The organism is Prevotella illustrans (genome assembly GCF_017426725.1).
Taxonomy (GTDB): Bacteria; Bacteroidota; Bacteroidia; order Bacteroidales; family Bacteroidaceae; genus Prevotella; species Prevotella illustrans.
On sequence record NZ_JAERMS010000005.1, the window covers coordinates 1 to 115,343 of the forward strand.

The window sequence follows — 115,343 nt, forward strand, 5'->3', positions numbered from 1 at the left end:
CTAACCTAATCTCTTGCCACAGAGATATTTACTAAACTGCCACTACGGGCGCACTAAAGGTGTAAAATGCACCGTCTTCGGTGATGACGCTCATGTTCGTCTCTTCGTGGAAGTCCTTGACCGTCGCCTTCACACGGATGACGTTCTCCGCCCCGTCCGCCTTCCCCGCAATGAGGTTGGGCGAACCCAGATCCACATAGCGCACGGCAGAGGGGAAGATGATGTGCACCGTCTTATCGTAGGTAATTTCCAAGCCGTGGGGTGGTATCATCCGCTCAAAGGCAATTTTGCGGGTCAGCCCTTGATAGAGGTCTCCCGTTGAAGTTGTTTCCTGTGCGTTGGCACAGACTGCGCCCAGTATCAGGGCGATGGCTAAAACTGTTCTTTTCATTTTACTTTGGATTAAAGTGGTGAATAATAACTGTGATTTATTTGTTGTCCGGTTGATAGAGCAATACCTTGTAACCAGCCTTCAGATGCACCTTGACGGTACGCATTTTCTTAGAGAAATACTGCGAGGTGCCTTGTATCAGTCCCTTCCCCAAATCAGCGGCAAGCTGTGCGCCCGCATCAGTGGAGAAGTTCATACTGCTGCCTGCGGAAGTACCCATTCCTGCGACAATCTCCTTGACGGCACTGCGCTCCATCGAGCCGGGGATGAATATCCCAGCTTGTCCGTCCGTATCATAGACCGACAGCTCCACGGGAATGATGCTTCCCCGATACCCCAAAGAGGAAATGATAATGGAGAGTCGTTCGCCCTGCAACTTTGCCGTTCCCACGACAAGGGCATTTCGTGGAATCTCCCTGCCCGATACCGACATCGGCTCCAAGAAACGGAAACGTACTGTCTGCCCGTCCATGACCGTCTGATTGTTATGCACACAGGCTGATATGGTGTTTCTATCCGTCTGCGAGACAGTCCCGATAGCGGTTTGGAATAGATAGTTCCTCTCCTTGACATATTCGGAGCGGAAAGTCGAGTCGCTCATCGGCTGTGCCAGAGCCGACACCACTTGACCGCTCACGGGGGAAACGGGAAAGGCTACCGCCTTCCCGTTTCGGGTAGTTACGACCGCTTTCCCTTCGGAAGCCGTCTCCCCGTCCGATGCCAATGCCATATTGGAAGAGGACTGTCCACCACCCGACGGCATATATTTTGCCGCCAACTGATAGGACTTTTCAAGTAGTGCCATCTGGTCGTTCACGGTTATGGCGGGCGACTGCTGTTCGCTGCTCATACGGTTTTCCAACTCTGCCAATCGGGCACGCAGTTCTTCCTTTTCAGGGTCTTCCCTCGGTGCTTCATAGAAACTGCCGAGCGTGCGGTTGATGTCCTGATAGGCTGATGCAGAGGCGTGAAAGCCGTCTTGCGGAGCAGCAGTGCGAGAGCCAAAGCCGTTATCTCTTTCCGACAAATCCGTCTTTAATGCCAACTCTTCGGAACTCTGCTCCGGTTGTCCTCCTGTCATCTCCCCGAACATGGAACTGAGGCTTTGCATGGCACGACTTCGTTCCTGCTCTTTCTCCTCTATCATCTCCTTTTCATAGGCTTTCTTCTTGTCGCCGATGAGTTCCGAGGCTTGCGGATCCGGTACTTCCGTATTGAACCCCTTTGACTGTTTCTCCTCCTCTTTCTCCGAAGGAGCGAAGATGAGCCACATAGAGCCCGCAAAGAGCAGGAACATCAGGGGGTAAATGACAAACTTCTTTCGCCTTTGTCTCTCTTCCTCCGTCAGCTCAGGCGAGGTGCTCGTATCGGAGGCTGTCTTTCTTTTGAATGGGAACATAATCGTAATACTTTAATAGGTTGATACTGTCTTTGGGATAGAGCCGCCTTACGTCAGGAGCTTCTATATGCTCGATTGCCGGTAACGTTTCTTCCTCGGAGTCTCCGTCGGAGAAGAGGCGGAGCAAACCGCTGAAGAAAACATAATTGGCAAGGAAAGCGAAGAAAAGAAGCATCGTCAGGACGACATACAGCCTCAGATGAGTGGGGATGCGTCCACACAGGCGGCGGAGTCTTGCCTCCGCTCCCTCCTGCATCATTCGGAACAGACTTTTCTTTTTCATCGCTTACGGGTACTGATGTCCTTGTTCTCCACAATCTCGAATCCTTCGATATTGAAGCCATTCGGATTGTCATCGCTGCGGCTCGTATTGAGCAGGCGGCATACGGTCACGAGACTGCGCTCGGTCACGTTGGTCGCACGGATAATCATCTGCCGGGCATACGTCCGTACCGCATAGGGATAGCGGTCGAAGTCGCAGAGTACACTGTCCACCTGCACGACCTGATTGATATTTCCTGCCACGATACGGTTGTAGTACCCTTTCTCGGAGAAATCCCGATAGTAATTGTAGGCACTCTTGTCCGCCAAGAGCAGCGCACGGGAGATATTCCCCTCGATGGCACTCTTATCGGGCGAAAGGGTGAAGAACAGCTCGTGGAAGCGGCGCACATGCTCCTTGGCTTCCGCGGGTCTGTTCTGCGACAGATCCTGCGACAGGGCGAGCATTAGCGACTTACCACCATCCAACACATAGATTTTCTGCCTCTGGGCTTCGGCAAAGGAGTAGGCACTCCATACCGAATACCCCGCAAGGAGAGCACACAGGCAGACGACGACCAAGGTAAAGAGGCGTATCTGCCTGAAACTTGTTTCGATATTCTTTAATGACTTAAATTCCATAGCATTTCATTTTTGTTTATTATTCGGGAGAATTTCCGCTTCTCCTGCGGAAAAGCTGCCCTGCCACCTCCTTGGCTTTATGTCCCGCACTATGCAAGACCTGTTTTCCGTGTCCTCCGGCAAATCCACCAACGGCTCCGCCCGCAGCACCTGCGATACCGGCACCCTTTCCTGCCGCATAGTTCACGTTTTTACCGTAGTTTCCTGCTCCTCCGGCTTGTATCACCCAGCCCGCAACTGTCGGAATGGTGAAGTAGCCGATGATACCGATAATCATAAAGACGAGGTACACCCCGTTCGAAGCATCTATCGTATAGGTGGGATCATTCTGCAACTGCGTGATGTCGTGCTTGAGCATCAGTTCCTGAATCTTTGCCAGCATCGAACTGAACAAGTCCGCCACAGGTAGCCACAGATAGATGGAGATATACCTCGTGAACCATTGCGTGAGGGTACTCTGAAAACCGTCCCACACCGAGATGGCAAAAGCTATCGGTCCCAAGATGGAGAGGACGATCAGGAAGAATGTCCGAAGCGTGTCGATGAGCAGGGCGGCAGCGGCGAAAAGCAGTTCCAAGAGCTCCCGCACCATATTGCGAATCGATTTCTTCAGGTTATACATACCTCGCTCCACGTACATTCCCGCCATTGTCGCCATATCCGAGGGAGAGATACCGAGTTCATCCAGTTTCTTGTCAAACTCTTCGTTGCTGACCAGATAGGCTGTTTCGGGATTCTTCACCATCGCCTCGTATTCCAGCTTGTCCCGCAACTTGCGGTATTCGTCCATGCTGAAAGTCTGCTTTTCGAGCATCTTGTGCGTACCCTGCACGACGGGACTAAGCACGCCGTTGATGGTCTCCAGCACCATCGGAAAGAAGAGGATGCAGAGACCGAGCGCGAACGGACGGAGCAAAGGATAGACGTCAATGGGTTCGGCACGGGCAAGCGTCTGCCATACCCTGAGTGCCACATAGAAGAGTGCGCCCAAGCCCGCAATGCCTTTGGCGACGCCAATCATGTCACCGCACATCGGCATCATCTCTGTGTAAAGCGAACGGAGCACCTGATGCAGGTTGTCAAATTCCGCTCCCATACCTACCAATACCTTTCGTTATCCGTTCCATAAAGCGAGAGTACTCGGTCAGTGTCCTGCTGCTTCTTGGCTCTGAGATAGCTCACGGAGATGTTCTTGTTCGTGTAGTAACGCACGAGGTTACGGTAATCCCTCACCTCCTTGTAGCAGCGATCTACCACGTCCATACGCTCCTTGTCGGTCATCTTCAGCGTGGTGTTGTTCACCACCTGCTTGAGTTCCTTGAGTAGGTTGTTGCTTTCTCCGAGCAGTTTGGTGTAGCCGTTGGCAATGGCGACCAGCTCTTCCGGTCGGAAGTTCGGGTCGGAGAGCATTTTCTTGTAGTTCTTCACATAGATATCGGAGATTTCTCCGACCATCAAAATCGTCTCCTTTACCCGTTGGGCGTCCCGCACGAGGTTGTTCACCTTTTTCAGGGCATCGTAGTACTTTTTACTCTCATTGTAGAGTTTCTCGACCTCCTTGAAGTTGTCAAGCGTGTTCTTGACCGTCTTGGAGGTCTGCACGATTTCCTTGGTCGTGTTGATGATACTCTGTGCAAGATTGGTGGGGTCTGTGACCACCCACTGGGCGTGTGCATTGCCTGCCAAGAGGCAACCGCACGCCATAAGCATTAAAATTCTCTTTCTCATTTTACTTTGGATTTTAGTGTGATTATTTTTGACTATTCTTCTTCGGCGAGCTGCCTGATGGCAAGCTCCATATTCCCGCCGAGTTGCTCGGCACGGGCAAGTACGCGCATCTTCTCGGTCTCCTCCGTCGTGTAGGTGAGGTATTCGGCTTTCGACACTTCGGTGGCATAGACGGCGGACTGCACACCTCCCAGTCCGATCCACACCTCCTTGTACGACCGTGTGGCATCGTTGCTCTGATTGATGGAGAGGATTTGTCCCCGCTCCTTGTCCGTCAGTCCCAAGAGTGCCTGAATCTGGTCGAACTTGTTCATGTACTTGCGCTGGTCAAGCAGTATCTTGCAGTCGGAGTTGTTGATGATGGACTCCTTGACAATGTCTGAGGAGATGATGTCATCCACCTCCTGCGTCACCACGACCGCCTCACCGAAGAATTTTCTTACCGTCTTGTAGAGATACTTGATATATCCCGCCATATTCGCGGACGCAATCGCTTTCCAAGCCTCCTCGATAAGGATGACTTTCCGTATTCCCTTCAGACGTCGCATCTTGTTGATGAAGAGTTCCATAATGATGATGGTGGTAATGGGGAAAAGGATGGGATGATCCTTTATGGAATCGATTTCGAAGACGATAAAGCGGGCGTTCAACAGGTCGAGCTGCTTGTCCGAGTTCAGCAGGTAGTCGTATTCGCCACCTTTGTAGTACGGCTCCAGCACGTTGAGAAAGTTGGCCAAGTCAAAATCCTTTTCCCTGACCTTTTTCTCACGGAGCAATGCCGAGTAGTCGGTGGTGAGATACTCGTAAAAGCTGTTGAACGAAGGAACGAGACCGTCGTCCGTCTTGATACGCTCGATAAAGAGTGAAACGGCATTGGAGAGGGCGACCTCCTCCGAACGGGTGGCTGGCTCGTTATCCTTCTTCCAAAGGGTCAGCAGCAGTGTCTTGATGCTCTCCCTTTTCTCCACATCATACACCTTGTCGGTGGTATAGAAGGGATTGAAGCTGATGGGGCTCTCATCCGAGTAGGTGAAGTACACCCCATCCTCGCCCTGCGTCTTGTGGCGTATCATCTCGCACAAGCCCTGATAACTGTTTCCCGTGTCCACCAAGACGATATGGGTGTTCTGCTCCCAATACTGCCTCAAGAGGTGGTTGGTGAAGAACGATTTTCCTGACCCCGAAGGACCCAAGATAAACTTGTTTCGGTTCGTGATGATGCCTTGCTTCATCGGCAGGTCGGAGATGTCGAGATGAATCGGCTTGCCGCTGCGGTCTGCCATCTTGATGCCGAACGGCGAGAGCGAATCGCGGTAGTTGGTCTCTTCGTTGAAGAGGCAGACCGCCTGTTCGATGAACGTGTAAAAGCTTTCTTCTGCGGGGAAGTCGGCTTCATTGCCGGGAATACCCGCCCAGAACAGCGTCGGCACATCCACCGTGTTGTGTCGTGGCTTGCACTCCATCAGTGCGAGTTGGCTGCCCACGTCGTTACGGATACGGCGGAGTTCCTCCTCTTCCTCGCTCCACGCCAAGACGTTGCAATGACAGCGGACGGAGGTAAGTCCGAAGCTGTGCGCCTCGTTCAGATACTCGTCAATCCATTGCTTGTTGATTTGATTGGAACGACTATAACGGGAGAGCGAATGCATATTCCGTGCGCTCTTCTCGAAGCGTTGCAGGTTCTCGGCACTGTCATCAATCAAGACATACTGGTTGTAGATATGGTTGCACGGTAGCAACAGCCCTACGGGAGCGGCAAAGGAAAGGCGGCAGTCGCTGCGGTCGGTGGATAATCGCTCATAGCGCATATCCGTGCCTACCAGCCCGGGCAGGTCTTCCGTATCGGAAAGAGTATGCAGGCAGAGCCGCTTGTCGCCGATACGCATTTGGTCGGCTTTGAGGTCGATGTCCTCCAAAACCGTCGTGTCGGAGAGGGACAGTGAAAAATACTTCTCAATCAGTCCCGGTGTCTCCGCCGTCCCGATAATCTCCTCGTCCGTCAGGCGAGAGAGGCGAATAAAACCGCTTTCGTTCATAATCCGCTCGAATTGCTCGGTCGCTTCGAGGAACTTGCGGGCAGTATCCTTGTCCCGTACCTCCTTGGGGATGATATGTCCCCGGCAGAGGGTGGAGAAGTTGCTTTGCTGCCGGTTGCGATTCTTGGTCGTCTTGGTCAGGAACAGGTAGCAGGCGTGATTCAAGAACGGTCGCTCATTGAAGTGTCGCTCGAAACTGCGGGAGAGGAAACTCATCTCCTCCTTTTGCAAGTCCGGACGGTAGCCCTCCTTGACAAACCAATCCTGCTTGTGTACGACGCTGTAGGTCGGCAACACCTTGATTGCCTTTACCCAAGAAGAATGGATGGCGGCATACTCCGCACTCGTCACCGTATAAAGTTCGGGAAGCTCGACCCGAAAGGCGACCGTGATGTCGGCGTCTTTCGAGAGGATACAGCCCTCTTCGACGGCAAGCAGCGGAAAGCGGTTCTCCAGTGTGGTGGCTTTCAGTATATTTCTCATTGCCTTTCCTCCTTTTCTTTGTTTTTCCTTTCTTCCTGTTCTCTCTTTACTCTTCTCTGTTCCTTGTGTCGGAACAGACGGGGAATGCGACGACGGTTGATAAGGTAACGGGGATGGCTGTGCAAGGCGGAACGCTTCATCAGCCCATATTCCCCATACTTCCTGTTCAGGGAGAAGGTCTGCCACACCAAAACGGATGCGGCAGTCCCTCCGAAACCAATACAAATCCATTGATTGACACCCGCCATGTAGAGGATGACAAACAGCACGAAAAGGGCGAGTAGCCCTCCGGCGAAAATGAACAGATACTGGCTTTTGAGTCCCTGAAATTCTACCGAGCGGCCGATTCCCTTGTTGATGGGATAGGTCTCCATAGGCTTAGAGGAAGAAACTTCTCAGAATGGTGGCTGCGACAATGAGGAAGATACACGCCCCGAACCAGCTCGCGGCGGTCTTCGAAGTGTCCGGATCTCCGGACGAGAACTTTGAATAGACTTTTACCCCTCCGATAAGTCCCACAACCGCACCGATGGCGTAGATGAGTTTCGTGGCAGGGTCGAAATAACTCGTCACCATGCTCGTGGCTTGGTTGATACCCGACAAACCGTTGCCTTGGGCAAAGGCAGAGGAAATGGAAAGCAGCAGAACGGCTGCGATAAGAAAATGTCTTTTGGTCATAAATCTTTGTTTTGTGCCGAGAGGATTGGATAGGTCCTCCTGACGGATGAATACTGTTGTTACTTTCGGATTTTAGTGGTGGCTCTCTTAGGGTCAGCCGTACTCTTTTTCTTTCATTGCTTGTTGCATTAAAGGGTTCATACTATTGGGACAAAACCATTCGGAAGGGGCGTTACGCCTTTTCGCCGCTGTAAAGCTCCTCGAAACGGGCACGGACGATTTCATCTATCGTGGCCGAGCGTTTCGCATCGCTTCGGAGCGTTTCCATCAGCTGAGTTCCTTCCAACTCTCTCAGCGTATCGCCGGTTCTCTGTTGTTCTGCTTCGGTGTGGGCGTGGCGGTGAATGACCGACAAGGCTTCCAGCACCCGTTCAAAATCAATTCCCGTGGCATATTCGCTTTCTCCTTGTATGGGAAGTTCCTCTTCCTCCTCTTCAAACGATGGAGCATCTGAGGACTCATACGTTAAAGGAATCTCATCTATGTCGGGTAGATCATCCGGCTCTTCCGATGGCTCTTGTCCGTTTTCGAGGGCAAATGTAGAATCCTTTTTTGCTTCCGCCTCGCCTTTTGGATAACTGCGTACTTGTGGCGCTGAGTGGCTGAGCTTGAAGCGACTTTTACCGATGATTTCCACTTCACTGACCGTTTGACAAGGCTTTTTCTCAATTGCCCTGTTCTTTCTTTTTCTTCGTTCATACGAGAAAAAAAGCAGTAGCCACAAAAAGTAGAGCAAGAGAAGAACAAGGACTATTCGATACATAGGCGTTGCAGGATTTCGTGAAGTTCATCGCCTAACTGAATACAGAGCCTGCTCAACTTTCCTCCGTGGGGTGGGAAGAGGGTGCATACCCCTCTTCTGCGTTCGGAAAGCAGCGGACGATACAAACGGGAGTGGCTCAATGAGGTCTGCATCAAGAGGACTCCCGTTTCATCGGAAAGGGTGCGACAGCGTTCGTCGGCATCTTCACGTTCCCAAGCCTCTATCATATTGCGAAGCAGGTAAAGTTCTCTGATATTGCCCTTGCCCATCGTCAGTATCTGCTCTCCCAAGATGTCTATGAAATGGCGGACGGCTTCCATATCCATCGGACTTCCCGTAACGGGAAAGACGACAGCATCCATTGCTGAAAGCAGTTCCACCGTCCCTTCGGTACGCATCAATGGGGGGAGGTCGAAAAGAATGCATCGAGGATGGCTGTCCACACAGTGTTGCTCCACTCGCCTCAGGGCTTCCCGCACCGGAGTGCAGATAATCGGATAAGGGGCATAGGCTGTCCGATGTTTCAGGTGCATCAGCCTTTGAGTATTCAGTTCTTCCGACTCTTGCTGCCGCAGACGGGTGATGGTATAGACGGGATGGTTGCAATCCACGACGGCGACATTGTACCCTCTGTGGTAATGCAGAATGCTTGCGGAAAGTACCGTAAGCGAGGTTTTGCCGACACCTCCCTTGGGGGAAGCGATGGCGAGATAAATGGGTTTACTCATATTTTCTCTTTTCTTTGAACGGGTGAATACTATGTCTTGATAAATCGTTTGTAATCGAAGTTGCCTGACTGAACCTCTTTCGGAGCTTCTTCGGCAACACGCTCCAGTAGTTTGCGAACTCGTTCTCCGGCCGCTTTCTTAATCGCTTGGAACATCGGGGAATCGTGTATCTTATAGATGGTTTCAGCGGCTTTCGCTGCTTCCTCTATCGGGGCATTCTTACAGGAGAGGACATTACCCATTTGTTGCAGCTCTTTCGCTGTGATGCTTTCCGAGAGGGAGTAGCTTTCACCCTGGACTTCCACCAATACATAACCCTCTTCCTCTTCGGAAATGTCCGGAGAGGTCTCTTCCGACATTTCCGTTTCAGGCGTCTGTTCCTGTAACTCTTCGTCAATGGGCAACTCAGCTAAAAGGACATTCTCCTCTTGGGAGAGTTCCTTCTGGGGGATGCGGATGGTAACGACGAATTTCCCCTTGCCTCGTTCTCGGAAAAAGAGCCGCAATTCACGGTAGAGTCTCACGGCACTCCGATAGCGTCCATACAGGAAGCGGGCGACCTGTACGCTGCCGAGATAGGCTAAGCCTACCGACAGCAGAATGACAATCACCTGCTTCATCGCTCGAAACGTTTACGGAACTGTTGCTCAAACAAGGCGTCTATCTCATCACGGTGACTCTCTAAGTGATGCCGGAGGATATGCTCTACAAATGCCCCAATCGTCAGTTTGCCTGCGGCTGCCACATAGACGATTTCGGAAATCTCTTCCTGTGTCTTTTTGGAAATGAACACGCCCTTTCTGTCTCCGATGTTCAGGGGTTGCAGAAAGGTGGTTTCGTAATCGCTCTTCTCTTCCTGAAGGAGACCTGTAGAGTGTCCCTCGGAATGTTCGATGAGCGTGGTGGAGTTACGGATGGTTACTTTTGAAGAGACGCTTTTTCGTTCTCTGCAGGACTCTTTGCCTGCCATTGGTCGGTTTGTTTTCTGTTTCATATCACAATAATTTCTTGAAGTTCTTTTCACTTAATCGGTTGATTTCTTCCTTGTAGTCCTCCAAATGTTTGAGAAGGATGTTTTCCACGTACATGCCCAATGTCATCTCCCTCTTTCGGATGAAGAGGACGATTTCCGACAGTTTGTCCTGCAACTCTTTGGAGATGTAGATTGCCTTGCGGTCATACAGGTCATTGCGGTGCATGAAGAGTGAGATGTAATCTCCTTTGGCGGGATTCTTGCGACGTGTTCGGATGGGTAGTTGTGGTTCTTCCAAAGCCTCTTTCTGTGTTTCCGAAACAGACTCATCCACCTCTTCAATGCCGGGAGAGGGGATCATCTCGCTCTCTTTCTTTTTCATCGGGATACCCTGTGAAATCAGTTCCCGGATAGCGACGGGATCTATCGCCCCTTTATTCTTTCCTGCCATATGCTTCAGGTTTTACGATGGACAAGATTTCCTCCACAAGCTCTTTCAGACGACTGCCTCTAAGCAGCGTGCGAGAGGCGGGAAAGATGGTTGAACGGAAGAGGGTCGTACCCTCCTCCATTACCTCCTTTTTGTAGCGGGTCGTATTGGGGACTGCCGTTTTTAAGATGGGAAGTCCCAAATCGGCAATGACCTTTTCATACATCGCATAGAGGGGTGTTTTCTCTCTGCCGTCCACCATGTTCCAAAAGAGGTAGATCCCTTTGTTGGCAGTGTCTGTATTGTCGGTTATCGCCTCCTTGATGATGGCTGAAAAGCTCAGCGTGCTTTCCAAGGATATACGGTCGGCGGAGATGGGTGTGAAAATATAATCCATACCGGAGAGGGTGGTCAGCACACCGTCATTGTTGATGGTTCCGGGCAGGTCAAAAAAGACGAAATCCGTATCCGGCTCGTGCGTCTCCAGATATTCCCTGACCGTATCCACGGCTGCCTCTGCCGTGGCACAAAGGATGGTGTACGTGGGCTTTTGCAACTCGGAGAATTGAGCTGCTGCCAATTCTTGCAGCGCGGGGTTGCGATCCACCCCCTGTGCGTCACGCTGACGCATGGCATTGATGCTGAATTGCGGATAGTCACAATCCACCACAATAAGGTTATACCCGCAGGCATAGTGCAGGTAACTTGCCGTCAAGACCGTAAAGGTCGTTTTGCCGACACCACCCTTCTGGGTGGAGAAGGCAATGAAAACTGGTTTCTTTTTCATTTCATTTTCTGTTTAATGGTTCTACATATATGTGAGGAAAGGCGCATGCACGCCTTGGTTTGTTTCCTTGAAAAGGCAGATATGGAAACGAGCCTGTGAGGGAATAAATCCCCGGACAGGCATATGGTAAGGTATTCCAATAAGGGAACATAGACCCGCCTTTCGGGATATGTCCCTCCCTGTATAAGGGTGGAGCTATATGACGGGAGGCATACTTGCACACGTCCACCCATCCATATGTCCACACTTGTACCCTTGCGCAAGGGTGTGAGGAGCGACGGGTGCAATAACTTGTACACATTCTCATTTCTATTTCCATTTCCGTAATTATCTGTTCAAATGACTGCGGACAGGTTTTCAGACTTGGGCAGGCTGGTGTGTCCACCGACCCGCAAACAGCCGTCCGACAGGGCAAATATAGAAGCCTTTACCCCCTTGTTTCTGCCCTTCTTGCTAACTGCGTACTTGTGGCTTCGATTTGCGTATTTGTGGCTCCGTAAGAGGTAAGTGATTTAGACACAAGGCTTAGTAACTTTGCACCCAAGCGGTAAGCCGAAGTCTTCGAGGCATAAAGCGTTCTTTTTTGAGGGACTCGACTTCCGTCCTTCACGGACGGATTTATTTGCGCCGGAGCAAATAGCAAGATATGTCCTGCGTTACTCGAAATAAATTCGGTAACTCAGAACTCTTGCTCTTGCAGAGGGCTGAAAAAACTCCGAAGTCGTTTTTTCTTGGAAGAGAGAATGCCTTGTCTTGAATGCCGGTGATGCCGTGAAACACTAAAATCCAAAGTAAAATGACAAAGAGACATGTGGGGAGACCCTTGAAAAAAGAGAAAGCCAGCCATTGTTGCATGGTTCGGTTTACGGACACGGAGTTTGCGCGTTTCCTAACGCTTTATGAACAGTCAGGTGTCCCGAACAGGGCTGTTTTCATCAAGGCAAGGGTCTTTGATGAGACTTTCCGAGTGATAAAAGTAGATCGTTCACTGCTTGATTACTATCAAAAACTGACGACTTTGTACGGACAATTTCGCAGTGTCGGGGTGAATTATAACCAAGCTGTGGTCGCCTTAAAGAGCAATTTCACCGAGAAAAAAGCCTTTGCGATGCTTGCCCAACTGGAGAAACTGACACTCGAATTGGCGGCTGTCGGAGGCGAAATCGTACATCTAACCCGTGAATTTCAAGAGAAATGGTCGCAAAGATAAACTATGGCAGTTCCCTTTACGGCGCGTTGGCGTACAATGGAGAGAAGGTAAATGAGGGCGTTGCCAAGATTCTGGAGACCAACAAAGTGTTCTCTCCGGCTGATGGAACACACGATATATCCGCCTGTATGCAGGACTTTATGGCATATATGCCGAGTCATGTCCTCACTAAGAAACCGGTTATACATATCTCCTTGAATCCGCATCCCGATGACAGACTTACCGATGAGCAGTTCTCAGCCATCGCACGGGAGTATATCGAAAAGATGGGCTACGCTAATCAACCCTTTATCGTTTATAAGCATGAAGACATAGACAGGCATCACCTGCATATTGTCACCTTAGCCGTCGATGAACGGGGAAAGAAGATTAACGATGGCAATAATTTCTATACCAGCACCCGTATTCTCAAAGAACTGGAACAGAAGTACGGTTTGATCCCTGCGCAAATGCGGAAGGAAAAAGAAGTGTTTCGCCTACAAAAAGTCTGCTACGGCGACGGAGAGAATCTTAAAAAGCAACTGGTTTCGGTCATCAGACCGGCAGCGAAATTCTACCACTGTCCGAGTTTTAAGGAATACCGTGCTTTGCTCTCCACCTACAATATATGTGTGGAGGAACTCAAGGGGGAAATGTATGGAAAGCCCTATAACGGATTGGTCTATTTTGCTACCGATGATAAAGGTAAGAAGGTGGGTAATCCTTTCAAGGCTTCCCTTTTCGGGAAGTCTGTCGGATATGAAGCTCTGCAAAACAGGTTCAAGGCTTCAAAGGAGAAAGTAAAAGAAAAAGGTCTTGCTCCCAAGAGCAAAGCGGTCGTAGCCGGAGCATTGAGGCGTTCTACCACGAAAGAGGATTTCAGGGATAATCTCTATCGCAAGGGTATTGATGTCCTCTTCCGTGAGAACGAGGAAGGACGGCTCTATGGCATCACCTTTATAGACCATAACAACGGCTGTGTCGCCAATGGCTCACGATTGGGCAAGGAACTTTCGGCAAACGCCGTTGCCGAGTGGTTCGACCGCCCGCATCCCGAACTATCTGTTACTACCCCTCAAGCAGAAAATCAGTCTGCTTCCCAGACATTCTCGACAGAGGAGAATTCCTTCTTGGGAGGTCTTCTCGATTTCCCTGTGGAAACAAGCGGGACAGACTGGGAAGAGGAGCAGTTCCGAAAGCGGATGCAGAGAAAGAAGAAACAGAAGAAGCATCGGTTATAAACCGTGTTTCCTATCTCTAAAATGCAGTAAAAAAAGAAGATTGTAAAATGCTAATTATCAGAAATTATCAGAGGTGTCAAATTCTCTTATAAGGGAATTAAAATTGTCCTATAAGACAATTTCAACAATCATAAAAGTAAGAACGAAATTAAACGAAAAACTATGCAACAAGAAGACGATTTGAGAGCACTGGCGAAAATCATGGATTTTCTGCGTGCCGTAAGTATTATATTGGTAGTAGCCCACCTCTATTGGTATTGCTATGAAGCGATACGGCTATGGGGTGTGAATATCGGAGTGGTGGACAAGATACTGATGAACTTCCACCGCACGGCGGGGCTGTTCGGCAATATGCTCTACACCAAACTCTTTGCGCTGGTACTGATGGGGCTTTCATGTCTGGGTACGAAAGGTGTGAAAGAGGAGCATATCACTTGGTCGAAGATATGGGCATTCATGGGCGCCGGCTTTGTCTTTTTCTTCCTCAATTGGTGGATACTTGCCTTGCCACTGCCCATTGAAGCCAATGCAGCGCTCTACACCTTTACGATAACCATAGGGTATGTATGTCTGCTGATGGCGGGACTCTACATGAGCCGCCTCTTGAAGAACAACCTGATGGAGGATGTCTTCAATCAGGAGAACGAATCCTTTATGCAAGAAACAAGGCTCTTGGAAAACGAGTACTCGGTCAATCTTCCGACTCGTTTCTATTACCGAAAAAAGTGGAATAAAGGATGGATAAATGTGGTCAATCCTTTCCGTGCGGTATCCGTCTTAGGAACACCGGGCAGCGGTAAGTCCTATGCCATCATCAATAATTTCATCAAGCAGCAAATCGAAAAAGGTTTTGCCATTTACTGCTACGACTTCAAGTATCCCGACCTCTCCACGATTGTTTACAACCATCTGCTGCATCACTCGGAAGGATATAAGGTCAAACCGAAGTTTTACGTGATCAACTTCGACGACCCTCGTCGGTCGCACCGCTGCAATCCGATACACCCCGATTTCATGAGCGACATTTCAGATGCCTACGAGTCGGCGTACACCATCATGCTCAACCTCAACAAGACGTGGGTGCAGAAACAAGGAGATTTTTTTGTGGAGTCGCCAATCGTACTCTTCGCCGCCATCATTTGGTATCTCCGCATTTTCGAGGGAGGGAAATACTGCACCTTTCCGCACGCCATTGAGTTTCTCTGCCGCAAATACGAGGATATATTTCCCATTCTTACCTCTTATCCCGAATTGGAGAATTACCTTTCTCCTTTCATGGACGCTTGGCTCGGAGGGGCGGCTGACCAATTGCAAGGACAGATAGCTTCCGCCAAGATTCCCTTGTCAAGGATGATTAGCCCGCAACTTTATTGGATTATGACGGGTGATGATTTTACACTCGACATCAATAATCCCAAAGAGCCTAAAATCCTTTGTGTGGGGAACAATCCCGATAGGCAGAACATCTACGGAGCGGCATTGGGGTTATACAATTCGCGTATCGTCAAGCTCATCAATAAGAAAGGAATGCTGAAAAGTTCCGTGCTCATCGACGAGCTGCCCACCATCTATTTCAAGGGATTGGACAACTTGATAGCCACCGCACGAAGCAACAAGGTGGCGGTATGCTTGGGCTTTCAGGACTTCTCACAGTTAAAGCGGGATTATGGAGACAAGGAAGCTGCCGTGGTGATGAACACTGTCGGAAACATTTTCTCCGGTCAGGTGGTCGGCGAAACGGCAAAGACGCTCTCGGAGAGGTTTGGCAAGGTGCTTCAGAAACGGCAGAGTATGAGCATCACCCGTAGCGATAAGACCACTTCCATCTCCACACAGATGGACAGCCTGATTCCGCAGAGCAAGATTTCCACGCTCACACAGGGAATGTTCGTGGGAGCGGTCGCAGATAACTTCTCCGAACGTATCGAGCAGAAGATATTCCACTGTGAGATTGTAGTGGACAATGCGAAAGTTGCAAAGGAAACGGCAGCCTATCGTCCGATACCTGTTCTGACGGACTTCACAAATGAAGATGGCGAGGATATGATGGAACAGGAGATAAAGGCGAACTATGATCGGGTAAAGACGGAGGTGCGGGACATCGTGGAACGGGAGTTGCAACGAATTTCCGACGATCCGGAACTTTCCAAACTGCTCAATACCAAGAAATGATGGCTGTTTTTCTTGGCTCTAAGGCAGAATTTTTGTATTTTTGAACACGCTAATTGATGACACTATGAATTGTTTTAATCATACCCAAGAACCGGCGGTAGCCCAATGTTCCGATTGCGGAAAAGGGCTGTGTCCCGAATGTGCGGAAAGGTATCAGCCGATACTCTGTACACCTTGTTTTCAGAAAAGAAAACGTAGTGAGATTTGGCGAAGCATCTTCAGTCTGTTGTTTCTCATCGCCTTGTTTGTCATAGGTTTCAGATGGAATTTCTTGGCGACCAAAGGTTTTGAGGATATGAGATGGATGTCCGGATATGTGCTGATGGCGATATGGTCGGGCTATCTCTTTGTGGAAAAGTACATTCCTTATAAGATGATGGCTGGGACAAATGGGCAGTGGATTGTTTACTATATTGTCAAACTGCTCCTCTTTGTCGTCATAGGAGTCTTCACCGCACCTTTCACCTGCTTGTGGGCAGTGTTCAGGGTAATAAAGGCTTTTCGGTAAGAGGCGGCAAGAATAACATCTATAAAGAAGAAAGAATATGAGTACGCACAATATATCACTCACATCGGCAGAATACCTGAGTTTCAAGGAAGAGATAACAAAGCGAATTCGCTCTGCACAATACGAAGCGTTGAAAGCCGTCAATAAGGAGATGATAACTCTCTATTGGGAGATAGGCAGGCGCATTACCGAACAGCAGAAGGCACTCGGATGGGGAAAATCTGTTGTGGAAAACCTCTCACAGGACATTCAAAAAGAGTTCCCTGGAATCAAGGGCTTCGGAGTTTCCAATATGTGGGACATGGCACGCTTTTACGCTGAATATCAAACGAATGAAATTCTCCAACCATTAGTTGGAGAAATTAGTTGGTCGAAGCATATCGTCATTCTGACCAAATGTAAGGAGACGCAGCAAAGGCAGTTCTACATCTTGGCGACCAAGAAATACGGATGGACGAAAGACGTGCTGATACACAAAATAGAATTGAAAACGTATGAGAGTTTCCTGCTCGGACAGAGTAACTTTGATACTACGCTACCTGAAAATATCCGTAACCAAGCCGTCCTCGCCGTAAAGGACGAATATATGTTGGATTTTATCGGATTGAGCGAGGAACATTCGGAGTATGAGTTGGAACAGGCTATCATCAAGAATATCCGCTCTTTTCTGATGGAGTTCGGAACGGACTTTTCGTTTATGGGAAACCAATACCGATTGGAGGTGGATGGCAGGGAGTACTTCATCGACCTGCTGCTATACAACCGTCGCCTGCAGGCAATGATAGCCGTGGAGCTGAAAATCGGTGAGTTCAAGCCTGAGTACAAAGGGAAGATGGAGTTTTATCTCAATATCCTGAATGAGACGGTTAAACTACCACATGAGAATCCTGCCATCGGCATCATCATTTGCAAATCCAAAAGCAGGACGATTGTGGAGTATGCCCTCAAAACTTCTGCAATGCCTATCGGGGTGGCAACATACAACCTCTCACCCGAATTGCCGGAGGCATACAAGGAACTGCTTCCAACATCTGAGGACATAGCCAAGAAGTTGGAAGTGCTTATCAAAGAATGAATGAAGGGAGGTACTCCGAAATACCGGAATATCTCCCTTTTGATTTACCGTTTCTTGAACTTGCCACCTTTCAGGTCACTCTCCACCATACGCTTGTTCAGCTTCTCACGGAGTTCATCAAGAAAGTAGGTACGGCTGTCATCCTTGCGGCGTTTCATGTTCATATAGACGTTGTAGCAGTTCTTTATCTCCACTCCAAAGATTTCAGAAAGAACATCAGCTAATTCCTCCACACCTATTTCTCCATCATTGATACAGTCGCAGGTGTCGAGAGCATAAAGGAGTTCAACTAAATCTGTTGCCTTGCCTGTCCAACAGAGTTTCTTGGCGGGTTTGACGGGCAAAGCTGGAAGAAGTCCCTGCATTCGCATTTTCACTAATTCCAGCTCCGTGTCAATGACAAAGAGCAGCTCCGATACATTTTTTTCCCATTTCAGTTGGTATGCCTGATGTTTCAGTCATACTTTCTAAATGGAATCGAGTGTAATGGAGAGTACGATACAATGAAGCAAGGTTTGCTTCGGTTTCCCCCAACCTTATAATTTCCTTGATAAGACTGTCTGTTGCAGTTTTGCTATTGTCTGATAGCAGCAACTCAAAGGTTTCTGTTTCAATCAGTTGTTTCATATTATGATTTTTATATTGCTAAATTGTTTGTGCTTATGATAAATGCACAAAACCTCCACCTGTTACAACTTCTGATTGCAACAAATGGAGGTAGAATGGAAAAGAGAAGTTTTACTTGCCTTGTTCCAGTGTGCGAGTGGTGAAATAACTGTCCGAAATTGAAGGGGTGAACTTAATAACGTTGTTATTCAATACCGACTTTCTTTCATTTTTCAGATTAATCATTGTCATCTCCTTAAAGCGATACTTATGGTGCTTTGTATCCACTTCCGTGATTGCAGAGACGGTCATCTCCTTTTCTTTCTCTCCGGCAAGATTGTAGTATGTAGCCTTACGGATAATAAAAATGTGCTTGTCGATATAGGCTATTTTCTTAGAGAAGCCGTTTTCATTGGCAATGGTTTTGTTCTTTGGCGTAATTTCTAAGACATAGCAGACATGATTACCTACATTTTGGTCTTTCAAGAATTTATAGTTGAAATCTTCGACAGCTGGTGTGGACATATCGGCGTAAGAAAACTCAGACCCCATGAAACTTTTGGCATTCTCTGAACTTACAATACGTCGGGTTTTACGAAGAGCCGGCATATAAATCCACTTGTCATCGTTCTTCTTCAAATAATCGAACGATAGAAACCCGGTGCCTTTCACATCAGCAGGCTCGGTAAACCGAATGAGTTTCTTTTCCAAACTACCATTCTCGTAGAGTTTACTGACAATAGTCATCTTGCGAACTCGTTTGTCTCCGGACGGACTGTAAATCGTCATTGATGATTCTGTTTCCATTCCGGCAATACGAGTGGCTTCAATGGCTTTTTGTTGTACTTGTTGCGGAGATAGTCCTCCTTGTGCATGAGCAACATTTGCCCACATGGTTGCGATTGTTATAACCGCCGATAAAAAAACTTTTTTCATTGTATTTATTGTTTGATGAATATTCGTGTATCAATCTTCTTTGAAAAGCTCATAAGCTTTTGACTGTTTCTTTTATTTCTTTTATCCTTTCAGTCCTTTTAAGTTATTTGCAATGGATTTTCTGTCTCAAGAATTTCGGTTTCAACACCATACATAGCGCAGGTACGAGCAGCACTGCGGCAATGAGGCATACGAAAATGATTGTTACCATCATCATTCCGAAAAAGCGGACGGGCAGGAAGCCTGAAAAGAGCAGAACTACAAATCCGATAATAACGGCAATGGCATTGAATACGATACCGCGTCCCGTTGCTTTGAACAAGCGATGTACAGCCTCCTTATCGTCGTAACCCGCACGTCGTTCCTCCCGATACCGCCAGACAACATGAATCGTATAGTCCACGCCGACTCCAATAAGGATAGATGCTTGGAAGGCGGTCATAAAGTTCAGGTCGATACCAAAATATCCCATCAGTCCGAAAAGCATCAACATGGCAAACATGAGTGGAACGATTTGCAGTAATCCTGCCTTAAACGATTTGAAACCGAGGGATATAATGATAAATACAACAACGAGGGAAATCAACAAAGAAAGGAACTGCCCGCTTACGACATGCTTGTCCATATCCGTGAATACATCGGCATTGCCACCAACAAGTTTCACATTGGGGGCATCTTTTACCATTTCCTTGATTTGAGCAACACATTGTCGCAATACCGGTGTGTTCAATTCCTTGAAACGAATCATCAAGAGAGCTTTCTCAAAATTGAAATCCACCATCTTTTCCAAATCCCTCTGACTGCCGCTCATCAGATACAACTCGAAGTATTGTGATACGGCATCGTAGGTGTCGGGGATTTTATCATAACCTTCTTCGCCTTTGTTATAGAGAGCACGGCTGATCTGACGTGTAACTTTCGCGATAGACTGCGTTGTTCCCACTTCGGGGATTTCTCGCACCTTTTTCTCCAAATCATCAATTTTCTTCAACAAGGCAGGGTCTTTGATGTCGCCTTCGAACACGACACAGAGCGGAAAGAAGCCCCCCAGCTCCTTATTGATGACTTGTGCGGACTCCTTCGCAGGATGTCCGTCAGGGAACAACTCGGCGGGATTTGAGTTGATGCTGAAACGCAACAGTCCGGCTGCTCCGATTAGAGAAATGACCACGAATAAAGCCAAAATAGTCTTGGGCTTTTTCGATACCCAATCGGCAATAAAGTCCAATAATCTGTCCAACCCTATTCCTCTTTTGCTTTTAGGGTTGTTATCCGCTCTCAATCGAGGTTTGGTTTTGGGAAGTACCGAACTCAATGCAGGTATAAAGAACAGACTTCCAATCAAGGCAAGTCCGATACCGATACTGCCAAGAACTCCCATCTGTCCACCGGGAATCAGCACATGTCCCAACATACAGAGCAACCCTGCAATGGTTGTCAATCCTGACAAGATAATGGGAGCGCCGAGACTTGTAACCATTTTGACAGACAATTCTTTTGCTGTATAGTTGTTTCCGGGAAGATTGTCTCTTTGGTAGCGGGCAAACATGTGTATGCCATAGGAATTGGCGGTGGCAATCAGCAATACAACTAAAATAATGGTCGTAACGGCAAACTTCCATCCCAACAAAGGTGTTGCACCCAATGCCGTGAATATCGCCATGACTACAATCAGAATGGGAAGCCATACCCCTCTGAACTGACGGAAGCTGATAAAGAGAAAGACCATCATCAACAACAATCCGAGAGGAATGAGCCGAGCCATATCCTTCTGCATCATTCCCGCATTCTGCATTCGCATATACGGAGAACCTCCCAAAAGAACTTTCTCTGTGCCGGGATACTTGGCAATCATTGCCTCCACTTGGTCTATTACGTCCTTGTCCTTTGCTCCGGGTTCAAGCAATCCAATAATGGCTGTGGTCGTAAAATCTTTGGAAACCACGCTTCCATAGACAAGGTCGTTACCGGCAAGCTCTTTCTTAATAGTGGCAACATCTTCAGCAGTCCGTGGAATCATTTTCACGGCCGCATCAACGGTCATTGCGTCATTCTCACTGCGGACATTTTTCAATTCAAAGACGGACATTACCCGTTCTACGCCTTTGATGTTCTGCATATCTTGCGAGAAATGCTCCACACGCTTCAGTGTCTTGCCATTCACGACATCATCTGTCTGTACGACAATCATTACCATATCCGTACCGCCGAACATTCTTTCTATCTGTTTTTGATTTACACGAGAAGGTAAATCTTCCGGCAGATAGGTAAGCAGGTCGGGATTAAAACTTGCATTCTTCATCTGAAAGCCCATAAAGGCTGTCAGTGCAAGAAAGAACACGATGACCGCCCAGCGGTATCGTATCACAAATTCAGCTAACTTCTTCATTCGATATTATTTTAAGATTAGATAATCTAAAACGAAACTTTCAACTCTGTAAAAACCGAGTTCTTGGTCTTTTCCAATATCCCAAACAGACGGTCGTCCGGTCCATAGAACAGCTGCCCTCCCACCGTAAGCGTAACGGCATCGGCTATGGCATAACGAATCTTGGGTTGGAAGAAGTATTCTTTCGTGCTGAACTGGCACAGTCCGAGCAGTTCCACGTTCAATGTTTCGTGGAGTAATGACAGTGCAGGTCTGACCGAAACCGAATGATTCCAACGCTCGTGTTGCGTGAAAACAATACGGTTCAGTGAGTTTAGTTTCTGAACTATCGGATTGCCTTTAATGGCTGTCTCCAAGTCCGGTATATACTTACCTATGTACTGTACAATCAAACTGAAATTATCCAAGCTTCGGTCAATCCCTATTGTATATTCCATTTGCTTATTTGGAACGGAATAGATGGGATTATTGCCTTTGTCGGGGAGTGAACAGGCAAATTCACCTCTTAATCCGTAGTTACCCAACGAGGTGGAAAAGTCCATTCCGACAACATGCACCCGATATGGCTCTTGCGATAAAAGGATTTCAGAAGGAGTTTTTTCATAAGCGATGCCGGGAAATTTATGTAACCCGTTGTAATAGGAAAGAGAGAGGTCGAAAGACGGTTTTTCCAAATCTATTTTCACTCCGAAAGACTGGTTCTTCCATCGGTAAGGACGTTTTTCATTGTTCCATACAATCCCATCTCCCATAGGCTTTCCGATGAAAGGGAACAATGATGATTTGTAAACGGGTATCCAATCTACTTCGATACGGAAGGGATAAGGATTAAAGACACCTTTCACTACGAAATTTCCCAGACGCTTATCGTCTTCCTCCGGTGAGAACACACAAAAGTCTTGGGGTGTAACGTTATTGGTCGGATTGAAACCGTCTGCCCGTCCCCAAAGAACGATTTGCTCACCCACACGAAAATCGAACTTGCCAAGATTAAGATTTACATAAGCCTCGCGGATGTCAAACTTATGATTGTTGTTGCCATCGGCTCTGTAACGGACTTCCGAAAAGGCGGAAGCACTTATGCCGATGGGAACTTCTAATTTCAAGGCACCCTCTCCGTAGTAATTGCGTATTTCCTTTTCTCCGCCAAAAATACCTGCACGGAGATAACCATTGATTTTAATGCGGTTATCCTGCGAGATTTCTTCTGTCTGGAGAGAGTCCGTTTCATTCGGAGATTGCGCATAAACAGAAATACCGGAAAACAATGAAAAGATTGTTACTCCGGCAAAAAACTGAAACTTAAATATTTTTATTTTCATTGCCTGATGTTTTTGCAGGCAAAGTTCGGAAGATTGCTTAGGGTAAAATAACCCTCAAATAGCAAGTAATATCCCTATTGCATAAAACTTATAGAGAGTCGAGAAATTGTTTGGGTTTTATACGATGATATTTATGGAAAGCTTCTGTAAAATGGCTGAGATTGGCGTATCCGACTTTATAGCCCACTTCAGACACCGAGTAGAGACGGGTGGATAGCAGGCGCTTTGCCCATTCCATCTTTTCGGATAGAGCATACTCGGCAATCGCCTTGCCAATGACCTGCTTGAAACATTTCTGTAGTTTGGAACTGCTCATATTGGCTTCGCTTGCCAGTTCTGGAATGCTCGGCACGTTGCCGAGGCTTTGAAGTATTCTGCGACGGACACGAAAGACTGCCTCCACATCATTTAGATTCAAATTGGATAGAGATTTCACCTCCGAGCGCTTTTCAAGTTTTTCGAGGAACATCGTCAGTAACTCTATCGCCTTGCCGTGAAGATGAAGTGCGGAGAACAGGGCATCGCCCTCGGCTATTGACTTGATTCCGTCCAATATCTGCTGCATGGCAGGCGTGATGGTCTCGAACAGATAAAAAGCCTTGTCTGAATGAAGCAGCCGACCGATGTAACTCTCGTGAGCCATATCCATCTTTCTCAGCCAATCCTTATTGAAAGTCAGCGTAATGTTCTCATACCGTCGCTTGGGCGGGAAACTCCACTCGGTGGGGATGCTACTCGAAGGCATGAAGATACCGTCGAGTGTGTCAATTCCTACCGTTTTCGTGCTGGTGCCGATAATCTGCTCGTGCTTATGCTCATTGATATAAAACATCACGGGAATCCATTTTGAATTTTCCACCGAACGGCGAATCATCGTCATCGGCTCGTAGGCCACGAAACTGATATAGGTCAGTGTGAGCCACGGCAACGGATAGTATTGCTTGAAAAAGCCACTACCCACCGAAGGCGGAACGGAAAAACCGTTATCCGTTACCGATGTGCCGAATTGCTCGGCAACCATCTCCATCCAATCTTCTGGCTTATTGATTGCACAAAATTCTATGGTCATATCATCATGTCTTTTTGCAAAGATAATAAATAACGAGGATAAAAGATAGAAGAATGCTTCTATTTTTACCCTCGTTGAATTTGTTTTTAAGAATGAAAATGTAGAAAATTAAGGATTACCGCAAAATGCCCTTATCCATTATTCAAATACGAGCAGACTCGAAGGTACCCCTACTGTGGTAACAACAGGTTTAGGTGAACATGCTCCTGTTGCGGGATTGTAGGTATAGTACCCAGTTCCTTCTTTGCAAGTCATCCCAAAAACTATTTCATCTTTCCATTTCCCATAAGTGAAGCATCCCATGCTTGTAGTTAGAGGCAAATTAATTTTCTCGATGGTTTTATTCCGCACATCGATTCTGACGGGTTGATAATTGAAGTCAAGGATAGAAGATTGTGCAGGATCATTGTGCATAGTAAGAGATGGAATATTGACACAAGCATACACAATACCATTTCCTGCATAGTAATAATATAGTATCCAACCATGTGGCTTATCAATACCTGTTGCAGGTGTTTTAGAGAGTTGGAAGTGATAGTCTTTATCCCATTCATCTGTCCCATTCTTAATACGGACAAAACCATCCTTCAAAGGATTATTTCCTTCCATACCGAGGCTGTAAAAATACATATCCCCTAATTCGTCAGTAAATGCAATCGTATGCCGAAACAAACCGACGAATCCTACGCGGTCATCTTTTATCACTTTCTCAACCTGATGGGTCTTCAAATTAATGATAGCAACCTCTGCGCCAATACCCGGATAAGCAGTGTAGCGTGTTTGCTTCTGCTGAAGAGCTACATACAGTTTGTCTTTCGACTTGGAGAGAACAGCACAACCCGGATCAGGATTATTATCTTTGTATGCGTATTGGGAGAGATCTATTTCTGCCGTTTGTTTCATTGTTTGCACATCAAGTATGCTGATTTTACCACGCTGGCTGAGCACGACATAGGCTTTTCCATCATTCGAAAAGGTTATTTCACCAGGAGCTGAACCTTGTCCGAAAGTCACGGATTCTCCTCTCACGAGATAACCGTTGGCATCACGTGTGAATTTATGAACTTTATCGCCTCCGTTCCCATCGGCGACAAGCACTGTATTCCCTTGGGCAAAAGGGTAGGCTCCGAATGCAAATTCAAAAGCCTTTTTATTGTCCACAGTCTTTTGAGAGAGGTCTGCGAATGTTCCTAAATAGTCGATTTTTTGATCAACTGTGTTGAAACAAACGAAATGCTGTTTCGTTTCTACAGGACTTGGAGTTGGTTCATCATTCTTATCGCATGACGCCAATCCAAACGTCCCGATAAACATAGCCGATAAAGCCATGTACTGAAATGTTGTTTTTTTCATTGCGTTGTTATTTATAGAGTTAAAAAATATCTTTCGAAAATACATATCTTAGTTTGATATAAAATGTACGTCCTGCCAATGGACGACGGAATTGGTCCCAAACCTCTTTATTGGCGATGTTATGGCATTCTAAAGCTATAGAGTATTTATTTCTGTAAGTCAATAATACTCCAAGATCATTAGTAAAACTGCGAGGAATACGACGTTTCTGTTGTTCCGTCAGTTCCCAAAAATAGAAAAACTCTTCTGTGAATTTCCCATCCCAGAAAGCCTTAACATGCCAATTTTTCAACAATTTATCACTGTGATACTCTGCTCCGAAATTAGCAAACAGATAAGGTATATTGGGGACACGCATTCCCTTTGTCGGATTGGGTGTTGTGCTTTTGGGGAGATAATCGAGAGCATCTCGTACATCTTGATAGGTAAAGTTAGCGTAGGCATATACTGAAGGGGTTATGTCTGCTTTCAATTCAGTTTCAAGACCTTTAATATTGACTTTTTCTGCGTTTACATATCCCGCAGCCATATGCTGATGAATTAGTTTTATCATATCGCTCACTTGCATATAAAAACTGTTTACCTCAAATTGAAGTCTTGATATGCCAAGTATGTTGTTTTTGTCTATCAAAAATCCCAAATTAAAATTGTGACTTTTCTCTGGTTTCAATCCTGCAGCAGGAAATGTAATAATGCCGTCACCAAACAATTCTTTTGAATTAGGAAGACGTATTGCACGCTGATAGGAAGCTTTCAAGTGAAATCCATTGAAAGGCTCATATTTCAACGCTTCAATCCAACCAAATTGTGAAGCAGTATTCTCTTTTTGCTTTGGTGGCGTTGATATTTCATATGAAGTCAAATCATCGATCTTTGAGTTTAGATAATAATGCTTTGCTGACAACATATTAGTTAGTTTCCTGCTGAACAATTTTGATTCATAAGTAAGTCCTGACACAATGCTTGTTTTCTTCCGTGGGAAGCCTGCCACTTCAAAACCTGCATGCTTACTGGCGAGATCATCCTTTGGTTGTTCATGAGCATAATTGAACAATACATTGAGATTGAAATTGTGATTGGACGAAATTTTGTAGTCGAAATTGATACGCTCATTAAATTCGAAAAAATTATCATCCGAAGCGTGAGGAACACTTCCAGTCTCTCCTTGTCCATTGGGAGAGGGATAGATATTTCCTTCGAAGTCATGGTTCACTCGTGCTGTATCTGTAAAATTATTTGTTGTATGAGAGAGAGAAAAATGCGATTCAAAATGGAGACGATTATTCAACATCCCTTTTTTTATCAGCTTGTTCTCGAACATAAGCATACTGGATTTGTTCTCGGCGTGCTGGATATTCTTCAAGACTCCTTGTATCTCGTTAAAACGGTTGTAATACCCGAACTCTGTACTAATCTCATCGAACCAAAGTTTCGTAAAAGCGACTTTCCCTTTCAGCATATACGAACGAAAACGGTCATGGTCTCGCTTCACCAATAGGTTCTCTCTTTCGGGAACTCTGAAGGAGTAATCATTCTTTGCAGAAGTATAATACCCTCCTGCACCGAGCAAAATACCACTCTTTGGGAAATTCTTGCGAGAGAAGACGTTTCCTTTGTGTGTTTGATAAGAACCTAATTCATACGAAGCATCTAAATAGTCCGTACTGAATTCTTTCGTAACGATATTGACCGCTCCCCCCAATCCGTCGCAACCGAAACGAGCAGGAATGATACTCTTATAGACTTCTATCCGTTCGATAATATCTATAGGAATTTCATCAAGAGAAAACGTACCGTCCGAAGTGCTCATAGGAATTCCATCCCACAGTATTTGGATGCGATTGCCTTCTAATCCATGAACAATAATTCTTGAACTGCTTCCCAAACCACCAGTTTGTCCGACTTTCAATCCTATGGTCTTATCTAAGATGGTCTCCAAAGAAACTGAGCGACCTTGTAAATCTTTACCATTGATTACAGTAATTGCTTCAGGAGACTCACGCATAAATTGAACTTTGGATTTACCTGTAACAACAACGCCATCCAACTCTCGTGCATTTGCCCGAAGACGTATTGTATGCTTTTTTATGGACGATTTCAACGTATCTATAGCCGTTTCATAACCGACATATCGGGTTAAAACAACATAAGAATCGACACCTTTCGCTTGTATTTGGACGATACCACGCCGATTGGTTAAAGCACCATTCTTAAAAGAAGGAACTCCTATTGGTTTCCATTGAACAGTTGCTGCCTCTATTCCATTTCCATTATCCGCATCGACAACCTTTAATTCGACTGTATTTGTCTGCGCATAGAGGTGTAGCGGAAATAGTATTGAAAGAAGCAACAGACTTACACACTTTGAAGTATAATCATATCTTGAAACTTTCATACAGTATATTTCTCTTTGAAACTTCTTGCAAAGTTAAAATGGTTATTCCGCAGAAAATACCCCTATTCTCCATACGTATGCCCCTGTTGTAGCATTTCTATGATATATCGTTTCGGGGCATTCTTCTATTCATTCAGGGTATTTTATCCGTGCTCATCTCCGTACCTTTGCATCTTAGAAAAATTAAACAGAAATCGATATGAATAAAGAGAAAATGAAGCCTCTTGATGAGGAACGGGAGAGCCGTAGCCTGCTCTCCAATGCAGTGGTTGTGCTGCAACTCGTTTTCGGCACACTGCCCCTGCTGCTCGTGGTATGGGCGGTGGACAAGTTGATGAACGGCACATTCTCTTCCACAATAGTTTGGGGAGTTGGAGGAGTAATGATCCTATTCGCCTTGCTTCGAGGCGTGTTCTACGGAACTTCGATTTGGCGGGCGCACCGCTCGGCTTACAATGCCCTTACACGATTGAGGTTGCGTATCATAAGTCATTTGCAACGCTTGCCACTCGGATTTTTTCAGGAGCGTAAGGTGGGCGACTTGGTGAACATCATTAACCATGACGTGGAGCAAATTGAGATTTATTTGGCACACGGATTACCCGAGATCCTCTCGGCAACGCTTTTCCCTGCCTTACTATGGGTAATCATTATGGTGTTAGACTGGCGTTTGGGGCTGTCGCTCATTTCTCTTTTGCCTGTAGCATTTCTTCTGCAAATGGCTGTCAAAACACTTTGGGGAAAGAGCTTTCGACACTTTATGGAAAGTACGCAAAAAATGTCGGAAGACCTTTTGGAATATGTGGCTACCATACCGGTAATCAAGGCTTTCAGCAACGAGGAAAACAGAACGCAGCAGGTGCTTGGTGGTATGCGCGACTACATCCGTTGGGTGAAGCGAAGTATGTTCAGCGTTACTGTTCCGATGACATTGATAACGATGTTCTTGGAAGGTGGTATCGTAGTAATGACCCTTGTCGGGCTATGGCTGATGACTTCGGGCGAACTGACCGTGACACGTTTTATCCTTGCCCTAATATTGGGTGGACTGTTCTCGTCCTCCTTTGCTAAGTTGGCGACATTCCAACATGTCCGAATCGTCTATGGACAGTCGTTGGCAAAAGTGCAGTCCATCACAGAGGTACAGACAAAGGACACGGCGGACAAGAAAACGGATACGACACAAACGGATGTTTGTTTCGAGCACGTTACATTTTCCTATCCAAACAAGAAAGACAATGCGCTGAAAGATGTATGTCTTCAATTTCCGAAAGGTAGTCATACAGCTATCGTAGGCGAGTCAGGGTCGGGAAAAACCACGCTGGCAAGTTTGATGATGGGGTTCTGGCACCCCCAAACAGGTACTATCCGATTGGGAGGAGAGAATATTACGGAACTCTCCGAACGTAATATCGCTGATTATTTTTCGATGGTACAGCAGGAGGTTTTTCTCTTTAACACAACCATTCGGGATAATATCCGTATAGGAAGACCTGCCGCCACACAAAAGGAAGTGGAAACGGCAGCACAGCGTGCTCATATTCATGATTTTATCATGGGATTGCCGAATGGTTATGATACGCTGGCAGGCGAAGCTGGCGTAAAATTCTCCGGCGGAGAAAAACAGCGTATTTCCATTGCCCGAATGTTGCTCAAAGACTCTCCAATAGTTATTCTCGATGAAGCCACCGCTGCTTTGGACGGAGAGAATGAGAAACTAATCCAAGAAGCTCTTGATGAATTGCAGCGCAACAAGACCGTCATTACCATTGCCCATCGTCTCAATACGATTCAGGATATGGAGCGTATTGTTGTGATGGACAAGGGGCAGGTTGTCTCAAAAGGAACACACCAAGAACTGCTGAAAGACTGTTCTCTGTACCGCAATATGACGGAGACGCAAGAACAAGTAAGTAAATGGCAACTGAAAGAAGAGGAGGTATAAACAATGGTACGCAATATATTGAATGAATTGACCGCTCGCGGAGTGCGGCATCTGATTATCTCTGCACTGTTTTTCGTGGTTTATGCTCTTTGTGGCACGGCAATCATGCTAACCGTCCTGTTCCTTATCGACCGTCATATACAGGGAGAAAGCATCTCTTTCATTTCGGCAGCATGGTTACTTGGCGGTCTGCTGGTATTGAAAACCATATCCAATGCCATTGCCGATATGAGCAAGCATTTTGCCGGATTTGATCTTGTGGAACGTATCCGCGAGAAAATCATATTGAAACTGAAAATGTTCTCACTCGGTTTCTATACCAATGAGCGTCTGGGAGAGATAAGTACAGTCATTCACAAAGACGTGGATAACATGGAAATGGTAGTAGGACATCTATGGACACGGATGTCTGCTGATTTCATTGTAGCTCTGATACTTGGCATCGGACTGTTCTGTGTGGACTGGCTCATGGGGTTGGCGATGATTTCCGTCCTCCCCATTGCCCTGTTTTCTTTGTATCGAGGCATTCGCTCGGGAATGAAAGCACAGGAGGAATCACAGGTCAATCTGGCGGATATGGTCAGCCTGTTTGTGGAATACGTCAAAGGCATTCCAGTTTTGAAAGTGTTTGGAGGAAAAGGAATGTTCCGTGACAGACTCGACCACTCTGTCAGTGAATTTGGAGAAAGCAGTAAGAAGACTTCACGTTTGGCAGCTGTGAGTGTGGGCAGATACACTTTCCTTATAGAGTTGGCTTTCGCTCTGATGGCTACAATCGGTCTTTGGTGGACTTGGCACGGAGAACTTTCCGTTTTTGCCTACCTCATGTTCATTATTGTCTCGAAAGAGTTCTACAAACCTTTTGTCAATATGGAGAGTCATTGGCTGAACTACATCAAGGTAAAGGACAGCTACGGACGCATTTCCCACCTGTTGGACGCTCCCATTGTCGTCAATCCATCACAGCCGAAAACAGCGGAACGCTTCGACCTGTCATTTGAGGGAGTCGGGTTCCATTATGAGAAGGAAAGTTTTGAGATGAAAAATCTCACGTTCAACGTTCCCGAACGGACGGTAACGGCACTTGTTGGCTCGTCAGGTTCTGGTAAAACAACCATTACCAACCTGTTACTTCGTTTTTGGGAACCGCAGAACGGCAGTATCCGTATCGGTGGTATAGACATTCGAGAAATGGACTATGATTATCTACTCGGTAAAATCAGTGTGGTGATGCAGAATGTTATTCTCTTTTCAGACACCATTGCCAATAATATCAAAGTGGGCAACCGCAATGCTACGCAGGAAGAAATCGAAGAAGCTGCACGACGGGCGATGATACACGACTTTATCGTCAGTCTGCCGGACGGTTATGAAACAAAAATCGGAGAAAACGGTTTAGGACTGTCCGGAGGTCAGAAACAAAGGCTTTCAATTGCCCGTGCGTTCCTCAAAGATGCTCCCATTATTCTTTTGGACGAGATAACGAGCAATGTTGATCCTGTCAATGAATACAAGATACAGCAGGCAATGTCTGCCCTTATCCGAAATCGCACGGTCTTGGTCATTGCCCATCATTTGCAAACCATCCGTAATGCTAATCAAATTATTGTGATGGACAAGGGACGCCTTGTAGAGAACGGGACGCATGCAGAACTTGCAGCAAAAAACGGAATGTACTGCAAATTGCTGTCCATGCAATAACCTAATCAATGAAAAATATGGAGGTGTGGAGTTTGATCCATACCTCTTTTTTTGCCACTTCTATCCATATCGAAGCCACAAGTACGCAGTTATCCAATACCTCTAACATACATGGTTTCTTTGGTTTACTTTTGTCCGTGCACCGCTGTTGGTGTCATTAAAAACATTGTAATATGGACGAAAAAATCAAAGACCAAGAAGTCCTTTTGGTCAAGGATCAAAAGGGCGAAAACCTCAAAGCCGTCACAGGTACGGACGAGAAAGGCGGACTGAAAACCGTTCCGCCTACCGCCGAGCATGAACAGAGTTTCCTGAAGTTCGACAAGCACAGCAATGCCTTGGAGAACTTCCTCTCCAACTTCATGCGGCAGTTCAAGAACCCCACACCGCTGAACTTCTTCAAAGTGCCTTTTGAGAGTGCCGTTGCCAGTGCACGCGTACTCTCGGAGATGCTCAAAGCACCGGATGTCCCCTCCAATAAGGAGATGCTGGACTCCACCCGTATCAATCCTTCCAACTATGCAGGGGAGCAGAAACTGTCCTTCCAAGGCATAGATCCCGACAAGGTGAAATGGGATCAGTTCGAGCAGATGGGCGTAAGCCGTGAGAGTTTGGAAAAAGGCAAGCATCTTGATGATCTGCTTCAATACCGCAAGACTCCGCTTGTTCCCATCAGCATTAAAATCGGCGAAGTCTCCCTCTACACCGATGCCCGTCTTTCTCTGAAAGCCTCCGGAGACGGTATGTTTATCCCCGTCATCCACGCCATCCGCAAGGAGCCGCAATTGGAGCGCGAGTTCTTCGGGCATACCTTCACCGACGAGGACAAGAAAGCCCTCAGAGAAACGGGTAATCTCGGTCGCACCGTGGAGCTGACCTTCCCCGGCAAAGAGGAGCCGACCCGCAGCTTCGTGAGCATCGACCGCCTGACGAACGACATCATCGCCCTGAGTGCCGACAGGGTACGCATCCCCGATGAAATCAAGGGCGTGAAGCTGAGCGATGAGCAGAAAAAGGAACTCTCGGAAGGCAGAAGCATCTATGTGGAGGGAATGACATCCAAAACGGGAAAGCATTTCAATGCCAACCTGCAATTCAATGCCGACAAGCGGTCGATTGAATTTCGTTTCGGCTCTCCCAAACAGGAACAACATCAAAGACAAGCCCCCGAAGGGCAGGGACAGTCAGAGCAGAAAGAATTGCGTGTCCCCAAGAAGATGCTGGGACGAGACATCTCTCCCGAAGAGCAAGCGAAGCTCAAAGCAGGTCAGACGGTCTATATGACCGGGCTTATTGACAAGAAGGGAGAGCCTTTCAATGCCTATGTACGTCCGAACTTTGAGAAAAACAAGTTCGACTTCCTCAAATGGAATCCCGACAAGTCCCAAGCCAAAGAAGTTACTCCAGACAATGCTTCCCGCACGCAAGTCGCCGTCAATTCCGAAGGCAAAACCAACGAAGCTACCAAGCATGTGAAGGAGCCGCTCAAGCAGGGACAGACAGAGCCTACCGCCCTGCAGGAACAGAAGGAAGAGGAGAAGAAGCGTTCCAAGGGAATGAAAATGTAATCCGCCACCACTAACATCCAAAAAGTAAGAACAAATGAAAGTCATTATAGCAGAAAAACCGAGCGTCGCTCGTGAAATCGCCCGTGTCGTTCGGGCAACCAACAGGAAAGACGGTTATATCGAAGGAGGCGGCTATGCCGTCACATGGGCATTGGGACACCTGATAACGGCAGCCATGCCCGAAGCCTACGGCATCAAGGGTTTCCACAAAGAAAACCTGCCGATTCTTCCTCCCGTCTTTACTCTTATTCCCCGTCAAATCAAAGAGGGTAAAGGCTATAAAGCCGACGCTGCAGCAGTCGCCCAACTCAAAATTATCGAAAAACTCTTCCGAGCGTGCGAGGGCATTATCGTCGCCACCGATGCAGGAAGGGAAGGTGAACTCATCTTCCGCTTTATCTACGAATACTTGGGCATTCCCCGTCCGTTCGACCGTCTGTGGATCAGTTCCTTGACGGACAAAGCCATCAAAGAGGGACTTGCCCATCTGCAAAGCGGAGCGGCGTATGACAATCTCTATTATGCCGCCCGCGCCCGCAGCGAAGCCGACTGGCTGGTGGGCATCAATGCCACCCAAGCCATATCCATTGCGGCAGGGCGAGGCACTTACTCCTTGGGCAGGGTGCAGACTCCGACCCTCTGTATGGTCTGCTCCCGTTTCTTGGAGAACAAGAAGTTCGAGCCGCAGTCATTCTGGCAACTCAGCCTTGCCGTAAAGGAAAGTGATGAGAGTTTTCGCTTCTCCTCTGCTGACCGCTGGTTCGATAAGACGGAAGCCACCGCCCTGTACGAGAAACTCAAACAGGCTCCTTATGCCACTGTAGAAACGATTGTGCGCAAGGAGACCAAGCAGGAGCCACCGCTTCTGTATGATTTGACCACCTTGCAGAAAGAGGCGAACAGCCGGTTCGGCTATTCGGCAGAACAGACCCTTTCGTTGGCGCAGAAACTCTACGAGAAGGCGTATATTACCTATCCACGCACGGGCAGTCGCCATATTCCCGAAGATGTCTTTGCCGAAATTCCCGCTTTGATAGCCTTTTTGCACGACCATCCCGTCTGGGGTGTCCATGCACGCCGACTGACCGAACTCAATGCGCATTCGGTGGACGGCAAGAAAGTGACCGATCACCACGCTCTGCTCATTACGGGCAAGAAGCCGATAGACGTGTTTGGAGATGAGGCGGTCATCTACGATATGATAGCCGGACGTATGCTGGAAGCCTTTTCCGCCCGTTGTGTGAAAGATGTCAGTACGGTTACTGCCATTTGTAAAGGTATAAAGTTCATCCTCAAAGGTGAAATCATCAAGGAAGAGGGTTGGCGTGCCGTCCTCAAAAACAGCAGGAAGAAAGACAAGGAGCAGGCAGAAGCCGAAGAACGGGAAAGTCGGGAGAATGGAGAAGGCATCATCATCCCCCAATGGGAGGAAGGCGGACAGCTTCCGCTCTGCGCCTGTTCGTTAGCACAGGGAACGACCAAGCCCAAGCCTCTGCACACGGAAAGTTCGCTGTTGGCTGCTATGGAGACGGCAGGTAAGGAATTGGAGGACGAGGAGCTGCGTGCTCAGCTCAAAGATTGCGGTATCGGCACACCTGCAACCCGTGCCGCCATCATCGAAACCCTCTTTGCCCGTGAATACATGGTACGCCAAAAGAAGTCGCTCGTCCCCACGGAGAAAGGACTTGCCGTCTATTCCATCGTCAAGGGGATGAAAATCGGCAATGCGGAGATGACCGGACAGTGGGAAGCGGACTTGGCGAAAATCGAACGGGGAGAATTGAAAGAGCGGGACTTCCGCAAGGGCATCGAAAGCTATGCCACACAGATTACGGACGAATTGCTCTCGTCCAAAATCCTCTTCCCCAAAAAACAGAGCGACATCCATTGCCCCAAATGCGGCAAAGGCTCACTGGTCTTCTATCCCCGATGTGCCAAATGCTCTGATGCCGATTGTGGGCTGACGCTTTTCCGCAGCGTGGCAGGCAAGAGCCTCACGGACGAGCAACTGACGCAGTTGGCGGTAAACGGAGAGACTGGCATCATCAAGGGCTTTACCTCCAAAACGGGCAAGAGCTTCGAGGCTTCTCTCTCCTTGGACGGAGAGTTCAAGACGGTCTTTGTCTTCCCCGAGCGTAAAAAACCGGGCAAATCCCGAAGGTAAATCCCCGTAATTTGCTAATTTTGCCACTGAATGATGCGGTCATAAACAATCCTGTTGTTTTTACTGCGGATTTTAGTGGTGGCACTCGGCGGGGACGTCGAGTGCCTTTACATTATATACCTCACTAAAATCATTCAAAATGACAGCCATTCATTTTTCATACTACGAGCTTTCCCTGCTCTCTTTTCTTCGGGAAAGCCATCCCGAAAAAGCCGATGACATCCCTTTTGTCAAAGAACGTACGGCAGCCGCTTCCGAAGCCTATGCCGAAGCCTTCGATGCCGGTCTTCCCATAGCCGAATGTATCGGCATCGCCAATAAGACGCTCTATGCGGGTCTGCACTTTTCCCGCCACGATACCATCTCTTCCGTTCTTTGGAATGAGTTCTCTGCTGAAGTGCCACTTGAAGCGGTCAGAGAGACAGCCATCCGCCTGCGCCCGCTCTTGGAAGAGTTTTTTGCCAAGTATCCGATTTCGGACGAGTTCGCCTATATGCCCGAATATAACTCCCTCTATACGGAGATTACGGGCTTTGTCCAACTAAAACTCGAAGAAGATGGCACACTATAACAAGAAGGAGCATCTAAGGGCGAACATAGAAGCCATCAAGACCATCTTTGCCCTGCATCGGGAACAGCGCACAGCGACACCCGAAGAACGTACGATATTAGCAGCTTATACGGGCTTCGGAGCTTTGAAGTGTATCCTCTCTCCTGCCAACACGATGGAGGACATCGCCCGATGGAACAAGTCGGAGTTGGAGCTATTCCCCTTGGTGATGGAACTGCATCGCGTCATTCGGGACAATACCACCTCCGAATCGCAATACAAGAGCTATATGCAGAGCCTGAAAAACTCCGTGATGACCGCTTTCTATACTCCTGCGCCCGTAGTGCGGGAGATTGCCGCTTCCTTACGGGAGGCAGGCATCGTCCCCCAACGCATCCTTGACCCTTCAGCGGGAATGGGTGAGTTCATCCGCTCTTTTGACGGCATTGCAGCCGAAGGGCATACGACTTTCGGTTTCGAGAAAGACATCCTTACGGGACAGATGCTCTCCGCCCTGCATCCCGAAGACAAGATACGCATCCGAGGCTTCGAGGAAATCGAATCCAAGCTCGGAGGTTATTTCGATGTGGTCAGCAGCAACATTCCTTTCGGAGATGTGGCCGTCTTCGACCCTGTTTTCAGCAAGACGGCAGAACCTGCCCGAAAGGTCGCCCGCATGTCCCTGCACAATTACTTTTTCGTCAAGGGGGTGGATATGCTCCGTGAAGGCGGTGTGTTGGCATTCATCACCTCGCAAGGCGTTATGAACGCCACGACGAACGAACCGGTACGGGAGTGGCTGATGAACCATACCCGCCTTGTTTCGGCAGTCCGTCTGCCGAACAATCTCTTTACAGAAAATGCGGGGACGGAAGTGGGCAGTGACCTTATCGTCCTGCAAAAGCAGAGCGGCAAGACAAGTCTGACCGAAGAGGAACTGCGTTTCATCAAGAGTGAGAAACGCCCTAGCGGAGTACTGTTCAATACCTATCTGCGAAGTATGTCTCAAATTGTGCATACCGAATGGAAGCAGGATACCGACCCTTACGGCAAGCCCGCCATCCTGTTCCATCACGAGGGCGGAGCGGAAGGCATCGCCACCGATATGGGCAAAATCCTGCGGGCAGATTTAGCCAAACGCTTGGACGAGGCATTGTACCAAAAGCATATCTCCATTCAGGAGCAGCCCAAAGTTACCGTTTCTGTTTCTCCCGAGGTCAAGCAGGGAGAGCCAACGCTTACGCCTGCCGCTTCGAAAGAGGAGCAATCACACCGAAAGGAGGTGCAACCGAAAGAGGAACAGCCGACGGAGCAAAACCGAAGCAGTGTCACACCGCAGGTACAACTGCTCGACCTTTTCGGCAATGTTATCCCGGAGGAAAAGCCCAAACGTAAAGCTGCCGCAAAACTGAAATCTGTCGTATCACCCTCCATCTTTTCCGAGACTTCACAAAGCAATGATACGGCACTGGGGCTGAAAGACACGGGAGAGCTGTGGTGGCAGCAGGACAAGGAGAAAGGGATGCAGCAGCGCCTCTATGAGGGGGAATGGCACGAACACCTCAGAGAGGGGGCTTTGCTGGCTTCGGACTTTCAAGTCGGAATGCTTGTCCGTGATATGGAGGACAACCGCATGTTCCAGCCCATAGACCTCCCGTCCCAAGAACGACAGAAAATGCTGCTCTACATAGACCTGCGTGACGCCTACCACGCACTCTATGACTATGAAGCGGAATGCAAGGTAGCGAATGAATCCCTGCGACAGAACCTCAATGAACTGTACGACCGTTTCGTGCGGCAGTACGGGCATCTGAATGACCGCAAGAACCACGAGCAGATCCTGATGGATGCCGGTGGTAGGGAGATCCTTTTCTTGGAACGGAAGGTGGATAAAGAAACGCTCAAAGCCGATATTTTCTGTCAGCCCGTTTCCTTCAGCCTGCACGAAGTGACAGAGGTGAGCAATGCCCAAGAGGCTCTCTCGGCTTCACTCAACAAATTCGGAGCGGTGGACACCGAGTATATGCTGTCATTGCTTCCCGAAAGTTCCGAAGAGGAAATGCTCTCCGAGCTGCACGGCAGGATTTACTACAATCCCTTGGAGGGAGGGTATGAAATTGCCGAGAAGTTCATATCGGGCAATGTGGTTGCCGCTTCGGAGCGTATCGGACAATATCTTTTGGAGCATCCGGAAGACACAAGGGCGCAAGCCTCCTTGCAGGCACTGAAAAATGCCATTCCCGAACCGATACCCTTCGTGGACTTGGATTTCAACTTCGGGGAGCGATGGATCCCCGTAAATCTCTACTCAGACTATGCCTCGTACCTCTTCGACACGGAGGTGATGATACGCTACAATTCAAGTGCGGACGAATACTCTGTGGAGGCACGGATGCACAATGCCAATATCTGGGACAGGTTCTGTGTGCGGGGGCAACATCGTCGCTACGACGGCATTGCCCTGATGAAGCACGCCTTGCTGAATACGACGCCCGACATCACCAAGAAAATCATGGTCGGCGACAAGGAGGTCAAGGTACGGGACACGGAAGCCATACAGATGGCAAACGCCAAAATCGACGAGATCCGAAACGGCTTTACCGATTGGCTGAACGAGCAGAGCGATGAGTTCAAGCAGCGGTTGGAGAAACTCTACAATGACACTTTCAATTGTTTTGTGCGTCCCCAGTATGATGGTTCCCATCAGACATTCCCCGACCTCAACCTGAAAGGCTTGGGCATCGAGAGTTTGTACGGCAGCCAAAAAGATGCCGTTTGGATGCTCAAACTCAACGGGGGAGGTATCTGCGATCATCAGGTGGGAGCAGGAAAGACGCTTATCATGTGTACCGCAGCTTATGAGATGAAGCGGCTCGGCTTGGCGAACAAGCCGATGATACTCGCTCTCAAAGCCAACGTACAGGAGATAGCACAGACCTTCCAAACGGCTTACCCGAACGCCAAGCTGCTCTATCCGGGGAAGAACGACTTCACCCCCGACAAGCGGCAGCGGATTTTCCACGACATCAAGAACAACAACTGGGACTGCATTGTCCTCACGCACGACCAGTTTGGCATGATACCGCAGTCGGACGAGATACAGCAAAAAATCCTTCAGGACGAGCTGGACAGCGTAGAAGAGAACTTGGAGGTTTTGCGTCAGCAGGGACGCAGCATCTCCCGTGCGATGGAGAAAGGGCTTGTCAAGCGGCAGATGAATTTACAGGCGAAGCTGGATGAAATCAAGTTCAAGATAGAGAACCGCAAGGACGATATAGTGGATTTCAAGACAATGGGTATAGACCACCTTTTCGTGGACGAGTCGCATACGTTCAAAAATCTGATGTTCAACACCCGCCACGACCGTGTGGCAGGGTTGGGTAACAGCGAGGGCAGCCAAAGAGCCTTGAATATGCTCTTTGCCATACGAACCATTCAGGAAAGGACGGGGAAAGACTTGGGAGCAACCTTCCTTTCGGGGACGACCATATCGAACTCACTTACGGAGTTGTACCTGCTGTTCAAGTATCTGCGTCCCCAAGCCCTCGAAGCACAGAACATCAAGACCTTTGACGCGTGGGCTGCCATCTTCGCCAAGAAGTCGGTGGACTATGAGTTCTCCGTCACCAACGAAATCGTACAGAAAGAGCGTTTCCGCTATTTTATCAAAGTGCCGGAGTTGGCAGCGTTCTACGCTCAAATCACTGATTACCGGACGGCAAAGGACATCGGCATAGACCGCCCCGAAAAGAATGAGATTATGCACAACATACCGCCTACACCCGAACAGGAGGAATTCATCGCCAAGTTGGTGGAGTTTGCTAAGACAGGTAATGCCGAATTATTGGGAAGAGAGAAACTCTCCGAACGGGAGGAGAAAGCCAAGATGCTCATTGCCACCGATATGGCGAGGAAGATGAGCTTGGATTTGAGGCTCATCGACCCGAACAGGTACGGAGATCATGTGGACAACAAGGCTTCCCACTGTGCCGCCAAGATTGCGGAATACTATCACAAGTTTGAGGAGCAGAAAGGAACGCAGTTTGTGTTCAGCGACCTCGGCACTTATAAGCCCGGTGAATGGAATCCTTACAGCGAAATCAAACGAAAGTTGGTGGAAGATCACGGCATTCCTGCTCAGGAGATACGCTTTATTCAGGAAGCTAAGACCGACAAGGCTCGAAAGACGCTCATCGCAGGCATGAATGAAGGTTCAATCCGAGTATTGTTCGGCTCTACTTCAATGCTCGGCACGGGTGTAAACGCCCAGAAGCGTGCTGTAGCCATCCATCATTTGGACACACCGTGGCGTCCTTCTGACTTGGAACAGAGGGATGGACGAGCCGTGCGCAAGGGCAATGAAGTTGCCAAATTCCATGCGGACAATAAAGTGGATGTCATTATCTATGCTGTGGAGAAGTCTCTTGACAGTTATAAATTCAACCTGTTGCATAATAAGCAACTCTTCATCGAACAACTGAAAAACAACCGTATAGGCAGCCGTACCATTGATGAGGGAAGTATGGACGAGAAATCGGGAATGAATTTTTCCGAGTATGTCGCCATACTCTCCGGAAATACCGACCTGCTGGAAAAGGCAAAGTTGGAAAAGAAGATTGCCGGTTTGGACAGTGAGCGGCAGGCGTTCATTCGCAGTAAGTCATCCTCCCGAAGCCGATTGGACGAAGTCATGCGGACGGTGGACGGCAACAAGGAACTGATTGCCCGCTTCCAAAGCGATTGGGATTTGTACCAAAGCCGTGTGCAGAAGGATAAGGACGGCAATATTCTCAATCCGATAGCGCTCAAAGGGGTGGAAGGAAGCGACCCGAAACGCATTGCTGCCAAACTCGCGGAAATCAACGAGAAAGCCTGCACACGGGGAGAGTATTTCAATATCGGAACACTCTACGGATTTAACCTCGTGGTCAAGACGGAGTCTTCCTCCAAGGACCTTTTCGACCTTTCGCAGAACAAGTTCTTCGTGATGGGAGAAAGCGGAATGAAGTACAGCTACAACAACGGCAGGATAGCGGCAGACCCACAACTCGCCTGCATGAACTTCCTGAACGCCTTGGAGAAGATACCCGGCTTGATTGAGAAGTTTAAGGCTGACACGGAGAAGATAGCCAAGGATATTCCTGTTTTGCAGGAGGTCGTGAACGGCTCTTGGAAGAAGGAAGAGCAGCTCAAAGACCTCAAAACGGAACTCGCAGCCCTTGACCGCAAGATACAGCTTTCCCTAAAACCGATTGAGCAGGGAGAGAGTGAGCAAGAAGGTGCGGAGATGATGCAGGACGGCGAAGGAAAGACGGAAGAAATGGAACGGTTACGTCCGATTGAGCCGACTGTCACCGCTCCCTCCGTCAGCACCTCTGCGGCTCAAACCGACAGACCGTTGGAAAGCAGCGGGCAGAGTATCTCCGCTACACAGCCCTCGATGGAAAGACTACCACCGTCTTTGGCTGAAAAGGTGTTCGTTGTCAGACCGAAGATATAAAACAAAAGGACGAACTACATATTGTTGTAATTCGTCCTTTTAGAATTTATACCATTTCAAAACAACTTCAATTTGGATTGTTGATATAAAGTCATTCCGGGAATATCATCATACATTGCAGCTAATTTATTCCTAAGTCCAAACATTCGTTTCTCAGCAGTGTCAACAAGTTGATCAAAGTCTGTCAAGAAGATGCTTCCTTCATCTTTAGAACCTGCACGATACTGACGTTGTAACCCTTTTGCCACTTTATCTCCTACGACAAAAGCTGTTATTTTTGCAGTATTAATTCCCAATGCAATCAAACTGTCTACATAGTCAGTAGCTTGATTTCTTTCTTTACTTGTTATTTCAAAGCCTCCTCGTTTTAGTTCAACTATCAGAACTTTGGTTATTGTAGCTAGCTCATTATCACCAAACTCTTCTACACCTGTCATGGAAAGAGAAGTACTATCAGCTAAAACGACAAGGTCTGGTCTTCTATTTGTTTTTATCCCGACTTCATTCTGAACATCCATTTTGAACAGGCTTCTCATTACAGTCTGAAGTTGCCTGTTAGAGGTATATTCTGGGGTGTCATATTCGGGACCGAAGAGCCATCGGGATTCGGTTACAAGAGGATGCAAAACATGTAATTCATCCGTGTCCTTTTCTTTAGAAAGTTTTCTTATTGCTTCAATAATGGATAGGCGTCTATCAATTTCACTCAATACGGTGAGGGCATCCTTTACAGACCACTTATTGAGTATCGTATTAAGACCGGTAATATCTTCTTCCGTAAGTTGAGAGAGCTTCATTAAAAGCTCCTGTCCATTTTTCGATGATTCTAAATTTAATACAGCTTCAACGGCAATAGATATTGTTTCTTTAGTTGCTGTCGGAGAATTTATCGAGATATTCTCTATAATCTCATCTACCTCATACTGGGCTAATGGAGAGGCATCTTTCAATTTGGCTGCCAATTCCTGTTTTACAATAGCCTTTGTTTCTTCTAAATTAGCTTTTGCCGTTTGTTCAAACATTATATTCACATACTCCGAAACAGTTTGATATAAATTCTCTGTTTCTTTTGTATTTTTGAAGCCACTCCAATCCTCTTTAACTAATTCTGCTAATTCATTACTCTGTATAACGATAGTATACCTTTTTGCAAGGGCTGTTCGACCGTCTAAATAGAAAATCGTTCCTAATCCCCATGACGGAATACCTATTAAACGACCACTTTCCCAAAAAGCAATTCCTTGATAGATGCTTTTGCGAGAAGATTTCTTTGAATCTATAAAATTCGCGGTAATTCTGTATCCATCAGATGTTTTCAATTCTGTTGTATCCAATAAACCATCTAATTGGTCTAAAGAGAGTTGCTTTTTATTTACCTCTATTATGAATTCGGGATCATGCAGGAAACGAGAAGAGATTATTTCTCTGATTTTATCAACATTGGGAAGATTTCTATCAACTTGAACTTCTAGCCTTGTGCCATGCTTTGAAGATGGAGAAATATTTTGGTTAGTGACAGAGATAGCTTGTCCTTGTACTTTAGTCGATACAGTAAGAGAAAGTTCTTTCCCATTTTTTGAAGTAATAACATGATATTCGTCATTAAAGCATAAGAGGCTATGTCTTCCGATACCATTGCGACCATAAGCTATACGAGGGCTTCTTTTCTTATTATCCGGAAATAAAACCTGTTTTCCTTGACGTAATAATTTGTTATATCCCAATGTCATCCAACGTTCTTGAAATTCTTCTGCTGTTAGACCATTGCCATTATCTTCTATTACGAGGAGGTCTCCATATTCGTCAGGAATAAAGACACTTACTTTTGTCGCTCCTGCATCCCAAGCATTTGCAACAAGTTCTGTCAATGCAATGTCAGCTTGACTGGTAATACTACTGTTCAACGTTCTGACAAGGTAATCATCCTCGAAAAGAGAACGGTATATGTGTTCCGAATTCTTCTGCATTATATCTGTTTATAGTCATTATCAACTAAAAGGTCTCTTGCCTTTACTTGCAACACTGCGGAAATCCGATATAGCATCTCAAGAGAAGGCTGCTGTCGATTGCAGACATATGCATTCACTGTGCTGAAACTTTTATTGAGCTTCTCTGCCAGCCATTTTTGAGATATTCCCTTTTCTCCAAGAACGTCTTTTATTCTATTCAATTTCATCTTCGTAAAAAGCACGAGTATCGTATATTCTGCTACAAAAATAGCAAATTATTTCTGATGTGCCTAATTTTTGGAAGTAAAATCTTCTTTAATACAAAAACGACTTGTCATTACGACAAAACGGGGGCTTTGCTGTTGCGTATAATCCGAAATTACGTGTCTTTGGGAGGTCTTTTCCTTTTTCGTTTGAGATTCTCCGTAAAATGGGCTTTCATAAAGGCAAGGATTTCCGATTCCAAATACCACGTCTTGTGGTAAACGATGTGGAAAGGAAGTGTACCCGATGCCCGATAACGTTGCAAGGTGCGCTTGCTGATTTGGAGCATCAGACAAACCTCTTGGTTATCCAGCAGCGGTTCTCCATCTATCATCGGACGTTGGGGTATGTCGGCAGTCGTCTGTTTCAAGTCATCGAAACGCTTCATGATGCGTTCCATCCATTCAAGGAAGGTCTCTCTATCCAATAGTTCCATTCTTTATCCTCCTGCTTTTAAGTTCGAAGTTATGCCGTAGCTCTTTCAGGTTCTGAGGATTGCAGTACAGGCTCTTGTTGCGTATCGCCTTCTCGATGTCATGCAGGTCGTAGTAGCAACGCCCATAAATCATCTTGTAGCTGATTCTGTCCGCACTGCGCATACGCTGAAGGGTACGCTTGCTGATACCGAGTATCTCGGCTAACTCTTCATTGGTAACAAGGCGGTTTTCGTACTCTATCTTTGCCTTTTCCTCTTTCTCCACATAACGGAGGATTTTCTCTATCTTGCCCATCAGTTCGTGGTAGGCTTTGCTTTCAATTGTTATGACATCCATGACGCTTTGAATTTGATTATGCTGCAAAGTTCGGGAGTTAAAACCGTCCGGATTGTATGCTAAATATGTACTGAATAGAGATTTTTCTGTCTGATTCCAAAAGCCATACGACAAAAGCATCCATATTGAAGCCACAAGTACGCAGTAAAGGAAATGCTGGTTTAGAATGCTTCCTCCGTAAGTACATTTGCACAAAGTGTAACATTAAAACGGACAAGAATATGGAAGTAATAACAATCGAGAAGAAAACGTATGAAGCCATGATGGAACGTTTTCGCATTTTGACCGCCAAAGTCGATGCCCTGTGTCGGGAGTGTGACGAAAAGCGTATGGGCAGGTGGCTGGACAATCAGGATGTCTGCCGAATCCTGAACATCAGTTTGCGTACCCTGCAAACTTATCGCAGCAACCGGATGCTGCCCTATACGCAAATAGGGTATAAGATGTTCTACAAGCCGGAGGATGTCGGGAAACTGATCGAACAATCCTCCGCTTTATAACCGATGAATAGTATCACCACTAAATCCGATGCAAAATATGGACAACGATGTAAAGACCAAGAACAACGAAGAGATTGCGCACTTTCTCAACGCGAGCGACCGTATGATAAAGGGGATAGATGTCCTGCGGAAAAAGAACAGACCTCTGCTTAACGGGCATCGCTATCTGACGGACGATGAACTGTCCCGCCTGTTGCATATCAACCGGCGCACGTTACAGGATTATCGCAACATGGGAAGAATCTCCTTTGTCAAGTTAGGCGGAAAAGTACTCTACCGGGAAGAAGATGTGGAAAAGCTGTTGCAGGAGAATTACCGTCCTCGGTTTGAGAAGCCTTGACGGAGAAACAGGCAGTAAGAAACATTTTTCTTACTGCCTGTTCTCATATTCAGTTGTACCATCCACCTTTGCCATAACACACAAGTAATGGAGGACTTGTTCTCTTCTTTTTGGTCAGTCTTCCGATTATCCATTGACGGAAATTCTTGATTTGTGGAGAGGCAAATCGAAACGATAGCATCGTTATCATTTCAATATTATATAAATCTACCGCACCGTCCTTGAAAGATAAGGTTCTCATCACCTCATCTTCTCTGAGTAAGCCCTCTTTGAAGATAGACTTGATGTGGCTGTTTATCTTACCGGAGAATACGCCGAACAAATCGGCTATTTCACAAGCCGACATCCAAACGGGAGCTGTCGGGATATATACTTTTCCGTTCTCTCCAATGGTTATGATTTCTCTTTTCATCGTTCGTCCTTCTTTTATATAGTGATACCATTGAACTGCTCTATCTTACTCAGTTTGTCGGAGAGTGCCGCCATGTCCCGACTTTCCTTTTCGTGGGTGATTTTGGCGTAAATCTGCGTGGTGCGGATGTTCGTATGTCCGAGCATCTTGGAAAGGGTTTCGATGGGAACGCCGTTAGTCAGACAGATTTCCGTCGCCATAGTATGGCGGCTGGTATGCCACGTAATCTCTTTTTCGATACCGCAGAGTCCGATGATTTTCTTGATGTTCTTGCAGGCGGTAATATACTGCGGAACGGGCAGGAGGTAATCCTCCTTCGCCATGCCATCGTACTTCTCGATAATCTGCTTCGGAATATCCAAAAGCATGATATTGGACTCCACACCCGTCTTTTGTCGCTTGGTCATAATCCAGAGTTTACCGTCAAAGGAAGTCTGAAGGTTATCTTTGGTCAGGTTCTTCATATCGGTAAAGGACAAGCCGGTAAAACAGCAGAAGACGTACAAATCCCGAACCAGCTCCATTGATTTACGCCTGAATTTCAAATCCAACAGCCTGCGGATTTCATCCTTGGTCAGATAGTCCCTGTCGGTACTCTCGGCGGATATGCTGTAATCCACGAACGGGTCACGAACTATCCATCCGTGATTCTGGGCAATGGTAATCATACGGCGCAGGGGCATCATGTAAATCCATACCGTGTTGTTACAGCATTGCTTTTCGGTACGCAGGAAGATGTCAAAGTCGGTAATGAAAGCCGGAGTGAGTTCTTTCAAAGCAATGTCGCTGACACGGTAACGGTTCTTGATGAACTCCTCCAAGTGTTTATAGACTGTGCAATACTTGTGGTAGGTAGATGGGCATCGCAAGCCCGCATCGACCTGTTTGAAAAAGTCCTCATTGTGCTGGGCAAAGACTTTCAGCAAGGTCTCGTGTCGCATCTCCAAACCCAAGAAGGCGTTCTTCACTTTCTCGGCAGTGACATAGTTATCCCTTTCGGCTATCTCCTTGTATTTGGCATTGATGCCGACACGTATCTTGTCCAAGAAACGGTTGGTTTCCAACGCAACGGTACTTTTGCCCGAAGCGCGATTGCTCTTGATGTCCCACAAGTTAGGATGGATGTCGCATTTGCAACTGAACTGGGCTATCGTACCGTCAATGGTGATACGACACATCACGGGAACGGAACCGTTCTTCTTGGGGGCGTTCTTTTTGAGGTAGAACAGAACCTTAAACGTACTACGCATAACTCTGACTTTTTACGGTTTACAAAACTATTCATTGTCAGGTTATTTGTTGCTATGCAAAACATTGTCGTTCAATGGTAAAGAAACAGTCCGCAATTTATTTGCCTGTTTCCTTTCATCGAAGTACCTTTGCAGGAAGTAATCCCCGAAATTCAGGTCGGATTTTGCACTGTTCGTTACCGCTTTTCCCAATCCTCACTTGCAAAGGAGGTGGTAATGTTTTGGTAACGCTGCTCTGTCCGAAGTTGGTATAACCCCGTCTTTTCGAGGCTTTGCACCGAAAGGCTCAAAAATCAGAACTGACTGACTCACAAATCATTCACGCTATTTCGCCTTTTCTTGAACCTTGGGGATAGATTTTTGTATAAAAGACAAATAAGTTTTACGCGGATGATTTTAATTCCTGCCCCCTATTTGTTCCTGTTCCCTATCAAACAAAAAAAAGACTGCCGTAACTTGAGTTATGGCAGTCTGCTTTTCATACGATATGATTTGTGTACGGAATCAACAAACTTTCTCCAATTTCTTCATCACTGCGAAAATGAAAATGAAAGAAGCTAAGCAAAGTCCAACCAAGACACCCCAAACGACCGTAAGAGGCACTGCTTTCCACAGATAAGCAGGTATCTGGACGAGGAAGTTACCAATGGCAGTAGCGCCAAACCAGCAACCCATCATAACACCTTTGTACTTTTCGGGAGCAACCTTGCTGACAAACGAGATACCCATGGGCGACAGCAACAACTCAGCAAATGTAAGGATGAGATAGGTTAACACGAGCCAGTTGGGCGAAACACGCTGTTCATCGGTTAAAGTATAGCTTAAACCGATGGAAGCAAAGATCATCAATACATACGCAGCGCCTGCCACTAACATACCATAACCGATTTTGCGAGGAGCGGAAGGCTCTTTCCCTTTGGAAGCCAACCAGCCAAAAAGGCCCATGCTGACAGGTGTCAGGAATACAACAAAACTTGGATTGAACTGCTGGAAGATAGGAGCCTCAATAGCAGTCTGCACACCCTGAATCGCGTTATAATTATGAGCCAGGTAAGCAGCGGCCAAAACAATAATTATAAAAGATATCAGTTTGCTTTTTGATGTTTTGCCCTGAATCAGCGCAAACAGCGAATAGATAATAAAGATGCAAGCCACAAGATTGGTAATATCAAAGAGCATGCCTTGGGTTCCCTCTACGCTCTTTACTACGAAGTCGCGCGCAAAATAGGTCAGCGTCAAACCGTTCTGATGGAATGCCATCCAGAAGAAGATCACAACGGCGAAAACCAGATAGAGCGCGATGAGACGTGACTTTGTGTCAGCTTTCTCTTCAGGGGTTCCCTCACGTTTTACCTCTACGGCCGCGGCACCCTTGCTGTCTTTCTTGGCAGAATTGTCAACATGCGCAAACGTCCAACGGAAGCCATAATAGATGGCAATAGAAGCTATCAGCGAGATACAAGCGACGCCAAAAGCATAATGGTAAGCCGTCTGTTCTGAGGCGCCCAAGACGACCTTGGCCCACGCGATAAGCTTCAATGCCGCGGTAGGAGCAAACATCGCGCCTATATTAATGGCCATATAGAATATGGAAAAACCATTATCTCGTTGTGAGGCGTACTTGGGGTCATCATAAAGATTTCCAACCATCACCTGTAGATTGCCTTTGAAAAGGCTTGTTCCGACACTGATCATCACAAGTGCGGCAACCATCATGGTTACAGCAATAGCACCGGAACCGGCTGGAATGGCAAGCAACAGATAACCCAAGAACATGATAAGAATACCAAAGGTAACACACTTGCCAAATCCGATACGGTCGGCTACGGCTCCACCTGCAATAGGCAGAAAGTAGACCAGCATTAAGAACGAGGCATACACTGTTCCGGCGAGGCCTTCACCCCAACCGAAATTGGCCTGTAAGAAAAGAACGAAGATAGCCAACATCGTGTAGTAGCCGAAGCGTTCTCCGGTGTTAGCCAACGCCAAAGCGAAAAGACCTTTAGGTTGATTTTCAAACATAAAATTGATTTTAAAGTTAATATTAGGATGATTATTTCTCCAAAATAAATTGTCCAGAAGCTGATAAAACTATTGTTTCCGGGATAAGGTTCGCGAGATATCAAACAGATAGGCCGCCTTGATGACAATATTGCCCAAATTTGACTTGGCAAAATAGTCGCGCTTGGAATTCTTGTAAATATTGCCCAAACCATAATAATACCGTGCTTCGAGTAGGAAGTGCCCCAATTTGGGATGCGCGTATTCCAAACCGGCGCCCAAAGCAATGCCATAGTCAAACTTGTTTTGGACGGCCATCGTGTCTTGTGCCACAACTTGGTTGCTGCGCGCCTGCACATTTCGTTTGGACAATTCAAAGTTCATCTGAGTAGACTCACTAAGGAGATAGCCAAACTGCGGGCCAAGGTTGACGAAGAACTGCATGCCCTTCACTTCCCTGCCCCATGCCAAGTGGGCAAAGATGGGCACCTGAACGTAATTCAACGTGCGGCTATAGGTCTCGGGCTGACCTGTTTCCGCATTGATAACGGCTTTGCGGTCGCGATCGATAATGTCTTCGGTCCACCCTACTTGCGCGTAATTAATCTCACCAAGGATAGAGCAAATGGTAGAAAAGTATTTTTCGGAGGTATATTTTAAAGTCAAACCACCTATGAAGCCATTATGCATCTTCTGATTTACCTTGGGAGTAAAGCCGACATTGCTCATGACAAAGCCGCCATTTACGCCAATCTGAAAATCATCGCGATGCAAACCAATCTGGGCTTTTGCCTGCCACGACAGGACACATAGTATAAAAACAAGAATTTTCTTCATAATTAACAAGATGGGAAAGCAAGATGGGAAAGCAAGTTAAAACTCCATCAGATCTAACTTGTCGTCATAACGATAGTGAACCAACAGAAAGCTGTCATTCTGATACCCTCCTGTCCCTACGCGCGAAAAATGGAACGGAGCCTGAAGAGAGCGATAGCGATTCTGCGCTTTAGACCCCACGAAGTCCTTTCCATACGAACGGATACCCTGCAAAAAGAAACTTGCCTGGTCGTAACCCATCAAGGCAAAACGCGGCAAGGCATATTGCATATCCGCCTGGAACCAACGCCGGTAATTACGCTCAAAATTAGCGGTAGCCTTCGACAAGGGATTATAATAAAAGGTAGAAGGGATATAGGTATCGAACTTATGGAAGTTTTCTATATTGTATTTCGTATACATGAGCCATTCCGTATAGCCATAAAGCGAAATGAGCAAGCCGGAACGCATGGCCAAGAGCCCCTCCAATTTGTTGATTGCAACCGTCAGTTGGGGCGAACGGCCTGTATTCAGAATAACGACATTGCGCTTGTTCGCCTGAAAGGCTTTGGCAAAATTCTCTTCACTTGACTTTAAATTCGTTATACTGTAGGCAATACCAAGTTTCTCCAACTGCTTTCGCAGGCCAAAAGTAAAAGACGCTTTATTACTTGTCGTGTCATTACAATCAATGAATACGGGATGCGCCTCTTTAAAACGAGAGACAAAAACCTCAATGCTTTTGTCGACAAGTTGTTTCGGCGACTGGTAAATCTGGTATATTTCACGAAAGTGATCTACATCATTTCCTGAAATGGAAAACGGAATAACGAGTTTAATATGATTGCTTTTGCAAAACTGTGCCAAAGCAGTGACATGCTTACTGTAGAGAGGGCCGAAAATAATATCGCAATTACGGACCTGTGGGTCTTTAAGAATCGAGTTGATATCCATATCAATCGCCGCGTTCCAAGCATAAAGTTCTGTAGAAATGCCCTTTGTCTTTAAGCTATCGCAAGCGATCAACAGGCCTCGATAATACTCTATCATGCGCTTACCGTCGCCATCCACATTATGAAGCGGAAGCATAATGCCCACCTTGATAGTATTTGCTTTTGTGGTAACAACAGCAGGACCGGAAACCGAAACAGCCTTTTTCTGTTCTAAAGTCTTTTCTCCTTTGGACTGAGAGGCCGCGGTGTCGGCCCGAGGAATCAGGATGTAATCACCATGATGAAGTTCATAGCCTTCTTGCTTCATTTGTGGATTTGCTTCCATCAGTAGGGAAATGGATACATCGAACTTCTTTGCTATTCCATAAATCGTATCTTTTCTCTTTACTTTATATTGTTCACGTATAGCCAACGACTGGGCTAACAAAGTGAAACTTGATATTAAAAACAAAGCAAAGACAAAATATCTCTTTATCTGCGACATGATCAATCTCATTTGTTTATATTGCAAAATTAGCAAAATTATCGAATAACCCTACAATTATGTCATAGTTTTTGTGTAACTTTGTTATCTTTAAGAAAGTAGCGATGACAAATATAAGAAGTGTATTATTGATTGTCTTTCTGTGGACACTATCAATGTTTTGCCATGGACAATCCCTGCCGAGCGTCAACCCTTCGGCAGATATAACCCCACCGGGTGAAGAACAGCTTACGGATATTACAACCTATTCAGGCTCTGCTCCCCTATCGTGTCGTTTTAAGGCCAGACCATCCGACACCGGCGGTTGGGACGCGTTCTACGAATGGCGATTCTACCTTGATAAAGACCGTACAACTCCATATTTGAAGCGATATGAAGAAGAAACTTCTCTTGAGATCAGCAAGTCCGGAACTCATTACATTCAACTTTATGCCATTTTCGTGCATGATAAAGACACAATCACGTTTACGGAAGAAGACATTTCGCCGATTACAATTACAGTCTATGAGAGTAAACTGGAAATGCCCAATGCCTTTTCTCCCAACAATGACGGAATCAACGATATCTACAAGCCCAAAGCCGGGTATCAAAGTATCGTGAAATTTCACGCCACCATCTTCAACCGTTGGGGACAAAAGTTGTACGAATGGGACAACCCCGCAGAAGGCTGGGATGGCAAAAGTCATGGAAAAGAGATGAAACAAGGTGTTTACTTCTGTCTCGTAAAAGCTAAAGGAGCAGACGGCAGAGACTTTAATATCAAAACAGACGTAAACCTACTTAGAGGATATACAGAACGGACGAATAATGAATAAGATAGAAGTGTTGGGCGCCAGGGTCCATAATTTAAAGAATATTGATGTTGAAATACCAAGAGGCTCGCTGACCGTTATCACCGGACTATCAGGTTCGGGAAAATCCTCGTTGGCTTTTGACACGATTTTCGCAGAGGGGCAACGTAGGTATATCGAAACATTTTCGGCCTACGCACGAAACTTTCTCGGCAATATGGAACGCCCGGATGTAGACAAGATTTCAGGATTAAGTCCCGTTATCAGCATTGAACAGAAAACAACAAACAAAAATCCGAGGTCGACAGTGGGCACTACAACAGAGATCTATGACTATCTCAGGTTGTTATACGCACGGGCAGGAACGGCTTACAGCTATGTCACCGGTGAGAAAATGGTGAAATATACCGAAGAAAAACTCATCAAAATGATCTTTGACGCCTATGCCGGAAAGTCAATATATATTCTGGCTCCACTTGTACGTAACAGAAAGGGGCACTACAGAGAGTTGTTTGAAAGCATGCGCCGAAAAGGTTATCTGTATATACGCGTGGATGAAGAGATTCTGGAAATCACGCGTGGAATGAAAACAGACAGATATAAAAACCACAATATAGAGGTGGTTATTGACAAGCTCAAGGCTCCTGACACCAGCGATTTTGACGATAAACGTGCGCGACAACTGGAGGAGAGGTTGCGGAAAAGCGTTGAAACAGCCATGAAACAGGGGGACGGGCTTATCATGATACTGGACAAGGAGTCTAATTCGGGCAAATACTTCTCAAAGCGTTTGATGTGTCCTACATCAGGAATCTCCTATAAAGATCCTGCTCCTAACATCTTTTCGTTCAATTCGCCGGAAGGAGCATGCCCCCATTGCAAAGGCTTAGGCTTCGTAAACGAAATAGATATCAAAAAGGTTATACCTGACGCAAAAGTCAATATTCACGATGGCGGGATAACGCCCCTTGGCAAGTATAAGAACCAAATGATTTTCTGGCAGATAGAGGCGATACTTGCCAAATACGGCTTTAATTTAAAAACCCCTATAGAAGAGATATCACAGGAAGCCATGGAAGAAGTGCTCTATGGGAGCTTAGAGAATGTGAAGATTGATAAGGAACTGGTACATACTTCTACAGATTATTTCGTTACTTTTGATGGCATTATCAAATATATTAAAAATGTAATTGAAAATGATGACACCGCCGCAGGCCAGAAATGGGCTGACCAGTTTTTAGCTGTAACGGAATGTCCGGAATGTCACGGGCAAAGACTGAATAAGGAAGCACTCTCATACAAAATCTGGGATAAGAACATTGCGGATGTAGCGGGTCTCGATATTCTTGATTTGAAAGACTGGACCGATCATGTGGAAGAACATCTGGAGCCCCAACAAAAGGCTATTGCGGAAGAAATCATCAAGGAAATCCGAACACGGATTACGTTTCTGCTGGATGTCGGGTTGGACTACTTGAGCCTTAACAGGCCCAGCGCGTCGCTCTCGGGTGGCGAGAGCCAACGCATACGCCTGGCGACCCAAATTGGCAGTCAACTTGTCAATGTGCTGTATATCCTCGATGAGCCAAGTATCGGTCTGCATCAACGTGACAACGAACGATTGATACAATCACTGAAGGAGCTTAGGGATTTAGGCAATACCGTCATTGTTGTTGAACACGATAAAGACATGATGTTGGCGGCAGACTGGATTATAGACATCGGACCGAAAGCCGGACGCAAAGGCGGTCAGGTGGTATTTCAAGGAACTCCTGAAGAAATGCTCAAGACACACACGATTACGGCACAATACCTAAATGGAAAACAAGAAATTAAAGTGCCGGCAAAAAGAAGAACAGGTAATGGGAAAAGCATTGAAATACACAATGCCCGGGGGAATAATCTCAAAAATGTAGACGTAACATTCCCGTTAGGTGAATTGATTGTTGTTACCGGCGTATCAGGCTCTGGTAAATCGACGCTGATCAACGAAACGCTACAGCCTATCCTTTCAAAATACTTCTACCGCTCACTAAAAAAGCCTATGCCATATGATACGATCGAGGGTATAAAAAATATCGACAAGATCGTTAATGTGGACCAAAGTCCTATAGGAAGGACACCACGGAGTAACCCGGCTACATATACGGGGGTGTTTAGTGATATCAGGTCGCTATTCGTAAACTTGCCGGAGGCTAAGATAAGAGGCTATAAGCCCGGAAGATTCTCTTTCAATGTGAAAGGCGGACGATGCGAAGCCTGTGGCGGTAATGGCTATCGAAGTATAGAAATGAATTTTCTGCCAAACGTTTTTGTTCCATGTGAAGTTTGTCACGGCAAGCGGTACAATCGCGAGACGCTTGAGGTAAGGTATAAAAGCAAGAGTATTGCGGATATATTGGATATGACCATTAACCAGGCTGTTGAGTTTTTCGAGAATGTTCCCAATATCTTGAATAAAATTAAAACATTGCAGGAAGTCGGCCTGGGCTATATCAAGTTGGGACAAAGTTCGACTACGCTGTCCGGTGGCGAAAGCCAGCGTGTGAAGTTGGCAACGGAATTATCAAAACGGGACACGGGTAAAACGCTATATATTCTTGATGAACCTACGACCGGACTGCATTTTGAAGATATCAGGATTTTAATGAATGTTCTTCAAACACTGGTAGATCGTGGCAATACCGTTATTATTATAGAGCACAATCTGGATGTCATCAAGTTGGCAGACCACGTCATTGATATCGGTCCGGAAGGGGGACGAAACGGCGGAAATATCATCTTTGAAGGGACACCTGAAAATATGGCAAAGTCAACGCGGGGCTACACCTCCCGCTTCCTGGCTCAAGAGCTCGGGGTGAAATAATTGTGAAAAATAACCGACCAGCAATTAATAGCAGTTAATAGGATTAACACTATTGTTAAATTGGGATAATAATTAACTCAAACCTAACTTATTTCAGCTTAATATATATATATTTGCAACCAAACAACAAAGACGCCCGTCTCGATTTAACACTTAACAAGGGTTTGACAATAAGTAAAATAAAAACATTAGAAAATAAGAAGCATTATGAAAAAGCATTCTAATTTGATTTTAACAGCCATGTGCGTTACCGCATTGGCATTTTCAGCAGGTAGCTTCATGAGAGTGAACGCTGCAAGAAACGCAGAATCGTCGGTCATGGGACAACCCGTCGACTTAACTTACGCAACAGACAAGGCACTACCGGCTGTCGTTCATATTAAATATGTACAGAACTCAAAGATTCAGACTGTAGACGTGCAAACCGATCCTTTTGAAGATTTCTTTGGTCCATTTGGTTTTTTTGGAAATCCTAATCAAGGCAACGGCGGCACACAGAAACGTAGAGTGCAGACTCCGAAGAGGGAAGCTACCGGAAGTGGTGTCATTATTAGTCAAGACGGTTATATCGTTACCAACAATCATGTTGTAAATGGAGCTGACGAACTAACTGTTACACTGAATGACAACCGTGAATACTCCGCACGAATTATTGGGACAGACCCAACAACCGACTTGGCCGTAATCAAGATTAACGCTAAGAATCTCCCTACCCTTCCAATCGGCGACAGCGACAAGCTGAAAGTGGGCGAATGGGTACTCGCTGTAGGTAACCCATACAACTTAAGCTCAACAGTGACTGCCGGTATTGTCAGCGCGAAAGCCAGATCGCTCAGTGGCAGAGAAGATGGACCAAGCGTAGCCAGCTTCATTCAAACAGACGCGGCTATCAACCCCGGAAACTCGGGGGGTGCCTTGGTTAATACCAAAGGTGAACTGGTGGGAATCAACACGATGCTTTATTCGCAGACAGGTTCCTATAGCGGCTACGGTTTTGCAATTCCAACGACTATAATGAATAAGGTTGTGTCAGACCTGAAAGAATACGGTACCGTTCAAAGAGCTGTTCTTGGAATCAGAGGCGGTGACGTGCTCGACTATATCAACAACCAAAAGGAAAAAGACAAACAAGTAGATTTAGGAACCAATGAAGGTGTTTATGTTGACAGCGTAGAAGATGGCAGTTCAGCAGCAAGTGCCGGGGTCCAGAAGGAGGATGTAATCGTCAATATTGATGATAAAAAGATTACCAAGATATCAGAACTTCAGGAATATCTGTCCAAGAAACGCCCTGGCGATAAAGTAACAATCACATACCTTCACAACAAGGTCAAGAAGTCGAAGGCAATTACGCTTAAAAATACTCAAGGCAACACTAAACTTGTGAAGACCGCAGATTTAGATGTGCTTGGCGCAAGCTTTAAGCCTGTAAGTAAGGATACGAAAGAACAATTAGACATCACTTTCGGATTGGAAGTAACTAAGGTTGAGAAGGGAGCCATCAAAGATGGTGGAATTGGTTCTGGATTCATTATCATGTATGCCAACGACAAACCCATCAAGACAATCGCAGACTTACAAGAAGCAGTAAAGGCCGCTTCGACAAGTAAAGATCCGGTGCTGATTATCAAGGGAATGTGGCCTACAGGCAAGCAAGACTACAAAGTCGTAAAAGTAAGCGAATAAATATAACCAAACTTTAATATTTTTCAGGTTGTATAGTTTATGCGTCAAAAAGCATAAATTATGCAACCTTTTCTGGGTAAAAATGTAAATAACTATCAAAAATATTGGTGAAAAAAAAATAATGTACTAAATTTGCAACTACGCATGCAATTTTAACACTTAATGAGACAACTGAAAATCACAAAATCTATCACGAATCGAGAGAGTGCCTCTCTTGATAAGTATCTACAGGAAATTGGCCATGAAGAGCTGATTACCGTGGAAGAAGAAGTGGAATTGGCACAACGTATCAGGAAAGGTGATCGAAAGGCACTGGAGAAGTTGACTAAAGCCAATCTTAGATTTGTGGTTTCTGTTGCGAAGCAATATCAAAACCAAGGACTCAGCCTACCTGATTTGATTAATGAAGGTAACGTGGGATTGATTAAGGCCGCAGAGAAGTTTGATGAAACAAGAGGATTCAAATTTATCTCTTACGCTGTATGGTGGATTCGACAAAGCATTTTGCAGGCTATTGCGGAACAGAGTCGTATCGTCAGGCTGCCACTCAATCAAGTTGGTTCGGTGAATAAAATCAATAGAATGCTCAGTAAGTTTGAGCAAGAAAATGAACGCCGTCCCAATATTGATGAAATTGCAGACAGGATAGATTTGCCGGAAGACAAAATAGAAGAAGCACTAAAGGTAAATGGCAGACATATCTCGGTAGACGCACCCTTTGCGGAAGGTGAAGAGAATGGTCTACTTGATATTTTACCAAATATTGACACCCCTTCTGCAGACAATGACCTCGTGATAGAATCATTAAGGGAAGAAATCGGCAGAGCCCTGAGCCTCTTGAATGAGAGAGAGAGAAATGTCATAGAGGCTTTCTTTGGTATCGGAATGCCCGAAATGACGTTAGAAGAGATTGGCGATAAATACGAACTCACAAGAGAAAGAGTTAGGCAAATTAAAGAAAAAGCAATTCGTCGTCTGCGCCATAATACCCAAAATAAAATGTTAAGATCCTATCTTGGAAGATAGAATACGAATTATTGATAACAACCAGTTTATGAAACTAAAAGGATTTTGTTTAGCTGCACTACTATTGGTGTGTGGATTATCCGCCAGTGCTAAACACATAGCAACAAAAGGATTTCTTTTTGGCTTTGCTTCATCATTTAATGATTCCACTGTTTATTTTACAAATATACAAGAGGTTGACTCTATTTGGATTGATTCAAAGACCAATTTTCTGTATAGTAAAGAAAATTATTCTTATCAATTAAGAGACTATTTAAAAGACCAAGGACTTAAAACTCCAACATGTACAACGTTCTTCTCTCTCAAGCGTAAAGATATAGAAAAAAAATATCTGGCACTGAAAAAACGCTATATGACATCGAAGAAACAGAATTATATTATCAAATATTTATCTGATTCGGATTTCATATACAAAGCAATCATCTTTGAAAATGATGAAAATGAGAATGCTATAGTACAACAAGTACCCAAGAAGAACAAAAAGAACAAACGCAAGTGAACTATTTTTTCAAGATCGCGGAGCATTACATCAAATTAGACTTTGGTCAAGAAGCCATACCGGGGAAGCATTTTTTGTTTCCTTTCATGCCTTTTACTACAACACCTGTCAATACAGAGAGATTACTATTCAATATTCTGTTTACAAATAACCTCTCTCCATTCCCTGATGAGTCGGTCAATAGGATCAGGACTGTTGATACAGGAAGCTGTATCATTATTGTAGAGCAACGCCATGAAGGCGGCTATCAATTCAAGATCAGCAACCTCCAAGGTCAAAAGTGTTGCCTTCTTCACACAAACAAGTCTTTTAGTCAATGTCAATGTATGCTTTATGGTAACTTTATAAACCAAAAGCTCGGCTTTAACAATGCACTAATGCTGACTTACGCTTTTGCAGGAAGTCTACATGAAACCTTGCTCATTCATGCGGCATTAGTAAGACATGATCAAAAAGGCTACGCATTTATAGCAAATAGCGGTACCGGCAAGAGCACTCAGGCTAATAATTGGATCCAAAATATTCCAAATTGTGATTTGATGAATGATGATAACCCTATACTACGAGTTATCGATGGTACAGTCTATGCTTTTGGAAGTCCGTGGAGCGGCAAGACGCCTTGCTATAGACAGGTTAAAGCAAAATTGGGAGCAATTATAAGAATAGACAGGGCAACCCGTAATACAATAGAACAAGTTAAGCCCATCGAGGCATTTATCTCATTGCTTAACGCTTGTTCTTCAATGAAATGGGACAAAGAAATTTATGAAAAGATTTGTGAAACGATTAAACTAATTACAGAATCGGTTCCACATTATACCCTTCATTGTTTACCAGATAAAGAATCGGCATTATTATGCAGCAAAACAGTTGCAAAACAAAAATAGTCACTATCGAAAACGCGATTTTGATTCCGGAGATCATTAAATATCTAAAAAAAGGCAAGCATGTTTCCCTTCGGTTAACGGGTTATAGTATGCGGCCTATTTTGGAAAACAAGCGTGATGTCGCGGTGTTCGTGCAAGCCGAATCCTACTCCGTCGGAGATGTTGTTCTGGCTCAACTGACAGAGAATAAGTATGTTGTTCACAGAATCATTTCCATCAATAACAATAAGGTTACATTAAGAGGTGACGGCAATATTATGTGTGAGAATTGCTTGATTGAAGATATCAAAGCAGTTGCCATTGGCTTCTATCGCAAGGGTAGAAGCCACATGCTCTCCACGCAGAGCATAAAATGGCGTCTTTATTCCAAGATATGGACCAGCCTCTTCCCTATTCGGAAGTTATTATTACTCTGCTACAAAGTCAAAATGGAAATTGGCGAGAAACTATCATTCTCCCCTTGCAAATGAAGCAACAGTTCTTCAGTCTGGCTCAATGAGTCCCGCTGACTCCCATTGGTTGGCAATATCCTTACAATCTATTGCTGCAACAGAAGATTCTACATCATACTCTTGTACCATCCACTCAACAAGATCATCTATCGTGAAGGATGGACAAGATTGAGCATGCTGCCAAAGATAAGCAGCAGACTCATTCATACTTATTATGTTATCAAAATTGATATTCTCAACTCCTTCGGAAATGACCATGTGTTCCCCACACACAGTCAAAAGTTTAAAACCGGGTTTTACTTTCATTATAGTACAATTTTCTGTAATAAATTAAGCTATTTCTTTAGTTGTTCTATGAAGAAATTGCTTATTTGCCGCAATAAATGGTTACGAGTATTACCTCCATAAATACTATGATTGCGATTTGTGTAATATATTTCTCTAAAATCTTTATCCGCCTGGACCAGAGCTTCTGCATATTCGAAAGAATTTTGAGGATGAACATTGTCATCAGCCATCCCATGACAGATTAGTAATGCGCCGGATAATTTATCTGCTCTCTGGATAGGATTATCCTCATAGCCCTCAGGATTCTCTTTCGGAGTACGCATGTATCGTTCTGTGTAAATAGAGTCATAGAATTTCCAATTCGTAGGTGGAGCGATCGCAACACCGGCCTTAAAGACTGCACTGCCATCACTCATGCTCATAAGTGTATTGAAGCCACCAAAGCTCCACCCCCAGATTCCTATAGACGAAGCATCAACATAAGGTAGCGTACTAAGCCATCGTGCAGTTTCTACCTGGTCTTTAGCCTCGAGCACTCCCAAACGCAAATAGGTACACTTTTCAAACTCTGCACCACGGGCACCTGTTCCACGACCATCAACACAGACGACAAGAAATCCCTGCTGTGCTAAAAATGAATCAAACGCACCACCTTGCCCCATACTGCCTGAACTCCAGCTGTTTTTTACTTGCTGCGAACCGGGACCACTGTATTGATACAAAATTACCGGATATCTTTTACTTTTATCAAAATTTAAAGGCTTTACCATCCATCCATCTAACGACACCCCTTCCCGTGTGACAAAAGAGAAAGGTTCACGCTTGGAAAAACCATACTCGACAATCGTTTTCTTTAATGATTCGTTTGACTCTAATCCAACAATTTCTTTTCCAGAATTAGTAAGGATTGCATACCTATATGGAGTATTATAATCGCTCCAAGTATTAACAAAAAATTGAAAGTCACCCGAAAAAATCGCATCATTCCAACCCTCCCTACGCGTAATTCGTTCCGTTTTTCCATTCTTATGCGCAACATAAACCTGTCTGTCATGACTATTCAATGCTGCCGCTTGGTAATAAACATCCCCCGTTTTCTCATCATATCCATAGACTTTGGTTATATCAAATTTCCCATTACCTATCTTACGCTTCAATGTACCATTCATACTATATTCAAAGAGGTGCATGAATCCATCGCGATCACTGGGCAAGATAATACTGTTTTGTGAAATAATAACACCTTCTATTGCTTCTTCCTCCACATATTTATCCGCTTTTTCATTAATGATAAGTTGAGATAAAGTTGTTCGCGGATTCACAGAATATAGATTTAAATTATCTTGATGCCGATTCAGCGTAAATACGATAATCCTATTAGGATCCAACGTCGCCTTAATTCGTGGCATATAGTCATCCTTATCCAATGGTACTTGCAGGCGATTTGTTTTGTGCGATTGAATATCATAAGCCCAAGCAGATACCTGAGCATTCACTTCACCTGCTTTAGGGTACTTATACGTATAAAATCCGGGATAGTTGGCAAACTCTTTATGGGTTGGATGCGAGCCCTTAAACAGTTGCAGTGAATATTCTTTTACGGCGCGCTCGTCATATTTTATCCAACAAATCATCGTCCCATCAGCAGTGAACACCAATGATGAGCTTGTAGAAAGCTCTTCTTCATTCACCCAATCCGGGATTCCATTAATAATCTCATTAGGCTTGCCGTCCTTTGTTACCTGCGACTCCGCGTTATCATAAAGCAACTTGACAAGATAGATATTATTGGCTCGCACAAATGCAATCTGATGACCATCCGGCGACCAAACAGGCGACTGCTGGGGGCCATTGACGGACAATCGCTTGAGTTTCCTACTTTTAATTGTATATATATAATACTCTGCGGTAAATGACCGTCGATAGATTCTCTTTGTCGCAGTCTGAATCAACAGCTTGCTGCCATCTGGCGAAAGAATATAACCATCCACTTTCTTTATCAATTCCCCTTGCGTATTGTTTGCGTCAAATAATGTCTGAACTTGCTTTCCTGTCTTAAAGGAATATAATTCTATCTTCGTTTGGTCATCTGATACACAGGCATACTGATTTGTATTTGGCACAGGACGAATCTCACTTATCAAAGTCGCAGCAAACTTGCCTGAAGTAATATCCGCTATTGTTAGTTTCTCAAAAGCCATAAGTTGACAAACTGCAAACAAGCTGATTGCAGATAAAGAAATCAATCTTTTCATACATGCACAAAGTTATTTATTATATACACCAAGCAAAGGTAGAGAAAAAATGGTACTTTTGCAAAAGAATGATTAATAAATTCAAAATCAGCAAATGGTTTACAATGACTTTGGACACTGGATCAACAAGCAATTCCCCTTTAAAATACAAAAAATATCTATTGACGCAGGCTTTTCATGCCCCAACCGTGATGGAAGAATAGGCCGAGGAGGGTGCACTTACTGTAATAATAGAACTTTCAGTCCTGCATACACAGAAAGCAATATTAGTATTACCGAACAAATACAAAAAGGGAAAACGTTCTTTAATCGGAAATATCCCAATATGAAATACCTGGCATATTTCCAAGCATATACAAATACTTATGGTTCCATCGAACATTTAAAATCCCTTTATGAAGAAGCCTTGGCCCAAGAGGATGTAGTTGGTCTGGTCATCGGTACCAGACCCGATTGCGTGTCCGAAGAATTACTTGATTATCTGTCTTTTATCAACCAATCTAAAATGGTCATTATAGAATATGGTGTTGAATCCATATATGATGACACATTACTAAACATAAATCGAGGCCATACCTTTGAATGCAGCAAACGGGCTATCAAACAAACACATGAACGAGGAATCGTCACGGGAGCTCACATGATACTTGGCCTTCCCGGTGAAAATAGAGAAATGATCATTGCGCAAGCGGATTGCATGTCAGCACTCCCCATTGACATCATAAAGCTTCACCAAATGCAGATCATTAAGGGAACTCAACTCGCTAAAGACTTTGCAAACACCCCCTTTCATGTTTTCACAGCCGAGGAATATATAGACATTGTCGCTGAATACATCAGCCGTCTTCGTGAAGACATCGTTATAGATCGCTTTGTTAGCGAGTCTCCTAAAGACCTTCTTGTCGCTCCTCAATGGGGACTTAAGAATTTTGAATTTACGAATCTTCTTACCAATTACCTTAAGAAGAAGAACATTATCCAAGGATGCAAATACAAAAGAGCGTAAAAGAATTTCTACTTAAAGTTCCTGTAATCATTACTCTCCAATAGCGTTTTTATCGTATAAGTCGGATGCGAAGCCATAAATCTATCAACCGAAGCAACAAACGGAGATGAAAAGAATTTTCTATGCATCAATCTATTTGTAACCCACATCATCTTTCCCATGTGCAAATCATGTTCTCTTTGTGAACGCGTACCCAGATTTTCCAACGGATACAGGCTCAACAAATAAAAACTCAGTCCATCGGGCACAATATACTCACGGGTCATGGTCATTCTCTGCTGTTTAGGGTAATACTTTAGATACAAAGGGTAATCCTCACCCAAATACTTATCTAAAGAAATTCCAATCAATTTATCACCGATAACAACACTTTGGTTAAGAGCCCCTATTTGTGTATAAATATCGGGAATAGGAACTCCGGGGATTTTCTTCCTCAATCGAGCAAACGCGTCATTAAACGCCTGTTTGATATCATCCATATTCGCATATTGAGCTTCCGCATCCGATATCAAAGTTTGGAGTGTCGTGTCTTGATAAAAACTAAGAAACTTATTGTTAATATTTGGCTCATACACAGCTCCTATTTTCAATACATTCTCGACCAAGGTACGAGTTTCTATTGGATATTCCGTATTCATCTGTTGTAAAGCCGAGAAGTCACCTGTAGTCAGATAACGGCTTTCCAAGCGATCATAACGATATATCTTGATCACGCTTTCTTCTTGTTCGCCCAATGATTTCAAATTAAAATCACAACAAGTGCAAACAAAAAGGATATATGACAATATGTATAATGAATTTTTCAATAGCTCCTGCTTTAGAAACACCTTTACAAATGCAAAAATAGTAAATATTATCATATTATCCAAAAGAAAAGCTAAAAAACTTAAAGAAAAAGGCAAAAATACAACATTATGAGGATTCTATTACTAATTTATTCTAATAAGAGACTGTTGAGTCACGTTAAAGCAGATACAATATCAATACGCTTGCGTATGAATATTTTATAGTAAGTAACCATAATATTTGGTTCGAAATGGAAATTAATTTAAATTTGCATTTAATTCAATTCATAACATCGATTTTAAGAATGTCACAAAAGGAGAATAAAGTATTATTGATTTATACCGGTGGTACAATCGGAATGGGACGTAATCCATTTACGGGCGCTTTAGAGCCTCTGGACTTTAACCATTTAAGAGACAATGTCCCTGAAATGAAATATATCAAAGCTACCATTGACATATACCAATTCGAACAGCCCATTGATTCCAGTGATATCGACCCTACAACCTGGGCCAGATTAGTCAAGATCATCAATGAGAATTATCAAACTTATGCCGGCTTTGTCATTCTCCACGGCACAGACACCATGGCCTACACAGCTTCTGCCCTTTCGTTCATGCTTGAAAATCTGACTAAACCGGTGATCCTTACTGGTAGCCAACTGCCTATCGGACAGTTGAGAACGGATGGAAAGGAAAATCTCGTTACCAGCATCGAACTGGCCTCACTCACTGATGACAGAGGGAGGGCACTCATTCCCGAAGTATGTATTTATTTTAGTGGGAAAGTGTTGCGAGGAAATCGTGCAACCAAACAAAATGCCGATGAATTTAACGCTTTCGACACTTTTAATTACCCACATCTATGCGAAGCCGGTGTCAATTTCACGTTCCATTCTCATCATATTCTCACCCCTGACTTCTCCAAGCCTATGACTCCCCATTTCGATTTGAATCCCAATATCATGGTGTTTTCTTTATTCCCCGGCATTCAGGAAAACGTTGTTCGTCAACTGATTGACGCGCCTGAGCTTAAGGGAATCGTACTGCGAAGCTATGGTAGCGGAAACGCGCCGCAGCAACCATGGCTCATCAGGCTGTTGCGCGAGGCCACCAAGCGAGGCGTCAGTGTTGTCAACATCAGCCAATGTATTTCGGGACGAGTTGAAATGGGAAGATACAACACGGGCTATCAACTCAAAGACGCAGGGGTTATCTCAGGCTACGACAGCACTGTAGAAGCTGCTACTACCAAATTAATGTACCTTTACGCAAAATATGATGATATAAATATGATTCGAAAACTGATGAATGAATCTATTGCAGGAGAAATCAGTAAGACCGTTGAATATCTTTCAGAAGATTTACAATGATTTTATTTACCTTTTACCAATTTATATAATAGAATAGAAAGCTAAATCCGCAAATCCTTTATAATTTCAGCCATCTTTTGTTTCGTTTTGATTGTTGTTGGAACAAGCGGCAGTCTCAATACATTTTCTATCATACCCATATCATTCAGCAAGGCCTTAACACCGGCCGGGTTGCCATCAACAAACAACAGGCTGTAGAGTTCGGTAAACATGTGGTGTATTTTCCGTGCAGGTTCATACTCTCCTTTAAATTCCAAACGAATCATCCGTGAAAACTCCTTGGGCAAAGCATTACCAATAACAGATATAACCCCGGCAGCCCCACTGGCTATCATAGAGAATGTCAGTGCGTCGTCACCACTGATTACATCAAAATTATCGGGCTTATTCTTGATAATCTCATCTACTTGCTCCAAACTACCACTCGCCTCTTTGATCGCTATAATATTATTAAAATCACGCGCCAACCTTATGGTTGTTGAAGGTTTCATATTAATACCGGTCCTTCCGGGCACGTTATAGAGCACAATGGGCAACGGACTGGTCTCCGCAATCGCTTTAAAATGCTGATAAAGTCCTTCCTGAGATGGTTTGTTATAATACGGACAAATACTCAGAATACCATCTATGCCGCTCCAATCGGTGCTACGAATCTCGTCTACAACTGCTGCCGTATTATTACTTCCGCAATATTTCAATATCCTGACACGACCATTATTCACCTGCTTGACTGTTTCTGTAATTTTATCTTTTTCCTCACGGGTCAAACAAGGTGTTTCACCTGTCGTTGCCAATATACATAAAAAGTTAGCACCATTGACTATCTGATAGTCTACCAATCCGGCCAAGGCCTTGTAATCCACCTCTCCCTCTACCGTAAACGGTGTAATTAACGCAACTCCAAGCCCCTTAAAGATATTCTGTGCCATATTGATTTTCTTACGATTCTATTCGCAAAGTTACAAGAAATATATCTAATCGCAAAAGAATTACTTTCAATAATTTCACTCTATACGGCCCTGTTCTATTTATAGGAACCGATAAAAAGAAAGATCATTCCCAGCAGAACCAACATCAGGTCGAAAACTTTAGACTTCAGATTCTTCTCATGGAAGAGGAAGGCGCCGAACAGAAAACTTACAATGACACTTCCGCGTCTTACCATCGACACGATGGAAATCATCGCTCCCGGCAAACTCAGAGCGTAATAATAAACAAAATCTGCCGCGCTAAGGAAGAGAGAAATAAACAATATTGTCCATTTCCACCGAAAACGGGTTCCTTGTTTCCGCACAGGCCACCACAGTAACACAAAGACAATCCCCATCAACAGCATTTGATAAAGATTATACCAACTTTGCACCACCATGCGATTCAGCCCAAGCCCGCCTGCTTCTCTGCCCGCCATCAGAAACTTGTCATACAAACCGCTCACGGCTCCCAAGACTGCGGCCAACAATAAGAAATATATCCAGCGGTTATGTTGAAAATCAATACCTTCCTTCTTCCCGCTTCTGCTCAGCATTCCCAAAGAAACGATAGCCAGCAATACACCTAACCACTGCCAGCCGTTCAGTCGTTCGCCATACACCAGCATGGCACCGACCAATACAAGAACCGGACGCGTAGCATTGACAGGCCCGACAATGGTCAGCGGCAAATGCTTCATCGCAAAATAACCAAACACCCAACTGGAAAGAACAATGATACTTTTTAGGATGATATACTTATGCACATCCCACCCTACCTGCCGCACAAAGAATACGTTTCCATCCAAGATACCCGTGCACCCCGAAAGAATAATAAAAGGCAAGAATATCAAAGAGCAGATAACCGTATTCAGAAAAAGAACGGGAACGACAGAATTATCCTCAAGAGCGGTCTTCTTACACGAGTCATAACAACCCAACAGGGCTGCCGACAAGAAAGCTAAGATCAACCACATACTAATATTCTACATTTTCAAGGAATAAGGCATTCCCCGGCACACTCTCACCCGCTTCCGACCGACTGCCCGAAGCTACGATATCACGAAACGCTTCCAGCGAAACGCGATGGCGCCCAACATCCAACAGAGTACCCACGACAGCTCTTACCATATTACGCAAAAAACGATCGGCGGCTATCTCAAAGTACCAACAATAATCAGACTCCTTCACCCAACGCGCGGTCATTACGTTACAGATCGTGGTCTTGGCGTCACTATTACTTTTACAGAAAGCCGCAAAGTCCTTTATATCCAACAAATAAGCCGCGGCTTCATTCATCAGTCCGAAATCGAGATTACCATGTAATTCATAAGAATAATGACGACGAAAAGGATCTTTCCGCAAATGGATATAATAATGATAGGTTCGTTTGACCGCGGAAAAACGGGCATGAAAATCAATATCCACTCGCTTCACGGCATACACGGCAATATCATTTGGCAATACTCTGTTCAGCCGATAGGCCAGCTGATCGCACGCCACTTCCCGGGCAAAGTCAAAATGGGCCACCATATTACGGGCATGAACGCCCGCGTCGGTCCGCCCGGCCCCCACTACAGAAATGTCGTCGCGCAACACAAGGCTTAAGGCTTCCTGCAACCTTTGCTGCACGGAAACGCCATTAGGCTGTATCTGCCAACCATGATACGCAGTTCCGTCAAACCCAAACGTTATTGCGTAACGTCTCATATCTCCGCTATCAGGCAAAGCCATGCTATTTCTTGTCAAACGCTCTTCTGAACGCACGGCGATGAAAGCGCTCTTCCGCCTTCAATATACGCAACACTTTGCCTGCCGGCAGTATCTTCAAGAACTTTTGGTGATAAGATTGTTGAATCTTCTTTAATTGAATATCTATCAAGTCGCTTTTGATGATTGCTTCGCGGCAGGCTTTATCGTCCGACGTATCGGTATGACGATAGCGGCGCACTTGCTCAAAATAAGCACGCTGCCGTTTCATCATCTCCCTATAAACCGGAAAAAAACGAGCTGCCTCATCTGTCGTCAGCTCAGCTTCCAACGTGATAAAACGCTCCAAAGCCGCCTGAAATTTTAGCGGGTCAAATTTAGGCTTCGCACCTTTCGGGTCTTCCGCCCACACCTGTAAAGATATCAATAATCCGATAAACGAAAATGTTATAATTTTAATATTGCGCATAAATTAGTTATTATCAATGAGCGACGCGTAGATTTCTTCATTATCCATCATGGTGTAATCCGCAATTTCATCGATGATCGAATAGGCCGCATTGTGAGAATAGGCACCTGCGCCAAAGTCATCCGGGGAGTCGGTTGACATATAACGCAGCCCCAATAAGGATGAAGCGGAAACCACACCTACCAACATGGCCACTTTCAACCAACGGTAAGAGGGCCGCGCTATAGGTTTCATGGCTACAGACTTTACCGATTCATCGGGCAAATTCGACAGAATTTCTTCCGACAGATGGTCAAAATACCCTTCCGGAACTTTAAAACGGTTCATGCGGCCAAATTGTTTTAGGATTTTATTTTCTTCTCGATCCATAGTTTCATTCTGTTTTATTATAGTGACGAAATAACGCTCTCAAAGTTTAATCCTTCATGTGGAAATAATCTACTATTTTCTTTACGGCAAGATGATAACTGGCTTTTAAGGCGCCTTCACTTGTCCCCAGTATCTGACTAATTTGTGAATATTTCATCTCTTCAAAGTAACGCATCGTGAACACCGCACGCTGCACCTCCGGCAGCCCTGCGACAGCCGCCTGAAGCCGGGCCTGTGTTTCATCGCCATCGAAGTATTCGTCGGCCAACAGGCGCTCGGCCACAGACTCATCCATACTATTCCCTATCGTGCTGAACTTTTTCTGACGACGCAGAAAATCAAGCGCTTCATTATAAGCTATACGATACAACCATGTCAACAGGCTGGATCTGCCTTCAAACCGGTCCAGATTGTTCCACGCTTTCAGAAACGTATTTTGCAGAATATCATCGGCATCATCATGATCAAGTACGACATGGCGAATCTTCCAGTACAGCGGTTCACTATACCGGGCCACGAGTAACGAGAATCCTTGCTTGCAACTACTCGCGTCACCAAGTAACTTCAATATTTGCTCTTCGTCTATTTTCAAAAGTAATTCCTTAAATGGTGACTTATCACTCGATCATAACCATAGATATCCGGATATTGTCGTAACCGGCCGCTCTCGTCCGGATAAATCGTAAAATAGGTGATAAACAAAGGAACCAAGGGCTTCAAGCCGACACTGCGAAGCAGCATATCCGTCCGCAGTGTGTCTTTTTCGCCTTCGGGTAAATCCGGATTGGGTTCTATCTCTTGCGCGCCCATCGAATAAGCCAGTTTGTCTGTTATGCGCTTATCCTTATCTTCCAACATAAAGACGGCCAGTTCATAGGGCTTCTCCACCCTGATACAGCCATGTGACACATCCCGATCTTGCTGACGGAACACGGTTTTAGAACTTGTATCGTGCAGAAAAACAGAAAAATTATTATCAAATCGGAAGATAATGCGTCCAAGCGAGTTGCCTTCGCCTCCTTTCTGAGCCAACAGAAAGTCTTTGCTCGTCAACATTTCTGTCGTTATATGTGCCGGCTCGATCACACGCCCCGTCTTCCGTTCCTTGACAAAAAAATTACGCGAATAGAAATAATCGGCATTGCCCACATGTTTCAATACGTCTTTTTTTATGATAGAACGTGGCAGAACCCACAGCGGATTGATATCCATCCGCTTGATTCGACTCGTCAGCAACGGCGTTTTAGTTTCATTCGACCCACACCCGATACGCATGTCCAACACACTGTCACCATCTACGGCTTGCAGATGGAAAGACGGCAGATTCACAATTACATATTTTCTGTGCATCGCCGGATAGTCATTGTGTCGCCATCGACAGCGTTCCATATTACAAAGTATTCGCGTTCGCTCCCGCGAAAAACGCCGCACCGTTGCCAATTCATTTTTCAAACGGGTATAAAGTGGTCCGGTCGGTTGAATCTCTTTCAGGAACGAAGCTACACTGTCATGCCTTATCTTGTCAAGCATCAGCCTATAAAAACGCTTATCAAATTTGTCTGTATGCACGTCATACAGCACTCTATAGGATGTTTTCGTAGAATCATCGTCCAGCAAATCTATCCGATTCAACACATAGCGGGGATTGACAAAACCGAAACGCTGTCCGATCGAATACCTAAAGAAAGCCTTTGTCAGATTATACTCCAGACGGGCAGCCACACGGTTGATGGTATTCCCACCATCAAAATCCAATTCATGAAACCGCCGTAAGTCTTCCCGTAACTGCGAATAACGAAATTTCTCCCTGCTGAAGCCCATTTGCTCCACATCCTTTATATAGCTTACTACGGAATCCGCCCGCCTGTCAACTCCCTGTCGGTCCAGCCAAAGAAAAGTCTTATTGCGAAGATAATAGCTGCGAGCACGATAGTCGGCCGTCATGGAATCGGTGTCTTCATGTACTAATTTGAGCAGTTCGGTCTTGATTTTGCCCTCATCCAATTGGTATGCCGCCTCCTTGAAACGCGCGTAAGATTCCAATGTTAAAGTGGTATTGGGATTCTTCACACCCTCGTTGCAAGCCAACAAAAGTACGGATATGACAAATAGAAATAAAAAAGAGCGTCGTTTCAAAATGCCAGGATTATCTTAAATAAATCTTACGGGCAAACGTGCCGACCTTAACAATATAACAGCCTCTGCCCAAAGCCAAATCGATACGCTTATCCGGACTGTCAATCACACATGTCTTCACCAAGACACCTGTCACATTATAAACGTATAATTTTTGCCCCACAGCATTCAAAACACGTAATGTTCCCCCTTCCACCGATATTTCTATCTCAGGCTGCCGCAGTTGCTCTAAGGGTTCTCCGACTGTCTCAGCCCAAGAACCGACAGGTATGCCAAGCAAAACCAGCAGCAAGAACGTAATTGAGAAAAGGCGATTTATCATGCTAATCCTATCATCACTTATGAAAGCAAAGTTATAAATTATAGTTGAAATTTTAAAGACAAAATCGCAACTTATTGCCTAATTACGGTTTTTTAACACGCTTTTTAACCAGCGACCGACAAAAAAATATTCTAAAATTATTTGACAAAACACGCTTATAGAATCGCTTTTTTGCAAGAAAAAGAATTCTGTACGAAAAAACGGCCGTATTTCCATTAGTTGAGTTATTCACTGATTATCAGGAACTTAAATACAAAAGGCTTCCTTTCGTTTGATAACAATCCGGTAATAGTTATGCTTTTAGCGTGTAAAAGGGCTGCTTTTAGAAGCTCAAAGAGGTGCTTTGGGCGAGCCAAATGTATGTTATAAGCGTGTAAAAGGGCTGCTTTGACGGCAAATAAGCGTCAGAAAGTGAACCAAGAAGCCGAAAACAGACCATAAAAGAGCTGTTTTCGGCTTTTATTTGCTTTATTTCAAAGAAAAATAAAGCGCGAAATTTATGAGTAAAAATTGACAATTACACGTCAACAACCATACCTTCATCTGACAGATATGAGTTGGGGAAAACGCTTTTGGCTTCTTGCAAGATTACATCTTCACATTCGTAACGGGCACTGTAATGGCCCAATAGCAGTTTGCCTACTTGCGCCTGCTTGGCAATGGTGGCAGCCTGTCGGGCCGTACTGTGATAATAAAGTTTAGCCCGGTCAGCCAAGTCGTCCGTATAGGTGCTTTCGTGATAGAGCAAATCTACCTGACGAATACGCTCTACCAACTCCGGCAGGTAGCGTGTGTCGCTGCAATAGGCGTAACTGCGGCCTGGCGTACCCGGCGAGGTAAGCCGTTCGTTAGGAATAACCTCTCCGTCGTCGGTCACCCAATCAGCTCCCAACTTGATATTGTTGATTTGTGAGATGGGTATCTCATAACAATCGATCATATCCCGCAAGATATGGCGGGCCGTCTCTTTCTCGTGGAAAAGAAAACCACAGCAAGGAACGCGGTGATCAAGCGGCAGTGACTCTACCGTCAAGCTGCGGTCTTCATAGATAACAGCCTGTTGAGCCGTGTCGACCGCATGAAATATCACTTTATAATCCAAACTTGGGCAAAACAGTTTCAGTTGCGCATCGAGAATAGATTCCAGCTCTTGAGGCGCATAAACGTGCAAGTCGTTGATACGACCCAGCATACCGAAAGTCGATATCATGCCTATCAGTCCGAAACAATGGTCGCCGTGGAGATGGGAAATAAAAACTGCCCGAATCTTGGTAAAGCTGATATGAGAATGGCGTAGCTGTACCTGCGTGCCTTCGCCACAATCTATCATAAACATTTTACCTCGTATCTCTACCACTTGAGACGAGGCACAATGACGCGGAGTGGGCAAAGCACTGCCACAACCTAAGATATGGATTCTAAACGGTTCCAAATTATTGCTGGCGTTTGTAAGTGAATATACCGCTTACATTCTCTAAATACAATGAATCAGCACCCAAATTGTTGATCTTGAAAGTATCCGTATTCAGCAGTAAGTGCCCATTGAAGATCTTCCACGAAGTCCAAGGGTTGGTCTCGGCCTGAACATTGGAAGCAACCCCCCCCCCCTCCTGAATCTCAAAATTCTTATCGATACTTGTCCATCGTCCCAGCAATGCCGTGAGGTTTATCACGTTATCGGCCACGAGTTCTCCGTCAACCGTGTGCCCCACGACCGCCATTCGGTCGCCCGTAAGGAGGCCGCCTTTTACGATAGGCTCCGCTCCTTCTCCATCCTCGATGAAAAATCTGGTAGTATCGCCATCATCCTTGATTAATTCAAGCGTGTGCATGGCGGTGCCTTCACCACAAACACCATACACGGTTGAGTCTTGCGCGAGCTCTGCCGACATGGAGTCAACAGCAGACATAGCCCGGGGAGTCTTCTGGTGATTGCAAGCAGTCAGAAGGAAAGCCAATCCCAATCCCAAAATTGTTCGTTTCATAAGATATATCATACTATTTTGCTTCATTTTGTTTTACTTCATTCCACAACTGATCCATTTCCTCTAACGTAGTATCAGTGAAGGACTTATTTCGCTCCATTAAAGCTCGTTCTATATAACTGAACCGCCGAATAAACTTCTGGTTGGTATATTCAAGCGCGTTATCGGGATTGAGTTTGTAAAGTCGGGCCGCATTAATGATACTGAAGAGGAAATCGCCTAATTCACGGGTAGCCTTCTCCGCGTCGTTTTTCTTCAACTCACATTCCAGTTCGTCCAGTTCCTCGCGCACTTTTCCCCATACATCTTCCGGGTGCCGCCAGTCGAACCCCACGTTGCGGGCCTTGTCCTGAATGCGATAGGCCTTGATCATGGAAGGCAGCGACTTGGGTACACCGCTCAATACGGTCTCGTTGCCCCCTTTTTCTTTCTGTTTCACCTGCTCCCAGGTCATCTCCACCTCGCTTGCCGTCTCGGGATGATCGTCGGAGACCGGCTCTTCGGATTTGTAAACAACCTGTCCTTGCGCGTTGATTTTCATGTCCGGATTGCTCACCGACCAATCGCCGTTCTCTTTCCAGTTGATAAATGGATGGCGAAACATCAGCTTATCTGCCTGCTGATTACAGACGTCAGCAATATCAAAGTCGCCCGTCTCACTGGCCATCAGGGCGTAGAAGACCACATGTTCCATGACGTCGCCTAACTCCTTCATGGTTTCTTGGGTGTCATGATTGAGCAAGGCGTCGCATAGTTCGTAAACTTCTTCGATTGTATTAGGACGCAAAGAAGCTGTCGTCTGCTTCTTATCCCAGGGACACTCTTGCCTTAAACGGTCTTGAACGTCAAGCAACCTGCTGAAGGCATCGAGCTTTTCTTGTTTTGTATGCACAGCAATACTTTTTAATAAAACAATTCATCAAATTAACAAAGCCATTAAAACACGGTCAATAGCTGTAATTATTACTGCAAAGATAGCCATTTTACGCTAAAAGTTAGTAAATTTGCAGCGTTTTTAATGAAGAATAAACAAAATAGAACATAAATATGGAATTAGCAAGTAAGTATGATCCACAATCCGTGGAGTCGAAATGGTATCAGTACTGGCTCGACAACAAGCTTTTCAGCAGTAAGCCGGATGGCAGAGAGCCTTATACGGTGGTGATTCCTCCACCTAATGTAACAGGCGTACTCCACATGGGGCACATGCTCAACAATACCATCCAAGACATCCTCGTAAGACGTGCCAGAATGGAAGGGAAGAACGCGTGCTGGGTGCCGGGTACGGATCATGCTTCCATTGCTACAGAAGCCAAGGTGGTGAACAAACTCGCGCAGGAAGGAATCAAAAAGACCGACCTCACCCGTGAACAGTTTCTGGAGCATGCTTGGGAGTGGACACGCGAGCATGGCGGTATCATTCTGAAGCAGTTGCGCAGATTGGGCTGTTCCTGCGACTGGGATCGCACGGGCTTCACGATGGACGAAATCCGTTCGGAGAGCGTCATCAAGGTTTTTGTAGACCTCTACAACAAAGGCTATATCTACCGGGGCGTGAGAATGGTGAACTGGGATCCACAAGCACAGACGGCCCTTTCAGACGAAGAAGTCATCTATAAGGAAGAACATTCTAAACTGTTCTACTTAAAATATTACGTAGCAAAGGAAGACCAAAGCAAGGTGGAGCGCAAGGACGAAGGCAATGTAATGCACCGGGACGCGAATGGCTACTATGCCGTCGTGGCCACAACTCGTCCGGAAACCATCATGGGTGACTCAGCCATGTGTATTAACCCTGAAGATGTAAAGAATACTTGGCTGAAGGGACTTCATGTCATTGTTCCGCTGGTCAACCGCGTTGTACCCGTCATAGAGGACACTTATGTGGACACGCAATTCGGTACGGGATGTCTGAAAGTGACACCGGCACACGACATCAACGACCATGCGCTCGGTCTGAAGCATGGACTGGAAACCATTGACATCTTCAATGACAACGGAACTCTCTCGGAAGCAGCCGGTCTCTATATAGGTCAAGACCGCATGGCTGTGCGCAAACAGATTGCCAAAGACTTGCAGACATCCGATCTGATGGAAAAGATAGAGGACTACGACAATAAGGTTGGTTTCTCGGAGCGCACCAACGTACCCATCGAACCGAAGCTCTCAACACAGTGGTTCTTGAAGATGCAACACTTTGCCGACATTTCTCTCAATCCGGTTATGGATGATGACATCGAGTTCTATCCCAAGAAATACAAGAATACGTATCGTCACTGGTTGGAGAATATCAAGGACTGGTGCATCAGTCGTCAGTTATGGTGGGGCCATCGTATTCCTGCTTATTATTTCACAACGGCTGATGGCAAGAAAGATGTTGTGGTAGCGGAAACAGCCGAAGAGGCTCTGAAGATGGCACAACAGAAGAACGCCGGTTTGACTTTGGCCGACCTGTCACAGGACGAAGACGCCCTTGACACATGGTTCTCGTCATGGTTGTGGCCAATTTCGCTCTTCGACGGTATCAACAATCCCGATAATGAAGAAATTAACTACTACTACCCCACTGCCGACTTAGTGACCGGCCCGGACATCATCTTCTTCTGGGTGGCCCGCATGATTATGGCCGGCTACGAGTATCAGCATACCATGCCGTTCAAGCATGTGTATTTCACGGGTATCGTGCGCGACAAACTGGGGCGTAAGATGAGCAAATCGCTGGGCAACTCGCCCGATCCCATCGCGCTGATTGAGAAATACGGAGCCGACGGCGTGCGCATGGGCATGATGTTGGCGGCCCCCGCGGGCAATGACATCCTCTTTGACGAGGCGCTCTGTGAACAAGGCCGCAACTTCAACAACAAGATTTGGAACGCGTTCAGACTCGTACAGGGCTGGAACACCGCCAAGGTAGAACAGCCTGTTGTCAGCAAGCTGGCCGTAGAATGGTTTGAAGCCAAATTGAAAGAGGTGAACGACGAAATGCAGAAACTGTTTAAGGACTACCGCATTTCTGAAGCGTTGATGACCGTTTACAAACTATTTTGGGACGAGTTCTCAAGCTGGTACTTAGAGATGGTGAAGCCCGCGTACGTTGACGGTCAGGCCCAGCCTGTCGACGAGACGACCTACGAGGCTACCCTACGCTTCTTTGACGCGCTGCTCAAAATGCTGCATCCGTTCATGCCCTTTATCACCGAAGAATTGTGGCAGCATATTTACGACCGCAAGGCCGGCGAGAGCATCATGAAAGCGACGTTAAGCATCGACGCCCCGACAGAGAGCGAACTGAAACTGACCGAACAATTTGAATCGATGAAGCAGATTGTAGCCGGCGTGCGTGCCATCCGCAATCAGAAGAACATCGCACCCAAGGAAACGCTTGAGCTGCAGGCTGTCGGAGAAAATCATTTTGAGCGGTTCAATCCCGCCATCATGAAGATGGCCAACCTAAGCAACATCACCATAATCGGCGAAAAGACCGCCGACGCCAGCAGTTTCATGGTAGGCACAGACGAGTTTGCCGTGCCCGTGGGCGACCTGATTGACGTCAAGGCAGAACTGGAAAAGGCAGAGAAAGAGCTGAAACATCTGGAAGGATTTCTGGCCGGAATCAAGAAGAAACTGGCCAATGAGAAATTCATGGCTCACGCGCCGGAAACAGTCGTAGCACTGGAGCGCAAGAAGCAAAGTGACTCTGAGGAGAAAATAGCAACACTCAAACAGACGATCGAAGAACTGAAAAAGAAGTAGGCTTACTAATCAGACCAGGCTGACAATCGTTAGACTTTGCCGGCCTGATCTCTCCCATTAAGTATTCACCATAACCGATTCAACATGAAGAAGTTTTTGTCCTATTGCATATTGCTCACCACTGTTTTTTCGGCAGTGAGCTGTCACAAAGACGATGTTCCCGAACCCGACCAATACGAGATACCCAATCGCACGCTCTTTGTTTATATGCCGTGGACAGGCTCCGCGACATCCTCCGGCAACGCGTTGACGGATTTTTTCAATAAGAATATCACCTCGATGAAGGCCGCGATCAATAAGGAAAAGAGCACACACAAGACCGACGTGATTGTGTATAAGGCAAATTCACAAAATCAAAGTGTCATCTTCAGAATGCGCTTCAACAAGACCAAGCAGCAATGTGAGTTCGACACCCTGAATGTCAATGCCAGGTATCACACGGTATCAAAGGAAAACCTGCTAAGCCTGCTTAACTTAGTAAATTCTTACAGCCACACAACGAGTTACGCCCTATTGATAGGCAGCCACGGCAGCGGCTGGACTCCCCGTGGCAGCGATGAGACCATGCCACGTGCCCAAAGCCGGGCATTCGGAGGAATCGGCGAAGAGACGCAATATGACGTAAGCGACTTGAGCTACGCCATCTCACACTCGGCCATCAAGAAAACGACCTATATATGCTTCGACGACTGCTATATGGCGAACGCTGAAACTGCCTACGAATTGAAAGACGTGACGAACCATCTCGTCGCCTCAACCAGTGAGGTGATGGGTGAAGGAATGCCTTATGGCTCCATTTTCCAATATATGCTTGGTGAACCCGATTACGAGAAATGGGTAGAAGGATTTTATAACTATTATCAAAATTCGGACCTGCCATACGGCGCGCTGTCTGTCATACGATGCGGCACTTACATCGAAAAGATGGCCCAAGTGATGAAAGCGATTAACCAGACCTACTCATTCGATGTAAACAAACTTAGCAGCATTCAATACTTAGATGGCTACGACAACCATGTTTTCTTCGACTTAGCGTCGTACGTGGAACAACTGGGCGTACTGCAACCTTTGCTATCTAACTTCCGGGACGCGTTGAAAGATTTGATTGTTCATAAGAAAACGACCGACTACATTTATACGATTTACCGAAACCCATACAGAGAGGGCGACACGGCCTATCCACAGAATACTTTTAAAATAAATACATTCTGTGGAATCACCATCAGTGATCCAACACGAAACCGCACGGTTTATACGCAAAAGGAAAATACGGCGTGGCGGAAAGCCACCCACGAGTAAAAAATAAGATGTTCATTTTTACGAAAAACCGCGTTTCCCACTGTCGGGAAACGCGGTTTTTTCGTAAATTCTACTCATCCGCCGCCGCGGAAACACTGTTTTTCGCAAATTCTACTCATCCGAGGCCTCGGAAACACTGTTTTTTGTAAAATCTACTCATCCGAGGCCTCGGAAACATTGTTTTTCGTAAATTCTACTCATCCGAGGCCTCGGAAACACTGCTTTTCGTAAATTCTACTCATCCGAGGCCTCGGGAGAACTTAATATTCCCCCCAGGCTTTGATATCAATCTCGTCCGGCTTCGTCGTACAGAAAGCATAGATGAAAGCGCTTGCCAAACGGCTGTTCGTGATGAGGGGAACATTCAGATCGATGGCTGCCCGACGAATCTTATAGCCATTCGTAAGCTCATGCTCGGTCAGGTTCTTCGGAATATTAACCACCATATCAATCTTCCTTTCATGCAACAGGTCTAAAGCCTGCGGCATTTTTCCTTCGTCCGAAGGCCAATATACAAGTGTATTGGCAATGCCATTCTCCTGCAGATACTTGCTCGTTCCACCGGTGGCATAGAGTTCGTAGCCACTGTTGACGAGGCGACGGGCCGCTTCCAGCATTTCGGCTTTCTGCTTAGCCCCGCCTGTAGACAGCAAGACTGAGTGGCGTGGAACGCGCTGGCCCACACTCAACATGCTCTTCAGCAATGCGGCACTCGTGTCATCGCCAAGACAACCGACCTCGCCCGTAGAGCTCATATCCACGCCCAACACGGGATCGGCTTTCTGCAAACGATTGAAAGAGAACTGGCTGGCTTTGATGCCGACACAATCCAGGTCGAAAAGATTCTTATTGGGTTTCTCCACGGGAATGCCCAGCATGATCTTGGTAGCCAGTTCTATCAAATTGAGTTTAAGTACTTTGCTCACAAATGGGAACGAACGGGAAGCGCGCAGATTGCATTCGATAACGAGAATCTCGTTTTCACGGGCCATGAACTGAATGTTAAACGGTCCGTTGATATGCAGCGCCTTGGCTATCTCACGGCTGACACGCTTGATGCGTCGCACCGTCTCGACATAGAGTTTCTGCGGTGGAAATTGGATCGTGGCGTCGCCGGAATGCACACCGGCAAACTCGATATGCTCACTGATGGCATAGGCCATGATCTCGCCATCGCAGGCCACGGCGTCCATCTCTATTTCCTTGGCGTCTTCAATGAATTTGGAGACTACTACAGGGTGGTCTTCGCTGACATTGGCGGCCAGAAGCAGGAACTTCTCCAACTCCTCTTCGTTGGAGCAGATGTTCATAGCCGCTCCCGAAAGGACATAGGAGGGACGGACAAGCACGGGGAAGCCTACCCGCCGGATAAAGTTTTGGATATCGTCCATGCTGGTCAAGGCGCTCCACTCGGGCTGATTGACGCTGTGCTCCGTCAGCATGGCAGAGAACTTGGCCCGGTCTTCGGCATTATCTATATCGCAAGCCTTTGTTCCCAGAATCGGAACATTCTGCTCATCCAACTTGACAGCCAAGTTATTGGGAATTTGTCCACCCGTAGAAACGATGACACCAAATGGATTTTCCAGCTCAATGATATCCATCACCCGCTCAAATGTCAACTCGTCGAAGTAGAGACGATCGCACATGTCATAGTCGGTAGATACGGTCTCGGGATTATAATTAATCATGACCGAACGGAATCCCTGCTTACGAATCGTATTCAACGCTTGCACGCCACACCAGTCGAATTCTACAGACGAGCCGATACGATAGGCTCCGGATCCCAAGACGATGACCGAAGGAACATTCGGAGAAATAGCGGAAGACACGGGATTTCCAAAGTTGATATCGTGGGCTGTACCGGCATAAGTCAGATACAGGTAATTGGTTTGCGCCGGATATTCGGCGGCCAAAGTGTCTATCTGCTTGACAACCGGCAATATCCCGTAGCCTTTTCTGAGCCGGCGTACAACAAGCATAGCCTTGTGCATGTTGTGCAACTCCTCTTCGAGGTTAACGGCGCGCGCAATCTGGAAGTCGGTAAAGCCATAGACCTTGGCCTCACGCAGGATATCTTTGTCGAGCGTGTTGATATTGCGCTTCTTCAGGCGCTCGTCAATATCGATAATATGCTGCAACTTATAAAGGAACCAACGGTCAATCTTGGTCAGTTCATGTATCTGGTCGACCGTGTATCCCTTGTGCATTGCCTTGGATATTACGAAAACACGCTTATCGGTAGGCTCACGGAGCGCCGCGTCTATATCTTTGATTTCGAGTTCCTTGTTTTCTACAAAGCCGTGCATGCCTTGCCCGATCATGCGAAGTCCTTTCTGAATGGCTTCCTCGAAGTTGCGACCTATGGCCATCACCTCGCCTACGGACTTCATGCTGGATCCAAGTTCCTTGTCGACACCATGGAACTTTGACAAGTCCCACCGCGGTATTTTACAAACGACATAGTCCAATGCCGGTTCGAAAAACGCGCTTGTCGTCTTTGTAACAGAGTTTTTCAACTCAAACAGCCCATAGCCCATGCCCAGCTTGGCAGCGACAAAAGCCAAAGGATAACCGGTTGCCTTCGACGCGAGGGCCGAAGAACGGCTCAGACGAGCGTTCACCTCGATGACGCGATAGTCTTCGCTTACGGGATCAAAAGCATATTGCACATTACATTCGCCAACAATACCGATATGTCGGATAATCTTGGTGGCCAAGGCACGAAGTTTATGGTATTCGCTATTGGTAAGTGTCTGTGAGGGGGCTATGACGATAGACTCACCGGTATGAATTCCAAGTGGATCAAAGTTTTCCATATTACATACCGTAATACAGTTGTCATAACGGTCGCGAACGACCTCATACTCGATTTCTTTCCACCCTTTCAGACTCTTTTCGACAAGTACCTGTGGAGAGAAAGAAAAGGCTTTCTCAGCGAGCTTGTTCAACTCTTCTTCGTTGTCGGCAAAGCCGCTTCCCAAGCCGCCAAGCGCATAAGCGGCACGAATAATGACCGGATAGCCCAACTCTTCCGCTGCCTTGCGCACATCTTCTATGTTTTCACAGGCTTGGCTCTTGATGGTCTTGACATTGATTTCATCAAGTCTCTCGACAAACAACTCACGATCTTCTGTATCTATAATCGCTTGAACAGGAGTTCCCAACACCTTGACACCATATTTCTCCAAAATGCCGGAGCGATAAAGTTCTACTCCGCAATTCAAGGCTGTTTGGCCTCCAAAGCTCAATAAGATTCCATCGGGCTTTTCTTTTTGAATAACCCGTTCTACGAAATAAGGCTGTACCGGCAAAAAATAAATTTGGTCGGCAACACCTTCGGATGTCTGAACGGTAGCAATATTAGGATTGATCAAAACGGTCTCTACTCCTTCTTCACGCAACGCCTTCAAGGCTTGTGAACCAGAATAATCAAACTCTCCTGCCTCGCCAATTTTTAAAGCGCCGGAACCGAGAATCAAAACCTTCTTTATATTATTATCTTTCATAAGTACAATTATTTGGATAAGGAGTAAATCGCGTTAAAGATGAAGTGCTGAAACAAATTTATCAAACATAAATTCCGTATCAACAGGACCGGAGGATGCTTCCGGATGGAATTGGCTGGAGAACCAAGGATTGGTCTTATGACGGATTCCTTCATTAGAGCCATCATTCATATTGACAAAAAGTTCTTCCCAATCTTTATCCAAGGTTGAGGCGTCAACTGCGTAACCATGATTCTGGCTCGTTATGAAGCATTGCTCAGTACCAACTAATCGAACAGGTTGGTTATGGGAACGGTGCCCATACTTGAGCTTATAAATTGTGGCGCCACCGGCTTTGGCCAGCAACTGATTGCCCATGCAGATGCCACAAATAGGCTTGCGGCTACTGTTCATCTGCTTGCGAATAACATCAACCGCTTCTTGGCACATATCGGGATCACCGGGACCATTGGCAAGGAATAAACCGTCAAAATCCATCGACGTATAATCATAGTTCCAAGGCACTCGGATAACTTCGACATCGCGTTGGATTAATTCACGAATGATATTGGCTTTGACGCCGCAATCGACAAGAATAACTTTCGGTCCGGCTCCCTCGTTATATTTAATGATTTCTTTACAAGAAACTTTATCCACGAAATTGACACCCTCATAATAAGCTTCGGGAATCATATCCGGCATGTCGTCAAAAAGAATCTTGCCCATCATCACGCCATGTTCACGCAGCACTTTGGTCAGTTGACGGGTATCTATGCCCGTGATTCCCGGAACCTTTTCGCGCTTGAGCCATGAAGAAAGGCTTTCGGAAGCATTCCAATGAGAATATTGTTCACTATAATCAGAAACAATAATGGCTGAAGCATAGATGCGATCGCTCTCCATATAGGCAGGCAGACCGTTTGCCCGAATTGTAAAGGGAGGCACACCATAATTTCCTACCAACGGATAAGTCAGAGTCATCAACTGGCCGGCATAAGAAGGGTCTGTCAAACTCTCAGGATAACCCATCATTGCTGTGTTGAAGACGACTTCCCCGGCAACAGGCTGTTCATAACCGAACGATTTTCCATGAAACAGAGTTCCATCTTCCAAGACTAAAGTTACGCTTTTCATTATATAAGGGTTGATTTATCTATATAATATATAAAGGCCCGAAGGCAAAGGGTTGTTCCTCCCGGTGTGGGGTAATGCCCCGTGAAATACCAGTCTCCCTTGTGCTGTGGAATTGCCTGACGCAATCCATCGATAGACTGATAGACAAGCTCTACAGGAGTTGTCATCCCTGTTGGCCGCAACATTTCCACAATTTTACGATTGATTTCCTCCACACTGAATGGTTCATAAATCTTGCGTACAATATTATGGCGCTCGGCTTTCGGCTTTTGCAATTCCATCTTACACGCTTCATAAACCTCCAGCACATAATGCGTCATGTTGCGTTCCTTTAAAAGTGCCATCGTCGCACGAAAAACGCAAAATTCCTCCAACCGAGGCATGTCAATTCCATAATAATCAGGATAACGGATTTGAGGGGCACTGGAAACGATAACTATCTTTTTAGGATGAAGACGATCTAAGATTCTCAATATACTTTTCTTTAGCGTCGTTCCTCGTACAATACTGTCGTCGATAACGACAAGATTATCTTCATTTGCGTCCAAGCTGCCATAGGTTACGTCGTACACATGCGAAGCCAAATCATTTCTGGTATTTCCTTCCGTGATAAAAGTCCTCAACTTGATATCCTTTATTGCAACTTTTTCACTACGTACATCTTCATAAATAATCTTCTCCAGCTCTTCATGTGTAGGTTTATGCCCCAAAGACTCTATCTGGCGTATCTTTCGGTCATTCATCCAGCGTCTTAACCCGTGAAGCATCCCGTAGAATGCTACTTCGGCCGTGTTTGGAATAAAAGAGAATACCGTATGGGCCAAATCATTATCAACGGCATTTAAGATAGAGTCCGTCAACTGCTCCCCTAACTTCTTGCGCTCTGTATAAATATCCTTGTCACTTCCACGAGAAAAATAGATTCGTTCAAAAGAGCAAGCGTGATTGCCTTTGGGTTCCAAAATAGGACTGATAAAACACTCGCCGTTTCTGGTTACTCGAAGGGATGTGCCCGGACAAAATTCAGAGATATCCTTATCTTCGAGATCAAATGTCGTTTGCAAAACGGGGCGTTCACTTGCCACTGCTACAAACTCTTCATTCTTATAATAGTAAGCCGGACGAATGCCCCAAGGGTCACGCATCGCGAAAAGTTCACCGGAACCAGTCAGACCGCAAACAACGTACCCGCCATCAAAACCTTCCATGGAAGATTTCAGAACATTAACTGTATCTACATGGTCTTCGATATATTGAGTAATGTCCCCGTCTTGATATCCCTGTTTCCGGGCTTCGACAAAATTACGCTCCACCTCCCGGTCCAATCTGTGTCCCATAAGCTCCAACATGATATAGCTGTCGCTGTATCTTCTCGGACACTGGCCTTGTTTTGTCAGTCGGTGGAAAATTTCATCAATATTGGTCATGTTAAAATTACCACATAGGCATAAATTCTTGGCACGCCAATTATTCCTTCTCAAAAACGGATGAACGTAAGAAAGGCCGCTCTTCCCTGTCGTAGAGTACCTTAGATGTCCCATATACATTTCGCCGGCAAATGGAAGATTCGCTTTCGCAAATGCTACATCATTTAGTTTTTCCGGAGAAAGATTATTGTAAGCAGCATGTACTTTTCCAAATATCTCGGTAATCGCATTCGACCCTTCGGCACGCTCTCGAAACATATATTCATTACCAGGTTCCGTATTTAATTTTACGCATGCCATTCCCGCGCCTTCTTGGCCTCGGTTATGCTGCTTCTCCATCATCAGATAAAGCTTATTCAACGCCCACATCCAAGTTCCATACTTTTTCTGGTAATATTCGAGCGGCTTCAGTAATCTGATCATTGCCACTCCACATTCATGTTTCAAGTATTCCATACCTATCTCTTAGCCTATGATTTGTCGCATAAAAATTTACTATGCACGCGATATTATAAAAAAAGAAGAATGAAACTGCACCGCAATTAATCATTCTTCATTCTTTATTTCATTCTTTATTTTCTTAATATGTTTACTAATAGAGAAGCGACACTCGTAACAATACCTACAAACGAAAACCAAATAGTCGTTGAGCTACCTATCGCCGAACTCTTCGCTTTTACACGATTGGGCTCAACATAGACGATATCATTCTGTTGCAGATAATAATAAGGTGAATTTATTAAATTCGCGTCATTCAGGTTTAATCGATGCGCCTCTTTCTGTCCGTCTGCATCCTCACGAATTAACATTACGTTATTACGCTTTCCGTAGATGGTCAAATCACCCGCTTGGGCCAATGCTTCGATTATGCTCATCTTTTCTGTAGAAACAGGTACAACACCCGGATGATTAACTTCACCTGTTATCGTTACACGGTAACTTGCCATCGTAACTGTTACGACAGGATTTTCAGAAATCGCCAAATAAGGAGCAACCTTTTGCCTAATTAATTCCTGACACTGCGTCTTTGTCAGCCCGGCAACATGCAATTTCCCTACAACAGGAAAATTAATGTTACCTTCATTATCGACTAAATAGCCTTGGAGAGAGCCCGCGCCGGAATTCAATTGTCCCAAACTACTAATTGTGTTCTGAACTGCAAGATTAAATGGCGCTGCTGCCTTTGGATCTGTTGTAATAACTGTTATCGTCAACATATCTTTGGGCATAATCTTCGCATCATAAAGCCCCTTTGACGGCTCAAGACTTATCTGATCAATGTTTTGGAAATAAGGAACCTGCTTACTACTTGAGCAACTGCTCAACAAGATAATAAGTACAACAACAAATGATACCGATTTTTTCATGCTACAATGATATCTAATCAAAAAATATTTGCAAAAATAGCCTTATTTTTTATATTCTACAAATTTTAAGGCGTAAATATCTAAACGATGCCGATATTGTCCTAAACGTTTTGCGATAAATGAAAAAAAAGGAAGCAATACTAAGGGCAAAAGTGTTACCCTGACAATAATAAACCACCAACGCATCTATTCCTAAAGTATTTTCCATTTTCTGGCGGAAATTGACCTTCGTAGGCCTACAATCTTCATTTTATGACAGAATCCGACTTTCGTAGGCCTACAATCTTCGTTTTATGACAGAATCCGGCTTTCGTAGGCCTACAATCTTCGTTTTATGACGAATTATGTAATTCTGTTATACAGCTTATGCCCTAAATATATTTAGGACAATGTTGAAACAATATGCTGATATAAGAAAAGGTCTGGTCCTAAAAATGAACAACATCATCGAGATTTCTTCAGCTTCAAGGCCGGAATTTTTAAAAGATCTCCCGCCTTAACAGCCTTGCAATCATTCAAAACCTCAACATAGCATTCCATATCCGGTCCAAGGTATAAGCGACTTAAAGACTCAAGCGTTTGGCCTTTCTTAACTCTAATTGTCGTTTGAACACCAACGATACGATAAGCACCTGTCCGAACTCTAACATCGCGTTTGTTCAACGCGCTAAAATCATTTTTTTCTGCATCAGACTTCTGCGTCTCAGTATCCTGTAGGTGATTCGCCGGTTTCGGCATAGGTGTCTTTTGACCCAAAGTATGGACTTTCCGGTCTTGCGATTCTCCTTCGTTCGTTCCATCCTGCTTTACTGCTGCAGCAGAAGCGTTATCGGTAGATGGTTTGACATCCGAATATTGAATAGATTGTGACTTTACAACTCGAGATGTCTTTTTGCTATCGATTATTTTAGTCATCAAATAATCAATACGTTGATTGCGTTGATCAATTTGTGTAAACATATAGTAAAAGCCTCCAACGCAAACACACAGCAATACCAAACACAAGACAGATAATAAAATAATGATATGCTTTAAAGACTGTTGCGAAGATTGGGAATTAACTTCATATTGAACAGCCACATTGCTATTCTCTTCATCATTACACTCATTTGAATCAGCCGTCATTATGCACTCTTCATCAGCAGAAGCATTTGGTACGGTAGAAGTTTCATCAGTAGGTTTGTCATCTTCTATGATTTCATCACAAACCTCATCTTCATTTTCAACAGCGAACATACATACATTCTCTTCTTGTTTTGTCGCGCCTACAATTTCTTGAACATCTGCCGTATTAGTAATTTCTTGCGAATCTTCTGTTGGAGCAACCTCTGTTTCCGAACTATTAAGTGCTTCTATGTCAACTCCTTCATTTATAGTTACGGTCTCAAACTGAGCAAACGGACGATTCACAAAGTCACGCAGGGTGGCTTCCGGTGTAAACGAGATTTTATCTCGCCCCTCAATGATAATCCGTTCACCTGTATTTACATTTATACTTTCACGAGCACTTACGCTGGCAACTTTAAAAGTTCCAAGACCTTTTACTTTTACAAGCCGGTCTGCCTGTAAACCTTCATTCAGCACGTCTATCATTAAAGAAACAAACTTCTCCATTTCTACTTTAGATAGTCCCTGCTCTTTCGCTACATCCTGAATTAAGTCATTTATCTTAATCATCATTGCCTCCTTCCGTTTTTCAACCGTTCTTTAACAGAAGCATTGGGCTTAAAGCTCAGAATCAGTTTTGGAGGGACCAACATTTTCAAACCTGTAGAGGGATTATTGACCACTCGCTCCATTCTTTTCTTTATCTCAAAAGTACCGAATGTAGGTATCACAATATCCTCTCCTGCATCGAAAGCCAACATCATGCTTTCAATAACCGATGTTACCATCTTTTGGACTTCTGCTTGGGTATAACCACTTCGTAGAGCCAATTCTGATATATATTCTTTATTATTCATTTGAGCGCTAAACTATTTGTCCATAAAGATCAAACTCTTCAGCCTGAACGATCTTCACCTGATAAAAGTTTCCCACACGTAGCTTCTTCTCACCAACAGGTATCAAGACTTCCGGATCAACTTCCGGAGAACAGAATTCTGTACGACCAACATAATATTGTCCTTCTTTCCTATCAAGAATAACCTTCATTACCTTACCAATCTTTTCGGATTCAAGTTCAGCGCTTATATGTTGCTGTACTTCCATAAGGTAATCAAGACGCTTCTGTTTAACCTCTTCGGGAATGTTGTCCGTATAATGTTCGGCGCTAAAAGTTCCCTCTTCCTCTGAATAAACAAAAGCTCCCAAACGTTCGAATCTTGCCCATTTGATAAATTCTATCAGCTCGTTAAAATCTTCATCCGTTTCACCTGGAAAACCGACAAGCATCGTCGTACGAAGATGAATACCAGAGACTCGAGCACGGATTTGCCTAATCAACTCCATGGTCTCTTCCTTGGTAACATTACGACGCATAGCCGTCAATACAGAATTAGATATATGTTGAAGGGCTATATCCAGATATTTACAGACATTGTCTTTCTCCTTCATCACGTCTAATAAATCCAAAGGGAATTGATTTGGATAAGCATAGTGCAGTCTTATCCATTTTACGCCCGGAATATCCGCAATATCACGAATCAAATCTGCAATATGTCGCTTACCATCTATATCTACGCCATAATAAGTAAGTTCCTGTGCTATCACTTGAAACTCCTTGACTCCGGAAGCCACCATCGACCTTACTTCTTCTAAAATCTCTTGCTTAGGCCTTGAAACATGCCTGCCTGTAATAATAGGAATCGCACAATAAGCACAATGACGGTCACAGCCCTCGGCTATTTTGAGATAGGCATAGTGGCGTGGGGTCGTCAAATGACGAAGTCCATTACATGAGGGAATATCGGCCTTCCCTAAATCCGTCAACAATTGTTTATAATTAAACTTGCCATAGAATCTATCTACTTCGGGTATCTCTTTTTCCAATTCATCCTTATATCGTTGCGAGAGGCAGCCCATTACAAAAAGCTTATTGATTTTACCTTCGTTTTTAGCGTTCACGAACTCAAGAATGGTGTTGATGCTCTCCTCTTTTGCCGACTCTATAAAACCACAAGTATTGACAACAACGATTTCGCCTTGTGGTCTTTTGCTATCATGCGTACAATAAAATCCATTGGCTTCAAACTGTTTCATAAGGAGTTCGCTGTCAACAAGGTTCTTCGAACACCCCATGGTAATAATATCTATTTGATTCTTCTTCATCAGCCTCCTTATTTCTTAAACAAAGAATCAACAAATTCATTTCTATTGAATAATTGCAAATCTTCAAGCTTCTCGCCAAGTCCGATATACTTTACGGGAACTTTCAATTGATCGCTAATACCAATTACCACACCACCTTTGGCTGTACCATCCAGTTTGGTTATAGCCAAACTGGTAATATTTGTCACTGCCGAAAATTGCTTTGCCTGCTCAAAAGCATTCTGTCCGGTACTCCCGTCCAACACCAAAAGAACTTCATTCGGCGCAGAGGGAATTACTTTCTTCATAACATCCTTAATCTTTTTCAGCTCGTTCATCAAACCTATCTTGTTATGCAATCTGCCCGCAGTGTCAATTAAAACAACATCCGCGTGATTTGCCTTGGCACTTTGCAAGGTATCGAAAGCTACGGAAGCGGGATCAGCCCCCATCTGCTGCTTCACGACAGGCACCCCTACTCGCTCGCCCCAAATACTTATTTGATCAACGGCTGCGGCCCGAAAGGTATCAGCGGCACCTAAATATACTTGCTTGCCTGCTTGTTTAAACTGGTGTGCCAATTTTCCGATAGTCGTCGTTTTACCGACACCATTCACGCCTACGACCAAGATTACATAAGGTTCACCTGTATTGGGTAAATCCCAGTTGTCATTATCTTCCGAATTGTTTTCAGCCAGCAAAGCGACTATTTCTTCCCTTAAAATATTATTAAGCTCCGAAGTAGATACATACTTATCCTTTGCAACACGGGCCTCAATTCGTTCTATCACTTTCAAAGTCGTATCAACTCCGACATCACTGGTAATTAGGACCTCTTCAAGATTATCTAACACATCATCATCAACCTTCGACTTTCCCGCAATGGCACGAGACAGTTTGTCGAAAACGCTCTGCTTGGTTTTCTCCAGCCCTTGGTCCAAAGTTTCTTTCTTTTTTTTATTAAATAATCCGAATATTCCCATTATTGATTTTATTAGAATTTTGTATTAAATCATTGAATCTTATTATTTTGCAAAGATAGTAAAACTTTTCGAATTGTTCAAAAAAAGGCGAACCTCATAGGGCTCACCTTTATTGATTAGAAAGAAAAGAATCATCAATTATTCACACTACCACCCACAATATCAAGCAACTCACTTGTTATCGCTTGCTGGCGGCTCTTGTTATATTGTAAATTCAGCATGCGCAGCAACTCATCGGCATTATCTGTCGCCGTTTGCATGGCAACCATGCGGGCGGCATGCTCACTGGCGTTACTGTCAAGCAGAGCTGTAAAAACTTGCAGATTTAATTCTTTGGGAATCAATGAATTCAATACTGCATCCAAGTCGGGTTCCACAATAAAATTATCATTAATGGCATGAGCCGTCACAGACGCAGGACCGGCCTCGCCAGCCTTACGTTTACGCAAATACTCCTGCGCTTTGGCTGTCGCGACATTACTCGAGAGATCTCTGTCGTTTTCACGTCCGATGCTTTCTGTAGAAAGATCTATTGGGAGGAATATCTTGCGTGTCAAAATTTGACTGCCTGCTGACTTGAAGTGATGATAAATAAGTTCCACCTTATCTACTTCACTATCAACAAACTTCTCTCGCAATTCTTGAGAAATCAATGCACAGTCACCGGCATTAGGCTTGTCGGCCAATGCCAAGAAACTCCCGGCAACACGCAATCCTCGTTTATTGGCATACTCTTCAGCCTTATGCCCAATGGGATAAACGACAATATCCTCAACGCCCGCAGCCGTATATTCATCAATGGCAGTCTGCAACAACTTAAGCACATTATTATTAAAGCCACCACACAACGAACTATTGCTGGTAAAAACCACAAGTGCCACGTGCCTAACTTTCCGCTTCACCTCAAACTCATTCTGAATTTCAGGTACTGTCACGAGGAAAGACTTCAAGATATGCTCCAATAAATTCTCATAAGGCAACATGTTCTGTATCGCAGTTTGGGCATGATGCAATTTACTCGAAGCCACCATTTTCATGGCGCTCGTAATCTTACGAGTGTTGTTTACAGAAGCTATACGCGTCTTAATTTCTTTTAATGACGGCATAATCTATCGCATTTATTGATTATTTCTTATACTGCCCCGCAACATTAGCCATAGTTGCCTCAATGGCTTTCACTGCGTCATCGGTCAATTGACCTTCAGCCAAACTATCGATAACATCACCATGAGACGAGCGCATAGCATCTAAAAACATACTTTGACAATCGCGGACACTCTCTACGGGAACGTCATGCATCAATCCGTGCACGCCACAATAAAGAATGGCAATTTGTTCACCTACAGGCATGGGCCTGTATTGGGGCTGGATGAGTAACTGGTTGTTTTTTCTACCTCGGTCCAAGGTCATTGCCGTTACGGCATCCATGTCGCTTGAAAATTTAGAGAATGCTTCCAATTCACGGTACTGCGCCATATCCAGTTTCAACGTACCGGCCACTTTCTTCATACTCTTAATTTGTGCGGAACCACCTACACGAGAAACGGAGATGCCCACGTTAATGGCCGGGCGGAAGCCTTGGTTAAACAGATTTGTCTCCAAATAAATCTGACCATCAGTAATTGAAATTACATTCGTTGGGATATAGGCAGAAACGTCGCCGGCTTGCGTCTCTATGATTGGCAAAGCTGTCAACGAACCACCACCACGCACATGTCCTTTCATACATGCCGGCAAATCATTCATCTGTTCGGCAATTTCCTGCTGGTTATTGATACGTGCCGCACGTTCCAGCAAGCGAGAGTGTAGATAGAATACGTCACCGGGATAAGCCTCACGCCCCGAAGGCCGACGCAGAATCAACGACACCTCACGATAGGCGACGGCCTGCTTTGACAAGTCGTCATAGACGACAAGGGCGCTATAGCCCCGATCACGGAAATACTCACCAATAGCCGCTCCGGCAAAAGGTGCGTAATATTGCATGGCCGCCGGGTCGGCAGCCGTAGCACTCACGATAATCGAATAAGGTAGGGCGCCATGCTCCTTCAATGTCTGCACTAAGGCTGAAACCGTCGAGGCCTTCTGGCCGATAGCTACATAAATGCAATACACCGGTTTACCTGCTTCGAAGAAGCTCTTCTGGTTGATGATGGTGTCAACGGCTATCGCCGTCTTACCTGTTTGGCGGTCACCGATAATAAGTTCACGCTGTCCTCGGCCAATAGGAATCATGGAGTCCACTGCCTTCAAGCCGGTTTGCAAAGGTTCTTTCACCGGTTGACGATAGATAACTCCCGGAGCCTTACGATCCAACGGCATTTCAAAAGAATCCGCCAAATCGATATCGCCCAATCCATCTATGGGCTGTCCCAAAGGATTGACAACACGTCCAAGAAAATTGTCGTTCACCCGTATTGAGGCAATACGATGTGTACGTTTTACCGTCTGCCCCTCCTTAATGCCAGCTGTCGGGCCAAGAAGCACGCAACCGATATTGTCTTCCTCCAAGTTCATCACGATAGCCATCGTACCGTTCTCAAATTCAAGCAACTCACTCGCCTCAACATTACGGAGACCATAGATACGGGCGACACCATCCGCTACGGTAAGCACGGTACCGACTTCATCAAACTGTTCACCGCTGTTAATGTTCTGGAGCTCATTGAGAAGAACCTCAGACACCTCACTTGGTTTAATTTTATCTGACATCTTATTATTAATATTCTATTAACAAACAACTATTTCTTAAGTTCTGCCATAATCTTGCGGAGCTTACTTTTGACGCTGGCATCCATACGGTATGTATCATATTCAAGGATAAAACCACCAATGATACCTTTATCAATCTCCGTGTTGAATTCTACAGAACCTTTTGTCTTATTCTCTACCAACTGCTTCATCCTGCGTTCCATATCTTGGCTGACGACAGTGGCTGTAATAAGTTTACCGCGAGTGATATTCTTATATTTCCTGTAAAGAGTTATATACGATGCAGCCATGAATTGCAAGGCATTTTCCCTATCCTCTTTCAAAACAAGGGCAATAAACTTTTTTGTAAGCGAGCTTACCCCAGGTCCGCAGGCAATCTCCAAGAGGGCCTGCTTTTTATCTTTCATGAGCATAGGATTGTCTATCGTAAATCTCAGTTCAGGCACCTCGAAGAAACTCTGAGACAGGATTTGCATATCTCTGTAAAGCTCATCTTCCTGCCTGTCGGTCAACCCGGCTTTCAATAAGGCACGGGCATATCGAACTGATATTACACCTAAATCCATAAACTACAAATACTATGCTTTACTTTCGTTTTGCGAAACATCATCCAGCAGTCGATCTATCAATGCCATCTGAGCCTTGTCGCTTGACAAGTTCTCAGAAAGGACTTTCTCGGCTATCTGAACACTGAGTTCAACCACCTGAGCGCGGATTTCTCGTATAGCACTTTGCTTCTCCATTTCTATTTGCTTCTTAGCTTCAGAAATGATTCTGGCACTCTCTTCCTGTGCTTTTTCCTGTGCCTGTCCCACGATGGAGTCTCGAGTAGTAGCCGCCTCTTTCATTATTTTAGCCTGCTGCTCCCGTGCTTCCTGCAGGAGAGCTTCGCCTTCCTGTTTAATATGCGCTAACCGCTCTGAAGCCTCATGTGCCTTGCTCAAGCTCCCGTCTATATATTCCTTTCTTTCATCAACCATCTTGATGATTACGGGGAAGCCGAAGCGAGTCAGACAGAATAAGACCACCAGAAACGCGATAAGCATCCAAAAAAGGAGACCGAAATCAGGCGTCAATATTGATGGCAAATTCTCCATTCGAATAGATTTCTATTTTTTACTTAATGATAAATGCGCAAGCTGCAATGGCGAACAAGGCACAGCCTTCTATGAAAGCGGATGTCAAAATCATATTCGACATAATCTTGTTTGAAGCTTCAGGCTGACGGGCAATCGCGTCCATGGCACTACTACCAATCTTACCGATACCTAAACCTGCACCAATTGTTGCGATACCTGCACCAAGGCTGCTGCCCAGCTGAGCCAGACCTGTAGCAGCCAATAAAGTTGAAATCATCATAATTTTACATTTTATTTGTTATTAATATTTTTATTATTTCAGTTATTATTCTTCTAATACCAAGCTATTATAAACATCCAACATCTATCACCTACCCTTCGTGCTCCTGGTGTGCCAAGCCAATAAATACGGCACTCAACAGTGTAAACACATAAGCCTGTACAAAGGCCACCAAAAGCTCCAAGCAATTCATAAACAACAGCATGATAATACTAAACGCGTTGAGACCGAGCCCGAAGCCAACACCCATAGACCATCCTAAGAAAATTACACAGGTGAAACTCAAGATAACCGCATGCCCTGCCATCATGTTGGCAAAGAGACGAATCATAAGCGCGAATGGCTTTGTAAATACGCCGAATAATTCGATAACAGGCATGAGAGGAACGGGAGCCTTCAAAAGCACGGGCACATTCGGCCAAAATATATCTTTCCAATATTCCTTATTACCAAAAAGATTTATGGCAATCATTGAGCATACCGCCAAAAACAGGGTTATGTTGATGTTTCCCGTCACATTGGCGCCCCCGGGAAATATAGGGATAAGTCCGATGAGATTGGCTGTGAGGATAAAGAAAAAGACCGTAAGCAAATAGGGAGCAAAACGCTTATAGTGCTTCTCGCCTATTGATGATTTAACAACCTCATCATTAATCGTCATCACGATCATCTCCATCGCCCCGACAAAGCCACGGGGAGCCGCGCTCTTCTCATCCTTATTTTTATACCAACGGGTACAATAGCCAAAGATACCCAATAAAACAAAGACGACTATCCAAATTTGAGCTACGGTCTTTGTGATACTAAGGTCAAGTGGTCGTGTCGTTGTCCCGTCCGGCATTTTTTCGTAGATTTTACCATGATGCGCGCCGTCAAAGAAGAAATTTTTGGGTAGCGTTTCCGGCATACAGAAAGTCCAACTTCCCGTTGCAGAACTCCTCACGATAATCGGCAACGGAATACTGATCGTTTTTCCTTCATAGGTTGCGATATGCCACTCATAATCATCCGACAAGTGCCCCAACACGATTTCCGATATATTTAGTTCTCCTTCCACGCCATGATGAGCTGCCATGGATTGTAAAGGCAGTAACATCAAAGACAATAAAATCGATAAGAAAAGTATGGATCTTATTTGTTTCATCTTATCATTAATTTCATTTGTTGAGGTGTTTAATGTTTATTCCGTAAATGGGAAAAGAAGATCGAATGGTGCATCAGTATAACCAAGTAATAAGGAGCAAAAGACAATAAAAATGCGACCATCCCGGCATGATCGGAAACCAAGTAATAGATAAACAGTAACAGCAAAGCTAACAGGAATCTAAAACCGGAGACTGCCATAAAGAAGGTTGCCCTTGTATTGTCTGCCTTATCTTCTATCCTTTGCCACATACATGCGTCGCCTATCTCTACGACGAGAGCAAAACACATACTGACAAGGATGGGAGTTAATCGCAATTCGGCATTAAATAATTGATAAGCAAGTAACTCCAGCAAAAACAGTCCAAAGACAAGTTCCAATGTCTGTTTGAGATATTTTCTACTTACTGATTTTAATCCGGCCATCATTCCACCAAATACTTCCTACAATTCTACACACAAACGAACCTCATTCTTTTGAACCTCGACAAATCCTCCCAGAATTTCTAACCGAGACTCATCCGTACCGGAAAGCTTGCAAGCTACCGTACCTTTTTCCAAAGAAGAAATGATAGGCGCGTGATTCTCCAATATTTCAAACTCACCCAAGGAGCCGGGGACCACAACACTTTTCACTTTTCCGGTAAAAAGGATTCTCTCGGGAGACACGATTTTCAACTGTAACATAAACGCTTATTTAAAAGTTTGATTCGTATAAAACCTTATAAGCGCTTAAGCACTGGCAGCGGCAAGCAGCTTTTTGGCCTTCTCTTTTGCGTCTTCAATCGTTCCCACGTTGATGAATGCCTGTTCTGGCAGGTCATCCACTTCGCCGTCGAGAATCGCGTTAAAGCCCTTGATTGTTTCTTCGATGGGCACCATCACGCCTTTCAAGCCTGTAAATTGTTCTGCTACCGTAAATGGTTGTGAGAGGAAACGCTGTACACGACGTGCACGGTTTACGGTCAATTTATCTTCGTCAGAAAGTTCATCCATCCCCAAGATGGCTATGATATCTTGGAGTTCATTATAACGCTGCAGCAATTGCTTTACACGCTGCGCGCAGTCATAGTGAGCCTTGCCAACAATAAGCGGATCCAATATTCTGGAAGTGCTGCCCAACGGGTCTACAGCCGGATAGATACCCAACTCGGCTATCTTACGAGAGAGTTCGGTTGTCGCGTCCAAATGCGAGAACGTCGTCGCAGGAGCAGGGTCGGTCAAGTCGTCCGCAGGTACATACACTGCCTGAACAGATGTAATAGAACCATTCTTGGTCGAAGTGATACGCTCTTGCATGACACCCATTTCGCTGGCCAATGTCGGCTGATACCCTACAGCTGACGGCATACGGCCCAACAATGCCGAAACCTCAGAACCGGCCTGTGTGAAACGGAAAATGTTATCAATAAAGAACATGATGTCGGCCGGTTCTCCGTTCTTGCCCCCATGGTCACGAAATTCCTCTGCCACCGTGAGTCCGGACAACGCTACCGAAGCACGTGCTCCGGGCGGTTCGTTCATCTGACCGTAAACCAAAGTAGCCTGACTTTCCGCCAGCTCTTTTTTATCCACAAGCGATAAGTCCCACTTATCTTCTTCCATGGCTTTTCTGAAAGCGTCACCATATTTGATAACGCCACTTTCCAGCATGTCACGCAACAAATCGTTACCTTCACGAGTACGTTCGCCCACGCCCGCAAAGACAGAGTAGCCGTTATGCCCCTTGGCAATATTATTGATCAGCTCCATAATGAGCACGGTCTTTCCTACTCCCGCGCCACCAAACAAGCCAATTTTACCACCTTTCATGTAAGGCTCCAGCAGGTCAATGACCTTGATACCGGTTGCCAACATCTCTTTACGTGTTGAGAGTTGATCGAATGACGGAGCTTCACGGTGAATGGGATAAGAGCCTTTCATATCCAATTCTTCCATGCCGTCGATTGGTTTACCGATGACATTCATCATTCGACCCTTGATTTGCTCGCCGGCAGGCATGGTGATAGGGCTGCCCGTAGTCATGACTTCCAGACCTCTTTGCAGACCGTCCGTATTGTCCATAGCCACACACCGCACCGTATCTTCGCCTATATGCTGTTGCACCTCAATGACAAGTTCACTGTCATCAGGTCGTTTTACTTTTAAAGCTTCATAAATTTTTGGCAATACCTTCTCCGCGTCTTGGCCTTCCGTATTGAAATAAACATCAATCACAGGACCGATAATCTGTGAGATATGCCCGATAATTTGCGACATAAGCTATTAATTTTAATGTTAACTTTCGAAAATAATAGTATAGCAAAAGTAAAAATAAATGTCGAATCCCACAAAACAATTGGGAACTTTAGACAAATTATTGATTACTTTAATACCTTTTAATATTATATACTCAACTCGTCAAGCACCTTTATCAGCTTCCTGTCAAAAGGCTTATCACTGCGGATAGCTTCACTCAATGGCACGTAAACCACCTCGTTGTTTCTCACGCCTACCATGATGTTACGCTGTCCTTGCAGAATAGCCTCTATGGCACCTACACCCGTACGGCTGGCCAGAATGCGGTCACGGGCCGTCGGGCGCCCGCCACGCTGCAAATGTCCCAAAATAGAAACACGTACGTCGTATTCGGGAAATTCTTTCTTCACACGATCTGCATAATAAAGAGCGCCACATTTAGGACTTTCGCTGACAATCACGATACAACTCTTCTTACTCTTACGGATTCCCCGCTCCATAAACTGGGCCAACTGGTCTACATCCGTACTGTCCTCGGGAATAATCGCGGCTTCCGCGCCTGATGCGATGGCGGAGTTTTGGGCAAGAAAGCCCGCGTCACGCCCCATCACTTCAACAAAGAAAATGCGCTCGTGGCTCTGCGCTGTGTCACGAATACGGTCTACGCATTCCACGATTGTATTCATCGTCGTGTCATAACCGATCGTATTATCCGTTCCGTAGAGGTCGTTGTCAATAGTTCCCGGCAAACCGATACAGCAGATATCATACTCGCGGGCAAACTCCATGGCACCGGTCAGCGAACCGTTACCACCAATCACGACCAAAGCATCGATTTCCTGCTTTTGAATGTTCTCAAAAGCCTTCTGCCGCCCCTCGGGCGTCATGAAGTCCTTACTGCGTGCCGTCTTCAACATCGTACCGCCGGTACCGATAATTCCGCTGACGTTTTCTGTCGTAAAGGATTTAATTTCATTATTGATTAATCCGTCATAACCTCTATAGATGGCCTTTATGTGAAAGCCATTGTAAATTCCTGCACGCGTCACGGCCCTAATGGCGGCATTCATTCCGGGAGCGTCACCTCCCGATGTCAGAATCCCTATCGTTTTTATCTTTACCATAATATATAAACCTTATTTCCTTACCCTTTCATCAGGCAGATGGAACTGATAGCGACGTTCAAACACCTCTTTCACCTTATTGATTTCCAAGAATGTAGTGCCGCCACCTTCTCCAAGACTACCGCTCAGATACGCGATCTTATCCGTCAACTCTATATATCCCTTCTGCCGCAGCATACGCAATGCGGCAAAAAACATATACTGTGAAGACACATGCTCTTTCTGGTAAATTGGAATCACGCCGTAACTCAAGTTCAACCAGCGTTGTGTCTTCTCTTTATAGCAGATGGCCAACACCGGAACAGGACCGCGGAAAGCGGCCAGATTGCGGGCCGTCTGCCCCGTCTCGCTGTCTGTGATGATACCGGCCACACCCATTTTCTGAGTTGCTTCTATGGCCGCGTGCGCCAAAAACTCTTTCTGATCGCAATCGGGAGATATCGGTATGGCGATATCGTTCTCTCGCGCCTTGTCTTTCTCGGCCTCTTCCGCTATCCGTGCCATGGTCTGCACAGCCTCCAGCGGATACTTGCCACTGGCGGTCTCGCCACTCAACATCAACGCGTCGGTTCGATAATAAATGGCATTGGCGATATCTGTTACTTCCGCACGGGTAGGTCTGGGATTGTTAATCATCGTATGAAGCATTTGCGTAGCCACGATGACGGGTCGCTTCTTCAATACGCATTTCCGGATAATCTGGCGCTGAATGCCGGGGATCGTCTCTATGGGCACCTCGATACCCAAATCCCCGCGCGCGATCATGATTCCGTAGCAGGCATCGATAATTTCATCTATATTGTCTACTCCTTCCTGATTCTCTATCTTTGAAATTATCTTAATATCACTTCCATGCGTGTCCAATATATCTTGAACGGCCTTCACGTCTGTCGCGTTTCTTACAAACGAGTGAGCGATGAAATCGACATCCAGTTCTATCGCCAACAGAATATTCCTTTTATCTTTTTCCGTAAGTGTAGGAAGATCAATATGTTCTCCGGGCACATTCACACTTTTATGCGCTCCCAGCATTCCGTCGTTCTTAACCTTGGCTATCAGCATGGGGCCTTCATTTTCCATCACCTCCATATCCAGTTCGCCGTCGTCAAAGAGCAGGTGGTCACCCACTTTCACGTCCTTGCAGATATCTACATAAGAAACATTGATTATGTCGTGTGAAGTTTCCATTTCAGGACGACCGAATATCTTCACGACGTCGCCTATAGAATAATGTATAGGCGCGGCCACTCCCGTAGTCCTCACTTCAGGCCCCTTGGTATCAATCATGATACCGATATGTGGAGATACGGCCCGAACATTCGCCACAATCAGCCTGATTCCGTCGGGAGTGGCATGAGCCGTGTTGATTCTTACAACGTTCATTCCCGCAAAGAACAGTTTACGGATAAATTCCTGATCACATCGGCGGTCACTAATCGAAGCTACGATCTTGGTTTGTTTCATACGAAAACTCTATCTTTTATCTTTTGCAAAGATACAAAATTAATCATACTTCATTCTTTTTTAAAAGATAAAATATTGAAATTACAACCGCCAAGATGGCTGAGGAGAGACCAAACACGTTATTTTTCAGACGACAATGTAGGCCATCGCAAGTTAAACCTACCCAACATCGTTTTCCATGTCGCGTCATTCACGCCGGGCGCATACTCCCAACGCTTCTCCATACAATTTTGTTGCATCCGCGCACGTAGGTCTTCATCTTGACAAAGGCGTACCAACTCGTTGCCAAACATGGCCCAATTATTTTTCTCCACGCATATTCCCGCGGCGTGTTCGCCCTCGCCTATCATCGCGGCTACCCCCTGACAACAATTAAAAGCCACCGGAACGACGCCATTGTTCTGCGCTTCCTCTATTGCCAATGGCCATCCTTCGTAAGAAGAGGGCAAGCACAATACGGCCGCGTCATCATACACTTTTTGGGTGTTGGCGGTATATCCCATCAACTTCACGCGTGGAATGCAATACTTATCAATACGGTTTTGCAACATATTCTCCACCCTGCCCGTGCCATGGAAACGCAGTTCCCAATCGGGTAACCGGGGCGCAACGCGACGCCAAAGATTTAACAAAAGGTCCACTTGCTTATCGGCCAGACTCAAACGACCAACAAAAACAATCTGCTTTTTCTTTTCTATCTTTGCTTCTCCGTTAATGGGTAAAGTGTTGATAAATGAATAAATACGGGATTGTTCCTCTGAATCGAGCGCAAAAAGTCGTATCCATTCCTGCCTGTAACATTCGTGCAGCACGATAAGTCCATTGACACTACGGAAACAACGCAGGTAAACCTCACGCAGTTGCTTTATCGCCCTGCCGCGCTGAAATAAATATTTAGGACGCCACAGCAAATTAACCTCTATCCATCGTCCCACAGACATACGCGCTCGGGCAGCTTTTCCGGCTACTTTATTAATGATTTCCCACATCGGAGGCAGGTGCTGCCAATACACATAATGGCAACGTGGTGTTTGCTGACGCAACATGGCAGGCACAACCACATACTTGGTTTCGGCGTTAATAAACAAGATACGAATATCTCTTCGGTTTATCTCGTCGCTCAGCAATGCTACATTCTCGTCAGAAAAGCAATCATAACTCATCACGTCATGAGGAAGTGTGATGATTTCACCACAAGGAAGCCTGTTCTTTTCTGCTTTGTCGACTTCCGAAACAAAAAAGGTTGAGGTTACTCCACGCTTATCAAAAAAGTCTGCGGAACGTAATGAGACCATCTCTGCTCCTCCATCAAAAAGTCGTTCCTGCAAAAAGCCAACATGCAACAAATCTTCTTTTTCGCTTCCTTCTACATTTACATCTTGCTGAATATCACATTTCATACTTTCATTTATTACGTTTTGATTCTCTTATTTGCCGACCCAATAAGTATTTTTAAAGACAAAAACACTTCAACGTGGCCTGGGAACACAATTACTGTTTCACTTTACACCGTGATATTAGGCAAAGATAATAATAAAATTAATGTATTGGCCACCAAACTGTAATAATCGACAAAATCCTCATCATAGTTTTTGTTTGCCAAATATGATTTATGTTGCAAATATAGTTGTTATATTTAGCAATTTAAATAACATCAAAAGAAACGATTCTATCAATTTTGTAAATACCATTTTCAATACGAATTTCCAACAATATAAGAACAGTCTCTTTTACAGGCTTATGATTTATATCACTGTCAAGAATTTGATATGACACCTTATATCTCTTATTGTTTATTTTGCATATACAAAGAGACTTTTTTAATTATATCGAGATCTTCAGAGCTAACCAACCCCATAAAATCATCCCATCCTCTACCATTTATACGAATATTTTTAATATATTCTCGAAAAAACGACTTAGTACAATATTTTTGTACTAAAGAATCTTGTGTATGATACATCTCCTCATCGTTTTTATACAGATAAGAGGAATTATATTCTACATAGAACGTTCGCAACCTATCTTCTATGCCTTCGACATTTTGTGCTTTTACACAATAAGAAGAACTCAATAGAATCAGAAATAACAAAAATTGCTTTACCATCTGAATATTGAAAAATTATTATGTTGTTTATATTGAGGATTGGAGCCAGATTTCTTTCATTCCGTTCTCATCCATAACGGAGAGCGATCTCTACAGATCAGGATTTGTAAGGTCTGTAACATCATCTATCTTATAGCCACTTTTTTCTTTTGTCAACTTCACGCAGAGGACAATGTTATATACTTTCATTTTACCTCTTGGATCTTCCATATTCGTAACATAAGAAACATGATATACATTATCTGATATTTTCTTGATTCTCATGGTTGTGAGTGAGTTTTTGTCCATCGTCCAATCTGTCGTTATAAAATCATGATCCAGTCCTATTCTTCGTTGTTCCGCAAGCAATTCTTTCTTGAACTTCATTGAACAATACTGTCTGTATAACGCAGCAAGTCCGGTTTTTACTTTATGGGGATCGTATTCATATCTCCAAATACTATCATTCTTGGCATACATCGCTTTGATGAGCAGAACTTTTTTTTCTTCTTGGCTGCTAAAAGAAAGAACAGTAAGAGAGAAAAATGTAAAACAAAACAAGAAAAACGTTTTCATATTCATATTATTATTTGATAAAAGTTATAGCGGTTGAAACTTTGGCTATTGTCAGGCAACTGCACATAGTTATCGGGGCTGAAGAAGCGACCGAGAACCGGATCATACAAGCGACCATTCATGTTGTAATAACTTGGTAAGTCCCTGAAAATGTTATTTATTCTCTGAGATTTAGTAATTATAATTTTATTTGGGATTATAGACTTCTATAATGTTATTGTTGTTTTGTAATTCATCATCTGCAATTACTTCTTTTATGTCATAAAGTTTGTGTTTGCATATATCACCCCATCCCCATTTTCTTGCAATGCTTAATTTAATTATGAATAAGTATCCTGTATGATTATGATTAAATAATGACGAATATGTTGTTCTGCCAATCGAGTCTGGCAAAATGAGATTTCCATGAATATTCAAATGCCCGGACTCGTTAATACTGGTAAAACTTGAAATTGCTGTATCAGTACTGGCTTCTAAAAAAGCATCTACACTATCAATGCTGTTGTATAAGGATCTACCAATAAGCAATGTGTCTCGGGTGCAATTTTTAACTCTTATGGAATGTACCGTATCAAATACGTGGATACAAGATGACAGCATCTGGCTAATTAACAATGTGGATACAAATGATATTTGTGAAACTACCTTTATTTTTAACATAAGTAAATCGATTTAATAGTAAAAAATAGTAGCACAATAAGTGTTTTAAAGACAAAAACACTTCAACGTGGCTTGGGGAACAGCATTACTGTTTCACTTTACATCGTGACATCAAGCAAAGATAATAATAAAAATACGAGTAAAGACCGGTTCGGGCTAAGTTTTTCTAAAATAACTCCGTCTGTCTTGTTTTTTCGACATGTACGGGCAACAGCATCCCATCGTGCCTTTTCCACTCTTGGCAAATCCGTCGAAGGCCTTGTTGAAATACCGTCGTACATTGTGACATACAGGGAGCATAATTCATCACGTTCCACATTGGCAGTCAAGCATTAAACGCGGCTAATTTTAGAAATACTTACTCCGAACCGGCATAGTAATAAGGAAACACTTTGTTGACAATCCAATCATCAATAAAGAATATACCGAATCGCAAGCTAATTAGACTCTATAGAAGTTTCGGATGAACCCATGGAAAATGCGATGAACTTTTTTTGACAAAGAGGTCGAAAAAAGTACGCATTTTCAGAAAAGAAAAAGAAGTGGGACAAAAAAAACGGCAGGAAAATGAAATTTGGGCTATCTACTGATTATCAAGTAGTTAACAAACACAAACGCGATAAATGGAGCCATATACTTTGCAATAGCTATGCTTTTAGACTGTAAAAGGGCTGCTTTTAGCGACCAAAAGCAACTCTTTTGTGTGATGAAAGGACTGATATAGCCCGCTAAAAGCACTACTTTGAAGATGAAAATACAGAAAAACGGGGATGACGAGAACAAAAAACGAACGGAAAAGAGTTAAAAGAGACACATTCCGGCGCTAAATGAAGAGAAATCAGAGTCTGTTTTTTATGAGCAAAAATTTACAATGTCGATAAGTGGACGAGTTAATTCGCCTACTTGCCCACATTGTAAATTCATTCATAACGCTTCACACTGCTTGAGCCACAGGTCGCTGACAGCGTCGCTGGGCATACGCCAGTCACCACGGGGGCTCAAGCTCACGCTACTGATCTTGGGACCGTCGGGCAGACAAGAGCGCTTGAACTGCTGACTGAAGAAGCGGCGGTAGAATGTGGTGAGCCAATGCTTGACGGTGGCGGCATCGTGTTTTCCGGCGAAGGCGTGGCACGCCAGCATGTGAATCTTACGAGGACTGAAACCATAGCAAAGCACGTAGAAGAGGAAGAAATCGTGCAACTCATACGGTCCGACAAGGTCTTCCGTCTTCTGTTGTATATGTCCCTCGGCGTCGGCCGGTACTAACTCGGGACTGATGGGCGTGTCTACAATGTCACGCAAAATCGCCGCGGCATCTCCTTGCAACCAGGACGTGGCCGCATGCTTCACCAAACACAGAACAAGCGTCTTGGGAATACCCGCATTGACGCCATACATACTCATGTGGTCGCCGTTATAGGTGGCCCAGCCCAAGGCCAGTTCAGACAAGTCGCCCGTACCAACGACGAAGCCACCCAGCTCGTTAGCGAGATCCATCAGAATCTGTGTACGCTCACGGGCCTGCGCGTTCTCATACGTCGCGTCGTGTTTGGCGATATCGTGACCGATATCCTCAAAGTGTTGAACGACGCTCTTGGCGATATTGATTTCCTTAACGGTCACCCCGAGGTCGGCCATCAGCCGCAGGGCATTGTGGTAAGTGCGGTCGGTCGTACCGAAGCCGGGCATGGTAACCCCTACGATACCCTTGCGGTCGTAACCCAGCTTGTCGAAAGCACGCACACAGGCCAACAAGGCCAAGGTGCTGTCGAGCCCCCCACTGACACCCAAAACGACCTTTTGCGTTTGGGTATGAAGCATGCGCTTGACAAGCCCCATCGATTGAATACCGAAAATGGTTTCGCAAACGTCTTGCATATCGCTGTCAACCGGAAGGAAAGGCATAGGAGAGATGTGACGGTCGAGTGCGAATGGCATGGAGTCAACCGCCAGGCAGTCGATAATCACTCCTTCGGTAAGCGCTTCATTGGCGTCGGGACGCTGCGCGTTGACAAAGGTGGTGTTCATTCTGCGATTAGACCGAAGGCTCTCTATATCCACCTGAGCGACAACCATTTGGCTGTCGAGCATGAAACGTTTGCTTTCAGCCAGCAGCGACCCGTTCTCGTAAATCAAGGCACTACCCGCATAAACCACATCCTGCGTACTCTCGCCAAAGCCGCAACTGCTATAGACATAGCCCGTGGCCGTTCGTGCGCTCTGCTGAGCCACCAGACTCTTCAGATAGTTGTGCTTACCTATCAGCTCGTCGCTGGCAGACAGGTTGAAGATAAGATCGGCGCCGGCCAGGGCCAATACGTTACTGGGAGGCGTAGGTCCCCACACGTCTTCGCAGATTTCGACGCCAAAGAGGGCTCCTCCCGACGTGTGGAACAACTGAGGACGGGAAGTCACCATAACTCGATTGCCCGCATAACGGATTTCGCGCGGACGCAGGTCTTGGGCCGAGGCGAACCAACGCTTCTCATAAAACTCACTGTAATTGGGCAGATAAACCTTGGGAACCAGCCCGAGAAGTTTGCCACGCTGGATAACGGCCGCACAATTCAGCAATAAATCGCCCACCACAACCGGCAAACCGACAATAGAGATGACATTCAGCTGACGGGAATGGTCGAGTAGAGCTACCATCGCGTGCTCGCAAGCGTCGATGAGAACTTGCTGGCGAAAGAGGTCTTGACAAGTGTAGGCCGTGATACACAACTCCGGAAAAACGATAATCTCTACACCTGCATCCTCGGCCTGTCCCATCAGGGTCTCTATCTGCTGCCTATTATACTCGCAATCGGCGACGCGAACAGCCGGCACTGCACTGGCGACTTTAATAAATCCATATTCCATGATAAGACAGATATTAAATTATTTAATGGTTACTTGTGTGGCGCCATATCCATATTCCTGGAAAGAGGCGTCCTGATAAGCATATTGCTTGTAACGATAATGAAGTTCATTGATGATGGCATGGCGCAAAACTCCCTCGCCCTTGCCATGAATGAAAACGATTTTCCGGCCTTTCTTGCCGGCATACTCTGCCAACGTATCTCTGAAGGTCTTCATCTGATAGTTCAGAATATCGATAGGCTGCATGCCCGCCGTAGAGTCGAGCAAGGCCTCGGCATGCAAATCAACAACCACGATGTCGTCGTCGCCCCGTTTTTTCATGGCAAACGGGTTACCCTTCTTGCCAGGTTGCTCATAGCGGCGAACGTAAGAGTCCGCTTCAGTAACTGCCGATTGATCGGGCGCGTCGCTCGTATTGGGCGCGAACATTTGCTGCTTGAGACGTTTCGCGTCGATGACGAGCGGGCGGGCCGGCACGTCGTTGACCACTATATCGTAGAGCAATGCAGGCTGCTCAAAGAAATCATTGGCCTGAAAAGTATGCAACTTATAAAACTTGACGGGGTCGACGCGAAACCGGGCTTCGAGCAAGGGCTTGAGAATAAAACTCTTATCCGTCTTGTAAGCAATCAACTGCACGGCTACCTTACCCAATTCATTGAGCACATCGCGGCCAAACTCCTCAACGAAAAGTTTGGTATTGGGCTCGAGTTCGCCATGCGCACGAAGCGTCCAGCTGTTGCCCTCGGCCGCCATGTAGGTGTAATGGAAATAATAATTGCTATCATTGACGAGATAAGTTTCAAACCGGGTATCGGTAACCTCCTTTATATCGACAGGGACAAAGGCCAGATAGACCGAGAGCGCATTGCCCCCTTTGCGTTCCTGCACGGGTAGACGGAAAGCGACTTCACGATCGGAAGGATCGTCTTCGTCAGCTTCCTGTGCGATTTCGTCTGCCCCATCACGCAGCATGGCCTTCACGCTACGCTGATCGTGGCTCAACGCGGGAACATCACCCGGCTGCGATTTACCCAGCTTGTTCTCAACTATCCGTGCCGTACTGTAGTCGTCCGTGTCGACGACCACAACCTCGTTGATGGCTGTCGGAATCTGAAATCCGTCCTCATCCTCCACCAACACGATATTCTTTCCTTGGAAACCGGCTACCTTTCCCCCACCCGTTTCGCTAAGAAATCTTACTTGATCACCTATTTTCATATAAATATTTTAGTTTAGAATTTATGGAATGAGCAAAGAGCTGTCGCCATAACTCAGAAAACGAAAGTCATGGGACAAGGCGTAATCGTAGACCTTACGCCAGTCGCCTTTGACAAAAGCGCTGACCAAGAGAAGCAACGTGCTCTTGGGCTGGTGGAAATTGGTTATCAGCATTGTGACAATCTTATACTCGTAACCCGGCGCAATGATAATCCGGGTGCTGCTATGAAGGGCCTCAAGGCCATTGCGGTCGAGCCAATCCACAATATTCCGAATGGCACGGACGGGCCGGATGCCATCGACCATACGGCCATCACGCCCTCCTTCGTAAGGCTCCCACTGATTGACACGCAGTTCATCTTCCTGTGCTTGCGGGTGACGCTCCAGATAAACGCCTATGTAATAAAGGCTTTCAAGCGTGCGGACACTCGTTGTGCCCACAGCAATGGTGCGGCAGCCGTGCCGCAACAGCTTTTCCAAACTATGCCGATGAACGCAGATAAACTCCGTGTGCATCCGGTGTCCGTCAATTTCTTCAGACTTCACGGGCTTGAATGTTCCGGCACCGACATGCAAAGTGACTTCCTCACGGTCAATGCCACACCGGTCGAGCGCGGCCAAAACGTTATCGGTAAAATGCAGGCCGGCCGTAGGAGCGGCCACACTACCCTTGATTTTAGAGTAAACCGTCTGGTAAGTAACCTTGTCGCTCTCCTGCGTTGCACGGTTCAAATAAGGCGGAATAGGCAGCTCACCCACCGCCTCCAGTATCTCGGCAAAGCTCACCCGATCGTTGTTCCAAGTGAAATCGACCCAATAGTTGGTACCCAACTTGCTCCCCGGAGCCGCGTCTTTGTCCGCGTTGTGCCGGGCGCAGAGCGTCAACCGTTGACCTTTAATTTCGAATTCGCGCTTGAGTTGGCCCTCTTTCCACTTTTTCAGATTGCCTATCATGCAAAGCCATGAGCACTGCCCGGTGGTCTGAAACATCTGCTCATAATCCGTCGGGGCTGCCGGTTCCATCAGAAAGACCTCAATAAGGGCACCGGTTTCCTTACGGAAGTGCATCCTCGCCTGAATGACACGCGTGTTATTGAAGACCATCAAAGCTCCTTGGGGCAGGTACCGGGGCAGTCGGAAGAACAGGTCTTCGGAAATGTTGCCCCGATTATAAATCAACAACTTACTATGATCACGCTCCGCAATGGGAAATTTGGCAATGCGGTCGTCGGGCAAAGGATAATTAAAATCACGAATATGAATATGTTTTGTTTCCATATTGATACGCAAGAGAGAATAATGTATGATTAAAGCAGGATGAGTGATAAAAAGACAGAACTGAGAAACAAAAGGCTCAGCACCGTAAGAATAATATCAACATCGGTCAGATTGTATCCGGAAGAGGTGTATTGAGTAGAAACGTAAGTGGTATGGGGTGTCACCATCGTATAAAAATAAATATAAGTACGATAGGAAAAATAGCCGACAAAGCCACCAAACAAAATACCAACAAGGATATCGGAAGGATAATGCATACCCAGATACAAACGGGTGTAGCATGACGCAACGGCCCATAAGGCTAATCCAACGACAAGTCGCCAATCTCTAATGAGAAGACTAAAGAATGTTGCCATCGCGCAAATATTGGCAGCATGGGCAGAGAAAAAGCTAAAATTCTTGTCAAAAATCCCAGGAACCGTATCGACAATATACTTTAACGACAGATCATTGCAAGGACGTAGCCGACCGACGAGCGGTTTGACAATTCCATCGGTCACGCCGTCGGCGACAAGAATACACAAAACAGCTCCACCCAAAGCCAGCATTATTTGGGCCATCGTGTCGTTGTTCTTCACAATGACATAGAAAAAAGCCAGATAGAGAGGTATCCATAACCATCCGGATGTTAAGGTTGTCATAACCCCATCCATAAAAACAGAATCACTCCCATTCAGCGCTAAGAGCAGATCCTTGTCCCATCTCAAGACTGCAGACAGATCCAAATCGTATAATTTTAAATTTCTTCGATAGACTTTGCGGGAATCCAACCTTCCCGACCGTCACCAACCACTACCTGGCACCACCCCGGCATAGTCTTATCTTTCACTTCCACCCGTGTCCCCTCATGCAAAACAAACTCATCGGAAGAAGAGGCAACGGGCGTCTTCTTAACGAGCACAGAAGAACTGATGACAATCGCTCCCGTCCGGTTATCATATTGTTGCTTCTGTTGCCATGCAAACAGATTGGCAAGCAGGAACAAAACAACAAAGAATCCTGCTCCAAAGAACCCCAGTTTTCGAATTAAAGATGTGGAGCCAAACAGATATACCAGCAAAAGAACTAAAACGAGACATATTGAACAAATAGCCGTTGAAGCCCAATGGTCTACGCTCATATAGTTGACAACCGCCTTGTACCACGTGACAAAAAACATTTCGTCGGCAGGCACAATCTTATCGATCGTCTTGCTGCGGGCAAACTGAAGATTAAAACGGATGTCGCGGTTTCCCGGATCCAACAGCAAGGCGCGCTCGTAATTAAGAACTGCTTTGGTTATATTATCCGTGCGATAGTAGGCATTGCCAAGATTATAATACAGCTCACTACTTTCACCGGCTTTCAATAAACTTTCATAGTCCTTGATGGCCTGTTGGTAGTTGCCCTTTTTATACTCCGCGTCCGCATTCTGCTTGGTTACAGCCAAGGAGGAGGCAGATATTATCGTGGCAAACAGCAGGAAAAGTGGCCTTACAATTCCTTTATGGGAAGAACGTTTATGACGTCTCATCACTTCTTCGATATTCATAATGGCAGTCATGGCACTTTCGAACGTCCGACTCATATTACCGGTTGTGTCGCCGGGAGCATAGCGTTCAAATTCGCATTCATCCAGCGCATTGATAAATTTATGGATTGTATCCTCGTCAACTTTGTGTCGGACTAAATTCTCAGAGATATTATCACGCGACAACTGCTCTACGGGCATACCCAACTTATCACTTACATAGCCCCACAAAGCATGCAAGACTTCATCGTAGAATTCATTTTGCTTACCTGACAACATCAAGCCATTGGCCTTACGAAGCCTACGAGTCGCAATTTTGTTGGCTTTCTTTCCACGCATTTTCACGGTATCCGCATTATCGATGGCACGCTGTCGGAAAATAATCAGTAAGATAACAAAAGCTATTAAAGGCAAGATATTAGCCAATATATACTCTAATGAACCAAAGAAGAAATCATTGGAGGCATGTTGAACCTCATTCGTCTCATGAATGCCACGTATATCATTGTCGGCGTCAGACGTGAGTTCTGTCACCTTAGTTCCCGAACTTTCACCTTTTGCTACATTGATTGTAAAAGACTGCGTCTTAACGGTACGATAACTGTTTGACGACGTGTCATAATAAACGAGCTCCACCCCGGGAATCGTGTACTTACCCTGATTTTGCGGAACGGCCAGATAATCATAGACCATATTACCTTCCAAACCGTTAGTCGTAAGTTTGGTCTTATCGATCACTTTGGGGTCATACTTATCGAAATCTTTTGGAAAAAGAACAACAGGCTGCTTGATCAGCTTTAGATTGCCGATTCCTCCAACAACAACACGAAGTTGTAAAGGATCACCGGCTTTAATTTCAGCCTTGTTAAGCGACGCGGAAATGTTAAAGCGGCCTACTCCACCAGAGAAATTGACAGGACGCTTAGGAAGGGGATCGACCTGAATGGAAATGCCAGGTGCTATAATCTCTCTCTTCACTTCGACATAGCCGGAACCACCATTGAAAAATGCTTCAAAAGGATTCACGTTTCGATTTTGCTGAACAACAATTCCCTTGAATGTGATACTTGGAATCTGGAGTTTTCCCGTCATCTGGGGATACATCACATACTGGCTCCAGGTAACACAACGATAAGGTCGCCCGTTGACATTCTCTATATGAAAACTCTTCTGTTGGGGTAACTTGACCTCCTGAGTATGGAATCCGGTAAGATCAGGCATTTTGCCTTCCAACTGAGTAAGTTCAACCAAGGTATAAACCTTATAGGTCAGCAAGATAGGCTCTTGCTCATGGACACGACGTTTACTGGCACTAACCTTGACAAACAGATCATTACCGGTAATGGCAGAGCCGGAAGAACGCACACGGGAAGATTCGCTATCATTATGCATAGTGGGCGCGCCACCGCTGTTCTGAGCTTGTCCTGCTACAACGATTCTGACGGATCTGGAACTGATTCTACGGCCATTGATGACGGCATGAGCCTCCGGAATGACATAAGAGCCATTCTTGTTGGCGTATAAAGTATAGGTAAAAGTGATAGAGGATGAACTGGAAGTATGGCCATTCACCATCTGATAGCTTGATTGCTGTGAGGTATACGGCCCCGCAATAACTTCCAAACCGGAAGGAATATTACCAACCCTGAATTCATCTACATTATCTGTATTGACAGTATACGACAAACGGAAATTCTCTCCGGCAGATACACGGGCTGGAGCCGATACAGATATTGATTGGGCCTGTAGAAGATTATATCCGCAAAAGAAGCAGATAATGAACAAGCTATAATATTTATAAATAGACTTCATTCGATACCAATCTCATTGTTGAACAAATAATTATAATCACCAGTTCTTTAGCAACTTACGAGAACGCGGTGCCGACATAGCCTTCTTGAGGCGTTGTTGGGTGTTTTGCTCCTCTTGCATAGCGGCATTGAGCAACTGCTCCGCATTATCTTTACTCATCTTCTCTTGCTGAGAAGGCTTATTCTGCGGCTGTTCTTTCTTGTCTTTGTCTTGTTTTTGCTTATTGTCCTGCTTATTATTGTCCTTCTTCTTTTTATCTTGATTATTATTCTTAGACTGATTCTTCTGCGGTTGATTTTTCTGCAAGCGCTTGCAAAGAGCCAGATTATAGCGCGTCTCATCGTCAAACGGATTATTGCGCAAGGCTTCCTTGTAAGCCTCTATCGCTTCACCATACAGCTGATGACGCTGGCAGATTGTACCAATATTATGATAGGACTTAGATTTGCGCAGCTTAGCTGTCTCCAACTCCCCTGCACGTTGATACAGTACCGTAGCCAAAGAATCCTTTTGCTGTAGCATCAAGGCACAGCCTAAGTTGTAGAGAGCCTGCGGATTACGGCTGTTTTTAGCCAGAGCCTTTCGATACTCCACCTCCGCCTTGGCAAAATTCTGCTGTCGGAAGAGCCGATTACCCGTTCTAATATAGTGACGGTCAGACTGGGCCAGCGCAAACAGGCAACCTAACGTAACCAACATAACTACCATACTGAATCTCTTCGTGAAGAGATGAATTTTGCCAGTTAACGGATTACGAGCTTCCATCAAACAAACTTCCATGATCAATAATAGAATTAAAATCAGTCCAAAAGCCTGAAACTGCTCGTTATACTCACTATAAACAACACTGTCGGTCTGCCCACTCTGTAATTTTGTCAGCTCATTATTAAGTTGTTCCTGTGCCTTGCTCGTATTATCAACATGGATATACTTGCCTTTTCCCGCTTGGGCAATTTGCCGACACATATCCTCGTTCAAAGCAGACATCACTGTTTGCCCCGCGTTATCCTTTATATAACCACCTTCTCCATCCGGAATCGGCGCACCTTTCGGATCACCAATGCCCAAGACGAACACATTCATACCTTTCTTGTGAGCAGCCGCGGCAGCTTCAAGAGCACCTCCTTCATGATCTTCACCGTCTGTTATGATAATGATGGCTTTTCCCACTTTATCCTGCTGTGTGAAACTTGCCGTTGATAATTTGATTGCCCGCGCAATATCAGTTCCTTGAAGTTGAATGAGTGAAGGATCAATATTCTGCAAAAACATCTTTGCAGAAACATAATCACTTGTGATTGGTAATTGAACAAAGGCGTCACCGGCAAATACAACAAGTCCTATCTTGTCATTCGTAAAGTGGTCTACAAGATTTTCCACGAGCAATTTACTTTTGGAAAGTCGGGATGGAGCAACGTCTTTGGCTAACATGGAATTACTGATATCCAATGCAATGATCGTCTCTATGCCTGAACGTTTCTCATGACTGATCTTCGTTCCCATCTGGGGACGTGCGATCATCAATATCAAAACCACCACGGCCAATAATAACATGGCCAACTTTATCGTAGGGCGATATTTCGAAACATCCGGCATCAGTTGCTTCAAGAGAGCCGAATCGCCAAACGCACGTAGTTTCTTCACCTTGCTGCGCCAGGCGATAAGGTTAATGACCAGCAGAACCGGAACCGTCAATAATAACCAGAGATATATAGGATCTTCAAATCTTAACATGCCACAATATATTATGGGATACGCCTCAAGACTGTGAAGCGCAGCAGTAATTCGAATAACAATGTGATGAGAGCCATTACCGCAAATGGTTGATAGGCTTCATATCTCTTAGAAAACTTCTTGACATCCATCTTGGTTTTCTCCAGCTTATCAATATCTTTATAAATTTGTTTCAGTTGCTGCGTATTCGTCGCCCTGTAAAAAGTGGCATCGGTTGTTGCCGCAATGTCACTGAGTGTCTTCGTATCTATCTCAACAGGAATGTTGACATATTGAACACCGCCGGCAACGGGCATCGGATAAGGAGCGACCTTATTGGTCCCAACACCTATCGTATATACGCGTATTCCCAGACTCTTGGCTATTTGAGCTGCTGTCATCGGAGAAATGTCGCCCATATTATTACTGCCATCTGTCAAAAGAATAACAACCTTACTTTTAGCCTGTGAATTTTTCAATCTGCTTACCGCATTGGCCAATCCCATCCCGACCGCCGTTCCATCACTGATCAAACCACGGGCGGCAATATCTGTCCGAACGCCTTGCAGCATATTGATGAGCGACGAGTGGTCCGTGGTCATAGGACACTGCGTAAAAGCCTCACCCGCAAAAATAGTCAATCCGATATTATCATTAGGACGATCGGAAATAAACTCTGTGGCCACGCTCTTAGCCGCTTCTATTCGATTGGGCTTCAAGTCTTCGGCCAACATTGATGTCGACACGTCCATAGCCAACATGATATCGATTCCTTCAACCGACTTATTATCCCACGAGTTATGGGTTTGAGGACGAGCCATCACGATGACAACCAACACATAAGTGACACAACGCAGAAACATCGGCAAATTTATCATGCGCATTCGCCAGCTCTTATACCCAAATCGATAGGCAAAAGTGTCACTGAACCTTATGGTTGGCTCACTCTTTTTCCGATAAAGGAAATACCAAAGAATATAAGGTATCAGTAAAAGAAGCAGTAAAAAATATTCTTTATTTGCAAATTCCACTTTACTTTCCTTTTATAAGTTAACCCAATATCTGGTAAAGATACCAGAAGATAGCCAGCATAATACAAATTATCAGCACTGCGGATATCGACAACAACACTTTTATTGTAATTCGATTCTTTTGCGTCTTTTGTTCATCCAAACTCAGTTCAGGCACAATACGCTCCTCTGTGGGTTGCTGATCCTGCTTGGTTTGATCAATAAAGTTAACCGCATTCACTAAATTCAAGTCATTCTCATTAATTAATGTTGAATATTTGGCAAACTTCACCAAATCGGCAGTCTGAAAAAGTTCCTTCAACTCATCAATCATCTTCTGGTCTCCTGCCTGGCGCAAGTTATAAATAATTTCCGAGCTCGTCATTTCCATTGCGCTAAAACCAAACCTCTTCTGAATGTATTGCCGTAGAATATCCGTAAGTTGCGTATAATAAACTTTCTGATTCTCAGCGGCAGTAAGTTTACCGACCTTAATTTTTTCAATGGAATCTAAAGCAACCTGATGAGCCGGGATATGGCGAACAATCCGGACGTGGGCAATAATCGGTTTATTCTGCTTCAATCGAACAAGCAGGTAGACTGTTGCAACACAGACGATTAACAATAATACACTAAATAAAAACGGTAATGTCCATTCACTTGCCAGAAACGGATTATCCTGCACACTCTTTGGAGGATAAAACTGATTGGGATGCACGGTATCAACATCGACGGTCAATACTTTCAAAGCCAATGTCGCGCCCTGATATTGCTTTCCATTAACCTTAACCTTCAATGCCGGTAAAGGATATAAATGTTCATCGAAACTTGTCAACGTATAAATCTGACTGGTTCTCAACAAACCGTCAACATTGGCAGAATCTATTCTTGTGTCAATAATTTCAACACCAGGCACCAAATAATGCCCTTTTTGAAATTTAGGAAATACGATTTTTGCTCCCCGAGGGGCTGTAACGCTTAGAGCCATATTCACTTGTTGCCCAATGAAAATCTGGACAGAGTCTATGACCTGCTCCACCTGAACCTGTGCGTGTGCAGTGGTGAATGTCAACAGTATGAATAATATCGAAAATACCCTTCTCATCAATATATTAAGCTCTTTTCTTAAACAACAATATCAAGGCTTTAACATAGTCTTCATCGGTAGCTATCGAAGTCCAGTCTACGTTACTCTTCCTGAATGTCTGACTGAGTTGATCCTGCCGTTCCATCCAATAGCGTGTATGAGCATGACGAAGTTTCTTTGAACTCGTA

General features: G+C 45.2%; 100 protein-coding genes and 2 pseudogenes (1 of these 102 running past the window's edge). 24 read left to right on the top strand and 78 right to left on the bottom strand.

The window, feature by feature from the left end; translation table 11 throughout:
• Window positions 1–52 precede the first annotated feature (52 nt).
• The 15 genes and pseudogenes from JHU38_RS02710 to JHU38_RS02780 all read right to left on the bottom strand — a co-directional run.
• Window positions 53–391: pseudogene (locus tag JHU38_RS02710) on the bottom strand (DUF4138 domain-containing protein); the annotation flags it as partial.
• A 37-nt stretch (window positions 392–428) separates the two neighbouring features.
• Window positions 429–1,790 carry a conjugative transposon protein TraM gene (gene traM, locus JHU38_RS02715; RefSeq protein WP_107580812.1) on the bottom strand — a complete coding sequence of 454 codons (1,362 nt, stop codon included), beginning with the start codon at window positions 1,788–1,790 and terminating at the stop codon, window positions 429–431.
• Window positions 1,741–2,073, bottom strand: a complete 333-nt coding sequence (locus tag JHU38_RS02720; RefSeq protein WP_107580813.1) for a TraL conjugative transposon family protein — start codon at window positions 2,071–2,073, stop codon at window positions 1,741–1,743. Before JHU38_RS02720 ends, traM begins: the two co-directional genes overlap by 50 nt.
• Entirely contained in the window at window positions 2,070–2,693 is a 624-nt protein-coding gene (traK, locus tag JHU38_RS02725; protein ID WP_021666057.1) for a conjugative transposon protein TraK, read from the bottom strand. Before traK ends, JHU38_RS02720 begins: the two co-directional genes overlap by 4 nt.
• A 19-nt stretch (window positions 2,694–2,712) precedes the next feature.
• The gene (traJ, locus tag JHU38_RS02730; RefSeq protein WP_100356843.1) at window positions 2,713–3,789 is read right to left on the bottom strand and encodes a conjugative transposon protein TraJ; all 1,077 of its coding nucleotides are present in this window, start codon (window positions 3,787–3,789) and stop codon (window positions 2,713–2,715) included.
• Window positions 3,790–3,791: 2 nt separating this feature from the next.
• Window positions 3,792–4,421 (bottom strand): DUF4141 domain-containing protein, encoded by a 630-nt coding sequence (locus JHU38_RS02735; RefSeq protein WP_199222626.1) that lies wholly within the window; start codon window positions 4,419–4,421, stop codon window positions 3,792–3,794.
• A gap of 32 nt (window positions 4,422–4,453) precedes the next feature.
• Window positions 4,454–6,940 (bottom strand): TraG family conjugative transposon ATPase, encoded by a 2,487-nt coding sequence (locus JHU38_RS02740; protein ID WP_107580815.1) that lies wholly within the window; start codon window positions 6,938–6,940, stop codon window positions 4,454–4,456.
• Complete coding sequence (locus tag JHU38_RS02745; protein WP_019189281.1) at window positions 6,937–7,314, bottom strand: DUF4133 domain-containing protein; 378 nt, start codon at window positions 7,312–7,314, stop codon at window positions 6,937–6,939. Before JHU38_RS02745 ends, JHU38_RS02740 begins: the two co-directional genes overlap by 4 nt.
• Window positions 7,315–7,318: 4 nt before the next feature.
• The gene (locus tag JHU38_RS02750) at window positions 7,319–7,618 is read right to left on the bottom strand and encodes a DUF4134 domain-containing protein (protein ID WP_107580816.1); all 300 of its coding nucleotides are present in this window, start codon (window positions 7,616–7,618) and stop codon (window positions 7,319–7,321) included.
• Window positions 7,619–7,790: 172 nt separating this feature from the next.
• Window positions 7,791–8,381, bottom strand: coding sequence for a conjugal transfer protein (locus JHU38_RS02755; protein WP_097549294.1), 591 nt, complete (start codon window positions 8,379–8,381; stop codon window positions 7,791–7,793).
• Entirely contained in the window at window positions 8,369–9,109 is a 741-nt protein-coding gene (locus JHU38_RS02760; protein WP_097549293.1) for a ParA family protein, read from the bottom strand. The genes JHU38_RS02755 and JHU38_RS02760 overlap by 13 nt, the downstream gene beginning before the upstream one ends.
• 29 nt (window positions 9,110–9,138) lie before the next feature.
• On the bottom strand, window positions 9,139–9,729 hold the full coding sequence (locus tag JHU38_RS02765; RefSeq protein WP_097549292.1) for a hypothetical protein: 591 nt from the start codon (window positions 9,727–9,729) through the stop codon (window positions 9,139–9,141).
• A complete protein-coding gene (locus JHU38_RS02770) occupies window positions 9,726–10,079 on the bottom strand; it encodes a DUF3408 domain-containing protein (RefSeq protein WP_039422504.1) in 354 nt (117 codons plus the stop codon). The genes JHU38_RS02765 and JHU38_RS02770 overlap by 4 nt, the downstream gene beginning before the upstream one ends.
• 25 nt (window positions 10,080–10,104) lie before the next feature.
• Window positions 10,105–10,533 (bottom strand): DUF3408 domain-containing protein, encoded by a 429-nt coding sequence (locus JHU38_RS02775; RefSeq protein WP_039422507.1) that lies wholly within the window; start codon window positions 10,531–10,533, stop codon window positions 10,105–10,107.
• Complete coding sequence (locus JHU38_RS02780) at window positions 10,517–11,299, bottom strand: ParA family protein (RefSeq protein WP_014709377.1); 783 nt, start codon at window positions 11,297–11,299, stop codon at window positions 10,517–10,519. Before JHU38_RS02780 ends, JHU38_RS02775 begins: the two co-directional genes overlap by 17 nt.
• A 796-nt stretch (window positions 11,300–12,095) precedes the next feature.
• Here JHU38_RS02780 and mobA point away from each other — a divergent pair.
• The 5 genes from mobA to JHU38_RS02805 all read left to right on the top strand — a co-directional run bounded on the left by mobA (window position 12,096) and on the right by JHU38_RS02805 (window position 17,484).
• Entirely contained in the window at window positions 12,096–12,509 is a 414-nt protein-coding gene (gene mobA / locus JHU38_RS02785; protein WP_004341650.1) for a conjugal transfer protein MobA, read from the top strand.
• Entirely contained in the window at window positions 12,494–13,729 is a 1,236-nt protein-coding gene (gene mobB / locus JHU38_RS02790) for a conjugal transfer protein MobB (protein ID WP_097549291.1), read from the top strand. The genes mobA and mobB overlap by 16 nt, the downstream gene beginning before the upstream one ends.
• A gap of 162 nt (window positions 13,730–13,891) precedes the next feature.
• Window positions 13,892–15,901: a conjugal transfer protein MobC gene (gene mobC / locus JHU38_RS02795; RefSeq protein ID WP_097549290.1), complete on the top strand. Its 2,010-nt coding sequence runs from the start codon at window positions 13,892–13,894 to the stop codon at window positions 15,899–15,901.
• 304 nt (window positions 15,902–16,205) lie between these two features.
• Window positions 16,206–16,409, top strand: coding sequence for a permease of the drug/metabolite transporter (locus JHU38_RS12575; RefSeq protein WP_211815600.1), 204 nt, complete (start codon window positions 16,206–16,208; stop codon window positions 16,407–16,409).
• A gap of 37 nt (window positions 16,410–16,446) precedes the next feature.
• Window positions 16,447–17,484 (top strand): PDDEXK nuclease domain-containing protein, encoded by a 1,038-nt coding sequence (locus JHU38_RS02805; RefSeq protein ID WP_097549289.1) that lies wholly within the window; start codon window positions 16,447–16,449, stop codon window positions 17,482–17,484.
• A 44-nt stretch (window positions 17,485–17,528) separates the two neighbouring features.
• Here JHU38_RS02805 and JHU38_RS02810 read toward each other — a convergent pair whose 3' ends face one another.
• The 8 genes from JHU38_RS02810 to JHU38_RS02845 form a co-directional block, all read right to left on the bottom strand.
• The gene (locus tag JHU38_RS02810; RefSeq protein WP_004366603.1) at window positions 17,529–17,855 is read right to left on the bottom strand and encodes an RteC domain-containing protein; all 327 of its coding nucleotides are present in this window, start codon (window positions 17,853–17,855) and stop codon (window positions 17,529–17,531) included.
• Window positions 17,856–17,877: 22 nt separating this feature from the next.
• Window positions 17,878–18,111, bottom strand: a complete 234-nt coding sequence (locus JHU38_RS02815; protein WP_097549288.1) for a ribosome biogenesis protein — start codon at window positions 18,109–18,111, stop codon at window positions 17,878–17,880.
• A 111-nt stretch (window positions 18,112–18,222) separates the two neighbouring features.
• Window positions 18,223–19,026 (bottom strand): outer membrane lipoprotein-sorting protein, encoded by an 804-nt coding sequence (locus tag JHU38_RS02820; protein WP_232369811.1) that lies wholly within the window; start codon window positions 19,024–19,026, stop codon window positions 18,223–18,225.
• A gap of 103 nt (window positions 19,027–19,129) precedes the next feature.
• The gene (locus tag JHU38_RS02825) at window positions 19,130–21,415 is read right to left on the bottom strand and encodes an efflux RND transporter permease subunit (RefSeq protein WP_107580818.1); all 2,286 of its coding nucleotides are present in this window, start codon (window positions 21,413–21,415) and stop codon (window positions 19,130–19,132) included.
• 26 nt (window positions 21,416–21,441) lie between these two features.
• A complete protein-coding gene (locus JHU38_RS02830) occupies window positions 21,442–22,737 on the bottom strand; it encodes a hypothetical protein (RefSeq protein ID WP_061868034.1) in 1,296 nt (431 codons plus the stop codon).
• Window positions 22,738–22,825: 88 nt separating this feature from the next.
• Entirely contained in the window at window positions 22,826–23,806 is a 981-nt protein-coding gene (locus JHU38_RS02835; protein WP_009347200.1) for a helix-turn-helix domain-containing protein, read from the bottom strand.
• Window positions 23,807–23,944: 138 nt separating this feature from the next.
• Window positions 23,945–25,159 (bottom strand): YncE family protein, encoded by a 1,215-nt coding sequence (locus tag JHU38_RS02840; RefSeq protein ID WP_009347198.1) that lies wholly within the window; start codon window positions 25,157–25,159, stop codon window positions 23,945–23,947.
• A 19-nt stretch (window positions 25,160–25,178) separates the two neighbouring features.
• Complete coding sequence (locus JHU38_RS02845) at window positions 25,179–27,554, bottom strand: TonB-dependent receptor (protein ID WP_097549285.1); 2,376 nt, start codon at window positions 27,552–27,554, stop codon at window positions 25,179–25,181.
• 199 nt (window positions 27,555–27,753) lie between these two features.
• Here JHU38_RS02845 and JHU38_RS02850 point away from each other — a divergent pair, with 199 nt between their 5' ends.
• From JHU38_RS02850 to JHU38_RS02875, 6 genes are all read left to right on the top strand, one after another.
• Window positions 27,754–29,499, top strand: coding sequence for an ABC transporter ATP-binding protein (locus JHU38_RS02850; protein ID WP_107580819.1), 1,746 nt, complete (start codon window positions 27,754–27,756; stop codon window positions 29,497–29,499).
• A 3-nt stretch (window positions 29,500–29,502) separates the two neighbouring features.
• Window positions 29,503–31,200, top strand: a complete 1,698-nt coding sequence (locus tag JHU38_RS02855) for an ABC transporter ATP-binding protein (RefSeq protein WP_097549284.1) — start codon at window positions 29,503–29,505, stop codon at window positions 31,198–31,200.
• A 173-nt stretch (window positions 31,201–31,373) separates the two neighbouring features.
• Complete coding sequence (locus JHU38_RS02860) at window positions 31,374–32,768, top strand: DUF3945 domain-containing protein (RefSeq protein WP_097549283.1); 1,395 nt, start codon at window positions 31,374–31,376, stop codon at window positions 32,766–32,768.
• Window positions 32,769–32,802: 34 nt separating this feature from the next.
• Entirely contained in the window at window positions 32,803–34,932 is a 2,130-nt protein-coding gene (locus tag JHU38_RS02865) for a type IA DNA topoisomerase (RefSeq protein WP_107580820.1), read from the top strand.
• A 139-nt stretch (window positions 34,933–35,071) separates the two neighbouring features.
• Entirely contained in the window at window positions 35,072–35,503 is a 432-nt protein-coding gene (locus tag JHU38_RS02870; protein ID WP_097549281.1) for a DUF1896 family protein, read from the top strand.
• Window positions 35,490–40,982 (top strand): helicase-related protein, encoded by a 5,493-nt coding sequence (locus JHU38_RS02875; RefSeq protein WP_107580821.1) that lies wholly within the window; start codon window positions 35,490–35,492, stop codon window positions 40,980–40,982. Before JHU38_RS02870 ends, JHU38_RS02875 begins: the two co-directional genes overlap by 14 nt.
• A 56-nt stretch (window positions 40,983–41,038) precedes the next feature.
• Here JHU38_RS02875 and JHU38_RS02880 read toward each other — a convergent pair whose 3' ends face one another.
• From JHU38_RS02880 to JHU38_RS02895, 4 genes are all read right to left on the bottom strand, one after another.
• On the bottom strand, window positions 41,039–42,850 hold the full coding sequence (locus JHU38_RS02880) for an ATP-binding protein (protein WP_232369812.1): 1,812 nt from the start codon (window positions 42,848–42,850) through the stop codon (window positions 41,039–41,041).
• 98 nt (window positions 42,851–42,948) lie between these two features.
• Window positions 42,949–43,158 carry a helix-turn-helix transcriptional regulator gene (locus JHU38_RS02885; protein ID WP_009347177.1) on the bottom strand — a complete coding sequence of 70 codons (210 nt, stop codon included), beginning with the start codon at window positions 43,156–43,158 and terminating at the stop codon, window positions 42,949–42,951.
• Between the two features lie 152 nt (window positions 43,159–43,310).
• Window positions 43,311–43,631, bottom strand: a complete 321-nt coding sequence (locus tag JHU38_RS02890; protein WP_077491333.1) for a helix-turn-helix domain-containing protein — start codon at window positions 43,629–43,631, stop codon at window positions 43,311–43,313.
• Window positions 43,615–43,968, bottom strand: coding sequence for a helix-turn-helix domain-containing protein (locus JHU38_RS02895; RefSeq protein WP_107580822.1), 354 nt, complete (start codon window positions 43,966–43,968; stop codon window positions 43,615–43,617). The genes JHU38_RS02890 and JHU38_RS02895 overlap by 17 nt, the downstream gene beginning before the upstream one ends.
• 221 nt (window positions 43,969–44,189) lie before the next feature.
• On the opposite strand from JHU38_RS02895, the gene JHU38_RS02900 reads away from it, so the two are divergent.
• Window positions 44,190–44,468: a helix-turn-helix domain-containing protein gene (locus tag JHU38_RS02900; RefSeq protein WP_025070725.1), complete on the top strand. Its 279-nt coding sequence runs from the start codon at window positions 44,190–44,192 to the stop codon at window positions 44,466–44,468.
• Between the two features lie 37 nt (window positions 44,469–44,505).
• Window positions 44,506–44,808 carry a helix-turn-helix domain-containing protein gene (locus tag JHU38_RS02905; RefSeq protein WP_004366620.1) on the top strand — a complete coding sequence of 101 codons (303 nt, stop codon included), beginning with the start codon at window positions 44,506–44,508 and terminating at the stop codon, window positions 44,806–44,808.
• Window positions 44,809–44,857: 49 nt separating this feature from the next.
• Here JHU38_RS02905 and JHU38_RS02910 read toward each other — a convergent pair whose 3' ends face one another.
• From JHU38_RS02910 to JHU38_RS02930, 5 genes are all read right to left on the bottom strand, one after another.
• A complete protein-coding gene (locus JHU38_RS02910) occupies window positions 44,858–45,220 on the bottom strand; it encodes a hypothetical protein (RefSeq protein ID WP_097549279.1) in 363 nt (120 codons plus the stop codon).
• A 14-nt stretch (window positions 45,221–45,234) separates the two neighbouring features.
• Window positions 45,235–46,470, bottom strand: coding sequence for a site-specific integrase (locus JHU38_RS02915; protein WP_107580823.1), 1,236 nt, complete (start codon window positions 46,468–46,470; stop codon window positions 45,235–45,237).
• Between the two features lie 504 nt (window positions 46,471–46,974).
• Window positions 46,975–48,492, bottom strand: a complete 1,518-nt coding sequence (locus JHU38_RS02920) for a peptide MFS transporter (RefSeq protein WP_107580824.1) — start codon at window positions 48,490–48,492, stop codon at window positions 46,975–46,977.
• 69 nt (window positions 48,493–48,561) lie between these two features.
• Window positions 48,562–49,308: a porin family protein gene (locus JHU38_RS02925; RefSeq protein WP_107580825.1), complete on the bottom strand. Its 747-nt coding sequence runs from the start codon at window positions 49,306–49,308 to the stop codon at window positions 48,562–48,564.
• 36 nt (window positions 49,309–49,344) lie between these two features.
• Entirely contained in the window at window positions 49,345–50,736 is a 1,392-nt protein-coding gene (locus JHU38_RS02930) for a LysM peptidoglycan-binding domain-containing protein (RefSeq protein WP_232369813.1), read from the bottom strand.
• Between the two features lie 92 nt (window positions 50,737–50,828).
• Between JHU38_RS02930 and JHU38_RS02935 the strand changes: the two genes are divergently transcribed.
• The 5 genes from JHU38_RS02935 to JHU38_RS02955 all read left to right on the top strand — a co-directional run bounded on the left by JHU38_RS02935 (window position 50,829) and on the right by JHU38_RS02955 (window position 57,592).
• Complete coding sequence (locus tag JHU38_RS02935) at window positions 50,829–51,539, top strand: gliding motility-associated C-terminal domain-containing protein (RefSeq protein ID WP_107580830.1); 711 nt, start codon at window positions 50,829–50,831, stop codon at window positions 51,537–51,539.
• On the top strand, window positions 51,532–54,381 hold the full coding sequence (gene uvrA, locus JHU38_RS02940; protein WP_107580831.1) for an excinuclease ABC subunit UvrA: 2,850 nt from the start codon (window positions 51,532–51,534) through the stop codon (window positions 54,379–54,381). Before JHU38_RS02935 ends, uvrA begins: the two co-directional genes overlap by 8 nt.
• Window positions 54,382–54,588: 207 nt before the next feature.
• The gene (locus JHU38_RS02945; protein WP_107580832.1) at window positions 54,589–56,067 is read left to right on the top strand and encodes a Do family serine endopeptidase; all 1,479 of its coding nucleotides are present in this window, start codon (window positions 54,589–54,591) and stop codon (window positions 56,065–56,067) included.
• Between the two features lie 162 nt (window positions 56,068–56,229).
• Window positions 56,230–57,093 carry a sigma-70 family RNA polymerase sigma factor gene (locus tag JHU38_RS02950; RefSeq protein WP_207859300.1) on the top strand — a complete coding sequence of 288 codons (864 nt, stop codon included), beginning with the start codon at window positions 56,230–56,232 and terminating at the stop codon, window positions 57,091–57,093.
• A 28-nt stretch (window positions 57,094–57,121) separates the two neighbouring features.
• Window positions 57,122–57,592 (top strand): hypothetical protein, encoded by a 471-nt coding sequence (locus tag JHU38_RS02955; protein ID WP_199222627.1) that lies wholly within the window; start codon window positions 57,122–57,124, stop codon window positions 57,590–57,592.
• Between the two features lie 125 nt (window positions 57,593–57,717).
• On the opposite strand, the gene JHU38_RS12510 is transcribed toward JHU38_RS02955, so the two are convergent.
• On the bottom strand, window positions 57,718–57,888 hold the full coding sequence (locus JHU38_RS12510) for a hypothetical protein (protein WP_317196007.1): 171 nt from the start codon (window positions 57,886–57,888) through the stop codon (window positions 57,718–57,720).
• Window positions 57,889–57,918: 30 nt separating this feature from the next.
• Between JHU38_RS12510 and JHU38_RS12515 the strand changes: the two genes are divergently transcribed.
• Together JHU38_RS12515 and JHU38_RS02965 are read left to right on the top strand one after the other, a co-directional pair.
• Window positions 57,919–58,479: a hypothetical protein gene (locus tag JHU38_RS12515; protein ID WP_317196008.1), complete on the top strand. Its 561-nt coding sequence runs from the start codon at window positions 57,919–57,921 to the stop codon at window positions 58,477–58,479.
• Window positions 58,449–58,949: a S24/S26 family peptidase gene (locus tag JHU38_RS02965; protein ID WP_107580835.1), complete on the top strand. Its 501-nt coding sequence runs from the start codon at window positions 58,449–58,451 to the stop codon at window positions 58,947–58,949. The genes JHU38_RS12515 and JHU38_RS02965 overlap by 31 nt, the downstream gene beginning before the upstream one ends.
• A gap of 12 nt (window positions 58,950–58,961) precedes the next feature.
• Here JHU38_RS02965 and JHU38_RS02970 read toward each other — a convergent pair whose 3' ends face one another.
• The gene (locus JHU38_RS02970; RefSeq protein WP_107580836.1) at window positions 58,962–59,237 is read right to left on the bottom strand and encodes a PqqD family protein; all 276 of its coding nucleotides are present in this window, start codon (window positions 59,235–59,237) and stop codon (window positions 58,962–58,964) included.
• A 29-nt stretch (window positions 59,238–59,266) separates the two neighbouring features.
• A complete protein-coding gene (locus JHU38_RS02975; protein WP_107580837.1) occupies window positions 59,267–61,474 on the bottom strand; it encodes a S9 family peptidase in 2,208 nt (735 codons plus the stop codon).
• Between the two features lie 94 nt (window positions 61,475–61,568).
• On the opposite strand from JHU38_RS02975, the gene JHU38_RS02980 reads away from it, so the two are divergent.
• Window positions 61,569–62,480 carry a TIGR01212 family radical SAM protein gene (locus tag JHU38_RS02980; RefSeq protein ID WP_107580838.1) on the top strand — a complete coding sequence of 304 codons (912 nt, stop codon included), beginning with the start codon at window positions 61,569–61,571 and terminating at the stop codon, window positions 62,478–62,480.
• Between the two features lie 8 nt (window positions 62,481–62,488).
• Here JHU38_RS02980 and JHU38_RS02985 read toward each other — a convergent pair whose 3' ends face one another.
• Window positions 62,489–63,286: a gliding motility protein GldB-related protein gene (locus JHU38_RS02985; RefSeq protein ID WP_199222628.1), complete on the bottom strand. Its 798-nt coding sequence runs from the start codon at window positions 63,284–63,286 to the stop codon at window positions 62,489–62,491.
• 284 nt (window positions 63,287–63,570) lie between these two features.
• On the opposite strand from JHU38_RS02985, the gene JHU38_RS02990 reads away from it, so the two are divergent.
• A complete protein-coding gene (locus JHU38_RS02990; protein WP_107580839.1) occupies window positions 63,571–64,638 on the top strand; it encodes an asparaginase in 1,068 nt (355 codons plus the stop codon).
• A gap of 41 nt (window positions 64,639–64,679) precedes the next feature.
• Here the strand turns inward: JHU38_RS02990 and dapA are convergent, their stop codons facing one another.
• The 11 genes from dapA to mazG form a co-directional block, all read right to left on the bottom strand.
• Complete coding sequence (gene dapA, locus JHU38_RS02995; RefSeq protein ID WP_107580840.1) at window positions 64,680–65,567, bottom strand: 4-hydroxy-tetrahydrodipicolinate synthase; 888 nt, start codon at window positions 65,565–65,567, stop codon at window positions 64,680–64,682.
• A 95-nt stretch (window positions 65,568–65,662) separates the two neighbouring features.
• Window positions 65,663–66,583 (bottom strand): DMT family transporter, encoded by a 921-nt coding sequence (locus JHU38_RS03000; protein ID WP_107580841.1) that lies wholly within the window; start codon window positions 66,581–66,583, stop codon window positions 65,663–65,665.
• A 1-nt stretch (window position 66,584) separates the two neighbouring features.
• Window positions 66,585–67,316, bottom strand: a complete 732-nt coding sequence (gene truA / locus JHU38_RS03005) for a tRNA pseudouridine(38-40) synthase TruA (protein WP_107580842.1) — start codon at window positions 67,314–67,316, stop codon at window positions 66,585–66,587.
• A 25-nt stretch (window positions 67,317–67,341) separates the two neighbouring features.
• Entirely contained in the window at window positions 67,342–67,785 is a 444-nt protein-coding gene (locus JHU38_RS03010) for a hypothetical protein (RefSeq protein WP_232369815.1), read from the bottom strand.
• A gap of 3 nt (window positions 67,786–67,788) precedes the next feature.
• Window positions 67,789–68,112, bottom strand: coding sequence for a hypothetical protein (locus JHU38_RS03015; protein WP_158267257.1), 324 nt, complete (start codon window positions 68,110–68,112; stop codon window positions 67,789–67,791).
• Between the two features lie 88 nt (window positions 68,113–68,200).
• On the bottom strand, window positions 68,201–68,746 hold the full coding sequence (locus JHU38_RS03020) for an RNA polymerase sigma factor (protein ID WP_107580844.1): 546 nt from the start codon (window positions 68,744–68,746) through the stop codon (window positions 68,201–68,203).
• Window positions 68,743–70,224, bottom strand: coding sequence for a L,D-transpeptidase scaffold domain-containing protein (locus tag JHU38_RS03025; RefSeq protein ID WP_317196009.1), 1,482 nt, complete (start codon window positions 70,222–70,224; stop codon window positions 68,743–68,745). Before JHU38_RS03025 ends, JHU38_RS03020 begins: the two co-directional genes overlap by 4 nt.
• 76 nt (window positions 70,225–70,300) lie before the next feature.
• A complete protein-coding gene (locus JHU38_RS03030) occupies window positions 70,301–70,612 on the bottom strand; it encodes a DUF6383 domain-containing protein (protein WP_107580846.1) in 312 nt (103 codons plus the stop codon).
• 517 nt (window positions 70,613–71,129) lie between these two features.
• Window positions 71,130–72,044, bottom strand: a complete 915-nt coding sequence (locus JHU38_RS03035; protein ID WP_107580847.1) for a ribonuclease Z — start codon at window positions 72,042–72,044, stop codon at window positions 71,130–71,132.
• Window position 72,045: 1 nt separating this feature from the next.
• On the bottom strand, window positions 72,046–72,597 hold the full coding sequence (locus tag JHU38_RS03040) for a lipoprotein (protein ID WP_107582263.1): 552 nt from the start codon (window positions 72,595–72,597) through the stop codon (window positions 72,046–72,048).
• Window positions 72,598–72,610: 13 nt separating this feature from the next.
• On the bottom strand, window positions 72,611–73,489 hold the full coding sequence (gene mazG, locus JHU38_RS03045; protein WP_107580848.1) for a nucleoside triphosphate pyrophosphohydrolase: 879 nt from the start codon (window positions 73,487–73,489) through the stop codon (window positions 72,611–72,613).
• Window positions 73,490–73,644: 155 nt separating this feature from the next.
• Here mazG and JHU38_RS03050 point away from each other — a divergent pair, with 155 nt between their 5' ends.
• Window positions 73,645–76,350, top strand: coding sequence for a valine--tRNA ligase (locus JHU38_RS03050; RefSeq protein WP_107580849.1), 2,706 nt, complete (start codon window positions 73,645–73,647; stop codon window positions 76,348–76,350).
• An 84-nt stretch (window positions 76,351–76,434) separates the two neighbouring features.
• Window positions 76,435–77,649 carry a clostripain-related cysteine peptidase gene (locus tag JHU38_RS03055; RefSeq protein WP_107580850.1) on the top strand — a complete coding sequence of 405 codons (1,215 nt, stop codon included), beginning with the start codon at window positions 76,435–76,437 and terminating at the stop codon, window positions 77,647–77,649.
• A gap of 260 nt (window positions 77,650–77,909) precedes the next feature.
• Here the strand turns inward: JHU38_RS03055 and carB are convergent, their stop codons facing one another.
• The 31 genes and pseudogenes from carB to JHU38_RS03205 form a co-directional block, all read right to left on the bottom strand.
• Window positions 77,910–81,158, bottom strand: coding sequence for a carbamoyl-phosphate synthase (glutamine-hydrolyzing) large subunit (gene carB, locus JHU38_RS03060; protein ID WP_107580851.1), 3,249 nt, complete (start codon window positions 81,156–81,158; stop codon window positions 77,910–77,912).
• A 33-nt stretch (window positions 81,159–81,191) separates the two neighbouring features.
• The gene (gene carA, locus JHU38_RS03065; RefSeq protein ID WP_107580852.1) at window positions 81,192–82,271 is read right to left on the bottom strand and encodes a glutamine-hydrolyzing carbamoyl-phosphate synthase small subunit; all 1,080 of its coding nucleotides are present in this window, start codon (window positions 82,269–82,271) and stop codon (window positions 81,192–81,194) included.
• Window positions 82,271–84,154: an amidophosphoribosyltransferase gene (locus JHU38_RS03070; protein ID WP_107580853.1), complete on the bottom strand. Its 1,884-nt coding sequence runs from the start codon at window positions 84,152–84,154 to the stop codon at window positions 82,271–82,273. Before JHU38_RS03070 ends, carA begins: the two co-directional genes overlap by 1 nt.
• Before the next feature lie 116 nt (window positions 84,155–84,270).
• Window positions 84,271–85,065: a polysaccharide biosynthesis/export family protein gene (locus tag JHU38_RS03075; RefSeq protein WP_107580854.1), complete on the bottom strand. Its 795-nt coding sequence runs from the start codon at window positions 85,063–85,065 to the stop codon at window positions 84,271–84,273.
• Between the two features lie 444 nt (window positions 85,066–85,509).
• Complete coding sequence (locus JHU38_RS03080; protein WP_107580855.1) at window positions 85,510–86,745, bottom strand: HU family DNA-binding protein; 1,236 nt, start codon at window positions 86,743–86,745, stop codon at window positions 85,510–85,512.
• Entirely contained in the window at window positions 86,742–87,029 is a 288-nt protein-coding gene (locus JHU38_RS03085) for an HU family DNA-binding protein (protein WP_107580856.1), read from the bottom strand. The genes JHU38_RS03080 and JHU38_RS03085 overlap by 4 nt, the downstream gene beginning before the upstream one ends.
• 7 nt (window positions 87,030–87,036) lie before the next feature.
• Window positions 87,037–88,335: a 30S ribosomal protein S12 methylthiotransferase RimO gene (gene rimO, locus JHU38_RS03090; protein WP_107580857.1), complete on the bottom strand. Its 1,299-nt coding sequence runs from the start codon at window positions 88,333–88,335 to the stop codon at window positions 87,037–87,039.
• Window positions 88,336–88,343: 8 nt separating this feature from the next.
• Complete coding sequence (gene ftsY, locus JHU38_RS03095; RefSeq protein WP_107580858.1) at window positions 88,344–89,297, bottom strand: signal recognition particle-docking protein FtsY; 954 nt, start codon at window positions 89,295–89,297, stop codon at window positions 88,344–88,346.
• Window positions 89,298–89,431: 134 nt separating this feature from the next.
• A complete protein-coding gene (locus JHU38_RS03100) occupies window positions 89,432–90,403 on the bottom strand; it encodes a F0F1 ATP synthase subunit gamma (RefSeq protein ID WP_107580859.1) in 972 nt (323 codons plus the stop codon).
• Window positions 90,404–90,422: 19 nt separating this feature from the next.
• On the bottom strand, window positions 90,423–92,009 hold the full coding sequence (gene atpA / locus JHU38_RS03105) for a F0F1 ATP synthase subunit alpha (RefSeq protein ID WP_107580860.1): 1,587 nt from the start codon (window positions 92,007–92,009) through the stop codon (window positions 90,423–90,425).
• 29 nt (window positions 92,010–92,038) lie between these two features.
• The gene (locus JHU38_RS03110; protein ID WP_107580861.1) at window positions 92,039–92,575 is read right to left on the bottom strand and encodes a F0F1 ATP synthase subunit delta; all 537 of its coding nucleotides are present in this window, start codon (window positions 92,573–92,575) and stop codon (window positions 92,039–92,041) included.
• Between the two features lie 12 nt (window positions 92,576–92,587).
• Window positions 92,588–93,106 carry a F0F1 ATP synthase subunit B gene (gene atpF / locus JHU38_RS03115; RefSeq protein WP_107580862.1) on the bottom strand — a complete coding sequence of 173 codons (519 nt, stop codon included), beginning with the start codon at window positions 93,104–93,106 and terminating at the stop codon, window positions 92,588–92,590.
• 19 nt (window positions 93,107–93,125) lie between these two features.
• Entirely contained in the window at window positions 93,126–93,368 is a 243-nt protein-coding gene (locus JHU38_RS03120) for an ATP synthase F0 subunit C (protein ID WP_107580863.1), read from the bottom strand.
• Window positions 93,369–93,459: 91 nt separating this feature from the next.
• Window positions 93,460–94,512 (bottom strand): F0F1 ATP synthase subunit A, encoded by a 1,053-nt coding sequence (gene atpB, locus JHU38_RS03125; protein WP_107580864.1) that lies wholly within the window; start codon window positions 94,510–94,512, stop codon window positions 93,460–93,462.
• Window positions 94,513–94,955: 443 nt separating this feature from the next.
• Window positions 94,956–95,198, bottom strand: coding sequence for an ATP synthase F1 subunit epsilon (gene atpC, locus JHU38_RS03130; RefSeq protein ID WP_107580866.1), 243 nt, complete (start codon window positions 95,196–95,198; stop codon window positions 94,956–94,958).
• 45 nt (window positions 95,199–95,243) lie between these two features.
• Complete coding sequence (atpD, locus tag JHU38_RS03135) at window positions 95,244–96,770, bottom strand: F0F1 ATP synthase subunit beta (RefSeq protein WP_107580867.1); 1,527 nt, start codon at window positions 96,768–96,770, stop codon at window positions 95,244–95,246.
• Between the two features lie 125 nt (window positions 96,771–96,895).
• On the bottom strand, window positions 96,896–97,873 hold the full coding sequence (pfkA, locus tag JHU38_RS03140; protein WP_107580868.1) for a 6-phosphofructokinase: 978 nt from the start codon (window positions 97,871–97,873) through the stop codon (window positions 96,896–96,898).
• A 12-nt stretch (window positions 97,874–97,885) separates the two neighbouring features.
• Window positions 97,886–99,337 (bottom strand): pyruvate kinase, encoded by a 1,452-nt coding sequence (gene pyk / locus JHU38_RS03145; RefSeq protein WP_107580869.1) that lies wholly within the window; start codon window positions 99,335–99,337, stop codon window positions 97,886–97,888.
• 119 nt (window positions 99,338–99,456) lie between these two features.
• Window positions 99,457–100,737 carry a glycosyltransferase gene (locus tag JHU38_RS03150; protein ID WP_107580870.1) on the bottom strand — a complete coding sequence of 427 codons (1,281 nt, stop codon included), beginning with the start codon at window positions 100,735–100,737 and terminating at the stop codon, window positions 99,457–99,459.
• A 797-nt stretch (window positions 100,738–101,534) separates the two neighbouring features.
• Window positions 101,535–102,005, bottom strand: a complete 471-nt coding sequence (locus tag JHU38_RS03155; protein ID WP_107580872.1) for a hypothetical protein — start codon at window positions 102,003–102,005, stop codon at window positions 101,535–101,537.
• Window positions 102,006–102,185: 180 nt separating this feature from the next.
• Window positions 102,186–102,527 (bottom strand): hypothetical protein, encoded by a 342-nt coding sequence (locus tag JHU38_RS03160; RefSeq protein WP_207859302.1) that lies wholly within the window; start codon window positions 102,525–102,527, stop codon window positions 102,186–102,188.
• A gap of 342 nt (window positions 102,528–102,869) precedes the next feature.
• Window positions 102,870–102,959: pseudogene (locus tag JHU38_RS12605) on the bottom strand (transposase); the annotation flags it as partial.
• A 624-nt stretch (window positions 102,960–103,583) separates the two neighbouring features.
• Complete coding sequence (locus tag JHU38_RS03165; protein WP_107580874.1) at window positions 103,584–105,524, bottom strand: NAD(+) synthase; 1,941 nt, start codon at window positions 105,522–105,524, stop codon at window positions 103,584–103,586.
• Between the two features lie 18 nt (window positions 105,525–105,542).
• The gene (locus tag JHU38_RS03170) at window positions 105,543–106,745 is read right to left on the bottom strand and encodes a DUF2027 domain-containing protein (protein WP_107580875.1); all 1,203 of its coding nucleotides are present in this window, start codon (window positions 106,743–106,745) and stop codon (window positions 105,543–105,545) included.
• A gap of 21 nt (window positions 106,746–106,766) precedes the next feature.
• Entirely contained in the window at window positions 106,767–108,023 is a 1,257-nt protein-coding gene (locus tag JHU38_RS03175) for an S-adenosylmethionine:tRNA ribosyltransferase-isomerase (RefSeq protein WP_107582264.1), read from the bottom strand.
• A gap of 29 nt (window positions 108,024–108,052) precedes the next feature.
• Window positions 108,053–108,664 carry a phosphatase PAP2 family protein gene (locus tag JHU38_RS03180; protein ID WP_232369816.1) on the bottom strand — a complete coding sequence of 204 codons (612 nt, stop codon included), beginning with the start codon at window positions 108,662–108,664 and terminating at the stop codon, window positions 108,053–108,055.
• A gap of 95 nt (window positions 108,665–108,759) precedes the next feature.
• Window positions 108,760–111,345, bottom strand: coding sequence for a BatD family protein (locus tag JHU38_RS03185; RefSeq protein ID WP_107580876.1), 2,586 nt, complete (start codon window positions 111,343–111,345; stop codon window positions 108,760–108,762).
• 36 nt (window positions 111,346–111,381) lie between these two features.
• Window positions 111,382–113,079: a VWA domain-containing protein gene (locus tag JHU38_RS03190; RefSeq protein WP_107580877.1), complete on the bottom strand. Its 1,698-nt coding sequence runs from the start codon at window positions 113,077–113,079 to the stop codon at window positions 111,382–111,384.
• Window positions 113,080–113,090: 11 nt separating this feature from the next.
• Window positions 113,091–114,089 (bottom strand): vWA domain-containing protein, encoded by a 999-nt coding sequence (locus JHU38_RS03195; RefSeq protein WP_107580878.1) that lies wholly within the window; start codon window positions 114,087–114,089, stop codon window positions 113,091–113,093.
• A 19-nt stretch (window positions 114,090–114,108) separates the two neighbouring features.
• Complete coding sequence (locus tag JHU38_RS03200; RefSeq protein ID WP_107580879.1) at window positions 114,109–115,173, bottom strand: hypothetical protein; 1,065 nt, start codon at window positions 115,171–115,173, stop codon at window positions 114,109–114,111.
• Between the two features lie 7 nt (window positions 115,174–115,180).
• On the bottom strand, window positions 115,181–115,343 hold the end of the coding sequence (locus JHU38_RS03205; protein WP_107580880.1) for a DUF58 domain-containing protein. The gene runs 707 nt beyond the window's last position; the window shows 163 of its 870 coding nt (coding positions 708–870); its start codon lies off the right edge, out of view; its stop codon occupies window positions 115,181–115,183.

Coding starts and splice junctions, on each gene's coding strand:
- JHU38_RS12575 (WP_211815600.1), top strand. CDS start 16,206: ATGTCCGGATATGTGCTGATGGCGATATGGTCGGGCTATCTCTTTGTG.
- JHU38_RS02820 (WP_232369811.1), bottom strand. CDS start 19,026: ATGAAAAAAGTTTTTTTATCGGCGGTTATAACAATCGCAACCATGTGG.
- JHU38_RS02825 (WP_107580818.1), bottom strand. CDS start 21,415: ATGAAGAAGTTAGCTGAATTTGTGATACGATACCGCTGGGCGGTCATC.
- JHU38_RS02875 (WP_107580821.1), top strand. CDS start 35,490: ATGGCACACTATAACAAGAAGGAGCATCTAAGGGCGAACATAGAAGCC.
- JHU38_RS02935 (WP_107580830.1), top strand. CDS start 50,829: ATGACAAATATAAGAAGTGTATTATTGATTGTCTTTCTGTGGACACTA.
- JHU38_RS02815 (WP_097549288.1), bottom strand. CDS start 18,111: ATGAAACAACTGATTGAAACAGAAACCTTTGAGTTGCTGCTATCAGAC.
- JHU38_RS03155 (WP_107580872.1), bottom strand. CDS start 102,005: ATGAATATGAAAACGTTTTTCTTGTTTTGTTTTACATTTTTCTCTCTT.
- JHU38_RS02870 (WP_097549281.1), top strand. CDS start 35,072: ATGACAGCCATTCATTTTTCATACTACGAGCTTTCCCTGCTCTCTTTT.
- JHU38_RS02965 (WP_107580835.1), top strand. CDS start 58,449: ATGCAGCAAAACAGTTGCAAAACAAAAATAGTCACTATCGAAAACGCG.
- JHU38_RS03080 (WP_107580855.1), bottom strand. CDS start 86,745: ATGATGATTAAGATAAATGACTTAATTCAGGATGTAGCGAAAGAGCAG.
- JHU38_RS02720 (WP_107580813.1), bottom strand. CDS start 2,073: ATGAAAAAGAAAAGTCTGTTCCGAATGATGCAGGAGGGAGCGGAGGCA.
- atpB (WP_107580864.1), bottom strand. CDS start 94,512: ATGAAACAAATAAGATCCATACTTTTCTTATCGATTTTATTGTCTTTG.
- JHU38_RS02855 (WP_097549284.1), top strand. CDS start 29,503: ATGGTACGCAATATATTGAATGAATTGACCGCTCGCGGAGTGCGGCAT.
- JHU38_RS03000 (WP_107580841.1), bottom strand. CDS start 66,583: ATGTGGTTGATCTTAGCTTTCTTGTCGGCAGCCCTGTTGGGTTGTTAT.
- JHU38_RS03200 (WP_107580879.1), bottom strand. CDS start 115,173: ATGAGAAGGGTATTTTCGATATTATTCATACTGTTGACATTCACCACT.
- JHU38_RS02970 (WP_107580836.1), bottom strand. CDS start 59,237: ATGAAAGTAAAACCCGGTTTTAAACTTTTGACTGTGTGTGGGGAACAC.
- JHU38_RS03185 (WP_107580876.1), bottom strand. CDS start 111,345: ATGAAGTCTATTTATAAATATTATAGCTTGTTCATTATCTGCTTCTTT.
- JHU38_RS02775 (WP_039422507.1), bottom strand. CDS start 10,533: ATGGCAGGAAAGAATAAAGGGGCGATAGATCCCGTCGCTATCCGGGAA.
- JHU38_RS02900 (WP_025070725.1), top strand. CDS start 44,190: ATGGAAGTAATAACAATCGAGAAGAAAACGTATGAAGCCATGATGGAA.
- JHU38_RS03170 (WP_107580875.1), bottom strand. CDS start 106,745: ATGAAAATAGGTGATCAAGTAAGATTTCTTAGCGAAACGGGTGGGGGA.
- atpF (WP_107580862.1), bottom strand. CDS start 93,106: ATGGAGAATTTGCCATCAATATTGACGCCTGATTTCGGTCTCCTTTTT.
- dapA (WP_107580840.1), bottom strand. CDS start 65,567: ATGGCACAGAATATCTTTAAGGGGCTTGGAGTTGCGTTAATTACACCG.
- JHU38_RS03120 (WP_107580863.1), bottom strand. CDS start 93,368: ATGATGATTTCAACTTTATTGGCTGCTACAGGTCTGGCTCAGCTGGGC.
- JHU38_RS02955 (WP_199222627.1), top strand. CDS start 57,122: ATGAAACTAAAAGGATTTTGTTTAGCTGCACTACTATTGGTGTGTGGA.
- JHU38_RS03030 (WP_107580846.1), bottom strand. CDS start 70,612: ATGATAAATCGCCTTTTCTCAATTACGTTCTTGCTGCTGGTTTTGCTT.
- carA (WP_107580852.1), bottom strand. CDS start 82,271: ATGAAAAGCGTAACTTTAGTCTTGGAAGATGGAACTCTGTTTCATGGA.
- JHU38_RS02990 (WP_107580839.1), top strand. CDS start 63,571: ATGTCACAAAAGGAGAATAAAGTATTATTGATTTATACCGGTGGTACA.
- JHU38_RS02805 (WP_097549289.1), top strand. CDS start 16,447: ATGAGTACGCACAATATATCACTCACATCGGCAGAATACCTGAGTTTC.
- JHU38_RS03150 (WP_107580870.1), bottom strand. CDS start 100,737: ATGAAATGTGATATTCAGCAAGATGTAAATGTAGAAGGAAGCGAAAAA.
- JHU38_RS02950 (WP_207859300.1), top strand. CDS start 56,230: ATGAGACAACTGAAAATCACAAAATCTATCACGAATCGAGAGAGTGCC.
- JHU38_RS03010 (WP_232369815.1), bottom strand. CDS start 67,785: ATGCGCAATATTAAAATTATAACATTTTCGTTTATCGGATTATTGATA.
- JHU38_RS02750 (WP_107580816.1), bottom strand. CDS start 7,618: ATGACCAAAAGACATTTTCTTATCGCAGCCGTTCTGCTGCTTTCCATT.
- JHU38_RS02920 (WP_107580824.1), bottom strand. CDS start 48,492: ATGTTTGAAAATCAACCTAAAGGTCTTTTCGCTTTGGCGTTGGCTAAC.
- carB (WP_107580851.1), bottom strand. CDS start 81,158: ATGAAAGATAATAATATAAAGAAGGTTTTGATTCTCGGTTCCGGCGCT.
- traJ (WP_100356843.1), bottom strand. CDS start 3,789: ATGGGAGCGGAATTTGACAACCTGCATCAGGTGCTCCGTTCGCTTTAC.
- mobB (WP_097549291.1), top strand. CDS start 12,494: ATGGTCGCAAAGATAAACTATGGCAGTTCCCTTTACGGCGCGTTGGCG.
- atpC (WP_107580866.1), bottom strand. CDS start 95,198: ATGTTACAGTTGAAAATCGTGTCTCCCGAGAGAATCCTTTTTACCGGA.
- JHU38_RS03165 (WP_107580874.1), bottom strand. CDS start 105,524: ATGGAATATGGATTTATTAAAGTCGCCAGTGCAGTGCCGGCTGTTCGC.
- JHU38_RS02810 (WP_004366603.1), bottom strand. CDS start 17,855: ATGCGAATGCAGGGACTTCTTCCAGCTTTGCCCGTCAAACCCGCCAAG.
- atpD (WP_107580867.1), bottom strand. CDS start 96,770: ATGTCGCAAATTATCGGGCATATCTCACAGATTATCGGTCCTGTGATT.
- JHU38_RS02760 (WP_097549293.1), bottom strand. CDS start 9,109: ATGAGTAAACCCATTTATCTCGCCATCGCTTCCCCCAAGGGAGGTGTC.
- ftsY (WP_107580858.1), bottom strand. CDS start 89,297: ATGGGAATATTCGGATTATTTAATAAAAAAAAGAAAGAAACTTTGGAC.
- rimO (WP_107580857.1), bottom strand. CDS start 88,335: ATGAAGAAGAATCAAATAGATATTATTACCATGGGGTGTTCGAAGAAC.
- JHU38_RS03040 (WP_107582263.1), bottom strand. CDS start 72,597: ATGAAACGAACAATTTTGGGATTGGGATTGGCTTTCCTTCTGACTGCT.
- uvrA (WP_107580831.1), top strand. CDS start 51,532: ATGAATAAGATAGAAGTGTTGGGCGCCAGGGTCCATAATTTAAAGAAT.
- JHU38_RS03110 (WP_107580861.1), bottom strand. CDS start 92,575: ATGGATTTAGGTGTAATATCAGTTCGATATGCCCGTGCCTTATTGAAA.
- JHU38_RS02980 (WP_107580838.1), top strand. CDS start 61,569: ATGGTTTACAATGACTTTGGACACTGGATCAACAAGCAATTCCCCTTT.
- JHU38_RS02745 (WP_019189281.1), bottom strand. CDS start 7,314: ATGGAGACCTATCCCATCAACAAGGGAATCGGCCGCTCGGTAGAATTT.
- JHU38_RS03015 (WP_158267257.1), bottom strand. CDS start 68,112: ATGAACCGTTTTAAAGTTCCGGAAGGGTATTTTGACCATCTGTCGGAA.
- JHU38_RS03070 (WP_107580853.1), bottom strand. CDS start 84,154: ATGGAATACTTGAAACATGAATGTGGAGTGGCAATGATCAGATTACTG.
- JHU38_RS02910 (WP_097549279.1), bottom strand. CDS start 45,220: ATGAAAAGAGAAATCATAACCATTGGAGAGAACGGAAAAGTATATATC.
- JHU38_RS02780 (WP_014709377.1), bottom strand. CDS start 11,299: ATGAAAAAGAAACCAGTTTTCATTGCCTTCTCCACCCAGAAGGGTGGT.
- JHU38_RS02860 (WP_097549283.1), top strand. CDS start 31,374: ATGGACGAAAAAATCAAAGACCAAGAAGTCCTTTTGGTCAAGGATCAA.
- truA (WP_107580842.1), bottom strand. CDS start 67,316: ATGAGACGTTACGCAATAACGTTTGGGTTTGACGGAACTGCGTATCAT.
- JHU38_RS03180 (WP_232369816.1), bottom strand. CDS start 108,664: ATGACAACCTTAACATCCGGATGGTTATGGATACCTCTCTATCTGGCT.
- JHU38_RS02890 (WP_077491333.1), bottom strand. CDS start 43,631: ATGGAACTATTGGATAGAGAGACCTTCCTTGAATGGATGGAACGCATC.
- JHU38_RS03100 (WP_107580859.1), bottom strand. CDS start 90,403: ATGCCGTCATTAAAAGAAATTAAGACGCGTATAGCTTCTGTAAACAAC.
- JHU38_RS02850 (WP_107580819.1), top strand. CDS start 27,754: ATGAATAAAGAGAAAATGAAGCCTCTTGATGAGGAACGGGAGAGCCGT.
- JHU38_RS02975 (WP_107580837.1), bottom strand. CDS start 61,474: ATGAAAAGATTGATTTCTTTATCTGCAATCAGCTTGTTTGCAGTTTGT.
- JHU38_RS02905 (WP_004366620.1), top strand. CDS start 44,506: ATGGACAACGATGTAAAGACCAAGAACAACGAAGAGATTGCGCACTTT.
- pyk (WP_107580869.1), bottom strand. CDS start 99,337: ATGAAACAAACCAAGATCGTAGCTTCGATTAGTGACCGCCGATGTGAT.
- JHU38_RS03075 (WP_107580854.1), bottom strand. CDS start 85,065: ATGAAAAAATCGGTATCATTTGTTGTTGTACTTATTATCTTGTTGAGC.
- JHU38_RS02755 (WP_097549294.1), bottom strand. CDS start 8,381: ATGTATCGAATAGTCCTTGTTCTTCTCTTGCTCTACTTTTTGTGGCTA.
- JHU38_RS02840 (WP_009347198.1), bottom strand. CDS start 25,159: ATGAAAAAAACAACATTTCAGTACATGGCTTTATCGGCTATGTTTATC.
- JHU38_RS02765 (WP_097549292.1), bottom strand. CDS start 9,729: ATGAAGCAGGTGATTGTCATTCTGCTGTCGGTAGGCTTAGCCTATCTC.
- mobA (WP_004341650.1), top strand. CDS start 12,096: ATGACAAAGAGACATGTGGGGAGACCCTTGAAAAAAGAGAAAGCCAGC.
- JHU38_RS02915 (WP_107580823.1), bottom strand. CDS start 46,470: ATGCGTAGTACGTTTAAGGTTCTGTTCTACCTCAAAAAGAACGCCCCC.
- JHU38_RS02865 (WP_107580820.1), top strand. CDS start 32,803: ATGAAAGTCATTATAGCAGAAAAACCGAGCGTCGCTCGTGAAATCGCC.
- JHU38_RS02885 (WP_009347177.1), bottom strand. CDS start 43,158: ATGAAATTGAATAGAATAAAAGACGTTCTTGGAGAAAAGGGAATATCT.
- JHU38_RS03190 (WP_107580877.1), bottom strand. CDS start 113,079: ATGTTAAGATTTGAAGATCCTATATATCTCTGGTTATTATTGACGGTT.
- JHU38_RS02895 (WP_107580822.1), bottom strand. CDS start 43,968: ATGGATGTCATAACAATTGAAAGCAAAGCCTACCACGAACTGATGGGC.
- JHU38_RS12515 (WP_317196008.1), top strand. CDS start 57,919: ATGCTTTATGGTAACTTTATAAACCAAAAGCTCGGCTTTAACAATGCA.
- JHU38_RS02925 (WP_107580825.1), bottom strand. CDS start 49,308: ATGAAGAAAATTCTTGTTTTTATACTATGTGTCCTGTCGTGGCAGGCA.
- JHU38_RS03085 (WP_107580856.1), bottom strand. CDS start 87,029: ATGAATAATAAAGAATATATATCAGAATTGGCTCTACGAAGTGGTTAT.
- mobC (WP_097549290.1), top strand. CDS start 13,892: ATGCAACAAGAAGACGATTTGAGAGCACTGGCGAAAATCATGGATTTT.
- JHU38_RS03175 (WP_107582264.1), bottom strand. CDS start 108,023: ATGGAAACAAAACATATTCATATTCGTGATTTTAATTATCCTTTGCCC.
- JHU38_RS02830 (WP_061868034.1), bottom strand. CDS start 22,737: ATGAAAATAAAAATATTTAAGTTTCAGTTTTTTGCCGGAGTAACAATC.
- JHU38_RS03055 (WP_107580850.1), top strand. CDS start 76,435: ATGAAGAAGTTTTTGTCCTATTGCATATTGCTCACCACTGTTTTTTCG.
- JHU38_RS02930 (WP_232369813.1), bottom strand. CDS start 50,736: ATGAGATTGATCATGTCGCAGATAAAGAGATATTTTGTCTTTGCTTTG.
- traM (WP_107580812.1), bottom strand. CDS start 1,790: ATGTTCCCATTCAAAAGAAAGACAGCCTCCGATACGAGCACCTCGCCT.
- JHU38_RS02835 (WP_009347200.1), bottom strand. CDS start 23,806: ATGACCATAGAATTTTGTGCAATCAATAAGCCAGAAGATTGGATGGAG.
- JHU38_RS03050 (WP_107580849.1), top strand. CDS start 73,645: ATGGAATTAGCAAGTAAGTATGATCCACAATCCGTGGAGTCGAAATGG.
- atpA (WP_107580860.1), bottom strand. CDS start 92,009: ATGTCAGATAAAATTAAACCAAGTGAGGTGTCTGAGGTTCTTCTCAAT.
- JHU38_RS02740 (WP_107580815.1), bottom strand. CDS start 6,940: ATGAGAAATATACTGAAAGCCACCACACTGGAGAACCGCTTTCCGCTG.
- traK (WP_021666057.1), bottom strand. CDS start 2,693: ATGGAATTTAAGTCATTAAAGAATATCGAAACAAGTTTCAGGCAGATA.
- JHU38_RS02845 (WP_097549285.1), bottom strand. CDS start 27,554: ATGAAAGTTTCAAGATATGATTATACTTCAAAGTGTGTAAGTCTGTTG.
- JHU38_RS02945 (WP_107580832.1), top strand. CDS start 54,589: ATGAAAAAGCATTCTAATTTGATTTTAACAGCCATGTGCGTTACCGCA.
- JHU38_RS02770 (WP_039422504.1), bottom strand. CDS start 10,079: ATGGCAGGCAAAGAGTCCTGCAGAGAACGAAAAAGCGTCTCTTCAAAA.
- pfkA (WP_107580868.1), bottom strand. CDS start 97,873: ATGGTAAAGATAAAAACGATAGGGATTCTGACATCGGGAGGTGACGCT.
- JHU38_RS02735 (WP_199222626.1), bottom strand. CDS start 4,421: ATGAGAAAGAGAATTTTAATGCTTATGGCGTGCGGTTGCCTCTTGGCA.